We start from the raw sequence: 113,364 nt of genomic DNA, 5'->3' as shown, positions 1-113,364 counted from the left end.
CTATGGTCAGGCATGGATCTACGTCGGCCATGAAAGCCAGGTCAAAAACGTCGGTGATTACCACACCACACGCATCGGCGATCAGGACGTGATTCTGGTTCGCGGTGCCGATAAAAACGTCAATGTGCTCTACAACCGTTGCCCGCACAAAGGCGCCAAGCTGGTGGCCGAAGGCGACGGCAACGTTGGCAAGTTCTTCCGCTGCCCTTACCACGCCTGGACCTTCAAACTGGACGGCCAGCACCTTTCGGCACCGTTGAAGAACGGCTTCGAAGGCACCTGCTTCAACCCCCGGCACCCGGACTTTTCAATGGTGAGCCTGGCGCGGGTCGACAGCTATCGGGGCTTCGTGTTCGCCAGCCAGATCGATCATGGTCCAGACCTGAAAAGCTTTCTCGGCGGCGTGATCACTTCCATCGACAACCTCTGCGATCGCTCGCCAGTGGGTGAAGTCGAAGTGGCCGGCGGTATTTTTCGGGTCATGCAGCGTTCCAACTGGAAAGTCTTCTACGAAAACCTCCACGACACCATGCACGCTCGCGTCACGCATGAGTCCTCGGTGGACGCGGCCCGCAGCGAGGCCGAATTCTTGGGAGAAATGCCATTCGAACTGCTGATCATGGACGGCAACGGCGAGCCTTACGATTTCTGGGAGAAGCTCGAACTGCGCGCCTACAACAATGGACATGGTTACATGGAAGCGATCTTCGACCCGGCGGCGGCCGAGCGCGACGAAGTGTCCAAGGCCCACTTCGAATGCCTGAGCGATGCCTATGGCGAAGCACGCGCCCGAGACATCATGGGGATGAATCGCCACAACACCGTGATCTACGGCAGCGGCTCGCCCCACACCGTGTTCATGCAGTTCCGGGTGATCCGGCCGATGGCCGTCGACCGCACCCTGGTGGAAATCCAGACGTTCCGCTGCAAAGGCGCACCGGATGCCGTATTTGATCGGGCGCTGACGTACGCCAACGTCATCAACTCTCCCTCCTCCAACGTCATGCCCGACGACGTGGAAGTCTATGCCCGCTGTCAGGAGGGCAACATGACCCGTGGCGGCGAATGGATCAGCATGCATCGGTATGTCGGCACCGACCGATTGCTGCCCGATGGCGCGGTCTCGACCAACGGCACCAGCGAGCTGCCGATGCGCAACCAGTTCGCCGCCTGGAAGCACTACATGACCGCCACCCTGATCGCCAAGGAGAGCACCCATGCTGCTTGATCGCACCTTCGACGTTTCGACTCACGCCCTGATTCCGGCCCAGATACCCAGCGAAACCTTGCGCGAGATCGAGCAGTTCCTCTATCGCGAAGCACGCCTGCTGGATGAGCGCCGCTTCTGGGAGTGGGACCAACTGTTTACCGATGCGGGCATGTACTGGGTGCCGCACCTGCATGGGCAGGCCGACCCTTTCGAGCACATTTCGCTGTTCTGGGAAAACCGCATGCTGCGCGAAGTGCGCATCCGCCGGGTAGAGAACATACGTAACTGGTCGCAACAACCACCGACCCGCACGGCTCATCTGGTGGGCAATGTGATGGTCGAAGGACTCGACAGCCAAGGGCTGCTGGTGGTGAGCGCGACGTTCCAGGTCAGCGAATGGCGTCTTGAACAACGCCAGTTGGCCGGGCGCTACACCTACAAGCTGGCCAGTCAGGACAGCGGCGGCTGGAAAATCCAGCTCAAGCGGGTTGACCTGATCAACTGCAACGATGTGTTCGCCAACCTAGAGGTCTTTGTCTGATGGGGCGCCCGACCGTATTGGCCCTGCATTATCAGAACGACGTATTGCATCCTGACGGCCGCATCCGGGTCGGGCTCGCAGCCGATGACCCGGCACGTGACGCCATGCTGGACGCCGCCATCAGGCTGCAGCAAGGTGCCCGCGCACGGGGCTGGCCGATCATTCATGTGCGCGTGGCGTATCGCCCGGACTATGCCGACCTGATACAGAACGCGCCGATCCTGCGTGCCGTCGCGGCCAGTGGCGCCGTCCAGGAAGGCACTTGGGGCGCGCAGTTCCATGACGCGTTGCAACCGCTGGAAGGCCCGGACGAGTTCGTCGTCACTCATACCCGCATCAACGCGTTTTACGGCTCACCGCTGGACACCCTGTTGCGTCAGCTCGAAACGCGACAGTTGCTGATCGCCGGCGTCGCCACCCACTCGGTGGTGGAAAGCACGGTCCGGCACGCCGTCGATTGCGGTTTCGAGGTCACGGTACTGGCCGACGCCTGCGCCGCCGCCCGCCCCGCGACTCATCTGGCGGCGCTGGACAGCATGCGGTTTATCGCCACTGTCACGGATGTCGCAAGCTCTCTGGAGTCAATGCCATGAAGTCCATCCCTACTGCCAACCTGCATGGTCAGGTGGCGATTGTCACGGGCAGCACCCAGGGCCTGGGTACTGACATTGCTCGCCAACTGCTAAACGCCGGCGCCAGCGTCATGCTGGTCGGCCGCAACCGTGACACCGGGGCGGCACTGGCCAGTGAGTTGGGTGAGCGGTGTCGCTTTGTCGCCTGCAATGTCGAACTGGACGAGGATATCGACGACTGTATCGACACAACGCTGGCCGCCTTCGGCCGTCTCGACATTCTGGTCAATAACGCCTGTGTCTACGACGATCAGGGGCTACAGTCAGACCGCGAGCAATGGTTGAACACCCTCAACATCAACCTGGTGTCGGCGGCAATTTTCGTACAGAAAGCCACGCCACACATGAATGAAGGCGGCACGGTGATCAACATCGGAAGCACCGGCGGTAAGTTCGGCGCGGCCGGGCGAGCCCTGTACCCGGCGTCCAAGGCCGGATTGCTGCAGCTGACCCGAAACCTCGCGGTGAGCCTGGCACCGGCTTCGATCCGGGTCATCAGCGTCTCACCCGCCTGGACCTGGTCGCCATCGGTGGCGAACCTGAGCGGCGGCGACCTTGCAGTGGCCGACCGTGTAGGGGCGACCTTTCACCCGCTTGGGCGCGTCGGGCGCGGCGAGGAGATTGGCCAGGTGGTCGCCTTTCTGTGCAGCCATGGCGCGTCCTGGATTACCGGGGTGGACATTCCGGTGGACGGCGGTTTCTCGATCCTCGGCCCCGATCAGGGCCTCTCGCCCCGCGTGTGGTTCGAGCGTTTGCGTGACCCGGTCTGAATCGCTCGACAGCTCCCATTGAACAACGCCAATAAAACCTGATGATGAGTCGATAACGAGGTAACACCATGGGCAAGATGATCACCGTAAAAGCCAGCGACGGCAGCGGCAGCTTCACCGGTTACCTGGCGCTACCCGCCAGCGGCAAAGGCCCCGGCGTGGTAATCGGCCAGGAAATTTTCGGCATCAACGCCAACATGCGCGAAGTGGCCGATTTTTACGCCGAGGAAGGGTATGTAGCCCTTGTGCCGGACCTGTTCTGGCGACTGGAGCCGGGCGTAGAACTGGGCTACACCGAAGCCGACTTCGCCCGTGCCATCGAGCTGTTTCAGCGCATGGACGTGGACAAGGCTGTCGATGACATCGACGCCAGTTTCAAGGCACTCAGCGATTTTCCCGAAGTCGAGGACGTCGGTTTCGGCTATGTGGGTTTCTGCATGGGCGGCAAGCTGGCCTACCTGACGGCGACGAGAACCGACGCCGCCTGCTCGGTGGGCTATTACGGCATGGGCATTGAACAGTTGCTCGACGAAGCCGACAACATCAAAGGCCGCCTGGTGCTGCACTTCGCCGAACAGGATGGCTACTGCGATGCCAATGCCCGCCTGCAGATCAGTCAGCGCCTGGGCGGCCGCAACAACGTCGAGATTTACACCTACCCCGACGTCGACCATGCCTTCGCTCGCAACGGTGGCATGCACTACAACAAGCCGGCCGCGTTGATGGCCCATCAGCGCAGCATCGCAGCGCTCAAGCAGGCAATCGGCCCGAACTACAACCTGTCCGAGCTGTGGGAAAAGCACATCGAATTCGAGTTTGCCGTTCGCGATGTCCCGGCGACCATGGCGACCATGGTTGCCGAACCTTACGTCAACCACATTCCGACCATGACTGGTGGCGTGGGCTACCGCGAATTGAGCCGTTTCTACCAGAACCATTTTGTCCATGCCAATCCGCCGGACATGAAGCTGGTGCCCATCTCTCGCACTGTTGGCGCCTCGCAAATCGTCGACGAGTTCGTGATGTGTTTCACCCACACCAGCGAAATCGACTGGATGCTGCCCAACGTCGCACCGACTGGTCAATACGTCGAAATACCGATGCTCGGGGTCATCAAGTTCCGTGGCGACAAGCTGTGTCACGAACACATTTATTGGGACCAGGCCAGCGTTCTGGTGCAGATCGGCCTGCTCGACCCCACCGGGCTGCCCGTGGCCGGTATCGAAACGGCGAAGAAACTGCTCGACGAGCAACGGCCGTCCAATACGCTAATGGGCAAATGGGCGGACAGCACCGAACAGTAATCGAACACTGCCCCTTGTAGGAGCGAGCTTGCTCCTGCAAGGGGCAGCGTTTGATTATCTGCTGGCAGCCGTCTGATGCGGGAGTTCGCCAAACCGTTCACGGTAATAGCGGGCGAAACGCCCGAGATGGCCAAAGCCATGCTCCAGGGCGACTTCGGTAATGCTCACGTCGCAACCACCGAGCAGACGATCACGCACCGCTTCAAGCCTCAGGTTGCGCAACCGCTCCATGGGCGTTTGTCCGTAACAGCGCTGGCACAGGGTGTTGAGGCTGCGCTCGCTCATCCCCGCCGCAGCGGCCAGTTCGCCCAGGGATAGTGCGTCACCCAGACGACTGCGCATCAAGTCTTCGATCTTATGCAACTGCCTCAAGGCCTGGCGCTGTGCCGGCGACGCAACGACCGCCATCGGCGACCCGTCGACTTTCGGTGGATGGGTCAGCAGGAACAGCGGCAGGCTTTCTTCCAGATGTCGCAACCAGTGCGCATGCACCGGCTCACCCGCGCTGGCCCCCAGTTGCTCAAGCAAATCATCGACCAGGCGCAACCAGCCACGCGCCTGTCCGGTGTCGAGCCGGTAAGCGGGTGGCAAGCTGAAATCGGCGGCCAGCCCGCCTTCGTCCACCAGCCTTTCCTGCATCAGCCTCAACAATGAGCGCGGCACCTTGAGCAGCAACTGTTCGCAGCCACTGTGCCAGACCAGTCGTGCCTGTCGATTGGGCGAAAGCACGGCCACCTGACCCGCCTCCAGCTCCAGCGCCAGCCCGTCGCACTCGATACTCGCCCGCCCGCGCAACGGCATTTGCATCAAGACGAAATCGGTAAAAGGCCGTGGCCGTACCTCAACCTCGGCGCCATAACGCAGGACAAACAATTGGCAACGCCCCACTTCAGCGCGAAAAAACGCCGTGTCGACATTGCCACTGCGCCAACTCAGATCGTGTTCGACCAACTCACGAGCGAGCAGCCGATGACTTTCTTGCCGCGAGCTGCTGGTGAAGACCGGTGTTTGGCACAGCCTCGACAGATCGAGCCCCGCACCAGCGCCAGGCAGAGGGTGAACCGATAGCGCAGCCATGGCTTAGAGCGACCGGTTTCGGCGAGCTTCGTTACGTTGCAGGGTGGTGCTCGGTGTTTCATCGAACAGCTTGCGATACTCGCTGGAGAACCGTCCCAGGTGGGTAAACCCCCAACCCATGGCGATCACAGAAATATTGCGCGCCGAATTGTCCTCGAGGATTTCCTGGCGCACGGCTCCCAGCCGGTGCTTCTTTAAATACGCCATCGGCGACATGCCGAAATATTTTTTGAAACCTTCGAACAGCTTGAACCGCGACACACCGGAAATCGCCTCGATGTCTTCCAGGTGCAGCGCTTCGCGGGCATTTTCGTGGATGTACTGTTTGGCTCGAATCAGGTAGTGCGGCAACTTGACACCGAGCACATCGCGCAACTCTTCGGAGTAGTTATTCGGCTGGGCGAGGATCAACCCCTTGATCAGCGAACTCTCGATGTCGCGTGTGAAAAACGTCTGGTCATACAGCTCGCGGCTGCGCTCCAGTTCGCCGATAAAGTAGCGCGCCATGCGCCACCAGGAGGCAGAAGAACCGTTGACGGCGTCCATCACCGGTTCGAAACGCAAGGGGGTTTCCAAGGGTCGCTGCAACATGTCTTCAAGGGATTTGCGCATGGCCGCGCGGGTGATGACGACCTGGATCTTGCGGCAATCACCGTTGATCGTCAGTTCCTGGTTTTCGTGAGGCGACACGATGATTGCGCAGTCACGGTCAGACGTTACCTGACAGCCGCTCTTGCTCAAGTGCTGTTCACCGACGAGGGGCAGACTGAGGCTGTAGCTGCTCAGGTGTTCGGCGTCTTCGATGCCGACCGTGACGTCGGTGCCGTACTCGATCATCCCCAACGTGGTGGACATAGATTTGAGTACATTGCCGCTGTGATGGAACTGAATGCGGTTGGGATGGCTGGTCTTGAGCAGATGCGGCCCACAGATCCCGGCCATCCACTGCCGCGCACCATTGAGGTCATAACGCTCGATACGAATGTCACGAACATGTACATCAGGACTTGTACTCATCACGGGGCACCCACGGCTGTTTTATGAACGCGCTCTAACGGCACGCCTCTGTTTGAAAGAGCAATCTTCATGCCGCGTGCCTACCTCCGGGGGCCGGCCGAAATATACGGATAACATTCACCGAATAATCGGATAGGGACAGTGCATCGCCAGGACCGTCCATGCCCCTGAACGCCCTTCTCACGCCGTAAACACAGGTATGGCGCTGCAAAAAAGAGCAGACGCCCACCGGTCGGCACAATAGGCATGCATTGAACACCAGGCGTGATTGGGTATTACCTGCCCAGATGAGCAGGCAGGTGTTACCCCCTGGAATTGTTGAAGCGCAGAAGCCCGAAATCTTGCTCGGGTGGGGCTGATCGCTTACCAGAATTTCCAGGTGTAGGTGGTGATAAGGCGGTTTTCGTCGAAGTCATTACCGTGTCGGAACTTGACGTTGATGTTGCGCAGTTCGAGGCCAAGGTTCTTCAGCGGACCTTCCTGAACCACGTAGGACAGATAGATATTGCGCTCCGATTCGCTGTTGTCGCTGAGAGCGCCGCGATCGATGTCGGTGCCGCGCATATAACGCGTCATCAGCTTCAAGCCAGGCACACCCACACCAGCGAAATCGAAGTCATAGCGCGCCTGCCAGGATTTTTCGTTGGGTTTGACGAAAGCGATGGCGGACCAGTTCACCAGGTAAGGCTGTGGCGCGTAACCGTTCAGAGTCGGGAACGTACTGTCGCCAAGCATCCGCTGATAACCCAGGCCGAAAGAGTGAGCCCCTTTGCGCACGGTGGTCATGGCGCCGTAGGAGCGATTATCGATGCGGCCGTACAGCGCGTCGCCATCTTCCTTGTTATTGAAATAGCGCATATCGGTTTTCAGAGCGTAACCGCCGCCCAGGTCTGCCAGGTAGGTTGCACCCAGATAATGCTGGCGATAGATGTCTTCCAACTGACCATAGAAATAGGTCCCGGTCAGCGCCGGCGTGAACGCGTAGCTGGCGCCGCCAAAGTTCAAACCATCGCTGCGGCGCTGCACGTCAGGCCCGTTGAACAAGTACATTTTTTCGCTGTTGGAGGATTCGCGACCGCTGATTTCGGTGAAGCGCCCGCCCGTCAGCGTCAGCTTGTCCACCTCTTTGGACTCGATCAGGGTGCCGTGATACGTGGTGACCAGTTGCCGCGAATCGTCGGTGTAGGCCACCGGCAGCGTTGGCCGATGCTCACCGTATTTCAACTCGGTTTTGGAATAGCGCACCTTCGCGGTGTAGCCGCCACGGCCATAGTCGGTCGCTTGCTCTTGCTTGCTGACGCTATAGGGAATGATGCTGTCAGGCCCCCTGCCACCACCGCCGTCGAGCCGGTAGGCGTACTGCATCGAAGCATCCAGGCCAAACTGCAGCGGCCCCTCGGTGTAGCCCGAGATGAAGCGCAGGTCGAAGCCCTGGGTCCAGCTGCCGACGCGGGAGTTCTTCGGGTTTTCACCCTTGAAGTCGCGATCGATATAAAAGTTGCGCAAACCCAGCCCCAAGTGGCTGCCTTCAACGAAGTCCGCCTGGGCCATTATCGGTGTAATCATTCCAGCCAGGCTGGCCGTCTGCACGCAACGGGTAAACCAACTCGCTTGAAACATAGCTTATTCCCTCTTATTTAATGTGCGAACACATCAAGTAGCGGCGCGACCAAAGTGATCACTCCAATAGTTGGCAGTTATTTCTTTATTAAAATATTCAGCATGAGTCGTTAGGGTTGATGTCGCTCCGACGAGACAGCCGATACGCATCAAGAATGATTAGGCAGCATTGGCGCCAGAGTCTCTATCCTGTTAATTCGAGACTCATATCCGTTTACTTCGATTTATCAATTTCTCCGCATCCACCGTACCACCCCATGCCTGCTAGGGCTGGGCCAACGCACACTGGCCAATTTTATGGACTGTGTTTGCCGACAAAGCGGATAGACCCCGACGCGGGCAACTTATTTAATGCAGACACGAACAACTTATTGAACGCACGAATTATCCCGATGCAACGAGGTATCGATTAATGAGCAGTGCCAAAAGCGTCGAACAGTGGAAAAGTTTTATTGAAGGCTGTCTGGACTTCCGGCCAGCGGAAGGCATCTTCCGTATTGCCCGGGATATGTTTACCGAGCCGGATTTGTTTGATCTGGAAATGGAACTGATCTTCGAGAAAAACTGGATCTACGCCTGCCACGAAAGCGAAATTGCCAACAAGCATGATTTCATGACCCTGCGCGCCGGGCGCCAGCCAATGATCATCACCCGCGACGGCGACGGCCAACTCAACGCACTGATCAACGCCTGTCAGCACCGGGGCACAACCCTGACCCGCGTCGGCAAGGGCAACCAGTCGACCTTCACCTGTCCGTTCCATGCATGGTGCTACAAAAGCGATGGCCGTCTGGTCAAGGTCAAGGCGCCCGGTGAATACCCGGAAGGTTTCGATAAAGCCACCCGAGGCCTGAAAAAAGCCCGCATCGAAAGCTACAAAGGGTTTGTGTTTGTCAGCCTCAATGTCGAAGGCACTGACTCGCTGCAAGACTTCCTCGGCGACACCAAGGTGTTCTTCGACATGATGGTCGCCCAGTCGCCCACCGGTGAACTGGAAGTGCTGCCGGGCAAGTCCACCTACACCTACGACGGCAACTGGAAACTGCAGAACGAAAACGGTCTGGACGGCTATCACGTCAGCACCGTGCACTACAACTACGTGGCCACCGTACAGCATCGCCAGCAGGTCAATACCGAGAAAGGCCTGGCCGGGGCTGACACCCTGGATTACAGCAAGCTCGGCGCTGGCGACAAGGAAACCGACGACGGCTGGTTTGCCTTCCACAACGGCCACAGCGTGCTGTTCAGCGATATGCCCAACCCGGCGGTACGCCCCGGTTACAGCACGATCATGCCGCGCCTGCTCGAAGAGTACGGTCAGGGCAAGGCTGAATGGATGATGCATCGGCTGCGTAACCTGAACATCTACCCGAGCATGTTCTTCCTCGACCAGATCAGCTCGCAGTTGCGCATTATTCGTCCGATCGCCTGGAACAAGACCGAGATCAACAGCTTCTGCCTGGGCGTGGTCGGCGAGTCGGATGCCGATCGGGAAAACCGCATTCGTCAGTTCGAAGACTTCTTCAACGTGTCCGGCATGGGCACCCCCGACGACCTGGTGGAATTCCGCGAAGCCCAACGCGGTTTCCAGGCACGTCTGGAGCGCTGGAACGACATTTCCCGTGGCGTGGGCAAATGGGTCGAGGGGGCGACGCCCAACAGCGAAACCATTGGCATCTCACCGGCGCTGACCGGCACCGAGTTCACCCATGAAGGCCTCTACGTCAATCAACATGGCAACTGGCAGCGCTTCATGCTCGAAGGTCTGGCGCGCAAAGCCGCCGAAGAGCAACCGTTGAAACTGCGTGAGGTGTGAACATGAATTCGCAACTGCAATACCGCATCGAGCAATTTTTCTACCGCAACGCTGAAGCCTGCGACGCCCAGGACTGGGATACGTACTTGTCGATGTTCAGCGACGACAGCGAGTTCCACCTGCCGCAATGGGACTCGGAGCATGTCTACACCACCGACCCGAAAAAAGGCATGTCGCTGATTTACTACCCCAATCGTGGCGGCCTCGAAGACCGGGTGTTCCGTATTCGCACCGGCAAGGCGGCATCAACCATCCCGATGCCGCGCACCCTGCACCTGATCAGCAATGTGCGGATTGCGCCACTGGACAACGATGAGCTGGAGGTGCGGGTCAACTGGCACACCCTCTACTACCGCCTGCAAACCGCCGAGCAGTTCTTCGGTCGCGCCACCTACCGCCTGCGGCCCGATGGCGAGAGCTGGAAGATCAGCCGAAAGCATGTGGTGCTACTCAACGACACGATCAATTCGGTGCTCGATTTTTATCACCTCTGACTGGCGGAAATCTGGATCATGAGTCACAAGGTCGCGTTCAGTTTTGCCGATGGCAAAACCTTGTTCTTCCCGGTACAGAACAATGAAATTCTGCTCGATGCGGCGCTGCGCAACGGCATCAATATCCCGCTCGATTGCCGGGAAGGTGTGTGCGGGACATGTCAGGGGCGCTGCGAGTCGGGCCAGTACAGTCAGGACTATGTCGACGATGAAGCGCTGTCGGCCGACGACCTGCGCCAGCGCAAAATGCTGACCTGCCAGACCCGCGTCCAATCCGATGCAGCGTTCTACTTCGACTTCGCGTCCAGCCTGTGCAATGCGCCGGGCCCGGAGCGGCTCAAGGGCATCGTGCGGGCCGTCGAGCAGGTATCGCCGAATACCGCGATCCTGCATCTGGACGCCGGTGCCGATGGTCAGCATCTGGACTTTTTGCCCGGCCAGTACGCTCGACTGCAAGTGCCGGGCACAGACGGCCAGCGCTCCTACTCATTTGCCAACCGCCCCAATGGCAGCAACCAGTTGCAGTTCCTGATCCGGCTGCTGCCCGACGGGCTGATGAGTAATTACATCCGCGAGCGCAGCCTGATCGGCGACGAGATCATGCTCGAAGCCCCCCTCGGTGCCTTTTACCTGCGCCATGTCGACAAGCCGTTAGTGTTTGTCGCTGGCGGCACCGGGCTCTCGGCGTTTCTGGGCATGCTCGACGAGATCGCGGAGCGTGGTGGGTGCGGGCATCCGGTGCATCTGTACTACGGCGTGCGTAACGCCGCCGACCTTTGCGAAACCGCGCGCATCGTGGCCTACGCAGAGCGGATTCCCGGTTTTCGCTTCACCCCGGTCATCAGCGATCCGGCCCCGGACTGGAGTGGAAAACGCGGCTACATCACAGAGCATTTCGACCTCGCCGAGTTTCGTGATCAGGACCTGGACATGTACCTCTGCGGCCCACCGCCGATGGTCGAGTCGATCAAGCAATGGCTGGCTGGCCAGGCGCTGGACCAGACGCGCCTGTACTACGAGAAATTCACCGAAAGCAACACCTGACACTGGAACCCACAGCCAAAACAAATTTCCAGGCACCCGGATCTTTTTTACTGCCCTCAACTAACAACTACGTCACGCGCGATGCGGACTTCATTAAAGGCGGCACTATGAAAAAACTACTCGTGGGTACACTGCTGGCGGCCAGCTGCGTGACCAGTCTGCTGGCCCAAGCCCAAGACCCGGTGCGCATCGGTTTTATCACCACCCTCTCGACCCCCGCCGGTTATCTGGGCGAAGACTCCCGCGATGGCTTCCAGCTGGCCATCGATCAGGAGGACGGAAAACTCGGCGGTGTGGCCGTAAACCTGCTGGTTGAGGACGACGGACTGCAACCGGCGCGCGCCAAGCAGATCATCGACCGGATGAGCCTGGACGGCATTTCGCTGTACACCGGCGTAATTTTTTCCAATGTGCTGGCGGCGGTGGTCAACACGGCGACCAAGGACGGTTTCTACATCAGCAACAACACCGGCCCTTCGAGCCTGGCCGGCAAGCAGTGCAAACCCAACTACTTCGTGGCCTCGTACCAGAACGACACGATCCATGAAATGGCCGGTGTCGCGGCCAATGAGCTGGGCTACAAAAAGATGGTCATCCTCGCCCCCAACTACCAGGGCGGACGCGATGCGCTGGAAGGCTTCAAGCGCACGTACAAAGGTGAGGTCACCGAGATCTACACCAAGCTCAACCAGCTGGATTTCTCGGTCGAACTGGCTCGGGTGCGTTCGCTGGCGCCGGATGCGATTTTCGAATTCCACCCCGGCGGTGCAGGCATCAACTTCGCCAAGCAATACGGCAGCTCGGGCCTGAGCAAAACCATCCCGATGGTAGTGCCCGTATTCTCCATGGACGAACGCATGCTCGCCGCCACCGGCGATGTCGCCAAAGGCATGAACATCGTGACCTTGTGGAACCCTGGATCTAAAAACCCGGCCAACCAGGCGTTCGTCAAAGCGTTCAGCGAAAAATACAACCGCGTGCCAACGGTGTATGCCGCTCAGACCTATGACACGGCGCGTCTGATCGGCGCTGCCCTCAAGCGTGTGGGCGGCGACATGAAAGACCCCGAGGCCTTTCGCAAAGCTCTGCGCAACGTCAAGTTCGACTCGATCCGTGGCGATTTCGCTTTCGGCAAGAACCAGCATGCGGTCATCGACTGGTACTTGCTGCGCGTCGAAGCCGATGCCAACGGCAAGCTGATCCAGGTGCCGGTGCAGACCATCGCCAAATCACAAGTGGACAGCTTCGCCACCGAATGCGCCCTGTGATCCGACCTTTTGGTCTCGTGACCGGCGGCTTCGGCTGCCGGCACTTTTCGTAGGATTCTCCAGCATGCTGCTACTTGAACAAATTCTGAACGGCCTGCAATACAGCGCCTTGCTGTTTTTGCTCGCCTCCGGCCTGACGCTGATCTTCGGCATCATGGGCGTCATCAATCTGGCCCATGGCGCCTTCTACATGGTCGGGGCGTTCTGCGCCGCCTACACCGCTTCGCTCAGCGGATCGTTCTGGCTTGCCGGGCTGGCGGCGGTGATTGGCTCCGCACTGTACGGGCTGCTGATTGAAACCAGCATCATGCGCCGTCTCTACACCCGCGATCACCTCGACCAGGTGCTGGCCACCCTGGCCGTGGTGTTTTTCACCAACGAGTTGATCACCGTGTTGTTCGGTCGCAGTCCGCCGGCCATGCCGACACCCGAGTGGTACGGCACCTTCGTCGAAGTCCTGCCTGGGTTGATGTACCCGGTCAGCCGCCTGTTGTTCATCGCTGCCGGGGCATTGGTGGCGATTGCCATGTGGTTGCTGATCAACCATACCCGTCTGGGAATGCTGATACGTGCTGGGGCCGACGATCACGAGATGGTTGGCGCATTGGGCGTGAACATCGCGCGTCTTTACACCCTGGTGTTCGTCTTCGGCTGCGTGCTCTGCGGACTCGCCGGCTTCATGGCGGCCCCGTTGCTGTCGGTGGAAATCGGCATGGGCGAAAAAGTCCTGATCACCACGTTTGTCGTGATCGTCGTCGGCGGTGTCGGCTCAGTGCGCGGCGCGCTCGCCGGTGCCTTGCTGATCGGCATGGTCGACGGCCTCGGGCGAGCGTACATCCCGCAATTGCTCGACCAACTGTTGCCTGCCGAAGTCAGCGGCACCTTGAGTGGCGGGCTTATTTCCGCCAGTGCCTACATCGTCATGGCCGTCGTCCTGCTGGTCCGTCCACGCGGCCTGTTGCCCGCCCGCGCCTGAGGAGAACTACATGTCCCGTCGAGTCCTTATCGATCTGCTCTGCCTGGCGACGTTCGCCCTCCTGCCGCTGCTTGCGTCGTTGTTGCACGAACCCTTTCTGGTCAGCCTGTTCACGCGTCTGGCGATCTACGGCATGGCCGCCGCCAGCCTGGACCTGTTGATCGGCTATGGCGCGATGATCAGCTTCGGTCATGCAGCGTTCTTCGGCCTGGGCGGCTACGTGGTCGGCGTCATCGGTTTCCACACGTCCCAGGCCATGCCGCTGTGGGGCTGGGACGGCTCTGACAGTGCGCTGATCGTCTGGCCGCTGTCGCTGCTGGTCTGTGCGCTGTTTGCCTTGGTGGTCGGCTATCTGTCGCTGCGCACCAGCGGTGTGCAGTTCATCATGATTACGTTGGCGTTCGGCCAGATGCTGTATTTCCTCCTCAGTTCGCTGTCGTTGTACGGCGGCGACGACGGCATCCTGCTCAGCCAGCGCAATACGCTACCGGGAGTGGACCTGGAAAATCCGGTGCAGTTCTACTACCTGTGCCTGGGGCTTCTGGTGGCCTGGCTGCTGTTCTGTCGGCGGCTGGTCAACTCGCGCTTCGGCTATGTACTGCGGGGCCTGAAGCAAAGCGAACGGCGCAGCATCAGCCTGGGTTTGCACCCGTTGCGCTACCGGCTGAGCGCCTTCGTCATCGCTGGCGTCGGGGGTGGCCTGGCCGGGATCTTGTGGGCCAATTACGCGATGTTCGTCAGCCCGGACATGGGCGCTTGGCACAAGTCCGGCGAACTAATGGCGATGGTCATTCTTGGCGGCGTGGGCACCCTGCTCGGACCGGTGCTCGGCGCTGCGGTGTACCTGGGACTGGAGCAAGTGTTGAGCCTCTGGACCGAGCACTGGCTGCTGATCTTCGGTCCGTTGTTGCTGGTCGTGGTGCTGTTCGGCAAAAAAGGCCTGTACGGCCTGCTGCTCAGTCCGTGGCCGCAATTGCGCAAGCCCCCGGTGCCAGACGCTCCGTCCGCCATTGCCAACAGCGAGGTACGCTCATGATTGCGCAACTGTCGATCCAGGATCTGGAAAAAACCTTTGGCGCGGTCAAGGCCACCAACGGTGCGAGCTTCGATATCACCCCCGGGGAATTGCACGCCATCATCGGCCCCAATGGCGCCGGCAAGTCGACGCTGATTTCGCAGATCTCCGGGGAGATACGCCCGGACAAGGGACGGATTTTCCTCAACGGTCAGGACATCACCGCTGTGCCCGCCCATCAACGCCCCCGCCTCGGCCTGGCGCGCGCCTTTCAGGTCAGCCAGCTGTATCCGGAATTCACCCTGCTGGAAAACGTCGCGGTCGCGATCGCCGCCCGCGATGGCAAGACCTTCGGCATGTGGAAACCTCTGAGCAGTGACCGCCGCCTGCTGGGCCCGGCAGCGGACTATCTGCAACGCGTCGGCCTCGCGGCACGTGGCCAGGCACTGGTCCGCGAGTTGTCCCACGGCGAACGGAGGCAATTGGAAATCGCCCTGGCGCTGGCCCAAGAAGCTTCGGTGTTGTTGCTCGACGAACCGATGGCAGGAATGGGGGCAGAGGAATCGGCTCGCATGACGCAATTGTTGCTCGAACTCAAGGGTCGCTACGCGATCCTGCTGGTCGAACACGACATGGACGCCGTGTTCGCCCTGGCGGATCGCATTACCGTGCTGGTCTATGGCCAGACCATCCTGACCGGCAGCGTCGAACAGATTCGCAACGACCCGCAAGTACGTGCCGCCTACCTGGGAGAAGAACATGCTTGAAGTGACTGGATTGCAGGCCGGCTATGGCCTGAGCCAAGTGCTGTTTGACATGCACTTGAAGATCGAACAGGGCCAGGTTGTGTCGCTGATCGGGCGCAATGGGATGGGCAAGACCACCACGGTCAAGTCGATCATGGGTCTGCTCAAGCCCACCGCTGGCAGCGTCTTGATTCACGGTCGGGAAATGCGCGGTGCCCCACCCTACCGCATCGCCCAGGCCGGACTGGGACTGGTGCCCGAAGGCCGGCGCGGTTTTGGCAGCCTGAGTGTGCGGGAAAACCTGCTGGCCACTGCGACCCGGGGCAAGTGGGACCTGGCGCGGATTTACCAGTTGTTTCCACGGTTGCAGGAACGCCAGGATCAGTTGTCGAAAACCCTCTCCGGTGGCGAACAGCAGATGATGGTGGTCGCCCGCGCCCTGCTGACCAACCCGCAGTTGTTGATTCTCGACGAGGCGACCGAAGGCCTGGCGCCGATCATTCGCGAAACCATCTGGAGTTGCCTGGCGAGCTTGAAAGCCGAAGGCGAGACAATTCTGGTCATCGACAAGAACCTCAAGGAAATGGCCCGGGTGGTCGACTGCCATCACATCATCGAAAAGGGCCGACAGGTTTGGCACGGTACGCCGGTGCAGTTGGCGGCAACACCTGAGTTGTCCCAGCGTTATCTGGGTGTTTGAACACAACTTCAGCAGGCCCAATTTCTGATCACTACATCGATCTGTAGGAGCCAGCAAGCCGGCTCCTACGGGGGAACGCGTGAGTGCCCGTTAACGGGGCTCATTGCAGCGGCGAAAAGCTCGCCGGCAGGTAGATCGTCGAATGCATGTCGCGCAGTTGCGGGCCTGAATTTTCCGGCGGCCAGACGCCGTCCTGCACGGCACGGGTGCGCACGTCCAGGCGTTGTTCGAGCGAGGCGTAAGGCCAGATGTGCAGGTAACGCGGCAACTGACCGTCGGTGGCATAGAAGGCTGCATACACCGTTGAGTAGTGCGCGCTGGTTCTCGGCCCCACGGCTTTTTCCCAGCCCTTGAGCGTGGGTGCCAGGCCCGACGGCACGAGGTCGTAGACGCGAAGCTCGTAGAACGGCCCGTGGCGCCCGGCGGGCAGGGGTTGGATGAAGGGAAACAACGAGTAGTTTTCCACGCGCATGTCCGTCAGATACGCCTCTATGCCAAATGCGTCGGCACTCGACAGATAACGTTCGCGCTCAGCCTGGCGAGACGTCTCGTCGGTAAAACCACGCAACACCGCGATCTGATTCAGCGGGCCGATTTCCGACGCCCAGCAGCCGATCAGTTTCGCTGCGGCGTCATCGAAGGCCAGGCGCTGCTCCAGACAAGCCATGGCAGTGGCGACAGTGCGCACCCGCACGGTGAACGTGATCAATTCGTACAGCTTCATGACAACCTCGATTCAGGACCCGACAAATGCGTGGATGACCTGCATCCACTACGAAAAAACCGACGCAGCCATAACGGCGCGCCGGTTGTGCAACCCGGTCGTGAAGCTGTCGCGATCACACGTCAGCTCCGCGCTCAGGACGTTGCCACACCACCGTTGAACACCGGCGACAGCCCCATCAACTCAAGCTTGCGGGTGAACTCACCCAGCCTCTGCAGTTTGTAGGCCTCCAGGTCAACGTCCTGGCAATCATAAAAACCCTGACCTTCGCGCAGCCCGTTGCGCCCTTGCGCCATGTTCTCGGCAATGACTTTGGGCGGCAGGAAACGCGGATCGATGGCTTCAGCCAGGTAATGGGAGGCATAGAACAGAATGTCGCCGCCGCCCCAGTCGATAAACTCGAGCATCCCCAGTACGGAGAAACGCAGACCGAAACCGACGCGAATCGCGGTGTCGATGTGGTCGATGTGGTCGATGCAATCACCGTTTCATCGCTACACACCGCACTCAGCCAAGCGAAAGTCCGGGCCTTGAGTTCAAGCACTTCAGGCACCGCTTCAAACACGACGGCGGCACTTTGCAAATCGTCGCCACTGCCCTCGCGATCACTCAAGCGTAAATGGCTCATCGCCTGTTCGACCTGGGTAGGATCGAGTGACCCCAGGCGCGCAAGCGTCGCCAGTTCGCCGCGCAAGTGGCCCTCGATCTCGCGGAAGTAGCGGTCCTGCGCCGCACGATCGCGCTGTTTGATATCGATCAGGGTCACCGGCAGTCCGGCGAACATGAACGCCAAGGCAATGCCCTCGCCCATGTGCCCCGCGCCGACGATACAGATGCGTTGCGTATCGGCACTCATGCCTGCAATCGCTGGCTCAGGCACCGCGTCATTTCGTTGCGGCTCAGTAGATTCAGTCCCAGGTTTTCCAGGGTTCGCCCCTCGGCGTAAAGGTCGATGCCACTGACCACCGTGGCCACGCTCAACAAGCCTTGAGCGACCGGCGTCGGTACGTCGGCCCAACGCCCGACCGACACGAGAAACGACAAGCCCAACCGTGTGTCTTCAAGCATGTAGCGGTGTTTTTGCAGGTCGATGTCTTCACGCCAGTCGCCGCTGTCAGTCAGCTTTCCGTGAGCACCGCGACCGTACATCCACTCATCACCGTCAGTGGCGTAATGATCGGTCAGCGGAAAATGCGGCGCGCGATAGCCCAGTGCTTCACGCACGGCCATACGTTCGGCGTCGAGGGCATTGGTCACGCGACGGATCGAAGGCACAGTGCCTTCGTTGTGAATGTCCCAAGTCTCGAAATGCTCAAGTGGGCCAGCGTTCATCAAGATCAACGGCGGATGAATGATCGGCCCGGCGTTCATCAGTGCGCCGCTGAGTGCATCTTCGATCGGCTCGACGCTGGGATAAGCCTCACGCAACACGGCGAACGCCGACTCGCTCAAACGACTCGGAAAAACCCCGGTCGGTAGACGGGTCGCGTAGCCGCTGATCACCACGTGCCAGGGCTTCGTGGGAGGTCGACGGCAAGGCAATGACCAACAACTGTGCATCGGCCACGGCCTGTGCCAGGTCGGCAGTCAAGGTCAGGGCATCGCCGTGCTGCCCAAGGCTCAACCGGCGTTCGCCACGAAAGTCGCGCACGAGCGGATGACCGAGGCCTTGCAGTTTTTCCAACGCGGCGCTGTCCCGGCGCCACAAACGCACCGAATGGCCTTTTTCCGCCAACTCTATCGCTGCCGCGTAGCAACCGTGACCACCGCCGATAACACTGATATTCATGAATGCACTCCTGTAGAAGAGCCTCGACCCTAGAAACGGCCCCAGCGACCCACTGCCCGAAACGCGCAAGCGTCATTCCGATTCTGCAACGCAATAACCTGCGTCGTGTGCGACCACGATCCTTGTGGGAGCGGACTTGCTCGCGAAGGGGCCGGCTCATTCAACATTGATGTTGTCTGACACTCCGCTTTCGCGAGCAAGCCCGCTCCCACAATTGAGTCAACGCACGTCCATGCTCAGGTGCGTCGACGTTGGAACACGCTGTCGCCGTCAATGTGGTTGAGGTGGGTGCAGCCCATCAGGTTCAGGGTCCGCGCCAGTTCTTCCGTCAATATGTCCAGCGCCCGCCCGGCACCTTCTTCACCTGCCACCGCCACGCCGTAAAGACTGGACCGCCCCAACAGCACGGCATCGGCCCCAAGCGCGAGCGCTTTGACGATATCGCTGCCACGCCGGATCCCGCCATCCAGCAGCAGACTGAGTTTGCCCTTCGCCTGGGGCGCAATGGCCGCCAATGCGTCGAGGCTGCCGAGGGCGCCGTCCAGTTGGCGGCCGCCGTGATTGGACACCACCACACCGTCGAGCCCGAGGGCGATGGCTCGTTCCACATCGGCCGGATGCAACACGCCCTTGAGCAATAGTCGCTCGCCCCATTGATCACGCAGACGCGCCAACATGTCCCAGTCGAGCAAGGTGTCCATCTGCTTGCCGATAAACGCCATCGATCCCAGGGCATTACGCTCGCTTGGCGGCAAGTAAGGTTCAAGGTTGCCCATGCCAGGCAGCCCCGATGGCCACATCACTTGCTTGAGCCAACGCGGGTGACGGACAACGTCAAACTTGTTGCGCCATGTCAGCTGTCGCGGCCTGGCGAAACTGCGTCGGTCCCACTCGCGATTGCCTAGCACCATCGCATCACAGGTCAACACCAGAGTCCGGCAACCGACAGCGGCGGCTCGCTCCAGCAGGTTTTTTTGCACCCCCGGATCACGCATGGCGTATAGCTGGAACCACAAGTCGACACCAGGCGCCGCCGCGACAAGATCCTCAAGAGAAGTGTTGGACGCGGTACTCAGGCTGAACGGCAAACCACGTGCCGTTGCAGCCCTGGCCAAGTGAATGTCGGCATCGCGGTGCAGCAGGCCGTTGTAGCCTGTCGGCCCGATCAGCATCGGCATTGGCAGCACCCTGCCGAACAACGCGCGAGACGTGTCGGGAGCATGGCATGGCACCATGGCTCTGGCGTGCAGACCATGAGCACTGAACGCGTCGAGATTATCCTTGAGCGTCAGTTCGGCTTCCGCGCCGCCGCTGAGGTATTCCCAGACGAAGTAAGGCAAGCGTCGCCGGGCCATCTCGGCCAGTTCGGCAATGCTGTGCACACGATTCAAGTCGGAACCGGTATAGAAACGACGCATAGGTCATCCTCGTAGGGCGGATAAAACCGCTGCGAAAAAAAACCCGGAAGGAGCGATCCGGGCGAAGGAAAACCAGTGTTGAAAACCTTTGCCCGATGCGTGGGCAAACCCGGAAGCAGCGAACAGTTCCCGGGGGATTTCAGAACTTCCAGGTGTAGGTGGTGATCAGGCGGTTTTCCTGATAGTCCGCACCGGATGCACTGCCATTGCCATAGCGCGTCTTGACGTCAATGCGGCGCCATTCGAAACCCACATCTTTGAGCGGACCGCTTTGCACCACATAGCCGAGCACGATGTTGCGTTCGCTTTCGACGTTTTGGTCGAGGGCATTGTTGCCCCGATCGATGCCGGTACCGCGCATGTAACGCGTCATCAATTTCAACCCCGGTAAACCGATGCCCGCGAAGTTGTAGTCATAACGCAGTTGCCAGGAGCTTTCGTTCGGCTTGACGAACGCCACTGTCGACCAGTTCACCAGGTAAGGCTGCGGCGCATAGCCGTTGAGCGTCGGGAATGTCGACTCGCCCAGCATGCGCTGATAGCCGACCCCGAAGGCATGGGCACCCTTTTTCAGGGTGGTCATGACCCCGTAGGACTTGTTATCGATGTTGCCGTACAGCGCCTTGCCGTCTTCACTGTTATTGAAGTAACGAAGGTCTGTCTTCAAGCCGTAACCGCCCCCCAGATCATGGTTATAGGTCAAGCCCAGATAGTGCTGCTTATAGATATCTTCCAACTGACCGAAGAAGTAAGTACCGGACAAGTTCGGCGTAAACGCATACGTGGCGCCCCCAAAGTTCAAACCGTCACTGCGACGTTTAACGTTGGGCCCATTGAACAAGTACATTTTCTCGGTATTGGAAGACTCCCGGGAACTGATTTCGGTAAAACGGCCACCGGTCAGGGTCAGGTTGTCCACTTCTTTCGATTCAAGCTGCACACCGTGATAGGTGGTGATTAGCTGCCGCGAGTCGTCGATGTAAGCCACCGGCAACGTCGGGCGAAGTTCACCTATCTTGAGTTCGGTTTTGTTGTAACGAACCTTCCCGGTCAGCGCCGCACGGCCATAGTCCCGGACTTGTTCGCCCTTGCTGGTGTCGTACGGAATGATGCTGTCCGGACCACGGCCACCGCCGCCGTCCAGGCGATAGGCGTACTGCGCCGAGAGGTCCAGGCCAAACTGCAGCGTGCCTTCGGTGTAACCCGAGATCGCGCGAAAATCGAAGCCTTGGGTCCAACTGCCGATCCGTGATTGCGGCGCATCATACTGTTTGAAATCGCGATCGATATAAAAGTTGCGCATCCCCAGACTGACTTGGCTGTCGTCTACGAAGTCAGCCTGCGCAACCATCGGTGTGAAGATCCCCATCACGGCCGCAGTGGTGACGCCACGGTTTACCCAGCTCTTCTGGAACATCAAACTTTCCTTCTTTTTTACATGCACGAAGGCACGACTAGTGGAAGCAGATCAATTCAGCAAAAGTGCAACTTTGGCAGTCAATCCGCAGTATTGTTTTTATAACCACTTACTGCAAAAAAGTCGTAACGCAACCGTTCGCCAGAACAGCGAAAACCGCTTTATAGTTATTTTAAATACTCAACGATCAGGGAAAGTCTTATCGTTTTTTTGAACAAACCAATATCAGGAAGTTGCTTTAGAGGCATCCCCCAAGCGGTGGTACGCGCGATTGAAATACACCAGGCCTTCCTGGCTGTCGCCATTACGGATACCCAATACTTCGCAATAGAAAATGGTGTGCGATCCCACTTCATGAGCCTGGGCGATTCGGCAGTCGAAACTGACCAGTGACTCCTCAAGCAGCGGCGCACCGCTCTCCAGGGTGCTCCATGATGCGCAGGAAAAGCGCTGTTCGGTATCGAGATTGCGGTTGGAAAAAGCCCCCGACACCTCCTGGTGCCCCGGGGTCAGCACGTTGACGCTCAGCACTCCGTTGCTCTTGAAATGCACGTTGGAAAACGACGAGCGATTCATGCACACCAACAGCGTCGGTGGCTGGTCGGTCACGCTGCACACCGCCGAAGCGGTAAACCCGAAACGACCCGCAGGACCATCGGTGGTGATGACCGAAACCGCGCCACCAAGCATTGCCATTGAGTTACGAAATCCAGTTGTATCGACCATGGTCTTACCCTCCGGTCTATCAGATATCCAGCACCAGTTTCTTGGACTTGGCCCGGGAACAGCACACCAGAATCTGGTCATTGGCAGATTTTTCGTCATCCGTGAGATAGACGTCGCGATGATCCGGTTCACCTTCGATAACGTCGCACAAGCACGTGCCGCAAACGCCTTGCTCACACGACACTTCAATCTTGATGCCCACGGCAGTCAGCGCATCGACGATGCTCTGGCCCTCGGCAACCTGTACGGTCTTGCCGCTGCGCTGAGCGACCACTTCAAAACCGGCGCCCGAAGCGTCGACTTCGACCTGGAAGTATTCGCGGTGCACATGATCGTCGGCGTACCCCGCTTCCAGGGCCTGGGCAATGACCCAGTCCATGAAACCGGCCGGTCCGCAGACATACACGTGTACGCCGGCTTGTGGAGTGCCCAGCACTTTTGGCAGGTCGAGTTTCTGCTCGGCGGCTTCGTCGTCAAAGTGGGTGTTCAACCGCGACGCAAACGCAGCGTTACCCAGCTCCTCGAGAAAGGCGCTGCGGCTGCGCGAACGACCGCAATAATGCAGTTCGAAATCGCTGTCGCGGGCATTCAGCGCGTAAGCCATGGCCACCATCGGGGTGATGCCGATACCGCCGCCGATCAGAATCGAACGCCTGGCATCGCTGGCCAGCGGAAAGTGATTGCGCGGCAGGCTGATCTCGATTTCGCGACCTTCCTGCAGCAGTTCATGCACCGCCACCGAACCGCCCCGCGAGGCGGGATCCTTGAGTACGCCCAAGCGATAGGCGCCAGCGTTGGCCGGATCACCGCACAGCGAATACTGGCGGACCAGACCGGTCTTGAGGTGGATATCGACATGCGCGCCCGCCTCGAAGGCGGGCAAAGGCTGTCCCGCAGGATCACTCAGATCCAGTACGACAACACCTTCGCCCTGCTCTTCGCGCTTGCGCACGACGACTTTCAATAATTGATCGCTCATACAGGACCATCCCGATTTCGTTGTAAGGGGGTGCATCTGGGCACCCCCGACTGCTTTTTCAAACCGTGTAACCGTGGACTCAGCGCATGAAGATCCCGCCGTTCACATCCCAGGTCGCCCCGGTGGTGAAGTAGGCGTCTTCGCTGGCCAGTTGCACGATCAGCTTGCCGATGAACGCGGCGTTACCCAATTGCTTGACCGGGATCGCCTCTATCAGTTTTTCCAGGCGCTCGGGCGGCACGGCGGCGCGCACTGCCGGCGACTCGATGGGGCCCGGGGCGATGGCGTTGACCGTGACACCGGACGCCGCCAGCTCCTTGGCAAAGATCTTGGTCAAGGTGATGATTGCGCCCTTGGACGCGGCGTAATGCGCGCCGGTCGCGGTGCCGCCGTTCTGCCCGGCCAAGGAGGCCATGTTGATGATCCTCCCGTAACCCCGGGCCGCCAGATAGCTGCCGAACACTTGGCAGCCGACAAAAGTGCCGCGCTGATTGACGCTCACAACACGGTCGAACTCTTCCGGACTGATCTGCATCACCGGTGTGGTCATGGTCATCGCGGCGTTGTTTACCACCACCTGCAATTCGCCCCAATGCGCCACGACGGCCGCCAGCGCGTCTTCGAAATCGGCCTTGCTCGATACATCGAGCTTGAGCGCCAGGACCCACTTGCCCGTGGCGTCGAGTTCAGTGGCGGTGGCCTGTGCCGATTCTAGCGAACGGTCGCTGATCACGACCCGGTACCCTGCGTTCAGCAGTTGCTCGGCAATGCTTTTGCCCAGCCCCTGGGCTGCGCCGGTGATCAATGCAACCTGTGTCATGGCAACGTCCTCAGAGGATGTAGCCGATACCGGCGAGAGTATCGGTGGAGTTGATCAGCTGGATCAGCTTGCGCTGAATCTTGAAACTGTCACCGCTGCGCACCAGTTCAAACGTGACATCGGCGGTGTACTGCTTGAGCACATCTTTGCGGAACTCACGCAGGTTCTGCGCACAGCGCACGGTGACAATTCCGTCTTCATCCGACAGCACGCGAAAGCGCGACTGACTGCGCACGGTGCGCGCCCGCGGGGTGGTCGAAATCGATTCGCCGCTGGTCAATCGGGTGACACGCAACTGACGCATGTGGTGGTCGTCGTAGGCGTAGTTCAGGGTGTTCTCGAAGTCGGTTTCCAGCGGATCGATCGGGATGATGTAGGTCGCGTTCTCGGTCCACAGATCGAGCCATTCGACGAATTCTCCGTGGTCGAGCATGTCCGCTTCCTGCCAGATGAAAGCGCTGACTTGGTTGAGCAATTGCAGGTTGTTCATGGTGTTCTCCGTCACTCAGGCCGACATCATCTTTTTCCACTGCTGGTAGCCAGCACGCATGCCGGTCTCGGCGCTCACATCGCTCACCAGCCCGTCTTCGGATTCCTTTTCACCCGGCAAGCCGCGGTTCAGCATGATCCATAGATCGGTGCCGGCACTGGCGCCACGCTGTACGCGTTCCCAGGCTTCGGAATCGTCCGGAGTACCAAAACCCATCGGCCCCTGGAAGTGCTCATGCAGGCGCAGGCGATAACGGTTGGCCACGGCCGGACCACCGTCCATGGTGATGACGGCGTGATGGATTTCGGTTTCGTTCACCGCGATCGGTTGCAGCACCCGGAAGAACGCCATGGAACAAGCGATGTTCGGGAACAGGTTGAGGTTGAAGCCCGAACCGCCTACCGCACGCACGATGCGACGGACCGATTCTTCGTCCTGGCCTTCGGCGCGTAACTGCGCGGCCAGGTCTTCGAAACGCTCAGGGATCGGCAAGTCGAGGTTGGCTTCCAGGTCGACCAGGTCAGGAATCATCACCATCACGCTGTGACCGTTGCCGAGGTCTTCGACATAACCCGGTCCTTCGACGAAGTCGAACAGCTCCAGGGTCTGCTCATCCACGGACGACAGGAACGACTTGTGCACCAGCGGGAAGTGGTAGGCGTCGGTGGTGTTTTCCAGCTGGATCTTCCAGTTGCCAGGGAAGCGGAAGCGGTGCTCGCCACCCACTTTGACCGGGTAGCCGGCGCCCTGCTTCATGAACAGGTCGATCCATTTCTTGGCCGGGCCGAGGAAATCGGCGAGGGGCTCGATGTCATCCTTGAAGGTGGCGAAGATCATGCCGTTGTATTGCTCGACACGCAGGCTGACCAAAGGCAGCTCGCCCTTGTCCAGGCAATCGGCGTAGCTTTCCGGGTGCGGCACACCGCGCAGGCTGCCATCCAGGGCGTAGCTCCAGCCGTGATAAGGGCAGACAAAACTGTTGGTCTTGCCCTTCTTGTGTTCGCACACCGTTGCGCCACGATGGCGGCAGCGATTGAGCAACACATGCACTTCTTTCTTGCGGTCGCGCACGACGATCACCGGCTGCTTGCCGATATAGGTGCTCTTGTAGCTGCCGGACTCTGGGATCTCGCTGGCGTGAGCGACCCAGATCCAGGTGCTGTAGAAAATCTTGTCCAGTTCCTGATCGAAGATCTTGCCGTCGGTGTACAGCGACGTGTGAACGCGGTCATGCAGGACCAGGTCGGAAGGACTGGCGTCGAGCGTTACGGTGTTTATCAGGTTACTCACGATCACTCCTCGTCGGCATTGTTCGCCGACTCTAAGAATTCTGGGTGTTACTTTCAGAACTGGCCGGACTTACCAGGTACGGGCAGGTGCGCGGCGCTGTTCCAGGTGTCTACCGGTCGGCTGAACAGGTTCTCGGTCTGAAAATGCGCCATGCGCCACTGCCCTTGTTCCTGGGCGAACCGTACGGTCAGGCGGGCGCTATTGAGGTGCGAGGCACCCGAGGCAAAGGTCGAGGTCTGCAACATCACCCAACTGGCATCTGCGGTCTCACCGCTGACCCGGATCAGTTCCGAGGTCAGGAAGTGCACGTTCAGCGAAAAGTGCGCCGGTTCGACCCTGTAGGTTGCGAACATCGCTTTGATCGCCTCGCGCCCGTGGTAACCGCCGAAGCTGTTCTGGTACTTGGCACCTTTGCCTTCCCAGACCGCCTGCTCGGTGAACAACCCGGCCAATTCCTCGAGCGGGGAATTCACGCCCAGCTCGTCGCACAAAAACATGTAGCGATTCATGCAGGCGCGGATCGCGTTCTCGCTTTCCAGCTGCTCGAGCCGCTGTTCCAGTGCGCGCAAATGCTCTTGTGATGACATGGCGACTTCTCTCGACTCAGCGCTGGATGATCAGTTCGCGACCGGTACGGGCCTCGACCTTGCAATACTTCCAAAGTTTGTAAGGGCCATTGCCGACATCCGTGGTGCGAAACAGATTGCAGGCGGCGTGGACGGTTTCGATGTCGGGTACATCGGCCAGCAGGTAAGTCGTCCAGGGCCAGCCGGCGGACGGACCGACCATGCTCTGATCGTCGTCCATGTTGCCCAGCACGGTGACGCCTGGCAGGTCGGCGATGCCGTTCCACATGGCGCCGAACGCGGCCCAGACTTCCAGCGCTTCAGGACGCGGAGCATCGAAAAAGTTTTGGTTGATGCCGATGCAGAACAGAACTCGCAGGGCTTTTTTATCGGTCATGGGGTTCACCAATCAGTAGGAAAAAATTACAGGTAGCCAGGCAGCGGCTTATTGCCGAAGAAGATCGCGCCGGCGTTCTGGTAGGTCATATCGCCCATGAAGGCGTGCTGGGTAATGACTTGGGTGTCGTTGACGAAACGCGACAGAGGACTGGTGCGGTACACCCCGCTCATGCCCGACAGCATTTGCGCGGTGCGCGCAACATCGGCCGCGACGCGCGTGGCGTGGGTCGAGGACAAGCGCAGCATATTGGTCTGCTCGACGCTCACCGGGTCGCCGGCCAGAACGCTGGTCCAGGCATCGTCGATGGATTGGTAGAACCACGAACGTGCAGCGCGCAGCGACGCTTCAGCCTTGGCCATCTCGACCTGGGCCAGCGGCCGGTCGGACAACGATGGAGCACCAGTCACGGAGATTCGGCCACTGGCCATGCCGCTCAATTCATCGAGTGCCGCGCGAGCAACGCCCAGGCCAACCACCGACAACACCTGCGTGGCGAACGACAGTGACGGATAGCGGAAGAACGGCTCGTCAAGATTCGATGGACCGCCGCGTACGAAGGTCCACTCCTCCGGCACCACCACGCCTTCGACGACAACGTCATGGCTGCCGGTGCCGACCAGGCCGACGACGTTCCAGGTTTCCTCGATTCTGACCTTTTCCCGAGGCATCACCGCCAGTCGTGGCAGGCCGAGCATCTCGCCGTTTTTCGGGCTGATACCCACGCCGATGAGCGACGCGCCCATGCAACCGCTGGAAAATTTCCAGCGCCCGTTGACCTCCAGCCCACCTTCAACAAAGGACGCAGGCTGCGGAGGGAAGATCCCGCCGGCGAACACCACGTCAGGTGAATCGGCATAGATTTTCTTGATGGTTTCCAGTGGCAGCGCCGCCAGGTAAACCGGGCTCATGCCGAAGCTGGCGACCCAACCGGCGGAGCCATCGGCGATCGAGATATCTTCCACCATCTGGCAAAACTCGGCCGGCGAACGCTCGTCGCCGCCGAAGCGTTTGGGCACCAGAGCCCGATAGACGCCGAGCTTGCGGAACTGCTCGATAACGTCCTGCGAGATGAATTTTTGTTGGTCGAATTCTTCGCTTCGAGCACGCGCACGAATCTCGACCAGCAGTTTCTGAAACGATTCATTTGCCGTGATCGGCATGCAGCGCTGGTGATTCAGCTCGCTTGGCGCAGTCATGGGTTTCTCCATAGTAAGCATGTCGATTACTCTTCCAGGCGCCGGACCAGTTCGCGGGCGACTGCACACAGCAGTTCGTCCGCGCCATGGGCGGCAATGAGTTGAAGGCCGACCGGAAGTCCCGAGGCGCTTTCCAGAGGAATGCTCAGAGCCGGATGACCGGAAAGGTTGAAAGCGCGCACCAGCGAGGTCATGCCCAGGGCGGCGCGAGTGTCGGCCGCATCGGCGACCAGCAACGGGAAGTCGGGCATGGTCGGCATGGCCAGGATCGGGGTGATGGCCAAGGCTGCGTCCACTTCTGCGATAAACGCGCGCCGGATGATTTCCGCTTCCTCAACGGACTCCGCCGAGGTCAGACTGGCGGCGCGCAGACGGGCGGCGACATCGCTGCCAACCCGACCGGTTTGCAGAAGATGACCACACGCGGCCCAGGTTTCGGCGTTAATGATCACCATGCCGGCGCCATACGCTGCGGCCATGCCTGGCAGCGTTTGCTCAAGCAACTTGAAGCGCGAACGGCCCAGCGCCTGGTTCACCACCGAGTGGATCTGTTCGTTGGCCTCTACCGCGACTACACCGATAGCAAGATGCTCAGGCACCGGAACGGAAGTGAACGTGGGATCAATGATGTGCATCGCTTCAATCAAGCGATCGATATCCAGTGCCAGAGGGCCTACGCAATCGAGGGTACTGCGCGCAGGCATCACACCCTGACGGCTGACACGACCGAAGGTTGGCTTGAGACCGAATACACCACAGCACGCTGCTGGAATCCGTACCGAACCGCCGGTATCGGTACCCAGCGCGAAGTCGCAAAGGCCTGCCGCCACTGCAGCTGCCGAACCACTGGAAGAGCCACCCGGTATATAGCCCGGATAGCGCGGATTGGACGCCGTGCCGGTCCATGCGTTGAGGCCGGTGGTGCCGAATGCCAATTCATGCAGGCTGGTTTTACCGGTGATCCGGCAGCCCGCATCCAGAACAGACTGAACCACGTGTGCATGTTCGCCGGCCGCTGGCGCATCGGCCAGTGCGCTGCTTGAAGCGCGGGTCGGATAGCCGGCGATATCAATGGTGTCTTTCACCATGACCGAAAGGCCATTCCCTCCCAAGGCTAAATCCTCAACAACGATCGACATGCTCTTTACCTGCTCGTTATGTGTCACCAGAACGGATGACCTCGGCACGAGGGCCGGGGAAAACGCTTAAATCTAAAATCGTAATATTTACGTGAAATGTCAATTGAATTTTACCAAATAAAACAGTGTGTATTTTCGGTGCAGATTTTCCCTTTTCGCACCAACGGCGTGCAGTTTGGTAACACTGCTGCAAAAACATAAAATCCTAGATATTATTTATTTTTACTTTATAAATCAGTTGATTACTTAGATCTAACGAGCAGAAACCATCGAACCATTTAGAAAAATGTTGAGCATGGACCTCTCTGAAAAACCAAACAGGAAAAAATAAATAAGCCCAAAAATGGCAGCCAAAAACAGTGTAAAAAATCGATATTTTTTAGTTTTTTAAAAGCTGATTTTTGGTCATTTGAGGGATTTCTTGATCCAGATCAAAGCCTTGTTGGGCATGGCGTGCTTCGGGTTTTTCCCGCCCTTCACATCCCCTACCTCGAGTCCTTCGGATCACCTCGGCTGACCGCCTCCAAGCGTTCGCATCAGGCATCGCAGTAACAGCTTTCTGTCATGCACCGAAAAAATTCTGGCATGCAATCTGCTTTTGCTCTCTTCGCCTTCGACCGATCACTCATGGTCGACCGACACCCTGATGGCTCGGTAACAGACCATGGGTGTCGCCGCAGTTCGATAACTAAAACAGGGCCGTACCTTGGGCCGTACTCGCACCACGTCGTGGTTGGGGCGGCTGGCCATTAGCCTTTTGCAGCGTTGCAACTCTTCGGAGAAAGTCATGCTTTTCAGAAAAGCCGTGTCCACGTTGTTGTTGAGTGCCGCCTGCGCCGCCGTTGCGCAGGCGGATGTGAAAGTCGGTGTCATTACCTCCTCCACCGGACCGATCGCACTGGTCGGGCTACCACAGAAAAACACCGTGCCGTTGCTGCCGACCCAGGCCGGCGACCAGGTGGTGAAGTACATTTCTCTGGATGATGCGAGCGACCCGACCGCTACGGTGAAGGCGCTGAAGAAGCTGATCGACGAAGAAAATGTCGATGCCATCATCGGCCCGAGCGGCTCGCCCAACGCCATGGGCGTGATCCAGTTCGTCGCCGAGGCAGGCGTGCCATTGCTGGCACCGGTCGGCACCGCTGCGGTGGTGCTGCCGATGACCGAGCAGAAGAAATGGGTATTCAAGACCACGCAGAACGATGACCTGATCGCCAAGGCGCTGTTCGAACACATGGCCAAAAAAGGCGTGAAGACCCTGGGCTTCATCGGCACCAGCGACCCTTATGGCGAGAACTGGGCCAAGGTCATGGCCGGCCTGGCAGCGCAGCAGAACATCAAGGTCGTGGCCAACGAGCGCTTCCAGCGCCAGGACACCTCGGTCACCGGGCAGAGCCTGAAAATTCTCGCCACCCGCCCCGATGCAGTGCTGGTCGCAGCGCCGGGCAGCTCGGCGGTGATGCCGCAGACCACCCTGTTCGATCAGGGCTATCGCGGCCAGGTCTACCAGACCCACGGCGCGGCGCTGCAGGACTTCCTCAAGCTGGGCGGCAAGAAGGTCGAGGGCACCATTCTGGCGGCCAGCCTGATGCTGGTACTGGATGAAATCCCGGACAGCCATCCTTCGAAGAAAATCGCCAGCGACTACACCACGGCCTACGAAAAGCTCAACGGCAGCAAGCCGGCGACCTTCGGCGGGAACACCTTCGATGCCGGTCTGCTGTTACAGCAGGCGATCCCGATTGCAGCCAAAAAAGCGGCACCGGGCACTCCCGAATTTCGTGCAGCCCTGCGTGATGCGCTCGAGCAAAGCCATGAACTGGCCGGCACCCAAGGCGTTTACAACATGACGCCGCAGGACCACAGCGGCTTCGACGAGCGCGGTCGCGAATTGATCGTGGTGAAGAACGGCAACTGGATGTTGTTGCACGACAACTGATCGAAACCCGGGCGCACAGCCCACTGCGCGCCCTGCCCGATTGCCGGCGAGTCAACCCGCGCCGGCAATCGGGTCTGATATTCAATCTGTAGAAAAGAGCTCTCATTATGAATTTCCAGATAGCCATGCTGCTGGGCCAGGACGGTATGACCAACGGTGCGATCTATGCGCTGTTGGCCCTGTCGATCCTCCTGGTGTTCACCGTGACCCGGATCCTGCTGATTCCCCAGGGTGAATTCGTAACCTACGGCGCCTTGACCATGGCCACGTTGCAGAGCGGTCACCCGACTGCTCTGGTCTGGCTGCTGCTCGGCCTGACGCTGATCGACTGTGCACTCGATGTATGGGGCGCGGCACGTTCAAGCCAGGCCTTTCGGTTCCCCGTGCGCATTCTCTTCAAGCTTGGCTATGCCGGCCTGCTGGCGGTGTTGATCAACACCTTGCCGTTGGCCGAATTGCCGATGGCGGTCCAGGCCTTGTTGACGCTGGCGCTGGTGGTTCCGCTGGGGCCGCAAATCTACCGACTGGTGTTCCAGCCGATCGCCTCGGCCAGCTCATTGGTCTTGCTGATTGTGTCGATCGCCGTGCACGTCAGCATGGTCGGTATCGCGCTGTTGCTGTTCGGCCCCGAAGGCGCCCGCACCCAACCGTTCTCCGAAGCCGGCCTGGAACTGGGCCCGGTCACGTTCAACAGCCAGACGCTCTGGGTGCTGGCCGTGTCCCTGGGGTTGATCGTCGGACTGTATCTGTTCTTTGAGCGCACGCTCTATGGCAAAGCCCTGCGTGCCACCGCGGTGAACCGCATGGGTGCAAGGCTGATGGGTATTTCACCGACCCTCGCGGGCAAGTCGACCTTCCTGCTCGCGGCGCTGATCGGCACGCTGTCGGGGATCCTGATCGCACCGATCACCACGCTGTATTTCGACTCTGGTTTTGTCATCAGCCTTAAAGGCTTTGTCGGCGCGATCATCGGCGGGCTGGTGAGCTATCCGGTCGCCGCACTCGGCGCCCTGGCGGTGGGCCTCATCGAAGCCTTCTCGATGTTCTGGGCCAGTACCTACAAAGAGATCATCGTGTTCACGCTGATTATTCCGTTCCTGCTTTGGCGTTCGTTCACCAGTCGTCATGTGGAGGAAGAAGAATGAATTCGCGCTATCTGTTGCTTGCCCTGTTGCTGGTGGTGGGCGTCACGCCGCTGCTGTTGCCGCCGTACTACGTCACCCTGCTCAATTACATCGGCATGTACGCCATGGTCGTATTGGGGTTGGTGCTGCTCACGGGTGTCGGCGGCATGACCAGTTTCGGTCAGGCCGCGTTCGTCGGGCTGGGCGCCTACACCTCAGCCTACCTGACCACCACTGAACAACTGCCGGCATGGCTGGCCTGGGCCGGGACGTCACCGTGGCTGACGCTGCTGGTGGGCGTGGTACTGACCGCCTCAGTGGCACTGATTCTCGGCGCCCTGACACTCAAGTTGTCGGGGCATTACCTGCCGCTGGGAACGATTGCCTGGGGTCTTTCGCTGTATTACCTGTTCGGCACGCTGGAATCCCTGGGCGGCCATACCGGCGTCGGCGGCTTGCCATCGATTTCATTGTTCGGCCTGAAGCTGGATAAGGGCGAAAACATTTTCTACCTGATCTGGGCCCTGCTGTTGCTGGCGATCGTCATCACGCAGAACCTCCTGAATTCTCGCGAAGGCCGCGCCATTCGCGCACTCAAGGGCGGTCAAGTAATGGCCGAGTCGATGGGGGTCAATACCTTCCGCTCGAAGATGGTGATCTTCGTCATCTCTGCGGTGTTCGCGGCCATTTCTGGCTGGCTTTATGCGCACACCCAACGCTTCGTCAACCCGACACCTTTCGGCCTGAACATGGGCATTGATTACCTGTTCATGGCCCTGATCGGCGGGGTCGGCAGCGTCTGGGGCGCCCTGCTCGGCGCGGGCATCCTGACCCTGCTCAAGCAATGGTTGCAGGACTGGTTGCCGCACCTGCTGGGTAACACCGGCAACTACGAAATCATCGTATTCGGGATCCTGATCGTGGTGCTTATGCAGCGTGCACCGGGTGGTCTGTGGCCCTTGTTGACGCGCCTGATACCGGCCCGGTTCAGGGTCCGCGCCAAGGTCCGGAATGTCGACGCCAAGGCTGCACCCCTGCCCCGCCGGCAACTGCCCAAACATGGCGAGCTGATCCTTGAAGCGCGGAATGTGACCAAGCGCTTCGGTGGACTGGTGGCCAACAACGACATGAGCCTGGAAATCCGTTCGGGTGAAATCCTCGCGCTGATCGGCCCCAACGGTGCTGGCAAAAGCACCATGTTCAACCAGCTCTCCGGTGTCGATACACCGAGCAGCGGCGATGTGTTGTTCATGGGTCAAAAGATCAACGGCCTGAACTCGCGGCAAGTTGCGCGCATGGGCATGAGTCGCACCTTTCAGCACGTGAAACTGCTGGGCAACATGAGCGTGCTGGAGAACGTAGCCATTGGCGCGCATTTGCGTGGCCAGCAAGGCGTGCTGTCGGCGGCCCTGCACCTGGATCGTCGCGAGGAAGCCGAACTGCTAAGCGAAGCCAGGCGTCAGCTGGAGCGTGTAGGACTGGGCGACTACTTGTATGAAGAGGCCGGGAGCCTGGCACTCGGACAACAGCGGATTCTGGAAATCGCCCGCGCCTTGTGCGCCGATCCGTGCCTGCTGCTGCTCGACGAACCCGCCGCCGGTCTGCGCCTGAAAGAAAAGGAAGCCCTTGGCATCCTGCTCAGCCGCTTGCGTAGCGAAGGCATGGCGATTCTGCTGGTCGAGCACGACATGGACTTCGTCATGGGCCTGGTCGATCGCGTGGTGGTCATGGAGTTCGGTCAGCGGATCGCCCAGGGCCTGCCCGAAGACGTACAGAAGGATCCGGCCGTGCTGGAAGCCTATCTGGGAGGAGTTGAATGATGAACATGCAAGTGGAACCGCACCTCGCACCGCGCAACCAGGTCGACGACGCCGTGCTGGAGATCAAGGGCCTGAGCGTGGCCTACGGTAAGGTCGAAGCGCTGAGCGACGCCAGCCTGACCGTCGGAAAGGGCCAGATCGTGACCGTGATCGGCCCCAACGGCGCCGGCAAGACCACCCTGCTTTCGGCCATCATGGGCGTGCTTGGCTCTCGGGGTCAGGTGCATTTCGACGGCAGCCTGGAAACCTTGCCGGAAGTGGAAGTGATGGTCTCGCGGGGCCTTGGCCTGGTGCCGGAAAAACGCGAATTGTTCACCAGCATGAGCGTGGCCGACAACTTGCTGCTCGGCGCTTTTCAACGCCATCGCCGGGGCGACCGTCGCTACAGCGAGACGCTTGGCGAAGTCTATGAGCTGTTCCCGCGCCTGTGGGAACGCCGCGAGCAATTGGCGGCGACGTTGTCCGGTGGTGAACGGCAGATGCTCGCCGTGGGCCGCGCGCTGATGGCCAAGCCGAAGCTGCTGATGCTCGACGAGCCGAGCCTGGGCCTGGCGCCGCTGATTACCCGGGAGATTTTCCGCATCATCACGGCGCTGCGCGAGCAAGGGGTATCCATTCTGCTGGTCGAGCAGAACGCACGCGCCGCCCTGCGGGTGGCCGATTACGCCTATGTGCTTGAAACCGGCCAGATCGCGATGCAGGGCCCGGCGCGGCAACTGGCTGACGATCCACGCGTGATCGAAGCCTATCTCGGCCTGGCCAGCAAGCATCAGGAAATGCTCGCCAACTGACCGCCGACCTGCCTCGGCGCTCGAAACGGCGTCGGGGCCGGCTTTCCCAGACCTTTCTGATCATCCGGAGTCACGATGAACGCTTCCCCCTTGCGCATCGGCATTGCCGGTGCCGGTGCCATCGGCTGCACCCTGGCGGCCCGCCTTGCGGGTAAAGGCCATACGGTCAACGTACTGGCGCGAGGTGAAACCTTGACCGCCATCCGCCGTGACGGCATCCACCTGTCCGATCTGGACGGTCACCACCACGTGCGAGTCGAGGCCAGCGACGACGCTGCCAGCCTTGGCGAGCAAGACCTGATCTTTCTCTGCACCAAGGCACAAGCCCTGGCCAGCCTGCTGCCGCAACTGCAACCGATGATCGGCGCCGAGACGGTGGTGATCCCGGTGATCAACGGCGTGCCGTGGTGGTACTTCCACGGTGAAGGCGGACGCTACGACGGGCAACGGGTGAACGCGGTTGATCCGCAGTCGACGCTCAACCAGGCCTTGGACCTGCGCCACGTGATCGGCTGCGTGGTGTTCATCACCGCGTACTGCCCGGCCAACGCGGTGGCTGAATCGAACACACCGCACCTGATGATTTTCGGTGAACCCGACAACCGCCTCAGCCTCCGCCTGGAACGTGTGCGTGCACTGATCGAAAGTGTCGGCATCGAAGCACGAGCCACCGACCGCATCCGCGACAATCTGTGGACCAAGATCATCGCCAACCTCACCTCCAACCCGCTCTCGGTGATTACCGGCGCGACGCTTGATCAGCTTTACAGCCTGCCGGAGTTACGCGACCTGGTCAGCAGTTGCCTGCACGAAGCCTTGCTGACGGCCGCCGCGTACGGCGCGCGCGTGAGCATCGATCCACGGACCTTTCTCGAACTCGGCGCCGGCATGGGCGCCGTGCGCACTTCAATGCTGCAGGACTATGAGAAAGGCCGCCCACTGGAGTTGGCCGCCATCGGCGACGCGGTGCTGGAGTTGGCCGATGGCATGGCGATCCCGATGCCCGTTACTCGACACCTCATTGCCCTGGCACGCTTTCGCGGCGAACAGGCCCGTCACTGAATCACTACGACAAGGACTCCTACATGGACCATACCCCAATGGCAAACCCGCACGCGTACAGCGACGAAGAATGGGCACTGCGCGTGCAACTTGCGCACTGCTACCACCTGGTGGATTTCTTCGGCTGGACCGAGACGATCTTCAACCATATTTCTGCACGCCTTCCCGGCCCGGCACACCATTATCTAGTCAACCCGTTCGGCCTCAATTACACCGAAGTGACGCCGCAGAACCTGCTCAAGGTCGACCTGCACGGCAAGAAGCTCGAGGACTCACTCTACGACGGCAACCCCGCCGGTTTCGCCCTGCACAGCGCCGTGCACGGTGCTCGTTCGGACATTCAGTGCCTGATCCATACGCACACCACGCCGATTTCGGCCATCGTCATGAAGAAGGCCGGTTTTGCCCATAACGACTTTTACGGTGCGCAACTCTACGGACGGATCGGTTACCACACCTTCGAAGGCATCACGCTGTTCGATGACGAAAAAGCGCGGATGATCGACAGCCTTGGCGACAAGCACATCCTGGTGCTGCGCAACCACGGCATTGCCGTCGGCGAAAGCAGCATTGCCAAGGCGTTCTTCCTGCTGTGGACAGTGCAGCGCGCCGCCGAAATTCAGTGCCAGGCCGGCGCTCTGGGCGGCGAGGACAATCCGCTGCCTGAAGCGATCAGCCAGAAGTGTGCCGAACTCACGGCCATGCTCATTCGGGACAGCGGCTTCGCTGTGAAATTTTTCGACGCCATGGTTCGCAAAATGCGCGCCGAACGCGGCCAGTGCTGGTAATCGCGGGAGCGTTCAGTGGCTAAGTCAAAGGAATACACGCCGCAGGTCATCGTTGCGGAGCAGCCAGAAATACCGATCTCCCGCCTGGATGTTCACGGCCATCTGATCGCCTGCAACGAGGCCTATCTGGCGCTCAGCGGTTACGCCCGGGAGGAGCTGCTGAACCAGCCGCATGAGCTGATCAATCACCCGCTGATGCCCAAGCGAGTCATTGATCGTATGTGGGAGACGTTGCGCAGAGGTGTGCCGTGGACAGCACCCATGATGGGTCGCGATAAACAGGGCACGACGTTCTGGTGCAATCTCTATGTGGTGCCACTGCTCGAGGGCGGTCAGCTGAATGCCCTGGGTACGGCGTATCACTCGATGGACGCCACCCAAAGCCTACGAGCAGAAAAACTCTATCGACGCTTGAACGACGGCCACGGTCCGCTGACTTTTACCCCGCGCGCGCAGGAACACGCCAGTAGCCAGGGTATCGCCTGGCTACTGGGACTTGGGGTCACAGGCGCCATGGTCGTCGGACAGATCGAACTGGCACCCGGCCTGCTGGTGATCGGCGGAGTACTCGCCGCGAGCTGGCAATGGCGAGCCAAACAGCGTGCAGATGTCCGCCGGATCATGGCCCGGCATGATCAGGTCTACAGCGACGCGTTGCTGGCCCCGCTCCAGGAAGGCAGTGCCAGCGTCGCCAGCCGTTTTGACATGGCCCTCAACAGCCAGAACACGCGGATGCGCACGGTCATGGCGCGCATCCGCATCAACGGCGAGACCGTGCGTCAACGCGCGCAAGAATCGTCGACACTGGTGCAGGCCCAATCCGGTCACCTGCAACGGCAACTCGAAGAAGCCGAGCAGTCCGCCGCCGCGGTCCATCAAATGAGTGCCACGATCCAGGAACTGTCGCGCAACCTGCAACACGCGGCCGAGGCCACTCAAGCGGTGGATCGCCTGGCTCGCGATGGCGACCGGATGTCCGGGCAGAGCCAGCGTTCGATGACCGGCCTGTGCACCTCGGTCGAGGAAATTGGCCAGGCAGTCAGCCGCCTGGCGGAATCGATCGAATCAATCAGCGGCGTCGCGCATGTGATTCGCAGTATCGCCGAACAGACCAATTTGCTGGCGCTGAACGCGGCCATCGAAGCGGCCCGCGCCGGCGAGACCGGACGCGGTTTCGCAGTGGTCGCCGATGAGGTACGCAGCCTCGCGACCCGCACCCGAGAATCCACTGAACAAATCCAACGCTCGATCGAGCAGTTGCGTGACGGCAGTGCCTTGGCGCTCGCCACGGCACAGCGCGGCGAGTCGGCTGCACGGGAATCACGCGAAGACGTGGCCCAGGTCCAAACAGCGCTGCGGCGTATCTGCGAGGAAGTCGGACAGATCTCCGGCATGAGTTTGCAAATGGCCTCGGCCATCGAACAGCAAGGTCAAGTCGCCCAAGAGATCAATGGGCAGATTTCCCAGATCGTGAACCTGGCGCAAACCAGCAGCGATCAGTCCCGACGCAGCACCCAGATCGGCGAGGAGCTGCATCAACTGGCCAACTCCCAACTCGACTTGGCCCAGCGTTTTCTAAAGGGCTGAGCGATTCATTTTCATGTATCAGGCCTGACGTCGCAGGGTCTCGGAAGGCAGGCAGCGGTACTGCTTGCGGTACCGCATCGCGAAATGACCGAAGCTGGCGACCCCGTGACGCAGCAAAATATCCGTCACGCTGTCGGCCGGCCCGGTCTGCTGCAGGGCCACGTAAACCAGGGCCAGCCGACGCGTGCGAAGCGAAGAAATGGTCAGCCCGCCCTTGCGCAAAATCGCGCTCTGCTTGCCCAGGCTGATCACCGGCGTCGATTTCCACCGGTGCACCGTAGTGCAGATCGAACAACGCAGAGCTACCGAAAAATACGCCATGCACCAGAGCAAGGCGCCCGGGTAACGATGGCGTCACCGATACACCCAACTGCGAACCGCTGCCGCCGACTGACTGATTGCCAACCCTGAAGGGGCCAAACAGCATGACCAGCAAAACACCGACCGAGGTCACCCGCAAAAGCTATGCCTACGAATGGTATGCCGTTGCCGTTTGCATGCTGGCCTATATTTTTTCGTTCATCGATCGTCAAATCCTGGCGTTGATGATCGAACCGATCAAACACGACATGCAGTTATCCGACACGCAGTTCAGCCTGCTGCACGGCCTGGCTTTTTTCCTGTTCTATGCCTTGCCCATCGCCCTACTGGCGGACAAATTTTCCCGACCGAAAATCATCGCCATCGCCATCGCCATCGGCATCGCGTTCTGGAGCCTGGCGACGGCCCTGTGCGGGGTGAGCAAAAACTTCCTGCAGATGTTCATGGCGCGTATTGGTGTGGGAATTGGCGAAGCAGCGCTGTCGCCGGCCACCTACTCGATGCTGAGCGATATGTTCCCCCGGGAAAAACTCGGGCGCGCGGTGGCGATCTATTCGATCGGCTCGTTCATCGGCGGCGGCGTGGCTTTTCTGATTGGCGGCTATGTCATCGACCTGCTGAAGAACCTCGACAGTGTCGCCGTACCGCTACTAGGCGAAATGCGACCGTGGCAGGTGACGTTTTTTCTGGTGGGACTGCCGGGTGTGCTGGTTGTCCTGCTGATTGCCCTGACCGTTCGCGACCCGGCCCGCAAGGGCTTGAAACTGGACGCCGCGGGCAAGGTCCACGCGCCCAGGATGAAACAGGCGTTCAATGCCGGCGTCAACCGCGGCCATGCAGATCCTGCCGCCAAATCAGCGCGCTGTTCCTGCTGATTTCCAATCTGATCGGCCTGGGTCTTGGTACCACGCTGGTCGCGCTGCTCACCGACCGGCTATTCCACAACCCGGCCATGGTCGGCTCGTCGATTTCCCTGCTGAACGCCTTCGCAGTCGCACTCACCCTGTTCTTGCTGATCAATGGTTGCCGACACTTCCGTGAGAGTCTCAAGCACGAAGGCCTGGCCTGACGGCCATACCTGAGGCACGCTGCGGCGTGTCTGCTGGTTTTTTACTGCGGGCGGCGCGACAATGGCGCCCGCTATCAAACCCGCTCACCTGAAAGACTACGCCAACCTTTATGACCACCCCGAAAAAGCGCCTGAGCCGATACAACCCCGCCAGCGAAGACTTCAAGAAGGAAGAGTTTCCCTTCTACTGGCTGGCTCGCCTGCATGGCCGCTACTCCATGGCCATGGAGAAAGCGCTGAAAAAAATCGATATGGACATCCCGCGCTGGCGGATTCTGTTCATCCTCAAGGAAAATGGCGAGTCGAGCATTTCGGAAATCTCCATCCATGCCATCGCGAAGCTCTCGACCATTACCAAAATCGTGTATCGCATGAAAGCCGACGGGCTGGTGGAGACCAATACCAGCGCCAGTGACGGGCGGGTGACTCAGGTCTCGCTCACCGATAGCGGCCGCCATACCATCGAAGAGATCCAGCACGGCACCAGCGATATCTTCCGCACCAGTTTCAAAGGCCTGACTGAAGCCCAGATCACCAAACTGAACGGAACACTGGAAAAAATATTCAATAACCTGCCGGAAGACTGACCCGCAACGACCAACGCTGTGGGCTGAATCGGATTTCTGCTTTTTTACAGGCACAGCATTCACCACCGATAGCTGATCCCTTTACAAGCAATCGCGCAGTGCGTGGATTGCAGAGCGAAAAGTGAGTGGAACGTAACCTGACCGTGAGCTACGTGGTCCAGTAGGGCCCGCTGAAGGACTTGAGCATTGGCCCTGCGCCACGCCTCACTGCCCACGGAAGTGTCCACGCAACGGGACAGCGATGAGCATCGCTTCTGAGGAGGCTCTTACCGCTGGATCGTGCTGCATTAGCGTGGTCGAAATCGTCGATCCAGCTCACTTATCAAGCCGGACAAAAGCCCTGCCCGGAACAAACACCAACCTTGGAATCAGCTGAGGTGTCCACCCAGAGCCAATGGTTTTGTGGGGGTAAAAACCACTTAAAATAAAAAGGGGTTGCGGGATAAAATCTCGCAACCCCTTGACTTATATGGTCGGGACGGAGTGATTCGAACACTCGACCCCTAGCACCCCATGCTAGTGCGCTACCGGACTGCGCTACGCCCCGACTAGGCGTGAATCTCGTTCCTCATCTCGAAGAACGCTCAAGAATATATCGCAAGCGTTTGAAAACTGGAAGTATTCAAACGCATGAATTTATTTCTTGAGCACCACCAGCACATCTTCCAATTCGGCAATCATCTGTCGAATCATCTGCTTGTATTGAGTGGTATCGTCTTTAGCTTCATCGCCGGACAAGCGCAAACGTGCACCACCGATGGTGAACCCCTGATCATAAAGAAGCGCGCGGATCTGCCGGATCATCAGCACATCTTGTCGCTGATAGTACCGGCGGTTTCCGCGGCGTTTGACGGGGTTGAGTTGAGGAAACTCCTGCTCCCAGTAGCGCAGCACGTGCGGTTTTACCGCACACAGCTCGCTGACTTCACCAATGGTGAAGTAGCGTTTGCCTGGGATGACGGGTAGCTCGTCGTTATGACTTGGTTCCAGCATAAGCCTCAACTCGGGCCTTCAACTTCTGCCCTGGACGAAAGGTGACCACACGGCGAGCCGTGATCGGGATTTCTTCACCCGTTTTCGGATTGCGGCCAGGCCGCTGGCGTTTGTCCCGAAGGTCGAAATTGCCGAAACCGGACAATTTGACTTGTTCGTTGTCTTCAAGAGCGTGCCTGATTTCTTCAAAAAACAGTTCGACCAATTCCTTGGCTTCCCGTTTATTCAGGCCCAGCTCTTCATACAGACGTTCCGCCATCTCAGCTTTCGTCAGAGCCCCCATACGTCACTTCCTTAACGTGGCGTTCAACCTTTGTTCGAGCGAGGTGAGGATGTTTTGCGTCGTGGTATTCACCTCATCGTCATTAAGAGTGCGCGATGGATGCTGCCAGGTCAAGCCGACCGCAAGGCTTTTTCTATCAGGATCAATGCCTTTACCCTGATATACGTCAAATAGCCTGAGGTCTGTCAGCCATTCGCCTGCATTTTCACGGATTACGTCCAGTACGGCACTGGCTGCGACGTCTTTGTCAGCCAGCAGCGCAAGGTCACGACGCACCTCAGGAAAACGCGACAACTCCTGGAATTTAGGCATTTTACCCAATGCCACTTCAGCCAAAACCAGCTCGAAAACGAAGACCGGGCGGTCGAGACCGAGGGTTTTCGACAATTCAGGGTGGATGGCACCGACGTAACCGACCAGACGACCTTCACGCTCGATGCGTGCGGTTTGACCAGGATGCAGCGCCGGGTGTTTGCCCGGTACGAAAGAGAACGAATCCAGTGCACCGGCGAAGCCCAACACCGCTTCCACGTCGGCCTTGACGTCGAAGAAGTCCACGACATCGCGACCTTGTGCCCAGCCTTCCGGCAGACGGCTACCGCAAACAACACCCGCCAGCATTGGCTCTTGCTTCAGGCCTTCCAGCTGACCGACGAAACGCAGGCCGCTTTCGAACAGACGGACGCGATCCTGTTGACGGTTCAGGTTGTGCTGAAGCGCCTTGACCAAGCCCGGCCACAGAGACGAACGCATGGCGGCCATGTCGTTCGAAATCGGGTTGGCCAGCAACAGCGGTTCGACACCTGGATTAAACAGCTCAAACTGTTTCGGATCGATGAAGCTGTAGGTGATCGCTTCCTGATAGCCACGGGCTACCAGCAGACGGCGCAGCTCTGGCAGATCGCTACGCGCTTCCGCTTTGGCTCGCGGCGCCAGACGAGCTTGCGGGTAGCGAACCGGTAGACGGTTGTAACCGTACAGACGGGCCAGCTCTTCGATCAGATCAACTTCCAGGCTGATGTCGAAGCGATGGCTTGGCACTTCAACGCGCCACTGCCCTGCCCCATCGGCAGAAATCTTCAGACCCAAGCCACCGAGCAGACGCTCGACTTCAGCCGAATCCATTTCCATACCCAGCATCTGAGTGATGCGTTGCGCACGCAAAGTAACCGGCGCAACCGACGGCAGATGCTGCTCGCTGACGGTTTCGATAATCGGGCCAGCTTCGCCGCCAGTGATTTCCAGCAGCAGGCCGGTGGCGCGCTCCATCGCTTCACGGGCCAACTGCCAGTCCACGCCACGCTCGTAGCGGTGCGAGGCGTCGGTGTGCAGGCCATAGGAACGGGCCTTGCCAGCGACAGCAATCTGATCGAAAAACGCGCTTTCCAGGAAAATATCGCGAGTGGTCGCGGTGTTGACACCGCTGTGCTCACCGCCCATGACGCCGGCGATAGCCAAGGCGCGGGTGTGGTCGGCGATCACCAGCGTATCGCTACGCAGGCTGACTTCCTGACCGTCGAGCAGCACCAGCTTCTCACCCTCTTCGGCCATACGCACGCGGATGCCGCCATTAATTTCGGCGAGATCGAACGCGTGCAGCGGTTGACCCAGTTCCAGCATCACGTAGTTGGTGATGTCGACGGCAGCGTCGATGCTGCGCACGTCGCCACGACGCAAGCGCTCGACCATCCACAACGGTGTCGGCTTGGACAGGTCGACGTTACGGATCACGCGACCGAGGTAACGCGGGCAAGCGGCGGGCGCCAGCACTTCAACCGAGCGCACTTCGTCGTGCACAGCTGGAACGGTAGCAACGACCGGACGGGTGACTTCGGCGGCATACAGCGCGCCCACTTCACGAGCCAGACCGGCGAGGGACAGGCAGTCGCCGCGGTTCGGGGTCAGGTCGACCTCGATGCTGGCGTCGTCCAGGCTCAGGTACTCACGAATGTCCTGACCCACCGGCGCGTCGGCCGGCAATTCCATCAGGCCGTCATTGCCTTCGCCCACTTGCAGCTCGGCCTGAGAGCAAAGCATGCCGTTGGACTCAACGCCGCGCAGCTTGGCTTTCTTGATTTTGAAGTCGCCCGGCAGTTCGGCACCGATCATGGCGAACGGGATCTTCAGGCCCGGGCGCACGTTTGGTGCACCGCATACTACCTGGAAGGTCTCCGAGCCATTGCTGACCTGGCAAACGCGCAGCTTGTCGGCGTCCGGGTGCTGCTCGGTGCTCAGCACCTCGCCCACGACCACGCCATTGAACTCACCGGCGGCGAGCGTAACGCTATCGACCTCAAGACCGGCCATCGACAGACGAGCAACCAGCTCGTCGCGACTTACCTGCGGGCTTACCCAGCCACGCAGCCATTGTTCACTGAATTTCATCCTGCTCTCCTAAGAATTCGTTACGACTAGCGAAATTGCGCAAGGAACCGCAAGTCGTTGTCGAAGAACAGACGCAAGTCGTTCACGCCGTAACGCAGCATGGCCAGACGCTCGACGCCCATGCCGAAGGCAAAGCCCGAAAACTCTTCCGGGTCGATCCCGGACATGCGCAGCACGTTCGGGTGAACCATGCCGCAACCCATCACTTCCAGCCAGCCCGTCTGCTTGCAGACACGGCAGCCTTTACCGCTGCACATCACGCATTCCATGTCGACTTCAGCGGATGGCTCGGTGAACGGGAAGTAGGAAGGTCGGAATCGTACGGCCAGTTCTTTTTCGAAGAACACGCGCAGGAACTCTTCGATGGTGCCTTTCAGGTCGGCGAAGTTGATGTCGCGATCGACCAGCAGGCCTTCGACCTGGTGGAACATCGGCGAGTGGGTGATATCGGAATCGCTACGGTACACACGGCCCGGGCAGACGATGCGGATCGGCGGCTGTTTCGACTCCATGGTGCGGACCTGTACCGGCGAGGTATGGGTGCGCAACAACATGTTGGCATTGAAATAGAAGGTATCGTGCATCGACCGGGCCGGGTGATGGCCTGGGATGTTGAGCGCTTCGAAGTTGTGGTAGTCGTCTTCGACCTCAGGGCCTTCGGCGATGCCGTAGCCGATGTGGGTGAAGAACTGTTCGATACGTTCCAGAGTGCGGGTAACCGGATGCAGACCACCCGAGGTCTGGCCACGGCCAGGCAGGGTCACGTCAATGGACTCGGCGGAGAGTTTGGAGGCTAGATCAGCTTCTTCAAACAATGCCTTGCGCGCATTAAGAACCTCTGTGACACGCTCCTTGGCAACGTTGATCAAAGCACCGACTTGCGGACGCTCTTCTGCCGGCAAATTCCCCAGGGTCTTCATCACCTGAGTCAATTCGCCCTTTTTGCCAAGGTAGTGAACCCGGATTTGCTCCAGGGCATTGATATCTTCAGCGCTTTGCACAGCCTCTAGTGCTTGAGAGACGAGCGCATCCAGGTTTTCCATGTACAGACTCCAGATACAAAATAGGGGAAGAGCTTGAAGGCTCTTCCCCTATTTATGACGTTTAACACCTGGCCCCACAGAGGTGAGGCCGGGTGACTGTCGGGGGTACTTAAGCCAAGGTGGCTTTAGCTTTCTCGACAATCGCAGCAAACGCCGCTTTTTCGTTCACTGCCAGATCAGCCAGAACCTTACGGTCGATCTCGATGGACGCTTTTTTCAGGCCGGCGATGAAACGGCTGTAGGACAGACCGTTGATACGTGCACCAGCGTTGATACGAGCGATCCACAGAGCGCGGAACTGACGTTTTTTCTGACGACGGTCACGGTAGGCGTATTGGCCTGCCTTGATTACCGCTTGCTTGGCAACACGGAATACGCGCGAGCGAGCGCCGTAGTAGCCTTTAGCAAGTTTCAGAATTTTTTTGTGACGTTTACGGGCAATGACGCCACGCTTTACACGAGCCATGAGTTACTTCCTCTATTCTTGACTAAATTAACGAAGGCGCAGCATGCGCTCGACTTTTGCCACGTCACACGGTGCCAGCAAGCTGCTACCGCGCAGTTGACGCTTACGCTTGGTCGACATTTTAGTCAGGATGTGGCTCTTGAAAGCGTGCTTGTGCTTGATACCGTTAGCAGTTTTCAGAAACCGCTTAGCAGCACCACTTTTAGTTTTCATTTTTGGCATGTTCGGATACTCCGCATTCAGTTGATAAACATAATCAGAAGGCCTGCCGTGCCCTATTGATTATTTCTTCTTTTTCGGGGCGATGACCATGATCAGCTGGCGTCCTTCCATCTTAGGATGCTGTTCGACCGAACCGTACTCGAGCAAGTCACCTTCAACTCGCTTGAGGAGTTCCATCCCCAGCTCCTGGTGGGCCATCTCACGGCCGCGGAATCGCAAGGATACCTTGGCCCTGTCCCCATCACTCAGGAAACGTACCAGGTTGCGCAGTTTTACCTGGTAATCCCCTTCCTCCGTCCCTGGACGAAACTTGATTTCTTTAACCTGAATCTGCTTCTGGTTTTTCTTGGCCGCGGCAACCTGCTTCTTCTTCTCGAAGATCGATTTGCCGTAGTCCATCAGTTTGCAAACAGGGGGTACTGCATCGGCGGAAATTTCCACCAAATCCAGTTTGGCCTCTTCAGCCTTAAGAAGCGCGTCTTCAATTGACACAATCCCAAGCTGTTCACCTTCAGCCCCAATTAACCGAACCTCGCGTGCCGAGATATTCTCGTTGATCGGGGCTTTCGGTGCAGCTCGTTTATCTTGTCTCATTTCACGCTTAATAGTAATTACTCCGAATCTGGGCGACCACGCCGGGAAACCGCTTGCGCGAGAAACTCAGCGAACTGGGCGACGGGCATCGAGCCCAGGTCAGCACCTTCACGAGTACGCACAGCGACAGTCTGCATCTCGACTTCCCGATCTCCAATAACCAAGAGATAAGGAACCTTGAGCAAAGTATGCTCGCGGATTTTAAAGCCGATCTTTTCATTTCTCAAGTCAGACTTGGCACGAAAACCGCTTTCATTGAGAGTTTTTTCAACCTCAGCAGCAAAATCGGCCTGTTTATCTGTGATGTTCATGATCACTGCCTGGGTCGGAGCCAGCCACGCGGGGAATGCACCCTCGTAGTGCTCGATCAGGATTCCGACGAAACGTTCGAAGGAGCCGAGGATCGCCCGGTGCAACATCACCGGGTGCTTGCGACTGTTGTCTTCGGAGACGTATTCGGCTCCCAGACGGACAGGCAGGTTAAAATCGAGCTGCAGGGTACCACACTGCCAGACGCGGCCGAGGCAATCTTTCAGCGAGAACTCGATCTTCGGACCGTAGAAAGCACCCTCGCCCGGCTGCAGATCGTATGGCAGGCCAGCGCTATCAAGGGCTGCAGCCAATGCAGCTTCGGCGCGATCCCACAGTTCGTCGGAACCGACGCGTTTTTCCGGACGAGTGGACAGCTTCATTTCGACTTCTTTGAAGCCGAAGTCGGCGTAGACGTCCATGGTCAGCTTGATGAATGCTGCGGATTCGGCCTGCATCTGCTCTTCGGTGCAGAAGATGTGGGCATCGTCCTGAGTGAACGCACGCACACGCATGATGCCGTGCAGCGCACCCGATGGCTCATTGCGGTGGCAGGCACCGAATTCGGCCAAACGCATCGGCAACTCACGATAGCTTTTCAGGCCCTGATTGAACACTTGCACGTGGCAAGGGCAGTTCATCGGCTTGATGGCGTAGTCGCGGTTTTCCGACTGAGTGGTGAACATGTTGTCAGCGTAGTTGGCCCAGTGCCCGGATTTCTCCCAGAGGCTGCGGTCAACGACCTGCGGAGTCTTGATCTCCAGATAGCCGTTGTCGCGCTGAACCTTGCGCATGTACTGCTCAAGCACTTGATACAGCGTCCAGCCGTTGGGGTGCCAGAACACCATGCCTGGCGACTCTTCCTGGGTATGGAACAGGCCCAGACGCTTGCCGATCTTGCGGTGGTCGCGCTTTTCAGCTTCTTCGATGCGCTGGATGTAAGCCGCCAACTGCTTTTTGTCGGCCCATGCGGTGCCATAAACGCGCTGCAATTGCTCGTTCTTGGCATCGCCACGCCAGTAGGCGCCGGACAATTTGGTCAGCTTGAAGGATTTCAGGAAGCGCGTGTTCGGCACGTGCGGACCGCGGCACATGTCGACGTATTCTTCGTGATAGTACAGGCCCATGGCCTGCTCGTTCGGCATGTCTTCGACCAGGCGCAGCTTGTAGTCTTCGCCGCGGGCCTTGAACACTTCGATCACTTCGGCACGCGGAGTGACTTTCTTGATGACGTCGTAATCTTTTTCGATCAGCTGCTGCATGCGCTGTTCGATCGCGGCCAAGTCGTCCGGAGTGAAAGGACGTTCGAAGGCGATGTCGTAATAGAAGCCTTCGTCGATGACCGGACCGATAACCATTTTGGCGGTCGGGTACAGCTGCTTGACCGCATGGCCAACCAGGTGGGCGCAAGAGTGGCGAATGATCTCCAGCCCCTCTTCATCCTTTGGCGTAATGATTTGCAGCGTGGAATCGCTGCCGATGATGTCGCTGGCGTCGACCAGCTTGCCATCGACCTTGCCGGCCACGGTGGCTTTGGCCAGACCTGCACCAATGGATGCGGCGACCTCGGCTACGGAAACCGGGTGATCGAATGAACGTTGACTGCCGTCGGGAAGAGTAATAGTTGGCATGGCGCCTCCTCTCCTAGTGGTGACCCCTACCAAAGGTCACGTGGGTTGGGATGAGCCAGTACAAGATCCGATCCAGGCCATTCAATGACGAACGCCTGCCTTACAGCGGCAGGAGCCTTGCGGCCAACCGGAAAACCGAACCAGAGTGACTGGGATTCAAATCAGGGTTATTCGCACATTTGCCGCTACCGGGACTGAAGGTCATCCGGAGCCTGCAAACGCCCGAGCGAGGCATGCTAGCACAGATGAACGGTCGTCGATGCAACGAGGATTTGTACCGGGGCAAATCGGGCAATTTTATGCCAGAGTGCTGAACTTGAACCCCGCTTTACCGCTCAGATAACAAGACATTGACCCACAAGGAGCATCCCAGCATGCGTCTGAATCGTTTGTTCGCAGTAATCGCCCCAATCGTTCTGCTGCTGCCACTGGCCGCCCATGCCGATTGGCCAAAAGGCGAGCGCGAGAAATACATGGCTCAGTGCACAGAAGCGGCCACTCCGCAGATCGGTGCTGCAGCAGCTAAGGCTCACTGCGCTTGCGGCGCCGATGCCATCAAATCGTACCCTGCCAAAGACATCCAGTCCCTGATGGACAACACCGCCAGTGATGCCCTGAAACAAAAAGCACTCACCCAAATCTCGTCCTGCAAAGCCGATAACAAGGCGAAAAAATAAGCCCGACCGAGCGCTTTTTGAGCCTGCAACGACAGCAAAAAGCCTCTGAAAACTGCTTTTTTGTACAATTTATTCAGGTTTTACAGGTTTTTTTATTGTCTTTACTTTTGGCTGAAAGCCTTTTAAAACGGGGCTTGCAGCCAAACAAAGCAGCAAAGAGAACGCGACTGCAGGGCAAACAGCACGTCCGGGGGGCTCCCAAAGCGAACATTTCGACTATGATACCCCGGTGTGCCCAGTTGGCCTGAGCAGCACAGCACTACTGAAAATATATGTTTCTTGGAGATACACCATGTCTAATCGCCAAACCGGCACCGTTAAATGGTTCAACGATGAAAAAGGCTTCGGCTTCATCACTCCTCAAGGTGGCGGTGACGACCTGTTCGTACACTTCAAAGCTATCGAAAGCGACGGTTTCAAAAGCCTGAAAGAAGGCCAAACCGTTTCCTTCGTGGCTGAGAAAGGCCAAAAGGGTATGCAAGCTGCACAAGTCCGCGCTGAGTAATTTTCAGCCGCACTAAAAAAACCCCGTCCATGTGACGGGGTTTTTTATGGGCGGAACAAAAGCCTGAGTGATCAGCCGCAGTTGACGCGGGTGACGACCCGACTGGCATCGGTGTTCAGGTTCAGGCGATCTGAGCGGTACTCCAGGGTCACCATGTCGGAAGGCAAGAGGAACCGTGCATTTTGTGCGCCTGCGCGGGTACGCGCCTGCTCCAGCAATTCGGGCGAAGCCTTTTTGCCTATGGTGAATTCGGCAGCCTTTGCCTCACAACGGCTGTGGCCAGTGTCAGTCGTCGCCACAGAGTCTGTAGCCGACTCGGTGGAGGTAGTGCTACAACCGGCCAGCATGGCAACGGCCAACAAAGTACCCAATGACGCGAGCTTCCAAGGCATGAAGCCTCCTTTTCAATAGTTAAGCTGAGATCGTGCGACCGCCAATCTGGCGTTTGGTTTCACAGGGGTACTAGCACCCTGCCCCGATCCGGAAAAGCGGCGAGTTTGCCTGAGCATTCCCTGCCGTTCATCTCGCAATCGTGACTGAATATGAACAGCGCTCAATAGACATCAATGTAGTCGAAGGGTGGATTCGGCCAATTTTCCTTGAGCGCATTGAAAATCTGCATGACCCAGACTTCGTCGCTGGCCGCGACCAATCCTACATAACCGGAACCCTTGGCCCACGTCTCCAGACGAAATAGCAGCCCGCTGATATCAGTGCCGCCCACAACGCCTGACGAAATGTAGGCGATGCCGCCCTTGGTCACCCGCAATTGAGTGTGCTCATCGTCGCTGGCGGAGGCCAGCAGCTGACGCACGGCCTCAAGGGTCAAGCCGTCAGGAGCGTTCAAATCGATCTGCACAGCACAGTCCTTGAAAATTCGTCAAAGACCAAGTGTCGCATAGCCCTCCCCTCATGCCTAAGTCGGAGTGTCAAAAGCCGCGCAAAATGGTTAACTCAATACTTAGACTTTCCCGACTTCACGAGCGCCATCATGACCACCGTAAGCATCGACGCCGACATCAAAGCCAAGTGGCCACAGGGCCACAGCTCTTACAGCCCGGGCAGCCCGGAAGAGTTGGCAATCATTGGCATCGATCTATTGGTCAAGGAGCTGGGGACTGAAGCGGCGCAATCCTTCATAGCGCAGGTGTTCGAGAAGTACCCGGCCGACTACAAAGGTGCTGAATACAACGAAAGGGAGTGAAACCCGCAGCCTGGCACCTGCGGGCGTGAAACTTACTTCAGACGCGCCAAACGCTCGGTCAGCAGGTCAAAGAAGCCCTGGGCGTCACCACTTTCAACCCAGAAGGCATTCTTCGGCGCTTTAAGGCCGTCATACCAGTCGACGATGGTTTGGCCGAACGTCGCGCCTTCGCGGCTATCAACGACCACATTGACCGAACGACCACTGAATAGCTCAGGCTTGAGCAGGTAGGCGACGACGGTTGCGTCATGCACCGGACCACCCGGAATACCGTAGTGCTCCATGTCGCCTTTGACGTATTCGTTGAGAATATCGCCTACCAACTTGCTGGCATTGTTGTTGATTGCCGCGATCTGCTTCAGGCGCGCTTCGCTGGTGAGGATCTTGTGGGTCACGTCCAGCGGCAGATAAGTCAGCTTCACGCCACTTTTCAGCACCACTTCCGCAGCCTGCGGGTCAGCGAACAGGTTGAACTCGGCCACCGGAGTGATGTTGCCACCATTGAAGTGCGCACCGCCCATGATCACCACTTCCTTGATGCCCTGAACGATTTCAGGCTCCTGGATCAGCGCCAGGGCCAGATTGGTCTGCGGACCCAGCATGGCAATGGTGATGCTATGGGGCTTGGCGGCTTTCAAGGTATCGATCAGGTAATTGACCGCACTGCCTTCGGCCAGGCCTTTCTTTGGCTCATGTACGGTGACGCCCGACAGGCCTTCCTTGCCGTGGATGTTCTCGGCATAAATCGGCGTACGCATCAGCGGCTTCGGTGCGCCCGCGTAGACCGGCACCTCCTCGCGCCCCGCCCACTCGCGGGCCAGCCGCGCATTACGCGAAGTCTTGTCCAGACGCACATTGCCGGCGACGGTGGTCAGCGCACGAATGCTCAGCTCTTCCGGCGACGCCAGGGCAAACAGCAAGGCGACCACGTCGTCGGCACCCGGATCGGTGTCGATGATCAAGTCGATTTTTTCCGCCGCCTGGGCGCTTGTTGCGGTAATCAGGGACAAAAGCAGCAGACTCCGGAGCAGGTGGTGCAGTTTCTGAGCATAGCGGTGCATAGCGCACTCCTTGTGCGTGGGACAGCAGAAAGACAACAGCGAGTTAGAACGTGACCCCCGCCACCAGCACGATGTTGCAATACGGCTGACATTCGCCTGTACGGACAATCGCCCGCGCCTGCCGACTGAGGACTTTGAATTGGTCATGACTGAGCAGCTCACGCTGACCTAGCGCACCGTCAGCATTCAGCTCATCGAGCGTCGCCAACGCCGAAGGTTTCTTGTCCAGGATCTCCAGAGCCAGCACATGGCTCTCGACCTGCATTTCGCTGAGTACAACCTTCAACGTGCTGACGAAATCCGGGATGCCATGGGTCAAGGCCAGGTCGATCAGTTCAACGCCTGGCGGCACCGGCAGACCGGCGTCGCCGATCACCACCCTGTCGCCATGGCCCAGGGATGCGATCAGCCGCGACAGTGCGACATTGAGCAAAGGTGTCTTTTTCATGGTGCTTTAAAGGCCTGTACGTCGGACAAGGTGGGGATCGAGGGTTGCGCGCCAGCACGGGTCACCGACAACGCTGCGGCGACCTGACCGAAACGGATCGCTTCGACTTCGCTTTTGCCGGCCGCCAGTGCCGCGGCGAAGCCACCGACGAAAGTGTCGCCAGCCGCCGTGGTATCGACAGCTTTCACCTTCGGCGCAGGGAAATGCTCGAAGCTTTTGCCGTCAGCAAACAGCGAACCCTGAGCACCCAGGGTGATGATGACCTTGCCGACGCCCATGGCGATCAACCGGTTCGCAGCGATTTCAGCAGATGCCAGAGAATCCACTGACAAACCACTCAGGGCCGAGGCCTCGCTTTCGTTGGGAATCAGGTAATCGATGGACGCGTACCAGTCCGCCGGCAGCGGGCGGCTGGCCGGTGCCGGATTGAGAATCACGGTCTTACCCAATTCACGGCCGCGCTTGAGCGCATGACCGACTGTGGCATCCGGCACTTCCAGCTGACAGATGATCACGTCCGCGGCCTGCAATACTGCATCGAAACGGTCGATCACCGCGGGCGTCAGCGCGCCATTGGCACCGGCAACGATCACGATTGCGTTCTGGCTGTTGTCATCGACCACGATCAACGCTACGCCGCTGGAATCGTCGACAGTGCTGACCGCCTGGCAATCGATCTGCTCGGCCAACAGCGCCCCGCGCAGTTCTTCGCCGTAGGCATCGCTGCCCACGCAACCGACCATCGACACCTGCGCTCCCAACCTCGCCGCGGCAACCGCCTGATTCGCGCCCTTGCCACCGGAAACCGTGGCAAACGACTCGCCGATCAGCGTCTCACCGCCACGGGGCAGCCGTGGCGCACGGGTGACCAGGTCCATGTTCAGGCTGCCTATAACAACTACTTTTGCTGGCATACATCACTACTCATCAATTCTGTTTCGGCGGTGCGTTTGATTTAGCGGCTTTCCATTTCAACGGAACTGGGCGAACACACCGGCCAGCGGCGCAGTCGACTCCCGCAGGACAATACTGGGCGTCACGATCCGTTGATCGGTGGCCATATCCGGTGTGGCGATTCTTCTTAAAAGCACTTCGGCTGCCATCTCACCGAGTTGCAGAATCGACTGCCCCACGGTGGTCAGCGCCGGGTACACATAGCGACTCATCTGAATATCGTCGAAGCCGATCACCGACAGCTCCGTCGGCACACGAATATTGCGCTCGGCCGCCGCTCGCAGCACACCGATGCCAATCATGTCGTTACCGGCGAAGATCGCGCTCGGTGGGTTCTGTTCCAACAGGATCGCAGCGGCGTTGTAACCGCCAGTGCTGGTGAAATCGCTTTCAAGCATGCGCTCGCGTGGTACGTCGACACCCGCTTCTTTCAGGGCACGGCAATAACCGGCCAAACGCATCTGCGCCACGCTGGTACTCGCCGGTCCACCAATGGTGGCGATATCCCGATGCCCCAACTCCAGAAGGTGGCGGGTCGCCAGATAGGCGCCGTATTCGTGATCGATGCGCACCAGATCGGCATTTACACCTTCCAGTCCACGGTCAACGATCACCATCGGTGTACGCACGCCTGCCAGGCCTTCTGCCAACCCTGCATCACCGCCGGCCGAAGCGACGATCAGCCCGTCGATGCGTTTTTCCAGCAGTACGCGCAGGTAGCTGCGTTGCTTGTCCGGGTTGTCGTCGGAATTACAGAGGATCACGCAGTAGCCGTTACGCTCGCAGTAATCCTCAATGCCTCGCGCCAATTCGGCGAAGTACGGGTTGAGGCTGTTGGGCACCAGCAAACCGATGGTCGCCGTGGTTTTGGCCTTGAGGGACCGGGCCACGGCACTGGGTACGTAGTCGAGGGTTTTGATCGCGGCCTCGACCTTGACCCGTACCGCTTCACTGACCGGCCGGGTCTTGTTCACTACGTGGGAAACCGTGGTGTAGGAAATTCCCGCGAGCGCTGCCACATCCTTGATTGTTGCCATGACTCAGGTCCGCCGGCTTGCGCGCTGACTGCGATAAGTATCAAGCACCACCGCCACCACGATCACCGCGCCGGTGATGATGCGTTTGGTGGGCTCAGTCGCGCCGATCTGCGCGAGACCGGCCGCCAATACGGAAATGATCAAAACCCCGAAAAAAGTGCTGATGACGGAACCGCGCCCGCCCATCAGGCTGGTACCGCCGATCACCACCGCGGCGATCACTTGCAGTTCCAGTCCGGAACCGGCATTCGGGTCCGCCGCTTCCAGGCGCGAAATTTGAAACAGCGCGGCGATACCGGCCAGCAATCCCATCAGACTGAACACCAGGATCTTATAGGGCCTTGGATTGATCCCCGCCAGACGCACCGCCTCTTCGTTGGTACCAATGCCGATCAGGTAACGACCGAACACGGTACGCGTCAGCACCGCCTGGGCAATGAAGATGATCAGCAAGGCAATGATGAACGACGGCGAGATGCCGAAGGCGATCGGGTTGGACAACCAGGCAAAGGCGTCACCGATATAGGCCGTGCGCGATCCGGTCATCTGATACGCCACGCCGCGGGCCATTTCCAGTACGCCGAGGGACACGATGAACGACGGAATCCGCCACGCCACTGTGATCGACCCGGTGATCGTCCCGGCCAGTGCCGCCGCCGCCATTCCGAGCAGCGCCGCAGGCAGTACGCTCCAGCCCCAACCGAGAATGGCCACGCTGACCGTTGACGCCGCGAGCGCGAGCACCGAACCCACCGACAAGTCGATGCCGCCAATGATCAACACGAACGTCATGCCGACCGCCAGCACCATCAAGTCCGGAATCTGGTTGGCCAGGGTGCTGAAGGTGTCATATGACAGGAAATGGCTGCTCAGAACCGAGAACAGCGCGACCATTGCCAGCAAGGCACCGGCCAGGCCCAGATAGGTGCCGAGGCCGTAAAAGTTGCCACTACGTTTGCCGGCAGACACTGCAGTATTCATGTGAGATCCCTAGGCGCTGCTTCATTGAGCAACGCATCACGTTTTTGGTAGCCAGCGAACGCCGCGGCAAGCAAATCATCCTGGGTCCAGCTATCGCGCTCAAAGGTGTCGATCAGACGCCCCGCCGAGAGCACGCCGATCCGGTCGCAGATCAACATCAGTTCACGCAGGTCGCTGGACACCACCACCAGCGCTTTGCCTTGCCGGGTCAGCTCGCCGAGCAAGGCATAGATGTCAAACTTGGCGCCGACGTCGATGCCACGCGTTGGCTCGTCGAACAGCAACACCGAACAATCGCGCTCCAGCCAACGGCCGATCACGACTTTCTGCTGGTTGCCGCCGGAGAGTTCCGACACCAGTTGTGTTGGGCTGGAACTGCGGATGCGCATGGCGTCGATCTGACGCTGGGCCAGGGCCATCTCGTCACCGTTGTTGACGAATCCACCGCTGGAAATCACCGGCATATTACCCAAGGCAATATTGGCGCTGATCGATTGAGTCAGCAGCAGGCCTTCGCCCTTGCGGTCTTCGGTGATCAGGGCGATGCCATGACCGACCGCGTCAGCCGGTGACCGGATACTGACAACCTGCGCTGGCGAACCGAGCGAAACGGTGCCGCTGTCTGCGATGTCAGCACCGAAAATCAGCCGCAGCAACTCGGTGCGCCCCGCCCCGATCAAACCGGAAATCCCGTAGATCTCGCCAGCGCGTACTTCGAAGGATACGTCGCGAACCTTGTCGGAACGGGTCAGCCCTTTGACCGTCAAGGCTGGAGCACCGATCTTGCGCGGGCCCATGTCGATGTGTTCGCCGAGTTCACGACCGACCATCAGCGTAACCAGTTGCTCGCTGTTGTAATTGGCCATCGGCTCGACGCAAACCAGGTTGCCATCGCGCAGTACCGCAATACGCTGGGCGACCCGCGCCAGTTCTTCGAGACGGTGCGAGATATAAACGATCGACACGCCGCGAGCTTGCAGACGAGTGATTTGCTCGAACAACATCTCGACTTCACGATTCGTCAACATCGCAGTCGGTTCGTCAAGGATCAGCACGTGGCAATCGCCGATCAGGTTGCGGGCGATCTCCACCATTTGCTGGTGACCAATGCCCAATTCGCCCACCAGCGTGTCCGGGTCAATCGCGTCGAGGCCGACCTGGGCCATGGCTTCGATCGCAGCCTTGCGCAATTGCTTGCGACTGATCCAGCCGCCGTTGCTGGGCAGGTTATCGAGAAACAGGTTTTCAGCCACCGACAGGGTCGGCAACAGATTGAGTTCTTGCATCACCATGCGGATGCCCAGGTCTTCGGCCTGCGTGCGGCTGCCGGGGCGGTATTCCTGACCCTGGAATTGCATCTGGCCGGTGGTCGGTGTGACCAACCCGCCGATGATTTTCGACAAGGTACTTTTGCCAGCGCCGTTTTCGCCGGTCAGCGCCAGCACTTCACCGCGCATCAGCGTCAGGTCGATGCCGGTCAGGACGGGTTGGGCGTAGGTCTTACCGATACCGCTGACCGAGAGGACAGCGTTCGGGGCGGAAACTGACATAAAACTCTCCATGCGCTCGCCCGGACGGGCGAGCACCGTTGTGTCGCCAGAAGGACTACTGGGTGACCAGCTCTACCGGAGTTTCGATGACGCTAGTGGCGCCGCTGTCGACTTTCTCACCTTTGATGATCTTCAGCGCAGTTTCGATGCCGAACACGGCTTGCCTGGCTGCAAACTGGTCAGCGGTGGCCAGAACCCGGCCATCCTTAAGCATCGGCTTGATGGCGTTGATGTTGTCGTAACCGACCACTTGCACCTTGCCAGCCTTGCCCGCGGCGCGAACAGCGGAAACAGCGCCGACGGCCATGCTGTCGTTGCCGGCCAGCAGGGCTTTGACTTGCGGGTACTCACTGAGGATCGAGGCAGCAACCTTGTTGCCCTTGTCGATTTCCCAATCGCCGGACTGTAAGGACACAACCTTGATCTGGGCTGCTTCCATCGCATCCTTGAAACCTGCGGTGCGCTGCTGGGCGTTGGTGGTGGTGGACACGCCTTCGATGATGCCGACTTCGTCACCGGCCTTCAGTTGCTTGGCCAGGTACTCGCCCACCAGACGCGCGCCTTTGCGGTTGTCCGGGCCTACGAACGGTACGGTGATGTTCTTGCTTTTGACGACCGCCGGGTCCAGCTGGTTGTCGATGTTGATCACGGTGATACCGGCATCGATGGCTTTCTTGATCACTGGAACCATGGCCTTGGAGTCAGCTGGCGCGATGACCAGCGCATTGACCTTGGCCAGAATCATTTGCTCGACGATGCGCGTTTGGCCAGCCGTGTCGGTTTCGTCTTTGATGCCGTTGGAGATCAGCTCGAAATCGCCGGAGTGGTCTTTCTGATAAGCCTTGGCGCCGTCTTCCATGGTCAGGAAGAATTCGTTGGCCAGGGATTTCATGACCAGCGCGACTTTTGGTTTTTCAGGCGTCTCGGCGAAGGCCGAAGAGACAGGCAACGCAGCGGATGCGGCAGCCAGCATAGCGACAGCGAGAAGACGTCCAGCGAATGGCAGCTTCATGGGTTCACTCCGATCTTATGATTATTGTGAGCAACGCTTGCGCTGGCGTAGGCTTCCAAGCACTCACCGATGAACAACCACCGGGAGTACCGCGCAAACGTTTGCGTAGAGCGAACTATGCGAACCCTGCCGACATTTGTCAACGACCAGAAAAGCCGTTTTGCCGGGGCAACCCGCAAAAGCCGGGTATCCATGTCATGCCGTCGTGTTAACCACCGATCCAGCACCGGAGCCCTTGGCCATTTCCTTGTACAGGCTGTTGGCCGTTTCCAGAATTGCAGCAGTGGTATCGGCCATTTGTCCCTGAATCGCCATCACGACTGTGGTCTTGGCTTCAGGCGTCGGGTAAGACGCTGCTTGGGCTGCCGCCAATTGTTGCTGCTGTTGACGCAGTTGCTCTTGCAGCTCTTTCAGACGCTGCAGCAAAACCTTTTCCGCGACAGAGGCATTGTCGGCGCCATTCGTTTCAGTCGATTCCGCACTTTTGCCCAGGCCCACAGCACCGGTTCTGACTTGCTTGCTGTCGCTTTCCTTCGTACCCAACGCTTGATTCGCGGCATCGGTCGCCTCATCGCTTAACGCTCGAATCGTAGCGGCGGACTTACCGCCGATGGTGACGCCTACGGCATTTGGGATACCAACAGATAACGACATGTCAACTCCTGAAAAAGAAAGGTCCTTTAAAGGGGCATCGACCTACGCGCGGGTTTCTTTAGCACTGATTCACAATCTGGCAAGGCGGTTTGCTCTACAGAGGTCGTAGTACTTTTCGGAGAGCCGAACACAAATGCTTAACACGTTCGGAAACCCGGACACCCGACTGTGTAACCATTTCACCACCTCACACAAATTATGATAAAAATCATCAGGTTAAAAATTTTTCTCATTCAAAGTACGACTGGTACAGATCCTGCTCTTCTCCTGCACCCCAAGCGTTCAGATCAGCCTGGGGCGTATCTAGATGAACCTGCATCAGCACCGTCTCACTACTAGAGAGAAAAATAATGACATCTGCTTTCAAGACCTTCGTTCCGGGCGCCTTGGCCCTCTTGCTGCTCCTGCCCACCGCCCTTCAGGCAAAAGAAGTCGAAACCCAACAGAAACTGGCGAACGTGGTGATCCTGGCCACCGGCGGCACCATTGCCGGCGCGGGCGCCAGCGCGGCTAACAGCGCTACCTATCAAGCGGCAAAAGTCGGCATCGAACAATTGATCGCCGGGGTTCCGGAACTCAGCCAGCTGGCTAACGTTCGTGGCGAACAGGTGATGCAGATCGCGTCCGAAAGCATCACCAACGACAACCTGCTGCAACTGGGTCGTCGCGTGGCTGAGCTGGCCGACAGCAACGACGTCGACGGCATCGTCATCACCCACGGCACCGATACCCTGGAAGAAACCGCCTACTTCCTGAACCTGGTGGAAAAAACTGACAAGCCAATCATCGTGGTCGGCTCCATGCGCCCGGGCACCGCGATGTCGGCCGACGGCATGCTGAACCTGTATAACGCTGTGGCCGTGGCCAGCAGCAAAGAGGCACGCGGCAAAGGCGTACTGGTGACCATGAACGATGAAATCCAGTCGGGTCGCGACGTCAGCAAAATGATCAACATCAAGACCGAGGCGTTCAAAAGTGCCTGGGGCCCACTGGGCATGGTGGTCGAGGGCAAATCCTACTGGTTCCGTCTGCCGGCCAAGCGTCACACCATGGACTCGGAATTCGACATCAAAACCATCAAGAGCCTGCCTGACGTAGAAATCGCCTATTCCTACGGCAATGTCAGCGATACCGCCTACAAAGCGTTAGCTCAGTCCGGAGCCAAAGCCATCATTCACGCCGGTACCGGCAATGGGTCAGTCTCGTCCCGTGTAGTCCCATCGCTGCAAGCCCTGCGCAAGGACGGCGTGCAAATCATTCGTTCGTCCCACGTCAACGCCGGCGGTTTCGTACTGCGTAACGCTGAACAGCCAGACGACAAGTACGACTGGGTTGTGGCGCATGACCTGAACCCGCAAAAAGCCCGTATCCTGGCCATGGTCGCACTGACCAAGACCAACGACAGCAAAGAGCTGCAACGGATGTTCTGGGAATACTGATTCGCCCTCGCCCGACCGGTTCCGGTCGGGCACTGCTTTTCACCACTCGCCAACCCAGGCGAGTGGCTCACACCCCCTTCCGATATTTCGATAAAAATTTTCCCTTCGTCCTACACCAAACGGAAAAAATTGCTGTCAGAGGATTTTCTTGAATTTTAAGCAGTTGCGAAAATGCTTACAGTTAAATACTGTATGCACGTACAGCTTAATAAGGATAATTCCGTGGCCAACACCTCTGCCTCTCCTGACTCCTATGAACGCATGGGTATGCGCGTTCAGAAAATCATCAATTCCCCCACCGCCCAAAAAGCCAAAGCCGCATTGATCTTCCGTCTACCGGACGAACCCGTGGACGAGTGGGAGCAATTGCTCGAAGAAATTGACGAGAACGACAACGTCACCCTCGCCTATCGCGACGATGGCGGCGTGCAGATTTTCTGGGTTGTGCCGAAGGAAGATTGAGTCAATGAGTGTTCGCTGGTTTGCTTTGCTGTTTCTGTTCATCACTCTCGGTGCCCAGGCTGGTGCCCCCCGTACCTTCAACGAAGCCAAAAAAGTTGCCTGGAAGCTCTACGCACCGCAATCCACGGAGTTCTATTGCGGGTGCAAATACACCGGCAACAAGGTCAACCTCGCAGCCTGCGGTTATGTACCACGTAAAAACGCCAAGCGCGCTTCCCGCATCGAGTGGGAGCACATTGTTCCGGCCTGGCATATCGGCCATCAGCGTCAATGCTGGCAAGAAGGTGGGCGCAAGAACTGCACGCGTTACGATCCGACCTATCAGAAGGCCGAAGCTGACCTGCACAACCTGGTGCCGAGCATTGGTGAGGTGAATGGTGATCGCAGCAACTTCAGCTTCGGCTGGTTGCCGGTGCAGTCGGGCCAATACGGTTCGTGCCTGACCCAGGTCGACTTCAATGCGAAGAAGGTCATGCCCCGCCCGTCCATACGCGGCATGATCGCCCGGACGTATTTCTACATGAGCAAGCAGTACGGTTTGCGCCTGTCGAAACAGGATCGACAACTGTACGAAGCCTGGAACAAAACCTATCCGGTAGAGGCCTGGGAACGTCAGCGTAACCAGAGCGTGGCGTGCGTCATGGGACGTGGCAACGAGTTTGTCGGCCCGGTCGATATGAAAGCCTGCGGCTAAGCGTTCGCTGAAAACACAACGGCCTCGGGTTTAATGCCCGAGGCCATTGTTCGTTTCTAACCGCCCACTTTTTTGTAGCGCCAGTAGCCATCAGGTTGGGTGACGCCTTGGCAATCCCGCATTCCTTGATCCCTATGGGACCCACGTCTAGAAACGAGTCAATGTGGATCCCCTTTAAGGCGTTCCGTCGCAAGCTCCCTGGAAAAGACCGTTACTGGGCCACTGGACGTTCGACAACCAGCAATTCGATGTTTTGTTTCTTCGCCCGGACGAGCGCCGCACGCACTTCTGCCTGTTTGACCCCGGCCTCGGCTTTCGAATTGAATGGCCCGACCAGAATCCGGGTTTTTCCATTCTCCCTGACGACATTGGAAACGAAACTGTGCTCAATCAGCCAGCCGCTAAGGTCGCTGACCGCCTGAGTAGTTTCGCCTCGAACTTCGAGATCCCATTGTGGCGCGGATGCCACCGAGGGTGCAGCCGCGGCTGCCGGCTGCGGCTTTCGCGCGTCAACGCTCTTGCCCTCACCGCATCCCACCAGCGCCAGTACCGCGATTACCAAGACCATTTTGCGCACAACGCTTCCCTCAGAATGCTTAAAGCGACGATTTTAACATTCATGAATACTTCCCGAGTGCCGCAAAATGGCCTTAAAACAACGAGAATGATGGTTGCGGCCTCTGTATAGTTACGCCTTGGGAATTAATGCAGCATCTGCTCGTCAGAAAGAGGCACCCAAACCGTGAGACTTCGCACTAATCTATACATACCACCGACCCCCTGCACTGTCCGAATCAGGTGCCCTACAAAGCAATCAAGGAGAAGACCATGCTGATACTCACCCGCAAAGTCGGTGAAAGCATAAACATTGGTGATGACATTACGATCACCATTCTTGGCGTTAGCGGCCAGCAAGTCAGGATTGGCATTAACGCCCCGAAAGACGTTGCGGTGCATCGCGAAGAAATTTATCAGCGCATTCAGGCTGGCCTCACCGCTCCAGACAAACCACAGATCCCCTGAATCCTGTTGCAGTCAGTAGCCAGCCCGTTCGTTACAGCGCAATGGCTGGCTAAAGATTCATGCTCGGCATTTTGCTGAGCACTCGCCTCCTCCCTCCATTACGTGAAGCCGATGCTACCGGCTTCGGCCACGCCGTGGCTGTCAGATTATTCGCTTTAACCCCGACGAATCACGCCGTTATTAGCCGAAGGTCACACCGCGCGCCATGCCGGTGGCCGCAATCACCATCAACATCAACAACAGCGCTTCGATATGGCTGATGCGTGCAAACAGCTTGGCTCGGCCCTGGTCAATCGAAGCGCCCCTGCCCAAGGCGATCCGCCACTTGATCAAGGTGATCATGGGTGCCACTTCAAGCAGCAGAATGATCACGAATAGCGTCATCTTCAGATGGAACAACGGCTGATGAAGGTAATAGTCGGTGCCTTTTTCGTACCCACCGAAGGCCCGCATCAATCCTGTGATCAGCAAAATACCCGCACAGATGCCCCATACGTTATCGGCAACCAGCACGCTACGAACCTGCGCCGTACCGACGACCAGGCGGCTTAACGCCGCCCCTCGGGTGAGCACCGCCCAGAGGCCCAAGGCAACAGCCAAGAGGTGGATCGCCGCAAGAAACCAGTGAGACAGCATAGAGATGCTCCTGACAGGGATAAGGAAATGGGCTTGTCAGTAATAGTCCAAAACCTGGAAATCTGCCTGCCAGGCACCCACGGGCTGAGGGCGTTTTTTTCGAAGCATGCCTGCTCAGGGCGACATGACTGGCGAACAGCCAGCTATCTCCCTATCATGCCGCCCACTGGCCCTTGCGTAAGGAGCCAGAGGATAATCACTCAAAAGGGAATAGACGTGAAAGAGTTCGTAATTGGTGTAAACAACGTAGTTCTGTACGTCGCACTGGCCGTTATCTGGATCGCTGCAGTGGTCATGATCTTCGTTCAGGGCTTCTGGTCCGGGGCAGGCGTTTTCATTACCGGCACCCTGACGTGGTGCATCATCTCCGGCTTCTGGTTTGTACAGTCGGCGACTTATGAAGAACTGAAGAAGTTGAACGCCAAGTAAGATTGGTTTTAGTTGGTTGGACCTACCACGCAGGTCCGACGTTGTTGAGATGAACCACGCCAGTAGTGATTCATGCTCTTCATGCAACATTTGTAACGAGGGGGCAATCCCCTCGTTACAGTGCCTGGCGACTACGTGAATCAATCAACTCCCACACTGGTTCTGCTTCCTGGAATGGATGGAACAGGTGAATTGTTCGCAGCCTTTGCATCCATCATGGAGCGCGAATTCGACACGCTGGTCATCACCTATCCCCCAATATTCCGCTGAGCTACACAGCGCTGGAGTCGCTCGTCCGAGAGTCGCTGCCAACCGACCGCCCATTCGTGCTGCTGGGTGAATCCTTCTCGGGACCGATTGCTATTTCCCTGAGCGCCAGACAACTCCCCCGGCAAGCGGGACTCGTGCTCTGCAGCACATTCGCACGCAATCCAAGACCAATATTCAATCACTTGAGTTTTTTGCTAGGCGCACTGCCGCTCAGCCTTGCGCCTGTTGGATGGATCAGCAAAGTATTGCTCGGCCGGTTTTCCACGAGTGCCTTGCGCGCAGCTCTACGCCAGGCCATCGCTCAAGTGAGCCCTTCGATTATGCGCTCACGACTACGATCGGTTCTTACCGTTGACGTATCCGCCAAGCTCGCCCAAGTCAGCGTACCGACTATTTACCTTCGCGCTACGCACGATTCGGTGGTTCCAGGGACAGCGTCCGCGCTTGTCTCTTCAATGAACCGAGATACACGAATCATTGAAATCGAAGCACCGCACTGTCTGCTTCAGGTTGCGCCTGAAGAGGCGGCCGGACACATCCGGGAGTTTTTGAAAACGCTGGAAGGTATTTGAGGTACTCGGTGTTAAAGTCGACCAAACCCATGCCTCTGCCCTGCCTGACAGCAAGCACTGCATCGATGCCGAGATCCAGATGTGAAAGAGCCCAGCGCGATGGCTGGGCTCTGGTTATTTTCTGTTTTCCATCATCTTGTCGGCGAGAGCTTTGGCCCTTTCAATCAACAGGTTCTGCCTGTCTTCATGAGTAGCCCCTCCGACAACCGGTGCCGTCAGATTGCTTTCCGCAATCAACGCAGCACAGAAGTATTGATCCCAAACAGTTCTGTCCTCAGATACCTGCTTGTTCATTTGGTCGGCGATCATATGCGGCTCCTTTTGATGAGGTAGCACCGCTATCTTACGCCTGAATCACTGGCACCCGTGCCGCTGAAGCTAATCGGCAAACCGGGTGGTCATTGACCGACCCGAGGAGAGCCCGTCACCGCCGTCGCTCGCTAGCCGATGACCAGCGCATTCAGTCGTCTCTATCATCATCATCATCACGATCACGACCGCGATTGCGTTCATACCCCTGATCATTATCACGACGATCATACCTGCGGTCATACCCTCGATCATCGTCATAACCTCGGTCGTATCCACGACGGTAATCATGACCTCGATCACGATCTCGACCGTACCTTTCTCCGTCGTCCCAGTGAGGCCCGCAGCCTCCCAGCAGGAGAGAGCCTGAAATGGCCATGAACATTATTACTGCACGCTTCATTTGAACGTCCTGAATGCAAAGGTCAGCGATATGACCGTGAGTCAGCTCAATGATTCATTGGTAGGCACCGGTAAGCGCGGTTCGCTTCAGGCTCATCACCAAGGGCGAGAACGCCTATCACGTCATCGAGCATGCCACCGGCAAAGTGAAGGGACGACGAAAAGAAGATCGAGTACCTGGAGGTGGGCGCCGAGTTGGCGTTTTGAGGTGGGAGTTTTGCAAATCGCAGACAACAAAAAAGGGCCCACCTTTCGGTGAGCCCTTCTAGACCGCCCAGCAGAGCGGATTTTGTTTGGTAGGCGCGATTGGACTCGAACCAACGACCCCCACCATGTCAAGGTGGTGCTCTAACCAACTGAGCTACGTGCCTGCTGTGAGGCGGCATTCTACGGAATTCCGGAGGGGTGTCAACACCTTTTTTCGAGCTAACCCTATGAATATGCAAAATATTTAATTTTGCGGCTGCAAAGAAGATTTTGCGGTGGCTGGCGGTCGATTTTTATCTCGGGTAGGATCGATGCACTCGTAAAATATATTAAACAGAGGCTGCAGGATGGCGAACACCCCCTACCCGGAATCCTATTACGCCGCATCGGCCAATGCGGTTCCGCCGCGCCCGGCCCTGCAGGATGACGTAGAGACTGATGTTTGTGTGATCGGCGCCGGTTACACCGGTCTGTCCTCTGCCCTGTTTCTGCTGGAAAACGGTTTCCGAGTCACAGTGCTTGAAGCCGCGAAGGTAGGTTTTGGTGCATCGGGGCGTAATGGTGGCCAGATCGTTAACAGTTATAGCCGCGACATTGATGTGATCGAGCGCAGTGTGGGTCCCAAGCAAGCGCAGCTGCTGGGGCAAATGGCGTTCGAGGGCGGGCGGATCATTCGTGAGCGGGTTGCCAAATATAATATCCAGTGCGACTTGAAGGACGGTGGTGTATTCGCCGCCATTACCGCCAAGCACATGGGTCATCTGGAATCCCAGAAGCGTCTGTGGGAGCGTTTCGGTCACACGCAGCTTGAACTGATGGATCAGCGTCGCATCCGTGAAGTGGTCGCGTGCGATCAATACATCGGCGGCATGCTCGACATGAGCGGCGGGCACATTCATCCATTGAACCTGGCGCTGGGCGAAGCGGCGGCCGTCGAGTCGTTGGGCGGCACCCTTTATGAGCAGTCGCCGGCGGTGCGCATCGAGCGCGGCGCGAATCCGGTGGTGCATACGCCTCAGGGCAAAGTCAGGGCCAAGTTCATCATCGTCGCGGGTAACGCGTATCTCGGTAATCTGGTGCCGGAACTGGCCGCCAAATCGATGCCCTGCGGAACTCAGGTGATCACCACTGAACCCTTGGGCGACGCATTGGCCAAGAGCCTGTTGCCGCAGGATTACTGCGTCGAGGACTGCAACTACCTGCTCGACTACTACCGTTTGACCGGCGACAAGCGCCTGGTCTTCGGCGGTGGTGTGGTATATGGCGCGCGGGATCCGGCGAACATAGAGGCGATTATTCGGCCGAAGATGCTCAAAGCCTTCCCGCAACTCAAGGACGTGAAGATTGATTACGCCTGGACCGGCAATTTCCTGCTGACCTTGTCGCGGCTTCCTCAAGTCGGACGCTTGGGCGATAACATCTACTATTCCCAGGGCTGCAGCGGCCATGGCGTGACCTATACGCACCTGGCGGGCAAGGTGCTGGCCGAAGCGTTGCGTGGCCAAGCCGAGCGTTTCGACGCCTTTGCCGACCTGCCCCACTACCCGTTCCCCGGTGGACAACTGCTGCGTACACCGTTTGCTGCGTTGGGCGCCTGGTATTACGGACTGCGAGACAAATTCGGCTTCTGACCGATAGATGAAAAAAAGTGGCCCTTTTCATTTCAGCTCGAAAAGTCAGCCCTTCGCTGACTGAGCCTCTGCAAAAATTCGACCCTGCGCTGCTGGTCCATTTCCTCTTTGGCCAAGAGCTCGGGAAGCAGCTCAGCCGCACGTCGGGCATTAAGGATGAAGACGCCGTCATCATCACCAATGGCCAAATCGCCCGGCTGCACCTGAACCCCGCCCACATTGATCGACTGATTGACCTACCCACGGGCGCCAATACCGCGAGTCGTGTACGCACTGACGCCCCGACAAAAGATCGGCAACCCATGGCGACGCAATGCGCTGACATCCGTGACCGCACCCGACACCACCACCCCGGCCAACCCTTTGATCATCCCGGCCAGGGTGCGCAGTTCGCCCCAGCAACCACACTCCTCGTCGCCCACACATTCGATCACCAGCACGTCGCCCGGCTCACTCAATAACAGCGCTTCACGCAAAATGCTGCCATCCGGCGGGAAAACTTTGACGGTGACGACATTGCCGACCATGCGAATGTTGTTGAACAGCGGCTTGATCCCCCGCAGGAACGCTCACCCGCCCGATATGTCAGCGGCAGGGAGTGCACGAGCGGCATCGAAGATGTCCACAACCCTTCATCGTGGCCGTACTCGACCACTGCGTTGTCCAGCGACAGTAGCAATCCTTTGTCGTACACCGACATGGCGTACAAACAGGCGCCGGTGGCCAGGAATGACAAGCGCTTGCCCGGCAACGAGGCGGTGATCGCCCGCGACGGTGAGCCAATGACCGGGCTCAATGCGTCCAGCAAACGCTCGCACACATCTTCCTGCAACAGGTCTCGAGCCATCAGCGAGCGTAATGGGTCACGCTCGGTACTGTCCTTTAACCGCAATCCACCGCCCAGCACGTTCCACTCTTGCGCGGTGAAGTGACGAGCCAGACTCATTGCGGCAATTCCCGACCAAATGGAATGCACATCGGCGTACCAAAAAACGGGTCAGGGAACTGCTGCTGGTTGGGCAGGTTGATGGTCAGGGGAATGCCCTTCCATTCCAGGCCCTCGAGGTAACTGCCCGGGGCGATGCCTTGCATCTGCGTCGGCCAACTGTAACGGAGGCAGTTTTCCGGCAAGGCGAACTCTTTGATCAAACAATTAAGCAACGCGCGCGTCGTCGCCATCTCACTGACCATATTCGATAAAACACTGCGATCTGGATGATTCATGGGTGCTCCACAGTAGCCCGTGAAGTTACTGGATACGTTATATCGCGGAAGAAAATTAGTTGCTGGCCGACCCAGTTAACAGCCGACAGAACCCCACATAACGACATCACTTCGCTGAACCTTTTAAATAATCGGCCAACGATCAAAATTACTTGAGCCAACGCCATCAGACTGCAACTCAGCGAGGTGCTAACGTAACTTCGACTGTTTCATTCAAGGGCGCAACTGCAATAAAGCTGCCGCCACGGCGTTATCAACACGCTGGATCACTTGCTGGCATTGTTCATCGTCGATAATCAATGGCGGCAACAAGCGAATGACATTGCCCTTACGCCCGCCGCGCTCCAGCAACAGGCCTTGTTTGAAGCACTGTTGCTGGATGGCCGCGGCCAGCGCCGGGCCCATCGGGAAATGGCGCCTTGGCGATGGCCAGCGGCAACTTGCATGAATAACTGCGTACATTAGATTCGAACTTTCTTTGTCGAGCCAAATAGTCGGCATTGGTTTTTTGCAAAGGATTAGAGTGCAATACGCCATCATTCAACATCGCTTCACCCTCGTTAAATTCGATATGCAACTTATTCTTACCAACAAATTGTTGCAACTAATCCTTACAACCTATTTGGAAATTTACATATAGCGACTTGAACTATTTTAAAAATAATCAGGCACGCAAAAAACCAAGTTAATAAACCTGGTATAAGCTCCGGAAGCGCCATGACCTAGCCATAATCTTGTAATGCAACTGACAACTTCGGTATAGGCTACCGACAGATAGCGACTTATACGCAGTGTCTTGAATGTTAATTAACTGATGGGGTGCATATGTCCTTCCTCTATACGAATCAGGTCATGGTCCAACGATGGCGCCCCGGTCCCTGGGGCGCATGACAGGGGTGAATCAGAAGTCGACGGTCGCCGAAAGGAGGTAAGTGCGCGGGGTCGACAGCGTCAAGCCCGGCTCGCTGTCATCCGAGGCCCCGGCCGAACTCCAGTAGCGTTTGTCCGCCACGTTCTCGACATTGGCACGCAGGGTGATGTTCTTTTCCTCGACCTTGAACGCGTAGCGTGCGCCCACGTCGAAACGCTCCCAGGAATCGATTTCCTTGTTGTTGGACTGGTCCAGGTACTGCGAGCTGGAATAGATGCCGCGGCTTGTCAGGGTCAGGCCCTGTACGGTCGGCACATCCCACTCGGCGCCCAGGTTGACGTTGTATTTCGGCGTGGCAGGCGCCCGGTTGCCATCGAAGGTGCCGTTGGTGGTGTTGGTCAACTCGCTGTCGATGTACATGACACCGCCGAGCAGGCGGAAACCATCGAGCGGTGCACCGAACACACTCAGTTCCACACCCGTGTTCTCACGCTTGCCGTTCGGGCCGAAGACGCGCGTCGTGGCGTTGGTCTCGTAGGCTGGCTGCTTGATCCGGAACACGGCGGCGGTGACGGCGAACGCACCGGCGTCATACTTGGCGCCGACTTCGACCTGGCGGCTGATGAACGGCGGGAAGATTTCGTCCTCGTTCACCGAGGTCGACGGCGCGATCTTGCCCTGGCTCAGGCCTTCCATGTAGTTGGCATACAGCGACAGCTTGTCGGTTGCCTTGAACAGGATGCCGCCCGACGGCGAAACCTTTTCCTCGTCGTAGGCGGTGTCGCCTCTGACGTTATCGGTCCAGTCGTCAACCTTCACGCGCTGCCAGCGGGCACCGAGGGTCAGCAGCAGCCGGTCATCGAAGAAACCCAGGGTGTCGGACAACGCCACGCCGCTGGAGCGGTTCTCGGTATAGACCTGCGAATCCTGTCGCGTGGGTCTGACCGGCGTTGGTGTTTCCACGGGGTTGTAGAGGTTGCTGTTAGCCGCAGCATAACGGGCGCCGCCGTTTTCAAAGTCCATGTAGAAATAGCTGGCGGCCAGGTTGACTTCATGGCTCACCGGGCCGGTATGGAACCAGTTGCGCACTCCCGCCGTGGCCGTCCTGACATTTTCGTCACGGGTGAAGTCACGCGGTTGAACGCTGAAATTGCCGGCGTTGTTGGTGACCGAAACAGCATGACGGAGGAAGTCATGATTACTTTTTCGCGCCCCCACACCGCCATACAGCATCACGGAATCGCTGACATCGAATTCGCCGTTCACCGTGCCGAACGTGTCGTTGGTACTCGCCTTGCTCCAGGGCTGCGCATAGTTGTGGCGGACATCGCTGGCATGCGGAACCTGCGCGTTGGCGCCAACCTGCACGCGCTCCTGCGGGGCGTCGGTATCACGCTCAGTGCGCCCGATATCCGTCGAGAGCCGCAGGCGTTCACCGCGAAAATCCAGGCCCAGCACGGCCATCTCGCGGTCGACATTCTGGTGATCCCATTCGGTATCGCCGGACTGCTTTACGCCGTTGAAACGAAGACCGAACTTGTTGTCTTCACCGAAGCGCCGGCCGACATCCACGGCACCGCCGACCTGGCTGTCGGAAGCGTAACTGCCGGTGAATGAAGTGATGGGCTTGTCGGTCGCGCGCTTGGGCACCACGTTGATCCCGCCACCCACGCTGCCCCGCGGCGAGATGCCGTTAATGAGCTGGCTCGGGCCTTTAATGACGTCGACGCGGTCGGCCATCTCCATGTCGATCGTATAGGTCGGCAGGACGCCGTAGAGGCCGTTGTAGGAAACATCACTGTTGAACAGGCTCAACCCTCGAATGGTGAACTGCTCATAGCGCCCACCCGCCGGGTTGGTGGCGCGAACCGAAGGATCGTTGGCGATCAGATCGCCCAAGGTACGCGCCTGCTGGTTTTTGACCACCTCACTGGTGTAGGTGGTCATGCTGAACGGCGTTTCCATAAAGTCTTTCGAGCCCAGCAAGCCTTGCGACCCGCGACGCGCGACCTGGCCGCCGACATACGGATCGCCGTGTTCCGAGTCAGTGGCACCGACAATCGAGGTGGCGCCCAGTTGCAGGCTGCTGCCTTCTGGCGCCGGCGTCAGGATGTACGCCTGTTCACCCACCGGCTGCAGTTGCAGACCGGAACCCTGCAGCAGTCGGGCGAAGCCCTCCTCCACCGCGTACTCGCCGGAAAGTCCAGGGCTCGTGCGACTGCCCACCAGTGCCGGGTCCACTGACAGATTGACCCCGGCCAACCCGGCGAAACGGGTCAGCGCTGCGCTGAGGCTTCCTGCCGGCACCTGGTAACTGCGTCGAGGCGCGTCTTCGGCCCAACCGGCAGTGATAAACAACGGAGAGGCACTCAGACTCAACAACAGACTCAAGTGCAACAACGGGCGCAGCCTGGAAGAACCCAGACGCGTACTGCAGGGCATCACTACGGGCATTGAGAATCTCTCTGATTTCGTTTCACTTGCCTTGAATGACAAGCGACACGAAAAAAAGGGACAGGCCTCAAACACTATTTTTGCGCGGCAACAGCGTGACCCAGTAGCGGGTTCGCCTATGCACCTCCAGCGGCAAGCTGGCCGCCAGCAACGTCAGGATGCGATCAGTGTCTTCCAGACGGAAACTGCCGGTGACGCGCAGGGATTCGAGCTCCGGCTCCCAGCGCAACAACCCCGGACGATAGCTGCTGAGTTCGCGCAGAAAATCGCCCAGGGGCTGGTTCTGTGCCATCAACACGCCGTCGCGCCAGCCTGGCGCAAGCACATCGAAAGGTTCGACACGTCCGGCACCCATCGCCTGAAGGCTGACTTGCTGGCCTGCGCGCAATGAAAAAACCGGCCCGCGCAAAGACTGCAACTGCACCGCGCCTTTAAGCACTGACACCTTGCACCCCGTCTGCCCCTGACGAACGCACACTTCGCTCTGGCTGACGACCACTTGCCCGAAGTGCGTCTGGATCGTCAGCGGCGAGGTCCCGGGCACATTCAGCGCTATTTCACCTTCCACGAGTCTCAGCCGACGATTCTTCAGGTCGATATCGACGGCACTTGCGGTGTTCAATTGCAGCGAGCTGCCATCGGCCAACTGGACCTTTTTGCCCTCCCCGGTCGCGGTTCGCAGGTCAGCGCGCCAGACATCCAGAGGTAGCTGCCGACTGATCGGCCAGGCGGTTGGCACCAGCGCCACCGCCCCGACGGCGCGCTTGAGTACCGTGCGCCGACTCGTCTGCGGCCGATCCAGGCTGGCCATGGCCAGTGCCGACGGCAGGTCGGCAAAGCGTTGGCGCAAGAGTTGGGCTTTCTGCCAGGCCTGTTCGTGACTGGGATGGCTGTCACGCCAGTGCTGCAGATTGGCACGATCGCGATCATTGGCGGCGCCTGACTCCATGAGTGCCAGCCATTGAGCGGCAGCCCGCACGACTTGTCGGTCTTGCGCCGAAGGTGTCGAACCGATCACAACTCCACCAGCAGACAATGTTCGTAGGCTTGCGCCATGTAGCGCTTGATCGTGCGCTCCGAGACTTGCAGGCGTTCAGCAATTTCGTGATAACCCAGGCCTTCCAGCTGGCTCCAGAGAAATGCCCGTCGCACCGCGGTCGGCAATCCATCGAGCAATTCGTCCAGGGCTTGCAGGGTTTCCAGCAGCAACCAGCGTTGCTCGGGAGACGGCACGCAGCCCTCAGGCAGCAGCGCCAGCGCATTGAGGTAAGCCTGCTCCAGGCTGCGGCGCTTATAGAAGTTGGTCAGCAGCCGCTTGCCAACTGTCGCCAGATAGGCGCGGGGTTCTTGCAGGTCAGCGATGTGCTGGGAGCTGGCGAGTAAACGCACGAACGTATCCTGGCTCAAGTCCGCCGCATCATGGCCATTGCTCATGCGTCGTCTCAACCAGCTTTCGAGCCAGCCACGATGGTCGCGGTACAGGTCGTGGAAGGTTTGCGCCGCCGGCATCGCTGCATCACTCATCTAAAGGAACCCTGCGCGAAGAAATATTTTAAATGCGACTCATTCTAATTAGTGTTGAGACTTCAAACCAAGCCCTTTGTGCGTTTTGCACCAAGGAAAAACGTGAGTAAATGAATGACGGACAGGCATTTCGGCCACGCAGGCGCCGGGGCTGCGCGTTATTGAAGGAAATCATGAAGAAGAGTCAGAATTTATTGCACATCCGCACTTGGCCGGCGGATGCGAATCCCTGAGGGTCAGGGAATAAGGAGAGAAAAGCCAAATCGCAGACACAAAAAACCCCGGTCTTTCGACCAGGGTCTTTGCTATCGACTCGAAGTAGACACTGGCTTTACCAGCAGCTTTCTTCGTAGCTCCAAGGCGTTCAGTGGGCCTTGAGGCAGATATGGCGCAGCGGACGGGACTCGAACCCGCGACCCCCGGCGTGACAGGCCGGTATTCTAACCGACTGAACTACCGCTGCGTATCGCTTTGGACTTGCGTCCAATTAACTCGTCTGACTGGAAAGCTTCGAGGCTTTTCAATCTCGAGCCAGGCGAACCTGACTCGGAAAATATGGCGCAGCGGACGGGACTCGAACCCGCGACCCCCGGCGTGACAGGCCGGTATTCTAACCGACTGAACTACCGCTGCGCGTCGGTGGAGGCTTTTAAAAGCTTCCATCTTGCTTTCGCAAGACTCTCGGAAGTGGTGGGTGATGACGGGATCGAACCGCCGACATTCTGCTTGTAAGGCAGACGCTCTCCCAGCTGAGCTAATCACCCGTTTGCATCTCCGAGGCCGCGAAATTTACGCAGGTACCGAAGCTAAGTCAATACCCCGCTTGAAGTTTTTCTGAAAAAGACAAAATCATGTCATTTCCCGCGGCGATGCCAATGGCCACCTGCAGCTTCAAGCCGCAGCTGTCGAGGCCCCTGCTCGGATTACTCGCTGTAAATCATCTTCTTGGTCATGCCGCCATCGACCACGAACTCCTGGCCTGTAACGAAACCGGCGTTCTTTGACAATAGCCAAGCGACCATCGCCGCCACGTCCTCAACCGTCCCTACCCTGCCCGCCGGATGCTGGGCATGGTCGGCATCGGTCAGCGGTTCGGCTCGACGTGCGGAGGGGTCTCGCGCATCGATCCAGCCCGGGCTGACCGCGTTGACACGGATTTCCGGCCCGAGGCTGATGGCCAAGGCATGAGTCAGGGCCAACAGGCCGCCCTTGCTCGCCGCATAAGCTTCGGTGTCGGGCTCCGACTGCCCGGCGCGGGTCGAGGCCAGATTGACGATCGCACCGCTGTGAGCGCGCAAGTACGGCGCACAGTGCTTGGCCAAGAGCATCGGCCCACTGAGATTCACTGCCAGCACCCGATTCCAGTACTCCAGATCAAGGCTTTCAAGGGTGATGTTGTGCGGGTCGGCAACCGCCGCGTTACACACCAGCGCATCCAGGCGCCCGAATTGCCCAAGCACTTCGGCGACGCCCAATGCCACCTGCCCTTCGTTCGCGACGTCCATGGCGATGAACCAGGCGTTGTCGCCGAGTACTTTCGCCACTTTCGAACCGCGCACTCGATCAAGATCGGTCAGCACCACCTGCCAGCCTTCGCTGATCAGCCACGCCGCGATACCCAGTCCAATGCCCCGCGCAGCACCCGTGACCAGTGCGACGCGGCCATTGGTGCCGGTGGTCGGCGTGGACAACTCGATCACAAGGCAGCCAACCCGCGCGCCAGATCGGCTTGCAGGTCTGCCACGTCTTCCAGACCGACCGCGATGCGGATCAGGCTGTCACGAATGCCCGCGGCTTCACGCTCTTGCGGCGCCAGACGGCCGTGAGAGGTGGTGCTTGGGTGCGTGATGGTGGTCTTGCTGTCACCGAGGTTGGCGGTGATGGAAATCAGACGGGTCGCATCAATAAAGCGCCAGGCGCCCTCTTTGCCGCCCTTGACTTCAAAACTCACGACCGCACCGAAGCCCTTCTGCTGACGCAGGGCCAACTCGTGCTGCGGATGGCTTTTGAGGCCGGCGTAATGGACTTTTTCGATGCCTTCCTGCTGCTCCAGCCATTCGGCCAGTTGCTGGGCGCTGGCACAGTGAGCCTTCATGCGCAGGCTCAAGGTTTCTAGGCCCTTGAGGAAGATCCAGGCGTTGAACGGGCTCAGCGTCGGCCCGGCAGTCCTCAGGAAACCGACGACTTCTTTCATCTGCTCGCTACGACCCGCCACAACACCGCCCATGCAACGGCCCTGGCCGTCGATAAACTTGGTCGCCGAATGTACAACGATGTCCGCGCCCATCTTCAGCGGCTGCTGCAACGCAGGGGTGCAGAAGCAGTTGTCGACCACCAGCATCGTGCCCTTGGCGTGAGCGATTTGCGACAATGCGGTGATGTCCACCAGCTCGGCCAGCGGATTGGACGGCGATTCGACGAACAGCAATTTAGTGTTGGTCTTGATCGCCGCATCCCAACCGGACAAGTCCGCCAGGGGTACGTAATCGACTTCGATGCCGAAGCGCTTGAAGTACTTCTCGAACAGGCTGATGGTCGAACCGAACACACTCCGCGACACCAGTACGTGATCGCCGGCGCTGCACAAGCTCATCACCACCGCCATGATCGCGGCCATGCCGGTCGCCGTGGCCACGGCTTGCTCGGCGCTTTCCAGCGCGGCAATGCGCTCTTCGAACGCGCGCACGGTCGGGTTGGTGTAGCGCGAGTAAACGTTGCCCGGCACTTCACCGGCAAAGCGTGCCGCTGCATCGGCAGCGGTACGGAATACGTAGCTGGAAGTGAAGAACATCGGATCACCGTGTTCGCCTTCCGGCGTGCGGTGCTGACCGGCGCGTACGGCCAGGGTGTCGAACGCTACGCCTTCGAGATCGCTGTCCAGTCGACCGGCATCCCAATCCTGACTCATGCTGTCACTCCTTGCCCTGCTCGGTAATAGATACGAAACCGGCCTTGAGGAGAGGCACCTTTGTAGGAGCGAGGCTTGCCCGCGAAGGGTCCCTTGGGGACGCTAAAAGCTTCGCGGGCAAGCCTCGCTCCTACAGGCCGGTAGAAACTCAGTTGTTATACAGATCAATGATCGCACTGACTGCCTGCGTCTTGACCTTGGAGGCATCGTTACGTGCCTGCTCGATCTTGTTCAGGTAAGCCTCGTCGACGTCGCCGGTGACGTACTGGCCGTCGAACACCGCGCAATCGAACTTCTCGATCTTGATCTTGCCGCCACCGACCGCTTCGATCAAGTCAGGCAAGTCCTGATAGATCAACCAGTCAGCGCCGATCAGGTCAGCCACGTCCTGGGTCGAACGGTTGTGGGCGATCAGCTCGTGTGCGCTCGGCATGTCGATGCCGTAGACGTTCGGGTAGCGAACGGCCGGTGCCGCGGAGCAGAAGTAGACGTTTTTGGCGCCGGCTTCGCGGGCCATCTGAATGATCTGCTTGCAGGTGGTGCCGCGAACGATGGAGTCATCCACCAGCATTACGTTCTTGCCGCGGAATTCCAGCTCGATGGCGTTGAGCTTCTGGCGTACTGATTTTTTCCGTGCAGCCTGGCCCGGCATGATGAAGGTCCGGCCGATGTAGCGGTTCTTCACGAAGCCTTCGCGGAACTTGACGCCCAAGTGGTTCGCCAGCTCCAGGGCCGCGGTACGGCTGGTGTCCGGAATCGGGATAACCACGTCGATGTCGTGTTCTGGACGCTCGCGCAGGATCTTCTCGGCGAGTTTCTCACCCATGCGCAGGCGGGCCTTGTAGACCGACACGCCGTCGATGATCGAGTCCGGACGCGCCAGGTAGACGTGTTCGAAGATGCACGGGGTCAGGGACGGGTTGGTCGCACACTGACGGGTGTGCAGCTTGCCGTCTTCAGTGATGTAGACCGCTTCGCCGGGCGCGAGGTCGCGAATCAGGGTGAAACCGAGCACGTCCAGGGAGACGCTTTCGGAGGCGATCATGTACTCGACGCCTTCATCCGTGTGACGCTGGCCGAAGACGATCGGGCGGATGCCGTGCGGGTCGCGGAAACCGACGATGCCGTAACCGGTCACCATCGCCACGACCGCGTAACCACCGACGCAACGGTTGTGCACGTCAGTGACGGCGGCGAACACGTCTTCTTCGGTTGGCTGCAACTTGCCGCGCTGGGCCAGCTCGTGTGCAAACACGTTGAGCAGCACTTCCGAATCGGAGTTGGTGTTGACGTGGCGCAGGTCAGATTCGTAAATCTCCTTCGCTAGCTGTTCAACGTTGGTCAGGTTGCCGTTGTGCGCCAGGGTGATGCCGTAAGGCGAGTTGACGTAAAACGGTTGGGCTTCGGCCGAAGTCGAGCTGCCCGCGGTCGGATAACGCACATGGCCAATACCCATGTGGCCGACCAGGCGCTGCATGTGACGCTGATGGAACACGTCACGCACCAGGCCATTGTCCTTGCGCAGGAATAACCGGCCATCATGGCTGGTCACGATACCGGCAGCGTCCTGGCCGCGGTGCTGGAGGACGGTTAGCGCGTCATACAGCGCCTGATTGACGTTCGACTTACCGACGATACCGACGATGCCACACATGCGACGCAACCCCTACTTAATGGATCTGAACTGAACACAACTCACTGAGGCGTTTTGGCCGTCGGCAAGAGGTGTTCCTTGAACGGAATTTCAGCGGGTACGCTGATTCCGCTGGCAAGCCACTGACTGCTCCACCCAAGGATCAGGTTTTTGGACCAGTCTGCGACCAATAGAAATTTTGGCACGAGCTGTGACTCTTGCCACCACCCGTCCTGCTGTACCGGCCCCAGGCTCAACAGCCCGACCGCCACGACCACCAGCAACACGCCACGCGCGGCGCCGAAGGCCATGCCGAGGAATCGATCGGTCCCGGAGAGCCCGGTGACGCGAACCAATTCGCCGATAAGATAATTGATCATTGCGCCTACGATTAACGTGGCGACAAACATGATGGCACAGCCCGTGATCACACGAGCCGACGGCGTTTGGATGTATCCGGCGAGGTACTCGGACAATGAACCACCGAACATCCAGGCGACGACTCCTGCGATGATCCAGGTCACCAGCGATAGTGCTTCTTTGACGAAGCCGCGGCTCAGACTGATCAATGCGGAGATGGCGACGATTGCAACGATCGCCCAGTCAACCCAGGTAAATGGCACAGTGCAGCCTACAGACGGATAAGGCGGCGCATTTTAGCAGAGCCCATGCTTATCGGTAAGCTGCGATTGTCAGTGCATTTCAAATCGGGGCGATAGTTTTAACCACGCTCAGGCTGGAAACGCACCACAAAACCCTTGAGTTTCTGCTGGCGGCTCAACAAGTCACGCAAGCGATCGGCTTCTGCGCGTTCGATCAGCGGTCCGACAAACACTCGATTCTTGCCGTCGGCAGTGCGGATGTAGGCGTTGTAGCCTTGGCTGCGCAGGGATTTCTGCAGACTTTCTGCACTTGCGCGGCTAGTCAGACTGGCCAGTTGCACCGACCAGCTGACCGACAGGCCATTGGAATCGACCCGGCTTTGAGTCGTGTCCGGCTTGCCCGGTGCAGCCGTGATCGGCTGGCTAGGCGCTGTCGTAGGCTTGGTGACCGGAGCAGGAGCAGGAGCAGGAGCGACCGGTTTGGCGGCAGGCGCAGGCGCCACCGGGACACTAGGGGCAATCGCTGTCGACGGCGCCTCTTGCTGAGCAATTTCATCATCACTCGGCACAGGCTCCTGAGGCAGCGCTTGCGGCTCAGGCACCACCACAGGCTCGACCTGCACTTGCGGCATCGAAGGCGCTTGCGGCGCAGCCGGGGCTTCAACCGTCACTTGACGCTGTTCATCCTGACGGGAAAACAGCATCGGCAGGAAAATCACCGCCAGCGCCACCAGAACCAGGGCGCCAACCATGCGCTGTTTGTATGCCTTATCCAGCAATGCCATTTGCCGCTTCCTCCGTGGAGCGCCGGGCCAGCCATTCAAGGGCCTCGGCGACACAATAAAATGATCCGAACAACAGAACCTCGTCGTCGCTCGTCGCCAGCGCGCACTGCCCTTCCAGGGCGGCGGCCACGCTGTCATAGGACGTTACCGAGGCGCCAAGATTCTGCAACGCCGCGTGCAAATCGGCAACCGAGCGTGCTCGCGGTGAATCCAGCGGTGCGACGGCCCAATGCTGGACACTAGCATTCAATTCACCGACAACACCATCAAGATCCTTGTCCGCCAGCAATCCGAACACCGCCAGACGCTTGCCAACCGGCGGTCGGCTGGCCAAGCGACGAGCCAGATACTCTGCCGCATGGGGGTTATGCCCCACGTCCAGCAACAGATTCAGGCGCTTGCCCTGCCAATCGAACTGACGGCGATCAAGGCGACCGACCACGCGCGTCGCTTTCAGGGCTTTAATAAGCTGTGCATCCACCCAAGGCAAGCCGAGCAACAGGTAAGCCTGCAATGCCAGCGCGGCGTTTTCCATCGGCAGATCGAGCAACGGCAGATCATGCAGCTCGACCACACGCCCTTGAGCGTCAAGACCGCGCCATTGCCAGTTGTGCTCGGTGATGCCGAGGTCGAAATCGCGCCCACGCAGGAAAAACGGGCAATTGAGCTCGCGCGCTTTATCCAGCAGAGGTTGTGGAGGATTCAGATCGCCACACAGCGCAGGCGCGCCCTGGCGGAAGATGCCGGCTTTTTCGTAAGCCACGGACTCACGGGTATCGCCCAGATAGTCCGCATGATCGACGCCGATGCTGGTGACCAGCGCCATGTCGGCATCCACGACGTTGACGGTATCCAGACGCCCGCCCAGCCCGACTTCCAGCACCACGGCATCTAGCCCTGCCTGTTGAAACAGCCAGAACGCCGCCAGGGTGCCCATTTCGAAGTACGTCAGGGAAGTGTCGCCACGCCCCGCCTCGACTGCAGCAAAGGCTTCGCACAGCTCGGCGTCGGTGGCTTCGACGCCATTGACCTGCACCCGCTCGTTGTAACGCAGCAGGTGCGGAGAATTGTAGACCCCCACTTTCAGGCCCTGCGCCCGCAGCAACGAAGCCACGAATGCGCAGGTGGAACCTTTGCCGTTGGTGCCGGTGACCGTAATCACCCGAGGCGCCGGCTTGCCGAGTCCCATGCGGGACGCTACCTGTTGCGAGCGTTCAAGGCCCATGTCGATGGCCGAAGGGTGCAACTGCTCAAGGTAGGCGAGCCACTCGCCAAGGGTACGTTGGGTCATAGGTTGGCAGGTACCGGTGGGACCACGATGGGTTCGATTGGCGCGGCGACGAATTTCGGTGTCGGCAGGCCCATCATTTGTGCCAGCAGATTGCCCAGACGCGGACGCAGTTCCTGACGGTGGATGATCATGTCGATCGCACCGTGTTCCAGCAGGAACTCGCTGCGCTGGAAGCCTTCCGGCAGTTTTTCACGCACGGTTTGCTCGATCACGCGCGGACCGGCGAAGCCGATCAGGGCCTTTGGCTCACCAACAATCACGTCACCGAGCATCGCCAGACTGGCGGAAACACCACCGTAGACCGGGTCGGTCAGCACGGAGATGAACGGAATGCCTTCTTCACGCAGACGCGCCAGCACCGCAGAGGTCTTGGCCATTTGCATCAGGGAGATCAGGGCTTCCTGCATCCGCGCACCACCGGAAGCGGCGAAGCAGATCATCGGGCAACGGTTTTCCAGCGCGTAGTTGGCAGCGCGAACAAAACGCTCACCCACAATGGCGCCCATCGAACCGCCCATGAAGGAGAATTCAAACGCCGAAACCACCACCGGCATGCCCAGTAGAGTGCCGCTCATGGAGATCAGTGCGTCTTTTTCGCCGGTCGCCTTTTGCGCAGCAGTCAGGCGATCCTTGTACTTCTTGCCGTCGCGGAACTTCAGACGGTCAACCGGCTCCAGGTCCGCGCCCAGTTCGGCACGACCTTCAGCATCGAGGAAGATATCAATACGAGCGCGAGCGCCGATACGCATGTGGTGATTGCACTTGGGGCAAACGTCCAGGGTCTTTTCCAGCTCCGGACGATACAGCACAGCCTCGCAAGACGGGCATTTGTGCCACAAACCTTCAGGCACCGAGCTCTTCTTGACCTCGGAACGCATGATCGAAGGGATCAGTTTGTCTACTAACCAGTTGCTCATGCTTTCTTTCTCCAGTACCGGCGGCCCGAACGCTTTGGTTCGCAGCCCCGCGTATGCCCTTGAGCTAAATTCATGTGTGTGGCGATGATCGACGGGTTGCCGGATCAGCTAAACGTGACCTGCGTACACCCCAAAAACCCTCAGCCATGCCTGTGGACGGCGGCAGTGTGCCAGCCGTCACATCAAGCTACTGCGTACCGCTTTAATGAATGCCTGAATCTTTGCGTGATCCTTGATGCCCTTGCTCGCCTCCACCCCACCGCTGACGTCCACGGCATAAGGCCGAACCCTTGCAATCGCCTCGGCGACGTTGTCCGGCGTCAAGCCACCCGCCAGGATGATCGGTTTGCTCAAGCCTTGCGGTATCAATGACCAGTCGAACGCTTCGCCGGTTCCGCCGGGTACGCCTTCAACGTAGGTGTCGAGCAGGATACCGCTGGCGTTCGGAAACGCATCGCATGCCGCCGCGATATCGTCACCGGCCTTGACCCGCAGCGCCTTGATGTACGGACGATGCCATTCTTCGCAGTCGGCCGCGGTTTCGTCGCCATGGAACTGCAACAGGTCCAGCGGCACGGCGTCGAGGATTTCCCCCAACTCGCAGCGGCTGGCGTTGACGAACAACCCTACGGTGGTCACGAACGGCGGCAACGCCTTGATGATCGAGCGCGCCTGCTGAAACGTCACGGCCCGGGGGCTTTTGGCGTAGAACACAAATCCGATCGCATCAGCCCCGGCCCCGACCGCTGCCAACGCATCTTCTATGCGGGTAATCCCACAAATCTTGCTGCGAACGGCCGACATGTCGATAGAACCCCAAGGTAAATCCGAGAAAGTCCCGGATGGTAACAAAAGCGTTCGAGGGCGTCAGCCGTCAAGTTCCGAGAAACCGGTCAGGAAGTGCGGCCCGATGTAACGCTCGGGCAATTCGAACTCGTCGCGGTACTCGACCTGCACCAGGTACAAGCCGTACGGATGCGCCGTTACCCCACCGGACCGGCGAATGCGGCTCTCCAGCACTTCTTTCATCCACTCCACCGGGCGCTCGCCGGCACCGATGGTCATCAGCACGCCAGCAATGTTGCGCACCATGTGGTGCAGGAAGGCGCTGGCGCGGATGTCCAGCACGATCATCTTGCCGTGGCGCGTGACGCGCAGGTGATGCAGCTCCTTGATTGGCGACTTGGCCTGACACTGGCCGGCACGGAAAGCGCTGAAATCGTGGGTACCGACCAGGTACTGCGCCGCCTCGGCCATGCGCTCGACGTCCAGCGGACGGTGGTTCCAGGTGATTTCTTCGTTCAGGTGCGCCGGGCGGATCTGATCGTTGTAGATCACGTAACGATAGCGCCGGGCAATCGCCTTGAACCGCGCATGAAAATGCGCCGGCATGACCTTGGCCCAGCTGACACTGACGTCGTGGGGCAAATTGATATTGGCGCCCATGACCCAGGCTTTCATCGAACGCTCGACCTGAGTATCGAAATGCACGACCTGGCCGCACGCATGCACACCGGCATCCGTACGCCCGGCGCAGAGCAGCGACACCGGTGAGTCGGCAACTTTGGACAAGGCCTTTTCGAGGGTTTCCTGCACGGTGAGTACGCCGGAGGCCTGGCGCTGCCAGCCGCGATAGCGCGAGCCTTTGTATTCAACGCCCAACGCGATCCGGAAAAAGCCGTCGGCCACCATTTCGGCGGCCGGATTATCTATATTTGCCAAGGAGTGACAGCCTGCTGATATACGCAAAGGCGCGCATTATAAGGCCGCCGGACCGGGACGCCAGAGGCGTGTGCTGTTTGTGGCCTGCCGGGAACGATCTGTCGTCGGCTGAAACAAAAACGGCAGCCTCAATGGGCTGCCGTTTTGTATACGCCTTACCGATCAATCAAGCCAGACGCGAAAGCATTTCCTTGGCTTCGCTCTTCTGACCGTCGTCACCCTCGGTCACCACCTCATTGAGGATGTCCCGGGCACCATCGGCGTCGCCCATGTCGATGTAGGCCTGGGCCAGATCGAGTTTGGTAGCGACTTCGTCGGTGCCGGAAAGGAAGTCGAATTCCGGCTCGTCAGCTGCGGAGGCCATAGCGTCTTCCGCCGTGAAGGTCGGCTCGCCCATGCTCTGCGACAGACGATCCAGCTCGGCGTTGACGTCATCCAGCTCGGCTGCGAAAGCATCCGGAACGTCAGGGGCGTCCATTTCGTCCGCCAGCGACAGGTCGAAATCGGCTGGAAGCTCCAGATCGTCCAGCGCAACCTCGGGAACAGCCGGCGCTTCAGCGGCAGGTAAATCCAAGTCCTTGACGCCGTCATCCAGGCTCAGCAGGAAGTCGTCTTCGGCCAGGGTCGCCGGCGAGGCATCCCCACCAAGATCCATATCCAGGTCAAAGTCCGACAGGTCGTCGAGGTTCTCCTTGATGTCGGTCTGCTGCTGCAACACCGACTCGAAGCTCAGGTCGTCATCCAACGGGAACTCGTCCAGCTCCGCCGCAGACTCTGGCTCAGCTTCTGCTTCTGGTGCAACCACTGCCGGCGAGGCAGTTTCCAGATCATCCAGGCTCAAATCGAAGGCACTGTCGAAGTCATCGGGCACTGCCGGCGCCGGCGCTTCAGGCTCGTCCAGCAGCAGATCCTTGACGTACTCCGCGTCCAGTTCGGCAGCGATCGCAGCAGCTGCGATGCCACCGGCTGCCGTAATGACCATGGCCGGGAAGCGGCTCTTGAGTTTTTCGACTTGAGCAAAGTTGTCACCGTTGGCCACCAGTTGGCGCTCCTGGGCGACGAATGCATCGCGGTCGCCTTGCTGACCGTAGACTTCCATCAGCTTGAGGCGCAGGTCACTGCGTTGCGGCTCTTGCTTGATCCCGTCTTCCAGCAAGGCAGCCGCCTGATTCAGACGACCGGCAGCGATGTGCGACTGCGCCTTGCTCAGCAGGTCGTCATCACGCTCGCCAGCAGGCGAAACCAATGGCGCAGCGATCGGCGGCGTTACCACAACCGGAGCAATAACCGGGGCCGGTGCAGGTGGTGGCGTTGGCGTTGGTGCGGTAGCGAGCTTCACGCTCGGCGGCGGCACTTCCAGGTCTTCGAAGATGCTTTTTGGCAGGTCGAGTTCAGCGGAGAACGCCTGCTCCTCGGCCAAATCACGGGCCATGCGCAAATGTTTCTCGGCTTCTTGCTGGGCTTTGCGGCGACGCGCCAGCAACAGCAGCAACAGCAGTAGAACCACCGCACCGCCGCCCACCAGGCCGAGCAGCACTGGATTGGTCAGCAGCTCGTTGAATTTTTGATCGTCGGACGCTACAGGCGTCGGCTCGATTGGCTTCTCGACCGGAGTCGGCGTGGCCTCAGGCGCAGCCGCTTCAGGTGCCGCCGGAGCCGCATCCGCTGGGTTGGCGGCCAATTCGGCTGGCATCGCCGGAGCGTTCGCGGCAACCGGTGCGCCCGCGGCACCTTCAGCCTGCAACTTGGCCAGTTGATTGTTCTTCAGCTCGATAAGGCGTTGCAGCTTGTCCATCTGACTTTGCAGATCGGTCATGCGGCTTTTCAGTTCGGTGTTGTCACGACGGGTCGTGTCGAGGCTTTCCTGGGTCACGGCCAGCTTGTTGCTCAGGTTCTTGGCATCACCCCTGGCGCCTTTGCCTCCGGCCTTGCCGGATTCGGCAGAGACCAGGCTCAGGCTGTCTTTCGCCGTTTGCGACGAAGTGCCTTCACCGCGAGCACGCTTGGTGGCATCGAGTTGCTGCTGTCCGGCCCCGGGCTTCGCCACGTAGCGACGACCCTGACGCCACGCGGTGTTCTGAGCGGAGACTTCAGCAATGGCCTTCGGTTGCGGCAGGCTGGTGCTCTGTGCCTGATCCGGCAAACGCAGCACCTGACCGGTTTTCAACCGGTTGATGTTGCCGTCGATAAAGGCATCCGGGTTCAACGCCTGGATGGCCAGCATGGTTTGTTGAACCGAACCGCCGTTGCGCGCCTTCGCGGCGATTTCCCACAGGGTATCGCGCGACGTGGTGGTGTATTGGGTCGGCGTGGTCGCGGCGGTTACTGGCGCAGTGACGGTTTGAGTCGGTGCCGGTTGCGCAGCCGCATCAGCGGTTTGCGGCGAGAATTTGGACGGATCAAGCAGCACGCTGTAATCACGCAGCAGACGACCGTTGGGCCACATCACTTGAACCAGGAATTTCACCATGGGTTCCGAGAGTGGTTTGCTGGATGTCACACGCAGGATGCTTTTACCGCTGGCGTTGAGCACCGGGGTAAAGGTCAGGTCATTCAGAAACGCCTGGCGGTCGACACCGGCCTTGGCGAAATCTTCGGGCGAAGCCAGGCTCGGCACCACTTCAGCAGCGGTGAGGTCCTTGACGTCGAGCAACTCGATTTCCGCCACCAGGGGCTGGTTCAGCGTCGACTTCAGGGTCAATTCCCCGAGCCCGAGGGCATGCGCCATACCGGAGGACAGCGCCGAGGCGGCCGCTATTGCTAACACCAGTTTGCGAACTTGAACCATAGCCTAATCCTTTGTTTGAACATTCCTCGGCCAGCGAGAAGGTGTTGATAGCCGCTGCCGTAAGGCATTGCGCGCGGCGGCGAAGAGTCGTCGCGCGCGATCGTTTCATTCATGCCACGCAAAGCCCCGGTGGGTGGCCCGCCTTCGGCAATCTGGCCAAGCATAGCGCTCGGCCCGAATCATTCTGTGAATTGTTGCGAAGTATCTTTTACAGCAGGTCTTTTATCAACAATTCAGCCACCTGCACAGCATTGAGCGCGGCGCCTTTGCGTACGTTATCTGACGTCAGCCACAAATTAAGTTCCGACGGGTCGTCGATCCCGCCGCGAACCCGACCAACGTAGACAACATCCTGCCCTACCGCATCGCCTACCGGCGTCGGGTAATCACCGGCTTCCACCAGCTCGATACCGGGCGCGTCTTCCAGGGCGGCGTTGATTTTCGTCAGGTCGATGTCGCTCGCTGACTGCAACGTCACGTTAAAGCTATCGCCAAAAAACACCGGGGCTTGAATGCAAGTGACGGAAATCTTTAATAAAGGCAGTGCCATGACCTGACGCAGCTCGCGTACCAGGCGTTTTTCCAGCAGCGTATGTCCCTGGTCATCAGGCTTGCCGACTTGCGCCAGCAGGTTGAAGGCCATCTGCCGATCGAAAAAGGTCGGCTCCAGCGGACGCACGTTGAGCAGCTCGGCAGTTTGCCGGGCCAGCTCGGTGACGGCTTCGCGCCCTTGGGCAGACACGGCCAGGCTGGCGGTCAGGTTGATGCGTTGCAGGTCGAGCAAACCGAGCAACGGTGCGAGCACTACCGCCAGCGTAGTGGCCGAAGGGCTTGGACTGCTGACCTGGAACGGCTTTTTCAAACCGGCCAGGATTTCGGCGTTGGCTTCGGGCACTACTTGCGGCGCCTGATCAGCCGGCAAGGCGCCGGACAGGTCGATCAGCGAGCAACCGGCCGCCGTGGCACGCGAAGCGAAACTCAGGGTCACCGCCGGGCCGGCAGCGAAGAACACCAGCTGGACTTTGCTGAAATCGAATTCGTCGACTTCCCGCACCCGCACGTTCTTGCCGCGAAACGGCACCGAATGCCCAGCCGATTCACTGCTGGCGAGCAGGTGCAGATTGCCGACAGGGAAGTTGCGCTCTTCGAGAATCTGCACGAGCGTTTCGCCGACAGTACCGGTGGCGCCGATCACGGCAATATCAAAGGACTGGCTCATGGTTCTACCTCTGGCGAAACGGGGGGAGCGGCACTTTACCGGGTGGTTGGCATGCAGGCAATTCTGCCAAGGATTTGCGGTGGTCGACCCGGCCCCATCGCGAGCAAGCTCGCTCCCACAAGGAATGCACTGAACCCTGTGGGAGCGAGCTTGCTCCGGGCGGCGTTCCGACGATGGCGGAACATCAGTCACCCATCAACCTCAGGCTGTCGGGAACAAAAAACCCGCACCTCTTTCAAGGCACGGGTTCGTTCATTACTTCAGTCGATCAACGCTCAAGCAGGATCCGCAGCATGCGACGCAGCGGTTCGGCCGCGCCCCACAGCAGCTGGTCGCCGACGGTGAACGCGCCGAGGTACTGCGTGCCCATGTTCAGTTTGCGCAGACGGCCAACCGGTACGTTCAGGGTGCCGGTGACTTTCGTCGGGCTCAGTTCCTGAATGCTGGCTTCGCGGCTGTTCGGCACCAGTTTGACCCAAGGGTTGTGCTGGCTGATCAGCCCTTCGATGTCGGCGATCGGCACATCTTTGTTCAGCTTGATGGTCAGCGCCTGGCTGTGGCAGCGCATGGCGCCGATACGCACGCAGATGCCATCGACCGGGATCGGGCTCTTGAAGCGACCGAGGATCTTGTTGGTCTCGGCCTGGGCCTTCCACTCTTCGCGGCTCTGACCGTTCGGCAGTTCCTTGTCGATCCACGGGATCAGGCTGCCGGCCAGCGGTACGCCGAAGTTTTCGGTCGGGTACGCGTCGCTGCGCATGGCTTCGGCAACACGGCGGTCGATGTCGAGGATGGCGCTGGCCGGGTCGACCAGTTGATCGGCGACAGCGGCGTGGGTCGCGCCCATTTGCTTGATCAGTTCACGCATGTTCTGCGCGCCGGCACCGGAGGCCGCCTGATAGGTCATGGCGCTCATCCACTCGACCAGACCGGCTTCGAACAAGCCGCCGAGGCCCATCAGCATCAGGCTGACGGTGCAGTTGCCGCCGATGTAGTTCTTGGTGCCCGCGTCAAGCTGCTGGTCGATGACCTTGCGGTTCACCGGGTCCAGCACGATCACCGCGTCATCCTGCATGCGCAGGCTGGAAGCGGCGTCGATCCAGTAACCCTGCCAGCCGGCTTCGCGCAGCTTCGGGAAGACTTCGCTGGTGTAGTCGCCACCCTGGCAGGTCAGAATCACGTCGAGGGTTTTCAGCTCTTCAATGCTGTAAGCGTCCTTGAGCGGAGCAATGTCCTTGCCCACGGACGGGCCTTGGCCACCGACATTGGAAGTGGTGAAAAACACCGGTTCAATAAGATCGAAATCCTGCTCTTCCAGCATCCGCTGCATGAGCACGGAACCGACCATACCGCGCCAACCGATCAGACCTACACGTTTCATCGCAACTACACCTTCTTTAAAAAGTGGGCCGCTGCTTTCAAGAGTGAAAGTTGCAGCGGGCCCAAGAGATTACAGATTCCGCAGCGCGGCGACTACTGCGTCGCCCATTTCCTGCGTACCGACTTTAGTGCAACCCGCCGACCAGATGTCGCCAGTGCGCAGGCCCTGGTCCAATACCAGACTGACGGCCTTCTCGATCGCATCGGCCGCATCCTGCAGATTGAAGCTGTAACGCAGCATCATCGACACCGACAGAATGGTCGCCAACGGGTTGGCAATGCCTTTGCCGGCAATGTCCGGCGCCGAACCGTGGCACGGCTCGTACATGCCTTTGTTGTGGGTATCCAGCGACGCCGACGGCAGCATGCCGATGGAACCGGTGAGCATCGATGCCTGGTCGGACAAAATGTCGCCAAACAGGTTGTCGGTGACGATCACGTCGAATTGCTTGGGTGCACGCACCAGTTGCATGGCGGCGTTGTCGACGTACATGTGGCTCAGTTCGACTTCAGGGTAATCCTTGGCCACTTGCTCGACGATTTCACGCCACAGTTGGCTGGAGGCCAGTACGTTGGCCTTGTCCACCGAGCACAGCTTCTTGCCGCGCACCATGGCCATGTCGAAACCGACTCGGGCGATGCGGCGGATTTCGCTTTCGCTGTACGGCAGCGTGTCGTAAGCCTGACGCTCGCCGTTTTCCAGGGTGCGGGTGCCACGTGGTGCGCCGAAGTAGATGCCGCCGGTCAGTTCACGGACGATCAGGATATCCAGGCCAGCAACGATTTCAGGCTTCAGGCTCGAAGCCTCGGCCAATTGCGGGTACAGGATCGCTGGACGCAGGTTGCCGAAAAGGCCCAGTTGCGCACGAATTTTCAGCAGGCCGCGCTCAGGGCGGATATCACGCTCGATGGTGTCCCATTTCGGGCCGCCCACGGCGCCGAGCAGTACAGCGTCGGCGGCGCGCGCACGATCCAGGGTTTCGTCGGCCAAAGGCACGCCATGCTTGTCGATGGCGGCGCCACCGATTACGTCGTGGCTCAGCTCGAAGCCCAGGCTGTACTTGTCGTTCGCCAGCTCCAGCACCTTGACCGCTTCGGCCATGATTTCCGGGCCAATACCGTCACCTGGGAGAATCAGAATCTGCTTGCTCATGCTTTCCTCATGTCATCAGTCGGAGTGCCCGCAGGCACACCGTGGAAAAAGTCTATCGCTCCGCCCACAGCACCAGTACATCTGTACTGAACGAACCATCGGCCTCAATCTCAAAATATTCACGCACTTCGTTGCCCATCGACTGCTGCAACTCGCGGATCGCTGCGCGCATCACCTCTGGCGTGCGCATGCGCTCGACCCAGGAGCTGTACTCCAGACGCAGCCGTTGACGGGTGGTGCTGCGGGTATGCAACCCCGCTTCGCTGACCTGACGCAACCACTCGCCGGCGGAATAATCGCGCACATGGCTGGTGTCGCGCAGCACTTCGACGCTTTGCAGGTAAGTGTCGAACAACGGACTGCCCGGTGACAACACGTCGATGAACGCCGCCACCCCGCCCGGTTTCAGCACCCGGCGAACTTCCCGCAGGGCCAGGCCGAGATCGCTCCAATGGTGCGCCGAATAACGGCTGAAGACGAAATCGAACTCGCCATCGGCGAATGGCAACCGCTCAGCGGCGCCCAACACCGTGGACACATTGCTCAGGCCGCGGTCGACGGCGGCACCGGCCACCACGTCGAGCATCTGCTGCGACAGGTCGTAGGCCACCACTTCTTTCACCAGCGAGGCCACGTGAAAGCTCACGTGACCGGCGCCGCAGCCCAGGTCCAGCACACGGGCATCGCCCTGCCCTGCCAGTTCAGCCTGTAGCAACGCAAATTCGGTGCCCTGAGCGTGTACGGCGCTGCTCAGATAGGCCGAGGCCTGTTCACCGAATTGCTTTTGTACGACTTGGCTGTGGGCGGTGCTGGTCATCGTAATGTCCTGATATTTGTGTTGTCTGGGGTGCCGCCATCGCGAGCAAGCTCGCTCCCACAGGGTTTTGTGTACGCCGCAAATCCACTGTGGGAGCGAGCTTGCTCGCGATGAGGCCGGCACTACCTACCGAAAATCAAACGTCGCGAAACAACCACGGCTGGCTCGCACGGTGTTTGGCTTCAAACGCCGCGATCGCCTCGCCGTCCTGCAAGGTCAAGCCGATGTCGTCCAGGCCGTTGACCAGACAATGCTTGCGGAACTCGTCAAGTTCGAAGCTGTAAACCTTGCCATCAGGCCGGGTCACGGTCTGGGCTTGCAGGTCGACCGTCAACTCGTAACCCGGATTGGCTTCAACCTGCTGGAACAGCTCATCCACTTCAGCGTCGCTCAAGATGATCGGCAGCAAGCCGTTCTTGAAGCTGTTGTTGTAGAAGATGTCGGCATAGCTCGGCGCGATGATGCTGCGAAAACCGTACTCTTCCAGCGCCCACGGCGCGTGTTCGCGGCTGGAGCCGCAACCGAAGTTCTCGCGGGCCAGCAGCACGCTGGCGCCTTGATAACGCTCGGCGTTGAGCACGAAGTCCTTATTTAGCGGACGCTTGGAGTTGTCCTGGTAGGCATAGCCCACGTCCAGGTAACGCCATTCGTCGAACAGGTTCGGACCAAAACCGGTGCGCTTGATCGACTTCAAGAACTGCTTCGGAATGATCTGGTCAGTGTCGACGTTGGCACGGTCCAATGGCGCGACCAAACCGGTGTGTTGGGTAAAAGCTCTCATGTGCGGTTCCTCAGATCAGTTCGCGAACGTCGATGAAACGACCGTGGACGGCAGCCGCCGCGGCCATGGCCGGGCTGACCAGGTGCGTACGGCCACCGGCGCCCTGACGCCCTTCGAAGTTGCGGTTGGAGGTCGAGGCGCAATGCTCGCCCGACTCCAAACGGTCCGGGTTCATCGCCAGGCACATCGAGCAACCCGGTTCACGCCACTCGAAACCGGCTTCGAGGAAAATCTTGTCCAGGCCTTCGGCCTCGGCTTGCGCCTTCACCAGGCCCGAGCCCGGCACCACGATGGCTTGCTTGATCGTCGAAGCGACTTTACGGCCTTTGGCGATTACCGCCGCAGCGCGCAAGTCTTCGATCCGCGAGTTGGTGCAGGAACCAATGAAGACGCGGTCCAGTTGAATGTCGGTGATCGCCTGATTGGCGCTCAAACCCATGTATTTCAAGGCGCGCTCGATGGAACCGCGTTTGACCAGGTCCATTTCCTTCGCCGGGTCCGGCACGTTCTGATCAACCGCCACGACCATCTCGGGCGACGTGCCCCAGCTGACTTGAGGCTTGATCTGAGTAGCGTCGAGCTCGACGACGGTGTCGAACACCGCATCGGCGTCGGAAACCAGGTCTTTCCAGGCTTCGACCGCCATGTCCCATTCCGCGCCTTTCGGGGCAAATGGACGGCCCTGGACGTAAGCCACGGTTTTTTCGTCGGCAGCCACCAGGCCAACACGCGCGCCGGCTTCAATGGACATGTTGCAGATGGTCATGCGGCCTTCAACGGACAAATCGCGAATGGCGCTGCCGGCGAACTCGATGGCATGGCCGTTACCGCCAGCGGTGCCGATTTTGCCGATCACCGCGAGCACGATGTCCTTGGCCGTTACGCCGAACGGCAATTTGCCTTCGACCGATACCCGCATGTTTTTCATTTTCTTGGCGACCAGGCACTGCGTGGCGAACACGTGCTCGACCTCGGAAGTGCCGATGCCGTGAGCCAATGCGCCAAACGCGCCATGAGTCGAGGTGTGCGAGTCGCCGCAGACCACGGTCATGCCCGGCAAGGTGGCACCCTGCTCCGGACCGATCACGTGAACGATGCCCTGACGCACGTCATTCATTTTGAATTCAGTGATGCCGTATTCATCGCAGTAGTCATCGAGGGTCTGAACCTGCAAACGCGAGACCTGGTCGGTAATCGCTTCGATGCCGCCCTTGCGATCCGGAGTGGTCGGTACGTTGTGGTCCGGGGTGGCGATGATCGAGTCGACGCGCCAAGGCTTGCGCCCGGCCAGACGCAGGCCTTCGAAAGCTTGGGGCGAAGTCACTTCATGGATGATGTGGCGGTCGATATAGATCAGCGACGACCCATCGTCGCGCCGTTTCACTTCATGGGAATCCCAGAGCTTGTCGTAAAGCGTTTTGCCGGCCATCAGACGGTCCTCATCAGCTTGCTTCTATTTTCTATGCCTTGGGTCGTGCACGGTTCAATAACCCCTTGGCTTGTGAGGTCGATCCTAGGGGGTTACATTAAATAACTCAAATTCATATTTTTTATGCTTTGGATAACCAACTGGAATACCACAATGGATCTGGCCAACCTCAACGCTTTTATCGCGATTGCCGAGACCGGGAGTTTCTCCGGCGCGGGCGAACGGCTGCACCTGACCCAACCGGCCATCAGCAAGCGCATTGCCGGACTGGAGCAGCAATTGAAGGTGCGCCTGTTCGATCGCCTGGGCCGTGAAGTCGGCCTGACCGAGGCCGGTCGCGCCCTGCTGCCGAGGGCTTATCAGATCCTGAATGTGCTGGACGACACCCGCCGCGCCCTGACCAACCTGACCGGCGAAGTGAGCGGCCGCCTGACCCTCGCCACCAGCCACCACATCGGCCTGCACCGCTTACCCCCCTTATTAAGGGAGTTCACCCGACGTTACCCGCAAGTGGCGCTGGATATTCAGTTCCTCGATTCGGAAGTGGCCTACGAAGAAATCCTCCATGGCCGCGCCGAACTGGCGGTCATCACCTTGGCGCCGGAGCCCCACGCACTGGTCAAGGCCACACCGGTGTGGGACGACCCGCTGGACTTCGTGGTCGCCCCGGAGCACTCGCTGATCAGCGACGGCCCGGTCAGCCTGGCGGACATTGCCCTGCACCCGGCGGTATTTCCTGGTGGCAACACCTTTACCCACCACATCGTCCGGCGCCTGTTCGAAGCTCAAGGCCTGACACCAAACATTGCCATGAGTACGAATTATCTGGAAACCATCAAGATGATGGTCTCGATTGGCCTGGCCTGGAGCGTGTTGCCGCGCACCATGCTTGATGATCAGGTTGCGCGAATACCTTTGCCGGGCATACAACTGACTCGCCAGCTAGGCTATATCCTGCACACAGAAAGGACGCTGTCGAATGCCGCACGGGCCTTCATGGCCTTGCTGGATGCACAAATCGATCTGCCAGGGACTCTCGGCTAAGCTGTGCTACTTCTTATAGGGCCTCGAGTTACTGAACCTGACACCCACTCAGCCAAGGCTTGCCCATGCCGAAATCTGTTGACCGTGTTCCGCCGATGCCGCGTATACAGGCGCTTGACCCAAAACGGTCCGAGCAGAGCTGGGAAAGCGCCCCACAATTGCTGGCCGCCCTCAACGGTGCACGTCTGGGCGCCTGGTATTGGGACATCGAGCGCGGGCAGATCAGTTGGTCGCGCGGTACCCAGGCGCTGTTCGGCTTCGATCCCCGGCAACCGCTGCCGGCGGATCTGGAATACCTCGACTTGCTGCCGCCAGAGGATCGGGCGAAAACCATTCGCGCCTTCGACGCGGTGATCGCCGGTGCCCCGCTGGAACAGGCGATGCACCACCGCATTCGCTGGCCCGACGGCAGCCTGCACTGGCTGGAGATCAACGGCAGCCTGTTGCCGGACAAACACGGCCGGCCACGGATGATTGGCGTCATCCGCGAAATCACCCACCAGCGCCAGCGCGAACAAGCGTTGAGCAGCTCGGAAAAGCGCTTTGCCACGCTGTTCCACCTGTGCCCGAACATGGTCCTGCTGACCCGCCAGGAAGACGGCCTGATTACCGAAGCCAACCAGTATTTTGAAAGCCTGTTCGGTTGGCCCGTGCAAAACGCCATTGGTCGTACCACCTTGGAACTGGGCCTGTGGGTGCACCCGGAGCAACGGGCACAACTGGTCAAGGCCACCAAGGCCAAGGGCGAGCTGGTCAGCATGGAGGTGCAGTTTCGTGCCAGCAATGGCCAAGTCCATGATGGCATTCTCAGCGCACAAAAGGTGGAGCTCGAAGGCCAGCCCTATCTGTTGAGTACGTTTCTGGACACCACCGAACGAAAAGCCGCCGAGCTTGCCCTGAAAGACAGCCAGGAGCGGCTCGACCTTGCTCTGGATTCGGCGCAACTGGGTACCTGGGACTGGCATATCCCCAGCGGCATGCTGTACGGCTCGGCACGCGCCGCCCAGTTACATGGGATGGAAGCCAAACCTTTCCATGAATCCTTCGACGAGTTTTTCGAAGGCGTGCCCGACGAAGAGCGTGGCACCATGCGCGACGCCTATCGCAGTCTGCGAGAAGGCCCTGCCGGCAATTATCAACTGACCTACCGCGTGCAATTGCCGGATGGCAGCTCGCGCTTCCTGGAAAGCCGCGCCCGACTCTATCGCGACGACAACGGCGCCCCGTTGCGCATGGCCGGCACGCTGCTCGACATCACCGATCAGGTGGAGCGCGAGCAGCTGCTGGTGGCGTCCGAAGAGAAGTTTGCCACCCTGTTCCAGGTCAGCCCGGACCCGATTTGCGTGACCCGTCAGGACACCGGCCAATTCATCGAGATCAACTCCAGCTTCACCCAGGCCTTCGGCTGGAGCGCCGCCGACGTGATTGGCCGCGGCGCCGACGAAATCGGTTTATGGGACGCGTCGGCGAAAAGCCTGCGACGGATCGAGCAGGTCATCCGCGAGCAAGGCCTGAACAACGTGGCGATCCTGGTTCAACACAAAGACGGGCAAGCCCTGACCTGCGTGATTTCCAGCCGCCAGATCAGCGTTGGCGACCAGCCGTGCATCGTCACCACCCTGCGCGACATCACCCAGCAACAGCGCTCGGAAGCGGCGCTCAAGGCCAGCGAAGAGAAGTTCGCCAAGGCGTTCCACTCAAGCCCCGACGCCATCACCATCACCGAGCGCGACACCGGGCGTTATCTAGAGGTTAACGATGGCTTTTGCCGCCTGACCGGTTACCGCGCCGATGAAGTGGTCGGCCGCACGGTGTATCAGGTCGGCATCTGGGCCGAGGAAAAACAACGCTCGGCGCTGCTCGCCGAACTGCAGATCAAGGGCCGGGTGCATCATCAGGAAATGCTCGGGCGCAATAAACGCGGCGAGCTACTGACTGTCGAGGTCTCGGTGGAGCCGATCACCCTCAACGAAACCGCTTGCCTGCTGCTGACCGCGCGAGACATCAGCCTGCTGAAAAACGCTGAAGCGCAAATCCGTCACCTGGCCTACCACGACCCGCTGACCAACCTGCCCAACCGCGCGCTGCTGATGGACCGCCTGAGCCAGCAGATCGCCCTGCTCAAGCGCCACAACCTGCGCGGCGCCTTGATGTTTCTCGACCTTGATCACTTCAAGCACATCAATGATTCGCTCGGTCATCCGGTGGGCGATACCGTGCTGAAAATCATCACCGCGCGCCTCGAAGCCAGCGTGCGCATGGAGGACACCGTCGCCCGTTTGGGCGGTGACGAATTCGTGGTGCTGCTCAGCGGGCTCGAAGGCTCGCGCAACGAGGTCAGCGAGCAGGTTCAACAGTTGGCTGACACCTTGCGTGAACTGCTGTCGGAGCCGATGTTCCTCGACGGACAACGCCTGCAAGTGACCCCGAGCATCGGCATCGCGCTGATTCCCGATCATGGTTCGACCCCGACCGACCTGCTCAAACGCGCCGACATCGCCCTCTACCGGGCCAAGGATTCAGGCCGCAACACCACGCAGATGTACCACAACACCATGCAGAAGGCTGCGAGCGAACGCCTGCGCATGGAAACCGACCTGCGCCTGGCCCTTTCCCGAGGTGAGTTCCGCGTGCACTACCAACCTCAGGTGGACGCCCGGAACGAGCGCATCGTCGGCGCCGAGGCGCTGGTACGCTGGAACCATCCGGCACTCGGCGCGCAATCGCCCACCGAGTTCATCAAGGTGCTGGAGGACAGCGGGCTAATTCTGGAAGTTGGCACCTGGATCATCGACGAAGCCTGCAGCGCCTTCAAACAGCTGATCGCCAAACGCTTGATCGACCCGCTCGACTTCAGCCTGTGCGTGAACATCAGTCCGCGACAATTTCGGCAGAACGACTTCGTCGAACGCATCGAACACAGCCTCAGCAGTCATGGCCTGCCCTGCTCGCTGCTGAAACTGGAAATCACCGAAGGCATCGTGATCCAGAACCTGGAAGACACCATCAGCAAAATGCGTCGCCTGAAAAAACTCGGCGTGAGTTTTGCGATGGACGATTTCGGCACCGGTTATTCCTCGCTGACTTACCTCAAGCGCCTGCCGGTCGACACCCTGAAAATCGACCAGTCGTTCATCCGCGACGCCACCACCGACCCCAACGACGCCGAGATCATCCGCGCCATCGTCGCCATGGCCCGCAGCCTCGAATTGAAAGTGATTGCCGAAGGGGTAGAGACGCCGGAACAGCTGGAATTCTTGCAGGGGCTGGGCTGCCATTTTTATCAGGGGTATTTGCACAGCCCGCCGCTGCCAGTGGAGGATTTTCAGAAGTTGCTCAAGTGAGTCGATGTAGCCGCTCCCGAACCGCTGCGTTCGGCTGTAGCAGCTGTCGAGCCTGCGAGGCTGCGTTCGACTGCGAAGCAGTCGTGAATTCAGGCGGCGCGGTGTTTCAGTTAAAGCTCGCTTGCAGGTTTTACGACTGCTTCGCAGCCGAACGCAGGCTCAACAGCTGCTACGGAACGTGCGTTACGTTCGAGATGGCGGACACAAAAAAGGGCGCCAGCGGCGCCCTTTTCATTGCTCTGCCTTAGTGCTGCAGAGCTGGCTTTTGCGTCCCGTTGATCGGGATGCGTTTGGCTTTCGCCTCTTCCGGAATCACCCGCAACAGGTCGATGCTCAACAAACCGTTGCTCAGGCCGGCGGCCTTGATTTCGATATGGTCCGCCAGACGGAAGGACAGTTTGAAAGCACGCTGTGCGATGCCTTGGTACAGATAGGTGACGTCTTCGTTCGCGTCACGCTTGCCACCACTGATGGTCAGCACACCTTTTTCCACTTGCAGCTCCAGGTCTTCTTCCTGGAAGCCGGCGGCCGCTACGACGATGCGGTATTGGTCGTCGCCGTGTTTTTCCACGTTGTAAGGTGGGTAGGTGCTGCCTGGCTCGTTGCGCAGGGCGGTTTCGAACAGGTCATTGAAACGGTCGAAACCTACCGAGGAACGGAACAGTGGTGCCATGGAAAATGCAGTACTCATGATTCAAATCTCCTGAAAACAATCAGCAAGTTTTTTTGTCTCCGCGACCCGAAATCGGCATCGCGTAATCCTTAAATAAGGACCGCTGATTGCTTTTCAAGAGATTATTTGAAGATTTTTTTCAGGCTGCTTCGGACACCTGAAGACCCAGTAAACGCGAGACCTGATCCAGTTCGGTCTCGCGACGCAGCACGGTGAACAGCTCGACCGCTTCAGGGTAATTGCGGGTCAGCATTGCCAGCCACTGCTTCAAGCGACCTGGCGATTGGCGTGGCGTCATTTGCGCCTTGGCTTGCAGCCAGAAGTCCTGAATCAGCGGCAGCAGCTCGGCCCAGGTCATCTCGACGACGTCCTCACCGGCCCGCGCTGCCACGATTTGCCGCGCCAGGTCCGGACGCGAGACCAGACCGCGACCGAGCATGATGTCTTCCACACCGCTGATTTCGCGGCAACGACGCCAGTCTTCGACGCTCCAGATATCACCATTGGCGAACACCGGCACCTTGACCACGTCCTGCACCCGCGGAATCCACTCCCAGTGGGCCGGCGGTTTGTAGCCATCGGTCTTGGTCCGCGCGTGAACGACGATATGCGCCGCGCCACCTTCGGCCAGGGCCGTGGCACACACCAGCGCACCGTCCGGACTGTCGAAACCGAGGCGCATCTTGGCGGTCACTGGAATGTGTGCCGGAACGGCACGACGGACATGTTCGACGATCTGGTTCAGCAGCTCAGGCTCTTTGAGCAGCACCGCGCCGCCACGAGACTTATTGACAGTCTTGGCCGGGCAGCCGAAGTTCAGGTCGATAACCTCGGACCCCAGCTCGCAGGCCAGCGCGGCGTTTTCTGCCAGGCATACCGGATCGGAACCGAGCAGCTGCACCCGCAGCGGCACGCCGGACGCGGTCCGGGCACCGGTCAGCAGTTCAGGGCCGAACTTGTGGTAATAGGCAGGCGTGAGCAGTTGATCGTTGATCCGAATGAACTCGGTCACGCACCAATCGATACCGCCCACACGGGTCAGCACGTCCCGCAGGATGTTGTCGACCAACCCCTCCATGGGCGCCAAAGCAATTTGCATGAAAAACACACTCAACGAAAAACGTGCGGCAGTTTACTGGATTGCGCGAGAAATCTGCAGAACATCGCAGAGCACTGTGGGAGCGAGCTTGCTCGCGATGAACGATAACGCGGTGTACTTGATAAACCGCGTCGTCTGAATCGCGAGCAAGCTCGCTCCCACATTAGATTCGGGTGGCGTCCAGATTTGGTATTTGCAACGCCGGGCCGTAACCCTCGATGAATTCCGCTGGCATACGCTTGGGCTTGCCGGTCGACAGTTCGATGCAGACGAAGGTGGTTTGCGCCCGCAGCAACGTGGTGTTGTCGCTGGGGCGCTTCAACTGAAAGTGCCGGGTCATTTTCAGGCGCTGGTCCCAATCGACGATCCAGGTCGCCAATTGCAATTCATCGCCTTCATAGGCGGCCGCCAGGTAATCAATTTCGTGCCGCACTACCGCCATCGCCCGGTCCAGACGACGATACTCGACCAGGTCCAGGCCAAGCCGCTGGGAGTGGCGCCAGGCACAGCGTTCGAGCCAGGTCACGTACACCGCGTTGTTCGCGTGACCCAGCCCATCGATGTCCTCTGCGCCGACTTCCAGATCAATGATAAATGGTGTTGCCCGATCCCAGCCCATGCCCCACTCCTGGTCAGAAAATTTTGACCGGGGCAGTGTAACGGATGCTCAAGCCGATTGGCGCGATTGCAGACTGCGACCGGCCAGCAGCGAAAGAACGCCTTCGATCACCCGAGGGTCAGCCAGCACCCGTTGATGACCACCCGCTTCCAGGCGCAACAGACGGCTGTCAAACCAGGCTTCGTTGATCAGCTGCGATTCCTTGACCGGAACGTAGCAGTCATCTTCCGCGTGAACGATCAGGCCGGGCATGTCGAGTTGATAGTGCGCGACATCCAGCGCCGCAGCGCGCATCCCGACGTCTTTCTCGACCTGGCGAATGAACGCCGAACGGGCTTTCGGTGGCAGCCGCACGTAACGGGCGAAACCGCGCAACACGCCGAGAATCCGCGCCGGGGCAGCGATAGTGACCAGGGTTTCGGTACGCAAGCCCAACTGAACGGCGAGCATGGCACTGGCGCCACCCATGGAGTGACCGATGACCGCTTGCAGCGGCGGCAACTCGGCAGCGGCTTCAAGCATGGCTCGGGCAAACAGCACGACGTTCGCTTCGTTGCCCGGTGAGCGACCGTGAGCCGGGCCGTCCAGAGCCACCACGGTGTAACCGGCATCGACCAGCGCGGTGATGAGGCTGGCAAACTGCGTTGGCCGACCCTCCCAACCATGCATCAGCAACACGGCCGGGCCCTGCCCCCAACGCAGAGCCGAGAGACCGAAGCGCAAGGTGATTCGCTCGGATTTCGCCAGCAGCGGCAATTCCCAATCACGCGGCGGCAGCTCGCGCGGTGTCATGAATGCCAGTCGCATTATGTTCGCAACCAGTTTTGGTGCGACCCAGCCCAAGGTGCCATTAACGCCACGAACCCACTTCAACGTGCTCATCGCTCTCACTCCCAAGGCTCGACCTTCAGGTCATAGCACCGCCGATTTGGCGGCGCGCAGCAATCGATCGGACAACTCTCCTGGCCCCAGCGCGCGCGCCAGAGCCAAACCACCGACCATCAAGGCCATGTCGGCCAAGGCTTTGTCGGTGTCTTCCGGGCTGGCCGCCAACTGCGCGACCATCAACTCCACATGCTCATTCAGTGCCACACGAAACGCGTCCGGCAGCCGACCCAGTTCACCGACCGAAGCCGGAATCGGGCACGCCGACTCAGAGGAATCACGGTGTTTGCGTGACAGATAAAACGCAGCAACCAACGCGCGACGCTCTTCGCCGGTCAACTCGGCGTCCATGTCGGCGATCAAGCCACGGCGGTGACCGAGCAATTGCTTGAACGCTTCCAGCATCATCGCGTCCTTGCTTTCGAAGTGCGCGTAGAAGCCGCCGACGGTCAGGCCGGCCGCGCCCATCACTTCGCCCACGCTCGGTTCGGCCGGGCCGCGCTGAATCAGCGCTACGCTGGCAGCCTTGAGGATGCGTTCGCGGGTTTGAGCTTTTTTATCGTTCATCGTTGCCTCCGAATATTACGACTAGAATATTATTCTCATAATAATTTTTCGCAAGTCGTGGATGTGACCGCTGGTCTGAAGAACAGTTTGAAAGAAATAGGGGATTTGGCCAAACGCCAGACAAACAAAAGGGCCATTCAATAATTGAATGACCCTTATAAAATCCCGCAGAGCGGGTAATCGTGGCGTCCCCTAGGGGACTCGAACCCCTGTTACCGCCGTGAAAGGGCGGTGTCCTAGGCCACTAGACGAAGGGGACGCAAAACCTTCTATACAACTGATCAGTGCTGAGAGCTGATCGATTCAAGGCCGGTGTGGCCAGACCTTGAACTGTAAAATTGGTGGAGCTAAACGGGATCGAACCGTTGACCTCCTGCATGCCATGCAGGCGCTCTCCCAGCTGAGCTATAGCCCCGGATTTTTCGCCTCACGGCGGAGCGACATTTTGCAACATCGCTTCTGTAAAACTGGCGTCCCCTAGGGGACTCGAACCCCTGTTACCGCCGTGAAAGGGCGGTGTCCTAGGCCACTAGACGAAGGGGACGCAAACCCTTCTATACAACAGATCAACGCTTAGAGTTGATCGCTTCAAGACCGGTGTGGCCAGACCTTGAAGTGTAAATTGGTGGAGCTAGACGGGATCGAACCGTCGACCTCTTGCATGCCATGCAAGCGCTCTCCCAGCTGAGCTATAGCCCCTCATCGCTGAGGACGGGGCGAATCTTAATGGCGCTTCGGAAGGCTGTCAAACATATTTTCAACTATTTCCAAAATTTTTTGTCGCCATAACAATCACTTACCGCCCTCCCCCCCGAAAAACGGGGGTAAAACGATCTTAGGCGATGTTGCCCAAGAGTTTTTCCCATTCCTTGTTTTCCTTCTTCGACACGCCACCGAGCAAGTCGATCGCCTGGCGCAGACGGAAACGGGTCAAGTCCGGACCGAGGATTTCCATCGCATCCAGCACCGACACCGAACTGGCCTGGCCAGTGATCGCGGCGAACATCAGCGGCATGGCGTCACGCAACTTCAACTCCAGGGATTCGACCACGGCTTGAATCGTTGCAGTGATGCTGTCCTTTTCCCACTGACGCAGGCTTTCCAGCTTCCACAAAATCAACTGCATCAACTGACGCACCTGATCGCCCGACAGCTTCTTGGATTCAAACAGCTTGGCGTCCGGGTTCACGCCACCGGCGAAGAAGAAACCGGCCAGCGGTGCGACCTGGCTGAAGGTTTCAACCCGACCCTGCACGTGCGGCGCGATCTTCATCATGTATTGCGGGTTCAGCGCCCAGGTCTGCAAGCGGCTGGCGAACTCTTCCACCGGCAGGTCCCGCAGCCACTGGCCGTTGAGCCACGACAGTTTCTCGATGTCGAAAATCGGGCCGCCGAGGGAGACGCGACTCAGGTCGAAGTGGTCGACCATTTCCTGCAGCGAGAACTTCTCGCGCTCGTCCGGCATCGACCAGCCCATGCGACCGAGGTAATTGAGCATCGCTTCCGGCATGAAGCCCATGCGCTCGTAGAATGTCACCGAGGTCGGGTTCTTGCGCTTGGACAGCTTGCTCTTGTCCGGGTTACGCAGCAGCGGCATGTAGCACAGCTCCGGTTGTTCCCAGCCGAAGTACTCGTAAAGCAGAATCAATTTCGGCGCCGATGGTAGCCACTCTTCACCACGCAGGACGTGGGTGATGCCCATCAGGTGGTCATCGACCACGTTGGCCAGGAAGTACGTCGGCAGGCCGTCGGTCTTCATCAGCACCTGCATGTCCATACGATCCCACGGGATCTCGACGTCGCCCCGTAGCATGTCTGGAACGACGCAAACGCCTTCGCTCGGCACTTTCATGCGGATCACGTGCGGCTCGCCGGCGGCCAATCGGGAAGCGACTTCTTCCTTGGACAGCAACAGCGCACGGCCGTCGTAACGCGGGGTTTCGCCGCGAGCCATTTGCTCGGCGCGCATCTGGTCGAGTTCTTCGGCGGTGCAGAAGCATGGGAACGCGTGACCCATTTCAACGAGTTGCTGGCAGTACTTCTGATAGATCTCGCCGCGCTCGCTCTGGCGGTAAGGACCGTGCGGACCGCCGACGTCCGGGCCTTCGCTCCAGTCGATACCCAACCAGCGCAGGGCGTCGAAAATCTGTTGTTCGGACTCGCGGGTCGAACGCAATTGGTCGGTGTCTTCAATGCGCAGGATGAACTCACCGCCATGCTGCTTGGCAAAGCAGTAGTTGAACAAAGCGATGTAAGCGGTACCTACATGGGGATCCCCGGTAGGCGATGGCGCGATGCGAGTGCGGACGGTGGTCATGGCAAGTCTCGAAATGAAGATAAAACAAAGGGCGAATGGTAACAGGCGTTACCCGCCCGGCTCCAGTGAGCAGGGCATTTAAGCCAAGGTTGCGTCTACAACGGGCTCTAGCCTTGGTGAATGGCCGATTATCAGCCGATGGCATTTACCCATCATTCGCTGTACGTTCAACATCCTGCGCAACCTCGGCGGCGCGATTGGCATCGCCCTCCTCGCCACGCTGCTGGATGCGCAAACCAAGACTTACTTTGATTATTTACGTGAAGCGATTGTGCCGACCAACCCGCAGGTGGCCAAGCGGATGGCATTGCTGGCGGATCGGTTTGGCAGTGAGACGGCAGCACTGGGCAAGCTCAGTGAGATTGCGCATCAGCAGGCGTCGATCATGGCTTACAACGATGCGTTTCACTTTGTCGGGATTGCGCTGGGGAAGCGCATTGAAGACCGCGGCGCCCCAATCGCGAGCAAGCTCGCTCCCACAAGGTTCAGCGTAATCCCTGTGGGAGCGAGCCTGCTCGCGAAGTGGCCTTGTTGTTCGCCGCAAATCAAACCGTGATCAACCGCTCCCGCAACTTGCCAATCTCATCACGCATCTGCGCCGCGGCTTCAAATTCCAGGTCGCGCGCAAGCTGGTACATCTTCTCCTCCAGCGCCTTAATACGCTTGGCGATTTCGCCCGGCGAACGCAATTCTGCTTCGTACTTGGCGTTCTCCTCGGCGGCCTTGGCCATGCCTTTGCGCTTCTTGCTGCGCGAACCTGGCACGGTGGCGCCTTCCATGATATCGGCAACGTCCTTGAACACGCCCTTGGGCGTGATGCCATTGGCCAGGTTGAAGGCGATCTGCTTGTCGCGACGACGCTCGGTTTCGCCGATCGCCCGCTCCATCGAGCCGGTGATGCGATCCGCGTAGAGAATCGCCCGCCCATTGAGGTTGCGCGCCGCCCGGCCGATAGTCTGGATCAGCGAGCGCTCGGAACGCAGGAAGCCTTCCTTGTCCGCATCGAGAATCGCCACCAGGGACACTTCCGGCATGTCCAGGCCTTCACGCAGCAGGTTGATCCCCACCAATACATCGAAGGTGCCCAGACGCAGGTCGCGGATGATTTCGACCCGCTCAACCGTGTCGATGTCCGAGTGCAGATAACGCACCCTTACGCCATGGTCAGCCAGGTAATCGGTCAAGTCTTCGGACATGCGCTTGGTCAGCGTGGTGACCAGCACCCGTTCTTCCAGCGCCACGCGCTTGCCGATTTCCGAGAGCAGATCGTCGACCTGGGTCAGCGCCGGGCGGATTTCGATTTGCGGGTCCACCAGGCCAGTCGGACGGACCAGTTGCTCGACCACGCGACCGGCGTGTTCCGCCTCGTAATTGCCCGGTGTGGCCGAAACAAAGATCGTCTGCGGGCTGATGTTTTCGAATTCGTCAAAACGCATCGGCCGGTTATCCAGAGCTGACGGTAGACGGAAACCGTATTCCACCAGCGTCTCCTTACGGGAGCGGTCGCCTTTATACATGGCGCCGACCTGCGGCACGCTGACGTGGGATTCGTCGATCACCAGCAAGGCGTCGGCCGGCAGGTAGTCAAACAAGGTCGGTGGCGCCTGGCCAGATTCACGGCCCGACAGGTAGCGCGAGTAGTTTTCGATGCCGTTGCAGTAACCCAGCTCGAGGATCATCTCCAGGTCAAACCGGGTGCGCTGCTCCAGACGCTGCGCTTCCACCAGTTTGTTGTTGGAACGCAGGTAGTCCAGGCGCTCCTGAAGCTCGACCTTGATGCCTTCGATGGCGCCGAGCAGGGTTTCGCGTGGCGTCACGTAGTGGCTTTTCGGATAGAAGGTGAAGCGCGGCAACTGGCGGGTCACTTCGCCGGTCAACGGATCGAAGGCGGAAATTTTCTCGACTTCGTCATCGAACAGCTCGATGCGGATCGCTTCAAAATCGGATTCCGCCGGGTGGATATCAATCACATCGCCGCGGACCCGGAAGGTCGCACGGGCGAAATCCATGTCGTTGCGGGTGTATTGCAGGTCTGCCAGGCGACGCAGCAACGCACGCTGATCGAGCTTGTCGCCGCGGTCCACGTGCAGAACCATCTTCAAATAGGTTTCCGGGCTGCCCAGACCGTAAATGCACGACACCGTGGTGACGATGATCGCGTCTTTGCGCTCCAGCAACGCCTTGGTCGCGGACAGTCGCATCTGTTCAATGTGATCGTTGATCGAGGCGTCTTTCTCGATGAACGTATCCGACGACGGCACGTACGCTTCGGGCTGGTAGTAATCGTAGTAGGAAACGAAGTACTCGACGGCGTTGTTCGGGAAGAACGCTTTGAACTCGCCATACAACTGTGCAGCCAGCGTTTTGTTCGGCGCCAGCACCAGGGTTGGACGCTGCACCTGGGCGATCACGTTGGCGATGCTGAAGGTCTTGCCCGAGCCGGTCACACCGAGCAACGTCTGGTGCGCCAGCCCGGCTTCGATGCCCTCGACCATCAGACGGATGGCTTCCGGCTGATCGCCGGCGGGCTCGAAGCGGGTGACTAGCTGGAATTCAGACATGACATAACCTCTCGGTTTTCGAAGCAGGAGTCGCGCCTTGTACGGTCAAACCGGACAGCAACGAGAAAGACCGCAAACGACCGATGTCGCCCGAGGAAAAAACTGGATTGTGCTCAATGTGGAGCCGATTGCCCGCGCTTTCAAGGCAAACGTCCTACATCGGGTAAAACGTTTGACGCTGCCAATCGACTAACGGTCGAAAAATAATCGGAAAAACTTAACGTAAAAGCCGAATCGTCTGTCGCCATCAATCGCTGATGGCCTCTATACTAGCTCCCCGTTTGTGCACCGCTCTAGTGCATTCGGCTGGAGCGCGACACGTCCCTCCACTCTCCATTCAGAGCCGCCGCAAAATGAGCCTGTTCTCCGCTGTCGAAATGGCACCACGTGATCCAATCCTGGGCCTCAACGAAGCATTCAACGCCGATACCCGTACCAACAAGGTCAACCTGGGGGTCGGTGTTTACTGCAACGAGGAGGGGCGAATTCCACTCCTGCGCGCCGTTGTCGAAGCCGAGACGATTCGTGTCGCTCAACACGCTTCCCGTGGCTACTTGCCAATCGACGGCATCGCCGCTTACGACCAGGCTGTGCAGAAATTGCTGTTTGGCAACGACTCGCCGCTGATCGCTGCAGGCCGGGTCATCACTACCCAGGCCGTTGGCGGCACTGGCGCGCTGAAAATCGGTGCCGACTTCCTCAAGCAACTGCTGCCAAACGCTGTCGTGGCGATCAGCGACCCGAGCTGGGAAAACCACCGCGCGCTGTTCGAAACGGCCGGTTTCCCGGTTCAGAACTATCGTTACTACGACGCCGCAACCCACGACGTGAACCGTGCTGGTTTGCTGGAAGACCTGAACGCCCTGCCGTCCGGTTCGATCGTTGTGCTGCACGCGTGCTGCCACAACCCGACCGGCGTGGACCTGAGCCCGGCAGACTGGAAAAACGTTCTGGACGTGGTGAAAGCCAAAGGTCACGTGCCGTTCCTCGACATGGCCTACCAGGGCTTTGGCGATGGCATCGACGAAGACGCCGCTGCCGTGCGTCTGTTCGCTGAGTCGGGCCTGACGTTCTTCGTTTCCAGCTCGTTCTCCAAATCCTTTTCGTTGTACGGCGAGCGCGTGGGCGCCCTGTCGATCGTCAGCGAATCGAAAGAAGAAAGCGCGCGCGTGCTGTCGCAAGTCAAACGCGTGATCCGCACCAACTACTCCAACCCGCCGACCCACGGTGCAAGCATCGTCGCCGCCGTGTTGAACAGCCCGGAACTGCGCACCCAATGGGAAGAAGAACTGGCTGAAATGCGCCTGCGGATTCGCGGCATGCGCATTCAGATGGTCGACCTGCTTGCCCAGAAAGCGCCCCAGCGTGACTTCAGCTTCGTCGGCCGCCAGCGTGGCATGTTCTCCTACTCCGGCCTGACGGTTGAGCAAGTGACCCGCCTGCGCAGCGAGTTTGGCATCTACGCCCTGGACACCGGCCGCATCTGTGTTGCCGCGCTGAACCAGAGCAACATCGACGTCGTGACCAAGGCCATCGTTGAGGTGATCTGAGTCGTTGAGTGGTAAAAAAACGGGAAGCCCTTGGGCTTCCCGTTTTTTATTTGTCACAGATAATTCTCAAAGCAACGACCCAGGGCTCTAGACTGCACCCACAGGTTTTATGTACACCCCGAAATTCTTACGAGAGCCGACATGAAAAACGATGACCTACGCGCCGACCGCGATGAGCTGGATCACTTCGCGCCTCGCACCCCGGCCAAACGCACTAATAACCTGGTGATGCAAGTCGCTGCCGGCGTGTTTCTCGGCGGCCTGGCCTTGTGGCTGGTGCAACTGACCGCAACGATGCTGTATACCAAATTGATGCTCGCCACCGTCACCTTCGGAGGTTAGGCCAGTTCGGTTGCGCGTTGGCTGGCAGCGTCGTCATAGGCGACATAGAGGGATTCGGCGACCTGGCTTTTGATGGCCTTGGCACTTTCCAGGCCCAGGACGAAACCTTCGGCCTTGCCACCGGCACGGTTCAATTCGTCAGCGGTGCTGGCCTGAGTGATTGCGTCGAACAGTTTTTCGGCGTGAGGACCGACGCCTTTGGGCAGGCTGATCTGAGCGATACTCATGCGAACACCCCGTTGTGGCGAGGCGTGGTGGTTGGTTGATTCATGGCGCGTACCTTTTCGGCGAATGGCCGGCAGCGCGTGTAACCACTTCCGGGCGGCCATGGTAGACCTCTGAGGCGATTCTGGTAACCGCCCACCGTCGATAAACCACCGTCTGTCCCCATGAATCCATCAAGCGGCCAACAGGTACTTGACTTCTCTTTTTGAATCAGTAACATACACGCCATTCCGCGATAGCTCAGTTGGTAGAGCAAGTGACTGTTAATCACTGGGTCCCTGGTTCGAGTCCAGGTCGTGGAGCCATACAAGGTTCCAGAGAGGGCTTCCAAAATCTCTGAAACACCCGAAAAACCTGCCTTCTGGCGGGTTTTTTCGTTTTGGCGTTCCGTCGGATTCCGGTGGGTACCAGCCATTTAAGGGTAGAGTTTGGGATAAAGGTCAGTTCGATAAAAGGGAGTACCCTTATGTCGCGCACTACTGCTCCACTCTCCGACGCCGCTTGCCGTTCGGCCAAGCCCACAGACCGCGCCTACAAGCTTTTCGACGGCGACGGCCTTTACCTTCTAGTCCAACCCAATGGCCGCAAAGGCTGGCGTCTCAGATACGTCAAACCTGATGGCCGGAAGGGCTGACCTCATTCGGCAACTACCCCATCGTTGGCCTCGCGGATGCGCGCCGCAAGCGCTTGGAGGTCAAGCGAATGCTGGCGGATGGCATTGACCCTATAGGAGCCAAGAACCAAGCCAAGACGGACGCTCTGATCAAAGGCCGCACCTTTGAAAGCGTTGCCCTCGGCTGGCACACGGAAATGTCAGCCAAGTGGGCACCGGACTATTCCAAGACAGTGATGAGTCGCCTCAAAACTCACCTCTTCCCGCTGATCGGCGCCCGCGCCATTGTCGACCTTGATACCCACGACCTTATGCGGCCCCTGGACGCGATTAAGAAGCGCGGAACGATAGACATTGCTTTAAGGGTACAAAACTACCTGCAGAGCATCATGCGCGAGGCAAAGCGCCTCCGGCTTATCACCGTAAACCCTGCTTACGACATCGTAGGCTCGATCAAAGCCTCGCGGGTCGTCCACCGCCCCGCTTTATCCTTATCGCGCTTGCCTGAATTGCAGGAACGGATCGACACCTATAAAGGCCGCGCACTTACCCGGCTGACGGTCTTGCTGTCGCTGCACGTGTTTGTACGCTCCAGCGAGCTGCGCTTCGCCCGCTGGAGCGAGTTCGACCTCAAACGTGGCGTCTGGGAAATACCCGACACGCGACCAGCGTTGGAAGGCGTACCCTTTTCCACAAGGGGTACGAAGATGGCAGGCGATATCCATCTTGTACCCTTATCGCCGCAAGCGATCGCCCTGCTCGAGCAGATCCACGCAATCACAGGCAAATTTGACTTGGTGTTCGCAGGCGATACCAAGTCTTGGAAACCAATGTCCGAAAACACTGTGAACAGCGCGCTTCGGAAGATGGGGTACGACACCAAATCCGAGATCTGTGGGCATGGGTTTCGTTCGATGGCCTGCAGCGCACTGATCGAGTCCGGTTTGTGGACGGACACAGCCATCGAGCGGCAGATGAGCCACAAGGAACGCAACAACGTCCGAGCGGCCTACATCCACAAAGCCGAGTTCATCGAGGAGCGGAGGCTGATAATGAACTGGTGGAGTCGCTACCTCGAGGCTAATCAGCAGGAGCATGTCAGCCCACGCGAATTCGCCAATCAGACCGGTGCGAACGTCTCTCGACTAAAAGCAAAACGTGGCGCAACTGAGTAAGCACTCGGTCCTCATATCTCAGTGATCCGCTTGTCCACGCGGGTCCATCCAAACAGGGCTGCAAAGCCGCCCTGTTTGGATGGACCTCACTCAAAAAATCTAAAGCCCACGCAATTGTCTGTGGAAAACCACTGATTTCCATTAGTGAATAATTTCATCCACAGCCGCAGAACTCCCGAAAATTCGAGCCTTGACCCGAAATCTCCACAGGCGTAGAAAAGGCCGGGCAAAGCGCTGTCGTTGACAGCAACCCAGGTAGCCAGAACCTTTAAGGCTACGCCACACCGTGGTGGTTCTCCCAAAGTGCGGGAACGAACTCGTTATTTACGAACCAAAACGTGGTTCGCGTACCCAGATGGTCACTCAAGCGGATCATCCCTACAGTGATTTCTGGTTGCCTATCGGCATCCAAGGCCAGCATCCACTCGGCTGGAACGAATGCTTCGCCCATCAAGCTCGACATATGCTCGAAGCGATAGCAGCAGGCAAGCCAATTGCATCGCGCGCAACTTTTGAGGATGGTTACCGGGTAGCCGAAATCGTGGAAACGATTGCCCGTTCGGCACAATCACGCGTATTTGAGACCGTTAACTTTCGCTCGTGAAAGGGCTGTGTTTCACAAGTCCCTGCTTGCCACGACGAACGAAAATCGAGATGCGTTGCATCACGATTGAGGAACTCAACATGTTGACTGCTCCTGCCCGCCCCCTGCTGGGCTGTATCGCTGACGATTTCACCGGTGCCACTGACCTTGCCAACATGCTGGTGCGCGGCGGCATGCGCACCGTGCAAAGCATCGGCATACCCGGCGCCGATGTCGCCGGGCAGCTCGACGCCGACGCTATCGTCATCGCCCTGAAGTCTCGGACTGTGCCGGCTGCCGATGCCGTGAAGGAGGCGCTCGAAGCGTTGCGCTGGCTGCGTGAGCGTGGCTGCGAACAGATTTTCTTCAAATACTGCTCGACCTTCGACTCGAGCGCGGCCGGCAATATCGGCCAGGTAAGCGAAGCCCTGCTTGGCGCACTGAACAGTGATTTCACCCTCGCGTGTCCAGCCTTCCCGGAAAACGGTCGCACGGTCTTTCGCGGGCATTTGTTCGTAGAGGACCAATTACTCAGCGAGTCGGGCATGCAGCATCACCCGCTGACACCGATGACTGACGCCAATCTGGTTCGCGTGCTGCAATCGCAGACCCAGGGCAAAGTCGGCCTGCTGCGCTATGACACCGTGTCCAATGGAGTCGAGAGCATTCGAACCCGCATGGCGCAGCTTCGCGCCGACGGTATACGCATGGCGGTCGCCGATGCCTTGTCCAATGCGGATCTCTACGTATTGGGCGAAGCCTGCGCCGATCTTGCGCTGTTGACGGGTGGTTCGGGGCTGGCGCTGGGCTTGCCGGATAACTTTCGTCGTGCCGGTAAGTTACGTGACCTGGACGCCGCTCAAGTGCCAATGGTGGAAGGCGGCGAAGTGGTTCTCGCCGGCAGCGCTTCGCAAGCTACCAATGGGCAAGTAGCGACCTGGTTGCAGGCAGGTCGTCCGGCCTTTCGTGTCGATCCGCTGGCATTGGCTGCGGGTAATCCAGTCGTTGAGGAGGCGCTGACCTTCGCCGGTGACAGTGCAGAAACGGTACTGATCTACGCCACCAGCACCCCGGATGAGGTCAAGGCCGTACAACGTGAGTTGGGGACCGAGCGCGCGGGGAACATGGTTGAGCAGGCCATGGGCAGGATAGCCAGCGGGCTGCACAAGACAGGTGTTCGTCGCTTTGTGGTCGCCGGAGGGGAAACCTCGGGGGCCGTGGTTCAGGCTCTGAATATCCAGCTATTGCGGATCGGTGCGCAAATCGACCCTGGTGTGCCCGCATGCGTCACTACGCCTGGGGAACCACTGGCCCTGGCGCTCAAGTCCGGCAACTTTGGTGGCCCTGATTTCTTCGCCAAGGCTCTTAAGCAGCTGGCGGGAGTTCAAGCATGAGCAACGAAAACGCCCTGCGCGAAGAGATCTGTGACGTCGGCGGTCTGTTGTATAGCCGTGGCTACACGGTGGGTAGTGCCGGCAACATCAGCGCCCGGCTGGATGACGGTTGGCTGATCACTCCCACGGACGCTTGCCTGGGCCGTCTGGACCCGGCCTCGGTTTCCAAGGTTAACCTGGCAGGGAAATGGGTCAGCGGAGACAAACCGTCAAAAACCCTGGCCTTGCACCGTCAGGTCTATGATCGCAACCCAGGAGTCGGAGGCGTGGTACACACCCACTCGACTCATCTGGTGGCGCTGACGTTGGCGGGGGTCTGGCACAGGGATGACATCCTGCCGCCGCTGACCCCCTATCAAGTGATGAAGGTCGGGCACATTCCGTTAATCCCCTATGAACGTCCCGGCTCACCGAAGGTGGCCGAACGTGTTGCGCAACTGGCCAACAGCGTGCGCGGGGTAATGCTGGAGCGGCTGGGTCCGGTGGTGTGGGAAAGCTCGGTATCCAGAGCGAGCTATGCCCTGGAAGAGCTTGAAGAAACGGCTCGCCTTTGGCTGATGAGTAATCCCAAACCGACCCCGCTCCACCGAGCGGCACTGGATGAATTACACGAGGCTTTTGGTGTTCAGTGGTAACCCCCCAGCCGTACGATTGTTTTACTGATTTCAGGAGCCTACATGCCTCGTTTCGCTGCCAACCTCAGCATGCTCTACCCGGAACACAATTTTCTTGACCGTTTCGCCGCGGCCGCCGCCGATGGTTTTCAGGCGGTGGAATACATGTTCCCCTACGACTACAGCGCACAACAATTGAAACAGCGGCTCGACGACAATGGCCTGATCCAGGCCCTGTTCAACGCTCCACCCGGCAATATGGAGGCAGGCGAAAAAGGCACCGTGTCCTTACCTGGCCGTGAATCAGAGTTTCGCGCCGGTTTCGACCAGGCCCTGGAATATGCCGCGGTACTGGGCAATGACCGCATCCACGTCATGGCCGGACTGCTGGCGTGCGAAACAGACCGTGCCAGACACCATGGGACCTACCTGGAAAACCTCAGCCACGCGGCGACAGAAGCGGCCAAGCTTGGCATCACCGTTTTGCTGGAGCCGATCAACACTCGCGACATTCCGGGGTTTTTCCTCAACCACCAACATCAGGCACAGGCCATCTGCAAAGCAGTCGGCAAGGCCAATCTCAAGGTCCAGTTCGACATCTACCATTGTCAGATCGTAGAGGGTGACGTGGCGACGAAGCTGCGTCGGGATTTCGACGGCGTCGGTCATATTCAGATCGCAGGAGTGCCAGATCGCCACGAGCCGGACATGAACAATGAGTTGAATTATCCCTACCTGTTCGAGCTGATCGATCAATTGGGTTACAGCGGCTGGGTGGGTTGCGAGTATAGACCGCGCGGCAACACCTCCGAGGGTTTGAAATGGTTGCGCGATTGGCAGGCCGGTCAATCCAAGGCGAGTCATAGCTTCCAGGCCGGCGACTAAATGTGACAAGCACTGCTCTGGATACTGCTGTCCACTGATGTCCGTATATGGGTCGATTCCGGCCGGTCGTCATCGGCAGTAATCGCCCCAAAGCAGCCGATCCCGACAGACAGCAAACGGCATCGAATTACCTCACCCCACTTCCAACGCTGTAGTCACGAATCACGTCGGTCAGTCATAGGCGCATGTTGTGCCATCAGCTCAGCGACCCAATCGATGAACACGCGCACCTTGATGCTGATATGCCGGTTCGGCGGAAATGCCACGTATATCGGCATCGGATCGAGACGCCAGTCCTCGAACAAGGGCACCAGCTCGCCGCGCGCCAGGTGGGCCTTGGACATATAGTCTGGCAGCCAAAGAACACCCAGGCCGGCCAGGCCAGCCGCGATATAGGCATTGCCATCGTCAACCGATAACACGTAGCGACCCTGGATCTGGACACTCTCGCCGTTGCGGCGCATGGCGTACGGCAGAGCCTTGCCGGTGCGCGCCCACAGGAAGCCGACGATACGATGATGCGAATCTTCCAGTTCTCGCGGATGCAAGGGCGTACCGAGGCGTTCCAGGTAGCTCGGCGCCGCATAAACGCCAAGCTGGAGGTCGCCTACCCGCCGTGCCATTAGAGACTGATCGGTTAGCTCGCCGCCGCGCACGACACAATCCACATTCTCACCGATCAGATCCACGATGCGATCGCTTACGCCCATGTCGATCTGGATATCGGGGTATCGAGCATGAAACGCAGGCAATGCCGGCACTAGAATCATACTAGCCAGCGGGCTGGGCACATCCACTCGCAACCGGCCCCTGGGCAGCGCTGAGGCACTGGACAGGCTAGTCTCGGCATCGTCCAGGTCGGCCAGCAGCCGCACCACGCGTTCGTAATAGACGGCGCCGTCGGCCGTTACGTTGACCTTGCGGGTCGTGCGGTTGAGCAATTTGACGCGCAACCGTGCCTCCAGTTGCTGCACCAGTTGCGACACGCCGGTCTTGCTCATATGCAGTGTTTCGGCCGCCT

Annotated in this window: 110 protein-coding genes, 10 tRNA genes and 6 pseudogenes (2 of these 126 cut by a window edge); 43 read left to right on the top strand and 83 right to left on the bottom strand. The window is 59.0% G+C overall.

What is annotated here, in order from left to right:
* From ACYZT7_RS12305 to ACYZT7_RS12285, 5 genes are all read left to right on the top strand, one after another.
* Window positions 1-1,228, top strand: the 3' portion of a protein-coding gene (locus ACYZT7_RS12305; RefSeq protein ID WP_462041215.1) for an aromatic ring-hydroxylating dioxygenase subunit alpha. Its footprint begins 104 nt before the window's first position; the window shows 1,228 of its 1,332 coding nt (coding positions 105-1,332); its start codon lies beyond the left edge, outside the window; its stop codon occupies window positions 1,226-1,228.
* Window positions 1,218-1,751, top strand: coding sequence for an aromatic-ring-hydroxylating dioxygenase subunit beta (locus tag ACYZT7_RS12300; RefSeq protein WP_462041214.1), 534 nt, complete (start codon window positions 1,218-1,220; stop codon window positions 1,749-1,751). Before ACYZT7_RS12305 ends, ACYZT7_RS12300 begins: the two co-directional genes overlap by 11 nt.
* Window positions 1,751-2,344, top strand: coding sequence for a cysteine hydrolase family protein (locus ACYZT7_RS12295; protein WP_462041213.1), 594 nt, complete (start codon window positions 1,751-1,753; stop codon window positions 2,342-2,344). Before ACYZT7_RS12300 ends, ACYZT7_RS12295 begins: the two co-directional genes overlap by 1 nt.
* The gene (locus ACYZT7_RS12290; RefSeq protein WP_462041212.1) at window positions 2,341-3,153 is read left to right on the top strand and encodes an SDR family oxidoreductase; all 813 of its coding nucleotides are present in this window, start codon (window positions 2,341-2,343) and stop codon (window positions 3,151-3,153) included. Before ACYZT7_RS12295 ends, ACYZT7_RS12290 begins: the two co-directional genes overlap by 4 nt.
* Before the next feature lie 68 nt (window positions 3,154-3,221).
* Window positions 3,222-4,457, top strand: a complete 1,236-nt coding sequence (locus ACYZT7_RS12285; protein WP_462041211.1) for a dienelactone hydrolase family protein — start codon at window positions 3,222-3,224, stop codon at window positions 4,455-4,457.
* Between the two features lie 54 nt (window positions 4,458-4,511).
* Here ACYZT7_RS12285 and ACYZT7_RS12280 read toward each other — a convergent pair whose 3' ends face one another.
* The 3 genes from ACYZT7_RS12280 to ACYZT7_RS12270 form a co-directional block, all read right to left on the bottom strand.
* Window positions 4,512-5,534 carry an AraC family transcriptional regulator gene (locus ACYZT7_RS12280; RefSeq protein ID WP_462041210.1) on the bottom strand — a complete coding sequence of 341 codons (1,023 nt, stop codon included), beginning with the start codon at window positions 5,532-5,534 and terminating at the stop codon, window positions 4,512-4,514.
* 3 nt (window positions 5,535-5,537) lie between these two features.
* Entirely contained in the window at window positions 5,538-6,551 is a 1,014-nt protein-coding gene (locus ACYZT7_RS12275; protein WP_178082687.1) for an AraC family transcriptional regulator, read from the bottom strand.
* Between the two features lie 363 nt (window positions 6,552-6,914).
* Entirely contained in the window at window positions 6,915-8,171 is a 1,257-nt protein-coding gene (locus ACYZT7_RS12270; protein WP_462041209.1) for an OprD family porin, read from the bottom strand.
* A gap of 412 nt (window positions 8,172-8,583) precedes the next feature.
* Here ACYZT7_RS12270 and antA point away from each other — a divergent pair, with 412 nt between their 5' ends.
* From antA to ACYZT7_RS12230, 8 genes are all read left to right on the top strand, one after another.
* On the top strand, window positions 8,584-9,987 hold the full coding sequence (antA, locus tag ACYZT7_RS12265; RefSeq protein WP_462041208.1) for an anthranilate 1,2-dioxygenase large subunit: 1,404 nt from the start codon (window positions 8,584-8,586) through the stop codon (window positions 9,985-9,987).
* A 2-nt stretch (window positions 9,988-9,989) separates the two neighbouring features.
* On the top strand, window positions 9,990-10,481 hold the full coding sequence (gene antB, locus ACYZT7_RS12260) for an anthranilate 1,2-dioxygenase small subunit (RefSeq protein ID WP_084377596.1): 492 nt from the start codon (window positions 9,990-9,992) through the stop codon (window positions 10,479-10,481).
* An 18-nt stretch (window positions 10,482-10,499) separates the two neighbouring features.
* Entirely contained in the window at window positions 10,500-11,525 is a 1,026-nt protein-coding gene (gene antC, locus ACYZT7_RS12255) for an anthranilate 1,2-dioxygenase electron transfer component AntC (RefSeq protein ID WP_462041207.1), read from the top strand.
* A 107-nt stretch (window positions 11,526-11,632) separates the two neighbouring features.
* Window positions 11,633-12,793, top strand: coding sequence for an ABC transporter substrate-binding protein (locus tag ACYZT7_RS12250; protein WP_462041206.1), 1,161 nt, complete (start codon window positions 11,633-11,635; stop codon window positions 12,791-12,793).
* Between the two features lie 64 nt (window positions 12,794-12,857).
* Window positions 12,858-13,769: a branched-chain amino acid ABC transporter permease gene (locus ACYZT7_RS12245; RefSeq protein WP_129444802.1), complete on the top strand. Its 912-nt coding sequence runs from the start codon at window positions 12,858-12,860 to the stop codon at window positions 13,767-13,769.
* Between the two features lie 10 nt (window positions 13,770-13,779).
* Entirely contained in the window at window positions 13,780-14,805 is a 1,026-nt protein-coding gene (locus tag ACYZT7_RS12240; protein WP_462041205.1) for a branched-chain amino acid ABC transporter permease, read from the top strand.
* Window positions 14,802-15,551 (top strand): ABC transporter ATP-binding protein, encoded by a 750-nt coding sequence (locus ACYZT7_RS12235; RefSeq protein WP_462041204.1) that lies wholly within the window; start codon window positions 14,802-14,804, stop codon window positions 15,549-15,551. The genes ACYZT7_RS12240 and ACYZT7_RS12235 overlap by 4 nt, the downstream gene beginning before the upstream one ends.
* On the top strand, window positions 15,544-16,230 hold the full coding sequence (locus ACYZT7_RS12230; protein WP_462041203.1) for an ABC transporter ATP-binding protein: 687 nt from the start codon (window positions 15,544-15,546) through the stop codon (window positions 16,228-16,230). The genes ACYZT7_RS12235 and ACYZT7_RS12230 overlap by 8 nt, the downstream gene beginning before the upstream one ends.
* A 100-nt stretch (window positions 16,231-16,330) precedes the next feature.
* On the opposite strand, the gene ACYZT7_RS12225 is transcribed toward ACYZT7_RS12230, so the two are convergent.
* From ACYZT7_RS12225 to ACYZT7_RS12150, 16 genes and pseudogenes are all read right to left on the bottom strand, one after another.
* A complete protein-coding gene (locus ACYZT7_RS12225; RefSeq protein ID WP_462041202.1) occupies window positions 16,331-16,954 on the bottom strand; it encodes an NIPSNAP family protein in 624 nt (207 codons plus the stop codon).
* Between the two features lie 134 nt (window positions 16,955-17,088).
* A complete protein-coding gene (locus tag ACYZT7_RS12220; RefSeq protein WP_462041201.1) occupies window positions 17,089-17,361 on the bottom strand; it encodes a hypothetical protein in 273 nt (90 codons plus the stop codon).
* 89 nt (window positions 17,362-17,450) lie between these two features.
* Window positions 17,451-17,738: pseudogene (locus tag ACYZT7_RS12215) on the bottom strand (3-hydroxyacyl-CoA dehydrogenase NAD-binding domain-containing protein); the annotation flags it as partial.
* Between the two features lie 68 nt (window positions 17,739-17,806).
* Window positions 17,807-18,406, bottom strand: a complete 600-nt coding sequence (locus tag ACYZT7_RS12210) for an NAD/NADP octopine/nopaline dehydrogenase family protein (RefSeq protein ID WP_462041200.1) — start codon at window positions 18,404-18,406, stop codon at window positions 17,807-17,809.
* Entirely contained in the window at window positions 18,375-18,743 is a 369-nt protein-coding gene (locus ACYZT7_RS12205) for a hypothetical protein (RefSeq protein WP_462041199.1), read from the bottom strand. The genes ACYZT7_RS12210 and ACYZT7_RS12205 overlap by 32 nt, the downstream gene beginning before the upstream one ends.
* Before the next feature lie 236 nt (window positions 18,744-18,979).
* On the bottom strand, window positions 18,980-20,161 hold the full coding sequence (locus ACYZT7_RS12200) for an alpha-hydroxy acid oxidase (protein WP_462041198.1): 1,182 nt from the start codon (window positions 20,159-20,161) through the stop codon (window positions 18,980-18,982).
* 139 nt (window positions 20,162-20,300) lie between these two features.
* The gene (locus ACYZT7_RS12195) at window positions 20,301-21,578 is read right to left on the bottom strand and encodes an OprD family porin (RefSeq protein WP_462041197.1); all 1,278 of its coding nucleotides are present in this window, start codon (window positions 21,576-21,578) and stop codon (window positions 20,301-20,303) included.
* A gap of 225 nt (window positions 21,579-21,803) precedes the next feature.
* A complete protein-coding gene (locus ACYZT7_RS12190) occupies window positions 21,804-22,304 on the bottom strand; it encodes a flavin reductase (RefSeq protein ID WP_462041196.1) in 501 nt (166 codons plus the stop codon).
* Window positions 22,305-22,323: 19 nt separating this feature from the next.
* Entirely contained in the window at window positions 22,324-23,283 is a 960-nt protein-coding gene (locus ACYZT7_RS12185; RefSeq protein ID WP_462041195.1) for a PDR/VanB family oxidoreductase, read from the bottom strand.
* 79 nt (window positions 23,284-23,362) lie between these two features.
* On the bottom strand, window positions 23,363-24,103 hold the full coding sequence (locus ACYZT7_RS12180) for an SDR family NAD(P)-dependent oxidoreductase (protein ID WP_462041194.1): 741 nt from the start codon (window positions 24,101-24,103) through the stop codon (window positions 23,363-23,365).
* A gap of 10 nt (window positions 24,104-24,113) precedes the next feature.
* Window positions 24,114-24,593, bottom strand: a complete 480-nt coding sequence (locus tag ACYZT7_RS12175) for an aromatic-ring-hydroxylating dioxygenase subunit beta (RefSeq protein ID WP_462041193.1) — start codon at window positions 24,591-24,593, stop codon at window positions 24,114-24,116.
* Window positions 24,594-24,608: 15 nt separating this feature from the next.
* Window positions 24,609-25,883 carry an aromatic ring-hydroxylating oxygenase subunit alpha gene (locus tag ACYZT7_RS12170; RefSeq protein WP_462041192.1) on the bottom strand — a complete coding sequence of 425 codons (1,275 nt, stop codon included), beginning with the start codon at window positions 25,881-25,883 and terminating at the stop codon, window positions 24,609-24,611.
* 53 nt (window positions 25,884-25,936) lie between these two features.
* A complete protein-coding gene (locus ACYZT7_RS12165; RefSeq protein ID WP_462041191.1) occupies window positions 25,937-26,470 on the bottom strand; it encodes a nuclear transport factor 2 family protein in 534 nt (177 codons plus the stop codon).
* A 16-nt stretch (window positions 26,471-26,486) separates the two neighbouring features.
* Window positions 26,487-26,846 carry an IacB protein gene (locus ACYZT7_RS12160; protein WP_084317862.1) on the bottom strand — a complete coding sequence of 120 codons (360 nt, stop codon included), beginning with the start codon at window positions 26,844-26,846 and terminating at the stop codon, window positions 26,487-26,489.
* Between the two features lie 26 nt (window positions 26,847-26,872).
* Window positions 26,873-28,045: an acyl-CoA dehydrogenase family protein gene (locus ACYZT7_RS12155; RefSeq protein WP_462041190.1), complete on the bottom strand. Its 1,173-nt coding sequence runs from the start codon at window positions 28,043-28,045 to the stop codon at window positions 26,873-26,875.
* Between the two features lie 26 nt (window positions 28,046-28,071).
* Window positions 28,072-29,184 carry an amidase gene (locus tag ACYZT7_RS12150; protein WP_462041189.1) on the bottom strand — a complete coding sequence of 371 codons (1,113 nt, stop codon included), beginning with the start codon at window positions 29,182-29,184 and terminating at the stop codon, window positions 28,072-28,074.
* 787 nt (window positions 29,185-29,971) lie between these two features.
* Between ACYZT7_RS12150 and ACYZT7_RS12145 the strand changes: the two genes are divergently transcribed.
* From ACYZT7_RS12145 to ACYZT7_RS12115, 7 genes are all read left to right on the top strand, one after another.
* Window positions 29,972-31,123 (top strand): ABC transporter substrate-binding protein, encoded by a 1,152-nt coding sequence (locus tag ACYZT7_RS12145; RefSeq protein ID WP_462041188.1) that lies wholly within the window; start codon window positions 29,972-29,974, stop codon window positions 31,121-31,123.
* Between the two features lie 107 nt (window positions 31,124-31,230).
* The gene (locus ACYZT7_RS12140) at window positions 31,231-32,268 is read left to right on the top strand and encodes a branched-chain amino acid ABC transporter permease (protein ID WP_150632643.1); all 1,038 of its coding nucleotides are present in this window, start codon (window positions 31,231-31,233) and stop codon (window positions 32,266-32,268) included.
* Window positions 32,265-34,067, top strand: a complete 1,803-nt coding sequence (locus ACYZT7_RS12135; protein ID WP_462041187.1) for a branched-chain amino acid ABC transporter ATP-binding protein/permease — start codon at window positions 32,265-32,267, stop codon at window positions 34,065-34,067. The genes ACYZT7_RS12140 and ACYZT7_RS12135 overlap by 4 nt, the downstream gene beginning before the upstream one ends.
* Window positions 34,064-34,858, top strand: coding sequence for an ABC transporter ATP-binding protein (locus ACYZT7_RS12130; RefSeq protein ID WP_462041186.1), 795 nt, complete (start codon window positions 34,064-34,066; stop codon window positions 34,856-34,858). Before ACYZT7_RS12135 ends, ACYZT7_RS12130 begins: the two co-directional genes overlap by 4 nt.
* Before the next feature lie 75 nt (window positions 34,859-34,933).
* A complete protein-coding gene (locus ACYZT7_RS12125; protein ID WP_462041185.1) occupies window positions 34,934-35,920 on the top strand; it encodes a ketopantoate reductase family protein in 987 nt (328 codons plus the stop codon).
* A gap of 23 nt (window positions 35,921-35,943) precedes the next feature.
* Complete coding sequence (locus ACYZT7_RS12120) at window positions 35,944-36,708, top strand: class II aldolase/adducin family protein (RefSeq protein WP_462041184.1); 765 nt, start codon at window positions 35,944-35,946, stop codon at window positions 36,706-36,708.
* A 15-nt stretch (window positions 36,709-36,723) separates the two neighbouring features.
* On the top strand, window positions 36,724-38,295 hold the full coding sequence (locus ACYZT7_RS12115; protein ID WP_462041182.1) for a methyl-accepting chemotaxis protein: 1,572 nt from the start codon (window positions 36,724-36,726) through the stop codon (window positions 38,293-38,295).
* Window positions 38,296-38,313: 18 nt separating this feature from the next.
* On the opposite strand, the gene ACYZT7_RS12110 is transcribed toward ACYZT7_RS12115, so the two are convergent.
* Complete coding sequence (locus ACYZT7_RS12110; protein ID WP_462041181.1) at window positions 38,314-38,616, bottom strand: hypothetical protein; 303 nt, start codon at window positions 38,614-38,616, stop codon at window positions 38,314-38,316.
* 104 nt (window positions 38,617-38,720) lie between these two features.
* Here ACYZT7_RS12110 and ACYZT7_RS12105 point away from each other — a divergent pair, with 104 nt between their 5' ends.
* Window positions 38,721-39,491, top strand: a complete 771-nt coding sequence (locus tag ACYZT7_RS12105; RefSeq protein ID WP_462041180.1) for an MFS transporter — start codon at window positions 38,721-38,723, stop codon at window positions 39,489-39,491.
* A 304-nt stretch (window positions 39,492-39,795) separates the two neighbouring features.
* Window positions 39,796-40,272 (top strand): MarR family winged helix-turn-helix transcriptional regulator, encoded by a 477-nt coding sequence (locus ACYZT7_RS12100; RefSeq protein WP_462041179.1) that lies wholly within the window; start codon window positions 39,796-39,798, stop codon window positions 40,270-40,272.
* A 470-nt stretch (window positions 40,273-40,742) separates the two neighbouring features.
* Here ACYZT7_RS12100 and ACYZT7_RS12095 read toward each other — a convergent pair.
* From ACYZT7_RS12095 to thrS, 9 genes are all read right to left on the bottom strand, one after another.
* Window positions 40,743-40,819: transfer RNA gene (locus ACYZT7_RS12095), tRNA-Pro, on the bottom strand.
* Window positions 40,820-40,908: 89 nt separating this feature from the next.
* A complete protein-coding gene (locus ACYZT7_RS12090; protein WP_003179985.1) occupies window positions 40,909-41,265 on the bottom strand; it encodes a MerR family transcriptional regulator in 357 nt (118 codons plus the stop codon).
* Complete coding sequence (gene ihfA, locus ACYZT7_RS12085) at window positions 41,246-41,548, bottom strand: integration host factor subunit alpha (RefSeq protein WP_002553164.1); 303 nt, start codon at window positions 41,546-41,548, stop codon at window positions 41,246-41,248. Before ihfA ends, ACYZT7_RS12090 begins: the two co-directional genes overlap by 20 nt.
* A 3-nt stretch (window positions 41,549-41,551) precedes the next feature.
* Window positions 41,552-43,933 carry a phenylalanine--tRNA ligase subunit beta gene (gene pheT / locus ACYZT7_RS12080; RefSeq protein ID WP_462041178.1) on the bottom strand — a complete coding sequence of 794 codons (2,382 nt, stop codon included), beginning with the start codon at window positions 43,931-43,933 and terminating at the stop codon, window positions 41,552-41,554.
* 26 nt (window positions 43,934-43,959) lie between these two features.
* The gene (gene pheS, locus ACYZT7_RS12075; RefSeq protein WP_462041177.1) at window positions 43,960-44,976 is read right to left on the bottom strand and encodes a phenylalanine--tRNA ligase subunit alpha; all 1,017 of its coding nucleotides are present in this window, start codon (window positions 44,974-44,976) and stop codon (window positions 43,960-43,962) included.
* A 109-nt stretch (window positions 44,977-45,085) separates the two neighbouring features.
* Window positions 45,086-45,442, bottom strand: coding sequence for a 50S ribosomal protein L20 (rplT, locus tag ACYZT7_RS12070; protein WP_007905879.1), 357 nt, complete (start codon window positions 45,440-45,442; stop codon window positions 45,086-45,088).
* 27 nt (window positions 45,443-45,469) lie between these two features.
* Window positions 45,470-45,664, bottom strand: coding sequence for a 50S ribosomal protein L35 (rpmI, locus tag ACYZT7_RS12065; RefSeq protein WP_008145659.1), 195 nt, complete (start codon window positions 45,662-45,664; stop codon window positions 45,470-45,472).
* A gap of 60 nt (window positions 45,665-45,724) precedes the next feature.
* Window positions 45,725-46,276 carry a translation initiation factor IF-3 gene (gene infC / locus ACYZT7_RS12060; RefSeq protein WP_176469887.1) on the bottom strand — a complete coding sequence of 184 codons (552 nt, stop codon included), beginning with the start codon at window positions 46,274-46,276 and terminating at the stop codon, window positions 45,725-45,727.
* A complete protein-coding gene (gene thrS / locus ACYZT7_RS12055) occupies window positions 46,276-48,198 on the bottom strand; it encodes a threonine--tRNA ligase (RefSeq protein WP_462041176.1) in 1,923 nt (640 codons plus the stop codon). Before thrS ends, infC begins: the two co-directional genes overlap by 1 nt.
* A 374-nt stretch (window positions 48,199-48,572) precedes the next feature.
* Here thrS and ACYZT7_RS12050 point away from each other — a divergent pair, with 374 nt between their 5' ends.
* Together ACYZT7_RS12050 and ACYZT7_RS12045 are read left to right on the top strand one after the other, a co-directional pair.
* On the top strand, window positions 48,573-48,875 hold the full coding sequence (locus ACYZT7_RS12050) for a hypothetical protein (protein ID WP_462041175.1): 303 nt from the start codon (window positions 48,573-48,575) through the stop codon (window positions 48,873-48,875).
* A gap of 292 nt (window positions 48,876-49,167) precedes the next feature.
* Window positions 49,168-49,380, top strand: coding sequence for a cold-shock protein (locus ACYZT7_RS12045; protein ID WP_007905882.1), 213 nt, complete (start codon window positions 49,168-49,170; stop codon window positions 49,378-49,380).
* A 71-nt stretch (window positions 49,381-49,451) separates the two neighbouring features.
* Here ACYZT7_RS12045 and ACYZT7_RS12040 read toward each other — a convergent pair whose 3' ends face one another.
* Window positions 49,452-49,772, bottom strand: coding sequence for an I78 family peptidase inhibitor (locus ACYZT7_RS12040; RefSeq protein ID WP_462041174.1), 321 nt, complete (start codon window positions 49,770-49,772; stop codon window positions 49,452-49,454).
* 161 nt (window positions 49,773-49,933) lie between these two features.
* Window positions 49,934-50,239: a hypothetical protein gene (locus tag ACYZT7_RS12035; RefSeq protein WP_461964683.1), complete on the bottom strand. Its 306-nt coding sequence runs from the start codon at window positions 50,237-50,239 to the stop codon at window positions 49,934-49,936.
* A 132-nt stretch (window positions 50,240-50,371) separates the two neighbouring features.
* Between ACYZT7_RS12035 and ACYZT7_RS12030 the strand changes: the two genes are divergently transcribed.
* Entirely contained in the window at window positions 50,372-50,584 is a 213-nt protein-coding gene (locus ACYZT7_RS12030) for a hypothetical protein (protein ID WP_033061806.1), read from the top strand.
* Between the two features lie 32 nt (window positions 50,585-50,616).
* On the opposite strand, the gene ACYZT7_RS12025 is transcribed toward ACYZT7_RS12030, so the two are convergent.
* The 8 genes from ACYZT7_RS12025 to ACYZT7_RS11990 all read right to left on the bottom strand — a co-directional run bounded on the left by ACYZT7_RS12025 (window position 50,617) and on the right by ACYZT7_RS11990 (window position 58,281).
* Window positions 50,617-51,645 carry a nucleoside hydrolase gene (locus tag ACYZT7_RS12025; RefSeq protein ID WP_462041173.1) on the bottom strand — a complete coding sequence of 343 codons (1,029 nt, stop codon included), beginning with the start codon at window positions 51,643-51,645 and terminating at the stop codon, window positions 50,617-50,619.
* A gap of 43 nt (window positions 51,646-51,688) precedes the next feature.
* Window positions 51,689-52,093, bottom strand: coding sequence for a D-ribose pyranase (gene rbsD, locus ACYZT7_RS12020; RefSeq protein WP_462041172.1), 405 nt, complete (start codon window positions 52,091-52,093; stop codon window positions 51,689-51,691).
* A complete protein-coding gene (rbsK, locus tag ACYZT7_RS12015; RefSeq protein ID WP_462041171.1) occupies window positions 52,090-53,007 on the bottom strand; it encodes a ribokinase in 918 nt (305 codons plus the stop codon). Before rbsK ends, rbsD begins: the two co-directional genes overlap by 4 nt.
* 57 nt (window positions 53,008-53,064) lie before the next feature.
* Window positions 53,065-54,084 carry a LacI family DNA-binding transcriptional regulator gene (locus tag ACYZT7_RS12010; RefSeq protein ID WP_462041170.1) on the bottom strand — a complete coding sequence of 340 codons (1,020 nt, stop codon included), beginning with the start codon at window positions 54,082-54,084 and terminating at the stop codon, window positions 53,065-53,067.
* Window positions 54,085-54,087: 3 nt separating this feature from the next.
* Window positions 54,088-55,065, bottom strand: a complete 978-nt coding sequence (locus tag ACYZT7_RS12005; RefSeq protein WP_462041169.1) for an ABC transporter permease — start codon at window positions 55,063-55,065, stop codon at window positions 54,088-54,090.
* Entirely contained in the window at window positions 55,062-56,615 is a 1,554-nt protein-coding gene (locus ACYZT7_RS12000) for a sugar ABC transporter ATP-binding protein (RefSeq protein WP_462041168.1), read from the bottom strand. The genes ACYZT7_RS12005 and ACYZT7_RS12000 overlap by 4 nt, the downstream gene beginning before the upstream one ends.
* Before the next feature lie 55 nt (window positions 56,616-56,670).
* The gene (locus ACYZT7_RS11995; RefSeq protein WP_462041167.1) at window positions 56,671-57,627 is read right to left on the bottom strand and encodes a substrate-binding domain-containing protein; all 957 of its coding nucleotides are present in this window, start codon (window positions 57,625-57,627) and stop codon (window positions 56,671-56,673) included.
* Window positions 57,628-57,822: 195 nt separating this feature from the next.
* Window positions 57,823-58,281 (bottom strand): hypothetical protein, encoded by a 459-nt coding sequence (locus tag ACYZT7_RS11990; protein ID WP_462041166.1) that lies wholly within the window; start codon window positions 58,279-58,281, stop codon window positions 57,823-57,825.
* 350 nt (window positions 58,282-58,631) lie between these two features.
* Between ACYZT7_RS11990 and ACYZT7_RS11985 the strand changes: the two genes are divergently transcribed.
* The 3 genes from ACYZT7_RS11985 to ACYZT7_RS11975 all read left to right on the top strand — a co-directional run bounded on the left by ACYZT7_RS11985 (window position 58,632) and on the right by ACYZT7_RS11975 (window position 60,876).
* A complete protein-coding gene (locus ACYZT7_RS11985) occupies window positions 58,632-59,720 on the top strand; it encodes an asparaginase (protein WP_462041165.1) in 1,089 nt (362 codons plus the stop codon).
* A gap of 171 nt (window positions 59,721-59,891) precedes the next feature.
* The gene (locus ACYZT7_RS11980) at window positions 59,892-60,182 is read left to right on the top strand and encodes a DUF1654 domain-containing protein (RefSeq protein WP_462001865.1); all 291 of its coding nucleotides are present in this window, start codon (window positions 59,892-59,894) and stop codon (window positions 60,180-60,182) included.
* Between the two features lie 4 nt (window positions 60,183-60,186).
* Window positions 60,187-60,876, top strand: a complete 690-nt coding sequence (locus ACYZT7_RS11975) for an endonuclease (protein ID WP_462041164.1) — start codon at window positions 60,187-60,189, stop codon at window positions 60,874-60,876.
* Window positions 60,877-61,087: 211 nt separating this feature from the next.
* Here the strand turns inward: ACYZT7_RS11975 and ACYZT7_RS11970 are convergent, their stop codons facing one another.
* A complete protein-coding gene (locus tag ACYZT7_RS11970) occupies window positions 61,088-61,453 on the bottom strand; it encodes an SPOR domain-containing protein (protein WP_462041163.1) in 366 nt (121 codons plus the stop codon).
* 251 nt (window positions 61,454-61,704) lie between these two features.
* Between ACYZT7_RS11970 and csrA the strand changes: the two genes are divergently transcribed.
* Window positions 61,705-61,899 (top strand): carbon storage regulator CsrA, encoded by a 195-nt coding sequence (gene csrA, locus ACYZT7_RS11965; RefSeq protein WP_462041162.1) that lies wholly within the window; start codon window positions 61,705-61,707, stop codon window positions 61,897-61,899.
* 180 nt (window positions 61,900-62,079) lie between these two features.
* On the opposite strand, the gene ACYZT7_RS11960 is transcribed toward csrA, so the two are convergent.
* On the bottom strand, window positions 62,080-62,535 hold the full coding sequence (locus ACYZT7_RS11960) for a DUF2214 family protein (protein WP_462041161.1): 456 nt from the start codon (window positions 62,533-62,535) through the stop codon (window positions 62,080-62,082).
* A gap of 216 nt (window positions 62,536-62,751) precedes the next feature.
* Between ACYZT7_RS11960 and ACYZT7_RS11955 the strand changes: the two genes are divergently transcribed.
* Both ACYZT7_RS11955 and ACYZT7_RS11950 read left to right on the top strand, forming a co-directional pair.
* Window positions 62,752-62,964 (top strand): hypothetical protein, encoded by a 213-nt coding sequence (locus tag ACYZT7_RS11955; protein ID WP_111452633.1) that lies wholly within the window; start codon window positions 62,752-62,754, stop codon window positions 62,962-62,964.
* Window positions 62,965-63,155: 191 nt separating this feature from the next.
* Complete coding sequence (locus tag ACYZT7_RS11950) at window positions 63,156-63,806, top strand: alpha/beta fold hydrolase (protein WP_462041776.1); 651 nt, start codon at window positions 63,156-63,158, stop codon at window positions 63,804-63,806.
* 114 nt (window positions 63,807-63,920) lie between these two features.
* Here the strand turns inward: ACYZT7_RS11950 and ACYZT7_RS11945 are convergent, their stop codons facing one another.
* The 3 genes from ACYZT7_RS11945 to ACYZT7_RS11935 form a co-directional block, all read right to left on the bottom strand.
* Window positions 63,921-64,115: a hypothetical protein gene (locus tag ACYZT7_RS11945; RefSeq protein WP_095128577.1), complete on the bottom strand. Its 195-nt coding sequence runs from the start codon at window positions 64,113-64,115 to the stop codon at window positions 63,921-63,923.
* Window positions 64,116-64,266: 151 nt separating this feature from the next.
* Window positions 64,267-64,518: a hypothetical protein gene (locus tag ACYZT7_RS11940; RefSeq protein WP_462041160.1), complete on the bottom strand. Its 252-nt coding sequence runs from the start codon at window positions 64,516-64,518 to the stop codon at window positions 64,267-64,269.
* 293 nt (window positions 64,519-64,811) lie between these two features.
* A tRNA-Val gene (locus ACYZT7_RS11935) sits at window positions 64,812-64,888 on the bottom strand.
* 183 nt (window positions 64,889-65,071) lie between these two features.
* Between ACYZT7_RS11935 and ACYZT7_RS11930 the strand changes: the two genes are divergently transcribed.
* Complete coding sequence (locus tag ACYZT7_RS11930; RefSeq protein ID WP_462041159.1) at window positions 65,072-66,355, top strand: NAD(P)/FAD-dependent oxidoreductase; 1,284 nt, start codon at window positions 65,072-65,074, stop codon at window positions 66,353-66,355.
* Between the two features lie 32 nt (window positions 66,356-66,387).
* On the opposite strand, the pseudogene ACYZT7_RS11925 reads toward ACYZT7_RS11930, so the two are convergent.
* The 26 genes and pseudogenes from ACYZT7_RS11925 to leuC all read right to left on the bottom strand — a co-directional run.
* Window positions 66,388-66,921: pseudogene (locus tag ACYZT7_RS11925) on the bottom strand (RraA family protein); the annotation flags it as partial.
* Window positions 66,810-67,301: a hypothetical protein gene (locus ACYZT7_RS11920; protein ID WP_462041158.1), complete on the bottom strand. Its 492-nt coding sequence runs from the start codon at window positions 67,299-67,301 to the stop codon at window positions 66,810-66,812. The gene ACYZT7_RS11920 and the pseudogene ACYZT7_RS11925, both read right to left, overlap by 112 nt.
* A gap of 56 nt (window positions 67,302-67,357) precedes the next feature.
* Window positions 67,358-67,579: pseudogene (locus ACYZT7_RS11915) on the bottom strand (IucA/IucC family protein); the annotation flags it as partial.
* A 213-nt stretch (window positions 67,580-67,792) separates the two neighbouring features.
* Window positions 67,793-67,990, bottom strand: a pseudogene (locus ACYZT7_RS11910) (diaminobutyrate--2-oxoglutarate transaminase); the annotation flags it as partial.
* Window positions 67,991-68,480: 490 nt separating this feature from the next.
* The gene (locus tag ACYZT7_RS11905) at window positions 68,481-70,904 is read right to left on the bottom strand and encodes a TonB-dependent siderophore receptor (protein WP_462041157.1); all 2,424 of its coding nucleotides are present in this window, start codon (window positions 70,902-70,904) and stop codon (window positions 68,481-68,483) included.
* Window positions 70,905-70,971: 67 nt separating this feature from the next.
* On the bottom strand, window positions 70,972-71,922 hold the full coding sequence (locus tag ACYZT7_RS11900) for a FecR domain-containing protein (RefSeq protein ID WP_462041156.1): 951 nt from the start codon (window positions 71,920-71,922) through the stop codon (window positions 70,972-70,974).
* The gene (locus ACYZT7_RS11895) at window positions 71,919-72,428 is read right to left on the bottom strand and encodes a sigma-70 family RNA polymerase sigma factor (RefSeq protein ID WP_462041155.1); all 510 of its coding nucleotides are present in this window, start codon (window positions 72,426-72,428) and stop codon (window positions 71,919-71,921) included. The genes ACYZT7_RS11900 and ACYZT7_RS11895 overlap by 4 nt, the downstream gene beginning before the upstream one ends.
* A gap of 386 nt (window positions 72,429-72,814) precedes the next feature.
* Window positions 72,815-72,891: transfer RNA gene (locus ACYZT7_RS11890), tRNA-Asp, on the bottom strand.
* A gap of 93 nt (window positions 72,892-72,984) precedes the next feature.
* Window positions 72,985-73,061: transfer RNA gene (locus ACYZT7_RS11885), tRNA-Asp, on the bottom strand.
* A gap of 55 nt (window positions 73,062-73,116) precedes the next feature.
* A tRNA-Val gene (locus ACYZT7_RS11880) sits at window positions 73,117-73,192 on the bottom strand.
* 159 nt (window positions 73,193-73,351) lie between these two features.
* Window positions 73,352-74,128, bottom strand: a complete 777-nt coding sequence (locus ACYZT7_RS11875) for an SDR family oxidoreductase (RefSeq protein ID WP_462041154.1) — start codon at window positions 74,126-74,128, stop codon at window positions 73,352-73,354.
* Window positions 74,125-75,336, bottom strand: a complete 1,212-nt coding sequence (locus ACYZT7_RS11870) for an O-succinylhomoserine sulfhydrylase (RefSeq protein WP_462041153.1) — start codon at window positions 75,334-75,336, stop codon at window positions 74,125-74,127. Before ACYZT7_RS11870 ends, ACYZT7_RS11875 begins: the two co-directional genes overlap by 4 nt.
* Before the next feature lie 148 nt (window positions 75,337-75,484).
* Complete coding sequence (gene purF / locus ACYZT7_RS11865; protein ID WP_010456022.1) at window positions 75,485-76,990, bottom strand: amidophosphoribosyltransferase; 1,506 nt, start codon at window positions 76,988-76,990, stop codon at window positions 75,485-75,487.
* 41 nt (window positions 76,991-77,031) lie between these two features.
* The gene (locus ACYZT7_RS11860) at window positions 77,032-77,592 is read right to left on the bottom strand and encodes a CvpA family protein (protein ID WP_102615219.1); all 561 of its coding nucleotides are present in this window, start codon (window positions 77,590-77,592) and stop codon (window positions 77,032-77,034) included.
* A gap of 98 nt (window positions 77,593-77,690) precedes the next feature.
* Window positions 77,691-78,356, bottom strand: coding sequence for an SPOR domain-containing protein (locus tag ACYZT7_RS11855; protein ID WP_462041152.1), 666 nt, complete (start codon window positions 78,354-78,356; stop codon window positions 77,691-77,693).
* The gene (gene folC, locus ACYZT7_RS11850; RefSeq protein WP_462041151.1) at window positions 78,340-79,647 is read right to left on the bottom strand and encodes a bifunctional tetrahydrofolate synthase/dihydrofolate synthase; all 1,308 of its coding nucleotides are present in this window, start codon (window positions 79,645-79,647) and stop codon (window positions 78,340-78,342) included. Before folC ends, ACYZT7_RS11855 begins: the two co-directional genes overlap by 17 nt.
* Window positions 79,644-80,564, bottom strand: coding sequence for an acetyl-CoA carboxylase, carboxyltransferase subunit beta (accD, locus tag ACYZT7_RS11845; protein ID WP_219095878.1), 921 nt, complete (start codon window positions 80,562-80,564; stop codon window positions 79,644-79,646). Before accD ends, folC begins: the two co-directional genes overlap by 4 nt.
* 177 nt (window positions 80,565-80,741) lie before the next feature.
* Window positions 80,742-81,368: a phosphoribosylanthranilate isomerase gene (locus ACYZT7_RS11840; RefSeq protein WP_462041149.1), complete on the bottom strand. Its 627-nt coding sequence runs from the start codon at window positions 81,366-81,368 to the stop codon at window positions 80,742-80,744.
* Window positions 81,369-81,431: 63 nt separating this feature from the next.
* Window positions 81,432-82,256, bottom strand: a complete 825-nt coding sequence (gene truA, locus ACYZT7_RS11835; protein ID WP_046047735.1) for a tRNA pseudouridine(38-40) synthase TruA — start codon at window positions 82,254-82,256, stop codon at window positions 81,432-81,434.
* 196 nt (window positions 82,257-82,452) lie between these two features.
* Window positions 82,453-85,074 (bottom strand): FimV/HubP family polar landmark protein, encoded by a 2,622-nt coding sequence (locus ACYZT7_RS11830; protein WP_462041148.1) that lies wholly within the window; start codon window positions 85,072-85,074, stop codon window positions 82,453-82,455.
* Between the two features lie 208 nt (window positions 85,075-85,282).
* On the bottom strand, window positions 85,283-86,293 hold the full coding sequence (locus tag ACYZT7_RS11825) for an aspartate-semialdehyde dehydrogenase (RefSeq protein ID WP_462041147.1): 1,011 nt from the start codon (window positions 86,291-86,293) through the stop codon (window positions 85,283-85,285).
* A gap of 268 nt (window positions 86,294-86,561) precedes the next feature.
* Entirely contained in the window at window positions 86,562-87,674 is a 1,113-nt protein-coding gene (asd, locus tag ACYZT7_RS11820) for an aspartate-semialdehyde dehydrogenase (RefSeq protein ID WP_462041146.1), read from the bottom strand.
* A gap of 69 nt (window positions 87,675-87,743) precedes the next feature.
* Window positions 87,744-88,826, bottom strand: a complete 1,083-nt coding sequence (gene leuB, locus ACYZT7_RS11815; RefSeq protein ID WP_109633210.1) for a 3-isopropylmalate dehydrogenase — start codon at window positions 88,824-88,826, stop codon at window positions 87,744-87,746.
* A 52-nt stretch (window positions 88,827-88,878) separates the two neighbouring features.
* Window positions 88,879-89,643, bottom strand: a complete 765-nt coding sequence (locus ACYZT7_RS11810) for a class I SAM-dependent methyltransferase (protein ID WP_462041145.1) — start codon at window positions 89,641-89,643, stop codon at window positions 88,879-88,881.
* Between the two features lie 136 nt (window positions 89,644-89,779).
* A complete protein-coding gene (gene leuD / locus ACYZT7_RS11805) occupies window positions 89,780-90,424 on the bottom strand; it encodes a 3-isopropylmalate dehydratase small subunit (RefSeq protein ID WP_462041144.1) in 645 nt (214 codons plus the stop codon).
* A gap of 10 nt (window positions 90,425-90,434) precedes the next feature.
* Window positions 90,435-91,853: a 3-isopropylmalate dehydratase large subunit gene (gene leuC / locus ACYZT7_RS11800; RefSeq protein WP_462041143.1), complete on the bottom strand. Its 1,419-nt coding sequence runs from the start codon at window positions 91,851-91,853 to the stop codon at window positions 90,435-90,437.
* Window positions 91,854-92,006: 153 nt separating this feature from the next.
* Here leuC and ACYZT7_RS11795 point away from each other — a divergent pair, with 153 nt between their 5' ends.
* The gene (locus tag ACYZT7_RS11795; RefSeq protein ID WP_462041142.1) at window positions 92,007-92,897 is read left to right on the top strand and encodes a LysR family transcriptional regulator; all 891 of its coding nucleotides are present in this window, start codon (window positions 92,007-92,009) and stop codon (window positions 92,895-92,897) included.
* A gap of 65 nt (window positions 92,898-92,962) precedes the next feature.
* Window positions 92,963-96,241: a PAS domain S-box protein gene (locus ACYZT7_RS11790; protein WP_462041141.1), complete on the top strand. Its 3,279-nt coding sequence runs from the start codon at window positions 92,963-92,965 to the stop codon at window positions 96,239-96,241.
* A 244-nt stretch (window positions 96,242-96,485) separates the two neighbouring features.
* On the opposite strand, the gene ACYZT7_RS11785 is transcribed toward ACYZT7_RS11790, so the two are convergent.
* From ACYZT7_RS11785 to gltX, 10 genes are all read right to left on the bottom strand, one after another.
* The gene (locus tag ACYZT7_RS11785) at window positions 96,486-96,932 is read right to left on the bottom strand and encodes an Hsp20 family protein (protein ID WP_140893592.1); all 447 of its coding nucleotides are present in this window, start codon (window positions 96,930-96,932) and stop codon (window positions 96,486-96,488) included.
* 121 nt (window positions 96,933-97,053) lie between these two features.
* Window positions 97,054-98,013, bottom strand: coding sequence for a tRNA dihydrouridine synthase (locus tag ACYZT7_RS11780; protein ID WP_462041140.1), 960 nt, complete (start codon window positions 98,011-98,013; stop codon window positions 97,054-97,056).
* A 163-nt stretch (window positions 98,014-98,176) separates the two neighbouring features.
* Window positions 98,177-98,632, bottom strand: coding sequence for an acyl-CoA thioesterase (locus tag ACYZT7_RS11775; protein ID WP_462041139.1), 456 nt, complete (start codon window positions 98,630-98,632; stop codon window positions 98,177-98,179).
* Between the two features lie 48 nt (window positions 98,633-98,680).
* Entirely contained in the window at window positions 98,681-99,514 is an 834-nt protein-coding gene (locus ACYZT7_RS11770; RefSeq protein ID WP_462041138.1) for an alpha/beta fold hydrolase, read from the bottom strand.
* A gap of 30 nt (window positions 99,515-99,544) precedes the next feature.
* Window positions 99,545-100,084, bottom strand: coding sequence for a TetR/AcrR family transcriptional regulator (locus ACYZT7_RS11765; protein WP_462041137.1), 540 nt, complete (start codon window positions 100,082-100,084; stop codon window positions 99,545-99,547).
* Between the two features lie 183 nt (window positions 100,085-100,267).
* Window positions 100,268-100,343, bottom strand: a tRNA-Glu gene (locus tag ACYZT7_RS11760).
* An 80-nt stretch (window positions 100,344-100,423) separates the two neighbouring features.
* A tRNA-Ala gene (locus tag ACYZT7_RS11755) sits at window positions 100,424-100,499 on the bottom strand.
* Between the two features lie 53 nt (window positions 100,500-100,552).
* A tRNA-Glu gene (locus tag ACYZT7_RS11750) sits at window positions 100,553-100,628 on the bottom strand.
* 79 nt (window positions 100,629-100,707) lie between these two features.
* Window positions 100,708-100,783, bottom strand: a tRNA-Ala gene (locus ACYZT7_RS11745).
* A 136-nt stretch (window positions 100,784-100,919) separates the two neighbouring features.
* Window positions 100,920-102,401, bottom strand: coding sequence for a glutamate--tRNA ligase (gltX, locus tag ACYZT7_RS11740; protein ID WP_462041136.1), 1,482 nt, complete (start codon window positions 102,399-102,401; stop codon window positions 100,920-100,922).
* A 166-nt stretch (window positions 102,402-102,567) separates the two neighbouring features.
* Between gltX and ACYZT7_RS11735 the strand changes: the two are divergent.
* A pseudogene (locus ACYZT7_RS11735) lies at window positions 102,568-102,831 on the top strand (EmrB/QacA family drug resistance transporter); the annotation flags it as partial.
* Between the two features lie 115 nt (window positions 102,832-102,946).
* Here the strand turns inward: ACYZT7_RS11735 and uvrB are convergent.
* Entirely contained in the window at window positions 102,947-104,962 is a 2,016-nt protein-coding gene (uvrB, locus tag ACYZT7_RS11730; protein WP_462041135.1) for an excinuclease ABC subunit UvrB, read from the bottom strand.
* Window positions 104,963-105,315: 353 nt separating this feature from the next.
* Between uvrB and ACYZT7_RS11725 the strand changes: the two genes are divergently transcribed.
* Window positions 105,316-106,512: an amino acid aminotransferase gene (locus tag ACYZT7_RS11725; RefSeq protein WP_462041134.1), complete on the top strand. Its 1,197-nt coding sequence runs from the start codon at window positions 105,316-105,318 to the stop codon at window positions 106,510-106,512.
* A 141-nt stretch (window positions 106,513-106,653) separates the two neighbouring features.
* Window positions 106,654-106,854 (top strand): hypothetical protein, encoded by a 201-nt coding sequence (locus ACYZT7_RS11720; protein WP_462041133.1) that lies wholly within the window; start codon window positions 106,654-106,656, stop codon window positions 106,852-106,854.
* Here the strand turns inward: ACYZT7_RS11720 and ACYZT7_RS11715 are convergent.
* Window positions 106,851-107,081: a hypothetical protein gene (locus ACYZT7_RS11715; protein ID WP_033061947.1), complete on the bottom strand. Its 231-nt coding sequence runs from the start codon at window positions 107,079-107,081 to the stop codon at window positions 106,851-106,853. The genes ACYZT7_RS11720 and ACYZT7_RS11715 overlap by 4 nt on opposite strands.
* Window positions 107,082-107,308: 227 nt before the next feature.
* Between ACYZT7_RS11715 and ACYZT7_RS11710 the strand changes: the two genes are divergently transcribed.
* The 6 genes and pseudogenes from ACYZT7_RS11710 (at window position 107,309) to otnI (ending at window position 112,343) form a co-directional block, all read left to right on the top strand.
* Window positions 107,309-107,384: transfer RNA gene (locus tag ACYZT7_RS11710), tRNA-Asn, on the top strand.
* A 161-nt stretch (window positions 107,385-107,545) separates the two neighbouring features.
* A pseudogene (locus ACYZT7_RS11705) lies at window positions 107,546-108,867 on the top strand (tyrosine-type recombinase/integrase).
* Between the two features lie 355 nt (window positions 108,868-109,222).
* On the top strand, window positions 109,223-109,471 hold the full coding sequence (locus tag ACYZT7_RS11700) for a hypothetical protein (protein WP_462041132.1): 249 nt from the start codon (window positions 109,223-109,225) through the stop codon (window positions 109,469-109,471).
* An 80-nt stretch (window positions 109,472-109,551) separates the two neighbouring features.
* On the top strand, window positions 109,552-110,844 hold the full coding sequence (gene otnK / locus ACYZT7_RS11695; RefSeq protein WP_462041131.1) for a 3-oxo-tetronate kinase: 1,293 nt from the start codon (window positions 109,552-109,554) through the stop codon (window positions 110,842-110,844).
* Window positions 110,841-111,479, top strand: a complete 639-nt coding sequence (gene otnC, locus ACYZT7_RS11690; RefSeq protein ID WP_462041130.1) for a 3-oxo-tetronate 4-phosphate decarboxylase — start codon at window positions 110,841-110,843, stop codon at window positions 111,477-111,479. The genes otnK and otnC overlap by 4 nt, the downstream gene beginning before the upstream one ends.
* Window positions 111,480-111,521: 42 nt before the next feature.
* A complete protein-coding gene (gene otnI, locus ACYZT7_RS11685) occupies window positions 111,522-112,343 on the top strand; it encodes a 2-oxo-tetronate isomerase (RefSeq protein ID WP_462041129.1) in 822 nt (273 codons plus the stop codon).
* A 155-nt stretch (window positions 112,344-112,498) separates the two neighbouring features.
* Here the strand turns inward: otnI and ACYZT7_RS11680 are convergent, their stop codons facing one another.
* Window positions 112,499-113,364: the 3' portion of a LysR family transcriptional regulator gene (locus tag ACYZT7_RS11680; RefSeq protein WP_462041128.1), read on the bottom strand. It continues 61 nt past the right edge of the window; only the last 866 of its 927 coding nucleotides appear in the window; the start codon falls outside the window, past its right edge; its stop codon occupies window positions 112,499-112,501.

This window comes from Pseudomonas sp. RT4P38 (assembly GCF_054897765.1).
This window is presented reverse-complemented; position numbering and strand designations above follow the sequence as displayed.

Coding starts and splice junctions, on each gene's coding strand:
- ACYZT7_RS12190 (WP_462041196.1), bottom strand. CDS start 22,304: ATGGTCGATACAACTGGATTTCGTAACTCAATGGCAATGCTTGGTGGC.
- ACYZT7_RS12130 (WP_462041186.1), top strand. CDS start 34,064: ATGATGAACATGCAAGTGGAACCGCACCTCGCACCGCGCAACCAGGTC.
- ACYZT7_RS11830 (WP_462041148.1), bottom strand. CDS start 85,074: ATGGTTCAAGTTCGCAAACTGGTGTTAGCAATAGCGGCCGCCTCGGCG.
- ACYZT7_RS11770 (WP_462041138.1), bottom strand. CDS start 99,514: ATGAGCACGTTGAAGTGGGTTCGTGGCGTTAATGGCACCTTGGGCTGG.
- ACYZT7_RS12145 (WP_462041188.1), top strand. CDS start 29,972: ATGCTTTTCAGAAAAGCCGTGTCCACGTTGTTGTTGAGTGCCGCCTGC.
- ACYZT7_RS12105 (WP_462041180.1), top strand. CDS start 38,721: ATGACCAGCAAAACACCGACCGAGGTCACCCGCAAAAGCTATGCCTAC.
- leuD (WP_462041144.1), bottom strand. CDS start 90,424: ATGAGAGCTTTTACCCAACACACCGGTTTGGTCGCGCCATTGGACCGT.
- ACYZT7_RS11990 (WP_462041166.1), bottom strand. CDS start 58,281: ATGTCGTTATCTGTTGGTATCCCAAATGCCGTAGGCGTCACCATCGGC.
- ACYZT7_RS12300 (WP_462041214.1), top strand. CDS start 1,218: ATGCTGCTTGATCGCACCTTCGACGTTTCGACTCACGCCCTGATTCCG.
- ACYZT7_RS12275 (WP_178082687.1), bottom strand. CDS start 6,551: ATGAGTACAAGTCCTGATGTACATGTTCGTGACATTCGTATCGAGCGT.
- ACYZT7_RS12110 (WP_462041181.1), bottom strand. CDS start 38,616: ATGGCGTATTTTTCGGTAGCTCTGCGTTGTTCGATCTGCACTACGGTG.
- ACYZT7_RS11940 (WP_462041160.1), bottom strand. CDS start 64,518: ATGAAGCGTGCAGTAATAATGTTCATGGCCATTTCAGGCTCTCTCCTG.
- ACYZT7_RS12160 (WP_084317862.1), bottom strand. CDS start 26,846: ATGACCGATAAAAAAGCCCTGCGAGTTCTGTTCTGCATCGGCATCAAC.
- folC (WP_462041151.1), bottom strand. CDS start 79,647: ATGACCCAACGTACCCTTGGCGAGTGGCTCGCCTACCTTGAGCAGTTG.
- otnI (WP_462041129.1), top strand. CDS start 111,522: ATGCCTCGTTTCGCTGCCAACCTCAGCATGCTCTACCCGGAACACAAT.
- ACYZT7_RS12200 (WP_462041198.1), bottom strand. CDS start 20,161: ATGCGTCGTTTCTATACCGGTTCCGACTTGAATCGTGTGCACAGCATT.
- ACYZT7_RS12165 (WP_462041191.1), bottom strand. CDS start 26,470: ATGTCATCACAAGAGCATTTGCGCGCACTGGAACAGCGGCTCGAGCAG.
- rplT (WP_007905879.1), bottom strand. CDS start 45,442: ATGGCTCGTGTAAAGCGTGGCGTCATTGCCCGTAAACGTCACAAAAAA.
- ACYZT7_RS11725 (WP_462041134.1), top strand. CDS start 105,316: ATGAGCCTGTTCTCCGCTGTCGAAATGGCACCACGTGATCCAATCCTG.
- ACYZT7_RS12295 (WP_462041213.1), top strand. CDS start 1,751: ATGGGGCGCCCGACCGTATTGGCCCTGCATTATCAGAACGACGTATTG.
- rbsK (WP_462041171.1), bottom strand. CDS start 53,007: ATGCCAGCAAAAGTAGTTGTTATAGGCAGCCTGAACATGGACCTGGTC.
- antA (WP_462041208.1), top strand. CDS start 8,584: ATGAGCAGTGCCAAAAGCGTCGAACAGTGGAAAAGTTTTATTGAAGGC.
- ACYZT7_RS11960 (WP_462041161.1), bottom strand. CDS start 62,535: ATGCTGTCTCACTGGTTTCTTGCGGCGATCCACCTCTTGGCTGTTGCC.
- ACYZT7_RS12100 (WP_462041179.1), top strand. CDS start 39,796: ATGACCACCCCGAAAAAGCGCCTGAGCCGATACAACCCCGCCAGCGAA.
- ACYZT7_RS12185 (WP_462041195.1), bottom strand. CDS start 23,283: ATGAGCGATCAATTATTGAAAGTCGTCGTGCGCAAGCGCGAAGAGCAG.
- ACYZT7_RS11920 (WP_462041158.1), bottom strand. CDS start 67,301: ATGAGTCTGGCTCGTCACTTCACCGCGCAAGAGTGGAACGTGCTGGGC.
- ACYZT7_RS11795 (WP_462041142.1), top strand. CDS start 92,007: ATGGATCTGGCCAACCTCAACGCTTTTATCGCGATTGCCGAGACCGGG.
- ACYZT7_RS12285 (WP_462041211.1), top strand. CDS start 3,222: ATGGGCAAGATGATCACCGTAAAAGCCAGCGACGGCAGCGGCAGCTTC.
- ACYZT7_RS11870 (WP_462041153.1), bottom strand. CDS start 75,336: ATGAGTCAGGATTGGGATGCCGGTCGACTGGACAGCGATCTCGAAGGC.
- ACYZT7_RS11715 (WP_033061947.1), bottom strand. CDS start 107,081: ATGAGTATCGCTCAGATCAGCCTGCCCAAAGGCGTCGGTCCTCACGCC.
- antB (WP_084377596.1), top strand. CDS start 9,990: ATGAATTCGCAACTGCAATACCGCATCGAGCAATTTTTCTACCGCAAC.
- ACYZT7_RS12150 (WP_462041189.1), bottom strand. CDS start 29,184: ATGTCGATCGTTGTTGAGGATTTAGCCTTGGGAGGGAATGGCCTTTCG.
- ACYZT7_RS11810 (WP_462041145.1), bottom strand. CDS start 89,643: ATGACCAGCACCGCCCACAGCCAAGTCGTACAAAAGCAATTCGGTGAA.
- ACYZT7_RS12280 (WP_462041210.1), bottom strand. CDS start 5,534: ATGGCTGCGCTATCGGTTCACCCTCTGCCTGGCGCTGGTGCGGGGCTC.
- purF (WP_010456022.1), bottom strand. CDS start 76,990: ATGTGTGGCATCGTCGGTATCGTCGGTAAGTCGAACGTCAATCAGGCG.
- leuC (WP_462041143.1), bottom strand. CDS start 91,853: ATGGCCGGCAAAACGCTTTACGACAAGCTCTGGGATTCCCATGAAGTG.
- ACYZT7_RS12120 (WP_462041184.1), top strand. CDS start 35,944: ATGGACCATACCCCAATGGCAAACCCGCACGCGTACAGCGACGAAGAA.
- ACYZT7_RS12180 (WP_462041194.1), bottom strand. CDS start 24,103: ATGACACAGGTTGCATTGATCACCGGCGCAGCCCAGGGGCTGGGCAAA.
- ACYZT7_RS12010 (WP_462041170.1), bottom strand. CDS start 54,084: ATGGCAACAATCAAGGATGTGGCAGCGCTCGCGGGAATTTCCTACACC.
- truA (WP_046047735.1), bottom strand. CDS start 82,256: ATGGTGGCCGACGGCTTTTTCCGGATCGCGTTGGGCGTTGAATACAAA.
- asd (WP_462041146.1), bottom strand. CDS start 87,674: ATGAAACGTGTAGGTCTGATCGGTTGGCGCGGTATGGTCGGTTCCGTG.
- ACYZT7_RS11720 (WP_462041133.1), top strand. CDS start 106,654: ATGAAAAACGATGACCTACGCGCCGACCGCGATGAGCTGGATCACTTC.
- ACYZT7_RS12155 (WP_462041190.1), bottom strand. CDS start 28,045: ATGACTGCGCCAAGCGAGCTGAATCACCAGCGCTGCATGCCGATCACG.
- ACYZT7_RS12250 (WP_462041206.1), top strand. CDS start 11,633: ATGAAAAAACTACTCGTGGGTACACTGCTGGCGGCCAGCTGCGTGACC.
- ACYZT7_RS11785 (WP_140893592.1), bottom strand. CDS start 96,932: ATGAGTACTGCATTTTCCATGGCACCACTGTTCCGTTCCTCGGTAGGT.
- uvrB (WP_462041135.1), bottom strand. CDS start 104,962: ATGTCTGAATTCCAGCTAGTCACCCGCTTCGAGCCCGCCGGCGATCAG.
- leuB (WP_109633210.1), bottom strand. CDS start 88,826: ATGAGCAAGCAGATTCTGATTCTCCCAGGTGACGGTATTGGCCCGGAA.
- ACYZT7_RS12045 (WP_007905882.1), top strand. CDS start 49,168: ATGTCTAATCGCCAAACCGGCACCGTTAAATGGTTCAACGATGAAAAA.
- ACYZT7_RS11775 (WP_462041139.1), bottom strand. CDS start 98,632: ATGGGCTGGGATCGGGCAACACCATTTATCATTGATCTGGAAGTCGGC.
- csrA (WP_462041162.1), top strand. CDS start 61,705: ATGCTGATACTCACCCGCAAAGTCGGTGAAAGCATAAACATTGGTGAT.
- ACYZT7_RS11765 (WP_462041137.1), bottom strand. CDS start 100,084: ATGAACGATAAAAAAGCTCAAACCCGCGAACGCATCCTCAAGGCTGCC.
- ACYZT7_RS11905 (WP_462041157.1), bottom strand. CDS start 70,904: ATGCCCGTAGTGATGCCCTGCAGTACGCGTCTGGGTTCTTCCAGGCTG.
- ACYZT7_RS11840 (WP_462041149.1), bottom strand. CDS start 81,368: ATGTCGGCCGTTCGCAGCAAGATTTGTGGGATTACCCGCATAGAAGAT.
- ACYZT7_RS12090 (WP_003179985.1), bottom strand. CDS start 41,265: ATGCTGGAACCAAGTCATAACGACGAGCTACCCGTCATCCCAGGCAAA.
- ACYZT7_RS12135 (WP_462041187.1), top strand. CDS start 32,265: ATGAATTCGCGCTATCTGTTGCTTGCCCTGTTGCTGGTGGTGGGCGTC.
- ACYZT7_RS12240 (WP_462041205.1), top strand. CDS start 13,780: ATGTCCCGTCGAGTCCTTATCGATCTGCTCTGCCTGGCGACGTTCGCC.
- rbsD (WP_462041172.1), bottom strand. CDS start 52,093: ATGAAAAAGACACCTTTGCTCAATGTCGCACTGTCGCGGCTGATCGCA.
- ACYZT7_RS12245 (WP_129444802.1), top strand. CDS start 12,858: ATGCTGCTACTTGAACAAATTCTGAACGGCCTGCAATACAGCGCCTTG.
- gltX (WP_462041136.1), bottom strand. CDS start 102,401: ATGACCACCGTCCGCACTCGCATCGCGCCATCGCCTACCGGGGATCCC.
- ACYZT7_RS12050 (WP_462041175.1), top strand. CDS start 48,573: ATGCGTCTGAATCGTTTGTTCGCAGTAATCGCCCCAATCGTTCTGCTG.
- ACYZT7_RS11985 (WP_462041165.1), top strand. CDS start 58,632: ATGACATCTGCTTTCAAGACCTTCGTTCCGGGCGCCTTGGCCCTCTTG.
- ACYZT7_RS11790 (WP_462041141.1), top strand. CDS start 92,963: ATGCCGAAATCTGTTGACCGTGTTCCGCCGATGCCGCGTATACAGGCG.
- otnK (WP_462041131.1), top strand. CDS start 109,552: ATGTTGACTGCTCCTGCCCGCCCCCTGCTGGGCTGTATCGCTGACGAT.
- ACYZT7_RS11825 (WP_462041147.1), bottom strand. CDS start 86,293: ATGAGCCAGTCCTTTGATATTGCCGTGATCGGCGCCACCGGTACTGTC.
- ACYZT7_RS12225 (WP_462041202.1), bottom strand. CDS start 16,954: ATGAAGCTGTACGAATTGATCACGTTCACCGTGCGGGTGCGCACTGTC.
- ACYZT7_RS12230 (WP_462041203.1), top strand. CDS start 15,544: ATGCTTGAAGTGACTGGATTGCAGGCCGGCTATGGCCTGAGCCAAGTG.
- ACYZT7_RS12000 (WP_462041168.1), bottom strand. CDS start 56,615: ATGTCAGTTTCCGCCCCGAACGCTGTCCTCTCGGTCAGCGGTATCGGT.
- ACYZT7_RS11895 (WP_462041155.1), bottom strand. CDS start 72,428: ATGAGTGATGCAGCGATGCCGGCGGCGCAAACCTTCCACGACCTGTAC.
- ACYZT7_RS12235 (WP_462041204.1), top strand. CDS start 14,802: ATGATTGCGCAACTGTCGATCCAGGATCTGGAAAAAACCTTTGGCGCG.
- otnC (WP_462041130.1), top strand. CDS start 110,841: ATGAGCAACGAAAACGCCCTGCGCGAAGAGATCTGTGACGTCGGCGGT.
- ACYZT7_RS12195 (WP_462041197.1), bottom strand. CDS start 21,578: ATGTTCCAGAAGAGCTGGGTAAACCGTGGCGTCACCACTGCGGCCGTG.
- ACYZT7_RS11975 (WP_462041164.1), top strand. CDS start 60,187: ATGAGTGTTCGCTGGTTTGCTTTGCTGTTTCTGTTCATCACTCTCGGT.
- ACYZT7_RS11780 (WP_462041140.1), bottom strand. CDS start 98,013: ATGCAAATTGCTTTGGCGCCCATGGAGGGGTTGGTCGACAACATCCTG.
- ACYZT7_RS12025 (WP_462041173.1), bottom strand. CDS start 51,645: ATGCACCGCTATGCTCAGAAACTGCACCACCTGCTCCGGAGTCTGCTG.
- ACYZT7_RS12175 (WP_462041193.1), bottom strand. CDS start 24,593: ATGAACAACCTGCAATTGCTCAACCAAGTCAGCGCTTTCATCTGGCAG.
- ACYZT7_RS12005 (WP_462041169.1), bottom strand. CDS start 55,065: ATGAATACTGCAGTGTCTGCCGGCAAACGTAGTGGCAACTTTTACGGC.
- ihfA (WP_002553164.1), bottom strand. CDS start 41,548: ATGGGGGCTCTGACGAAAGCTGAGATGGCGGAACGTCTGTATGAAGAG.
- ACYZT7_RS12140 (WP_150632643.1), top strand. CDS start 31,231: ATGAATTTCCAGATAGCCATGCTGCTGGGCCAGGACGGTATGACCAAC.
- pheT (WP_462041178.1), bottom strand. CDS start 43,933: ATGAAATTCAGTGAACAATGGCTGCGTGGCTGGGTAAGCCCGCAGGTA.
- pheS (WP_462041177.1), bottom strand. CDS start 44,976: ATGGAAAACCTGGATGCGCTCGTCTCTCAAGCACTAGAGGCTGTGCAA.
- ACYZT7_RS12270 (WP_462041209.1), bottom strand. CDS start 8,171: ATGTTTCAAGCGAGTTGGTTTACCCGTTGCGTGCAGACGGCCAGCCTG.
- antC (WP_462041207.1), top strand. CDS start 10,500: ATGAGTCACAAGGTCGCGTTCAGTTTTGCCGATGGCAAAACCTTGTTC.
- ACYZT7_RS12205 (WP_462041199.1), bottom strand. CDS start 18,743: ATGAATATCAGTGTTATCGGCGGTGGTCACGGTTGCTACGCGGCAGCG.
- rpmI (WP_008145659.1), bottom strand. CDS start 45,664: ATGCCAAAAATGAAAACTAAAAGTGGTGCTGCTAAGCGGTTTCTGAAA.
- ACYZT7_RS12290 (WP_462041212.1), top strand. CDS start 2,341: ATGAAGTCCATCCCTACTGCCAACCTGCATGGTCAGGTGGCGATTGTC.
- ACYZT7_RS11995 (WP_462041167.1), bottom strand. CDS start 57,627: ATGAAGCTGCCATTCGCTGGACGTCTTCTCGCTGTCGCTATGCTGGCT.
- ACYZT7_RS12040 (WP_462041174.1), bottom strand. CDS start 49,772: ATGCCTTGGAAGCTCGCGTCATTGGGTACTTTGTTGGCCGTTGCCATG.
- ACYZT7_RS11980 (WP_462001865.1), top strand. CDS start 59,892: ATGCTTACAGTTAAATACTGTATGCACGTACAGCTTAATAAGGATAAT.
- ACYZT7_RS11700 (WP_462041132.1), top strand. CDS start 109,223: ATGGTCACTCAAGCGGATCATCCCTACAGTGATTTCTGGTTGCCTATC.
- ACYZT7_RS11855 (WP_462041152.1), bottom strand. CDS start 78,356: ATGGCATTGCTGGATAAGGCATACAAACAGCGCATGGTTGGCGCCCTG.
- ACYZT7_RS12125 (WP_462041185.1), top strand. CDS start 34,934: ATGAACGCTTCCCCCTTGCGCATCGGCATTGCCGGTGCCGGTGCCATC.
- ACYZT7_RS12030 (WP_033061806.1), top strand. CDS start 50,372: ATGACCACCGTAAGCATCGACGCCGACATCAAAGCCAAGTGGCCACAG.
- thrS (WP_462041176.1), bottom strand. CDS start 48,198: ATGCCAACTATTACTCTTCCCGACGGCAGTCAACGTTCATTCGATCAC.
- ACYZT7_RS12220 (WP_462041201.1), bottom strand. CDS start 17,361: ATGCTCGAGTTTATCGACTGGGGCGGCGGCGACATTCTGTTCTATGCC.
- accD (WP_219095878.1), bottom strand. CDS start 80,564: ATGAGCAACTGGTTAGTAGACAAACTGATCCCTTCGATCATGCGTTCC.
- ACYZT7_RS11945 (WP_095128577.1), bottom strand. CDS start 64,115: ATGATCGCCGACCAAATGAACAAGCAGGTATCTGAGGACAGAACTGTT.
- ACYZT7_RS11930 (WP_462041159.1), top strand. CDS start 65,072: ATGGCGAACACCCCCTACCCGGAATCCTATTACGCCGCATCGGCCAAT.